Genomic DNA, 115,343 nt, shown 5'->3' with positions numbered 1-115,343 from the left:
CTCCAGTGAGCATGACGGGTGTGATACCCATTGCTTTTAACATAGAAACCGCTTGTTTAGCGTCTTCTTTAATCGGATCGGCAATGGCGATAGTGCCGACGATTTCAGAGTTAACCGCGATAACAACCGGAGTCCAAGCATTGTCTAGGTAACGACGGATTTCAGCTTCTATTGAGGACATCTCCCACGATTGCGTCTGAGCATAGTTAAGTGAGACAATCGCAATTTCTCCCTGCTGAGACTGGGCAAAGACACCCTGCCCACGGCGATTCTCAAAGCTCTCTACATCAACGAGAGTGAGCTGTTTCTCTTTGGCTTGATTAACGATGGCTTTAGCTAATGGATGTTCTGAGTGTTTTTCAATAGATGCAGCTAATGCGAGTAAGCTATCAATGTCATTGGAAACAGAGTGAATAGCTTGAACTTGTGGCTTACCTTTGGTCAGGGTTCCGGTCTTATCAAATACAACCGTATCTATTTTGCTTGCTGACTGAAGGACATCGGCATCTTTGATCAAAATTCCCATCTCGGCAGCTTTACCTATCCCAACCGTGACTGATAGCGGTGTCGCGAGCCCCAGTGCACAAGGGCAAGCAATGATCAGCACAGTGGTAGTGACCACTAACATATAACTGGCTTTAGGCTCTGGGCCAAATATAAACCACACAAGTGCAGAGATAATCGCAATGGCAACCACAACCGGTACGAATATCGATGAAATTTGGTCGGCGAGCTTGGCAATGGCTGGTTTACTGCTTTGAGCTTCTCGAACCATAGTAATGATTCGCGACAGCATGGTGTCGCTGCCAATACCAGAGGCGGTAATCACTAAACTGCCATCTTGATTGATTGTGCCTGCTGAAACCGATTCCCCTAATATTTTTAGTACCGGAATCGGTTCACCAGTGAGCATAGATTCATCCAGATAAGACTCGCCACTCTCGACCACACCATCTACGGGCACCTTCTCACCGGGTTTGACTCTTAGTTTCATGCCTAAGGTGACTTGCTCAAGCGGAATCTCACGTTCACCATCCTCAGTGACTAGAGTGGCGTTCTGCGGTTGAAGGTTTACCAAGGCTTGTAGTGAGCGAGTCGTTTTAGCTTTGGCTTTAGCTTCTATGTAGTGACCGAGTGAGATTAGTCCGATGATCATTGCACTCGCTTCAAAGTAAACGTGTCTTGAAGCAAGTGGAAACCACTCGGGGATAGTGACGACTAACATAGAAAACAACCAAGCTGCTCCGGTACCAAGCGAGACTAAGGTATCCATCGTCGCTCGTTTGTGAGTAAGCGCTTGCCATGCATTGGTAATAAAGCTTCGCCCAGCCGTAGCCAATAGCCAAAAACAGATCACACCAATGACTCCCCAAATTAGTTGGTCTTGGCTGTTGCGAATCATCATATTGCCGCCAAATACTCCCCATAGCATCAACGGAGCTCCGACAATAATGCCTGCCAACGCACTTTTTTTATGCTGTGCTTGCGCCTGTTCTTGTTGCTCAATCTGTTTTTGTTGCTGCGTTGCTGGGTCATCAATAATTTGTGCTTGATAACCTGCTTCTTTTATCGTGTTAACAAGCTCGGCTTCAATCTGCTCGCTTGGTTCTGTACTAAAAACTAACGCGCTTTGTTCTGCTAAATTGACCTGAGCTTTTTGAATGCCTTCAACAGAAATTAGAGCTTTCTCCACGGACGATACACAACTCGCACAGGTCATACCGGAAATAATTAAATGGAAGGAGTGAGCCGACACTTCTTCTGTAGGGCTGACAGGCTTATCCGCCTCGCTGTTTGAAGGCTCAATGTCATCTAATTCAATTTGCTCTTGGGTTGCTTGATAGCCAAGCGATGCAACTAACTGTGTAATTTCATCCACAGTTCGTAGGGTAGTAATGGTTAATTCTGTTTTCGAAGCTGCGAATGTGCCATTGAGTGGATCTTGTGCTAATGCCTGCTCGAGCTTTGCAATGCATTTACCACAATTTAGTCCAGCTAATAAAAAATGATATTGATTGCCTGCGAAATAACCTAACTCTTCTATCTCCTCAGCGATAGACGAGAATGAACTATCGGTCTCGAGAGAAATAAAAGTCGGTGACAGTTGGTGAATTTTTACTTGGTGATTTGCAGTAAGGGCCCGCTCAACATTGCGTGCGCATCCCATGCAGTTTAATCCTGATAAGGGGATATCAAACTTAGACATAACAACACCTCGGAAAATAGAACTATTGCTAAGCCTAAACCTTCCCTTAAGGGTAAGGTCAAGCGATGAAAGAAAAACGTCAATATTAGGTGAATCTTAAGATTGTTAGTTTAGTCGATTGCGAGAGATTTCAAACTTTTATTGGTGAAATTGTTAATACCTATAAACCAATGAAAATTTACAGTGATATGAACCGCAAAACTGCCAGTGTTAACTTACTCAACTCGTGATTAGAGTTGCTTTTGACGTTTTTGTTTATTTATGTGTGAATTTATCTTGTTGATTATTATGCCTTTATCTTGTTTTCTTTTTTTTTGATTTGAACGTGGTCAGATTATTATTTACCTCGTTTTTTGCCGCAAAAAAAGTTTGTCAACATGCCCCTGTCCATAAACATTCCCCGGAGCATGAGGTTATACATGCTCAAAGGGAACTAAGAAAAATTACCAAAATGAATAATTACTAGGGGTTAATTCTATGTCTATGTTTAAAAAGACACTACTTGGCGCAGCGGTTTCTACTGTTGTTTTAGGTTTCTCTGGCATGGCCGCCGCAGACACTAACCTAAATCACGCAGAATCTAAGTATGAACAAGGTATTTACGGTTTGATTGCTATGCAGGTTGCAAACCGCGACTACGACAACTCGCCACAAAATGAAGGTGTTCAATTCAACAACGAATCTCGTCTTGGCTGGCGCGGTACAGCGAAGTTTGATAGCTGGGAAAACTGGACATTCCTATGGCAAATCGAGTCAGGCTACGTTGATGAATCGTTTGCTGGTGAAGATGGTGGTAATGGCTACCTAGGTCGTCGTGATACGTTTGTTGGTTTTGAACATGACACCTTCGGTAAAGTGCGCTTAGGCCGCGTGTTGACTCCAATTTATGAGTTGATTGATTGGCCTGCGACTAACCCAGGTATGGGTAACGTTTGGGACTGGGGCGGAAATATTGGCGGTAACAACTTTAACGATCGCCAATCAGACACAATTCGTTGGGATACCAATGAACTATGGTCTGGATTTACCATGGATATCGCGGCGGGTGCAGGACAAGATCGCGCTGGTGGTACCGATAGCCCTAAAGCAGGAAGCAACTACTGGCATGGGATGGCGGCGCACCAACAATTCAATGGTGATTGGGGTTGGGTTCAGTTCGATCTAGCGTACGAAATGAACTACGACACAATGGAAACCAAGGATGAAAAATACTGGGATAACCAAACTTACTTAATTGGATCCCAAGGTGGATTCTCTAATGGTCTAGGCTATTTCGCTTACTACCGTATTGCTGAAGCGCAAGAAACGAAAGGTAGCGATGAAACAGAGCATTCATATTCTGTCGGTCTAACTTACAACTTCGGTGAAGGCAATAAATGGCAGGCTAAGATCGCTCACGCTGAAAACCTAGGCCTAGAAGTTGATGGCAAAGACATTGAAGGCACTAAAGATAAAGTAACGTCTATGCAGCTCATGTATTCAGTTGACACTAATGCTGTTGTATACGCACGTTACGCGATGAACGACCTAGAGAACACAGGTAAAGTAGGCGAAGGCTATCAGGGACGCTGGAAGTCAGACAGCTTTGATGAAGCATCTGTCGGTATCGAATACTGGTTCTAATATAACAATTCCACTACTTGGGCGGCAAATTGCCGCCCTTAGTCGATCTTAATCGCTTTGACGTCGAGGAAACTATGAAAAAACTAACCACTGCTTTGCTATTGGGTGCAATGACATTACCTATATGTGCCGCAGAACTTACCGTTATTGATGAAATTGAGCCTTTAGTGTTAAACGGAAAAGAGCTGACTGGTAAGGATTATCAAAGCAGCCAAGTGATTAATCTTCAACAAGGTCAGAACCAATTGCTGTTTGCACTTGATCAATTGGTTGTCGAGGATGGCCGTCGAACTAAGTTGGTGTTTCCAACTGTGGTTGTGAAATTTGATGCGACATCCTCTCCGGTGACGCTCAGTTATCCCGTATTTCGTCACGTCGACCAGGCAAAAAAATTTCGTAAGAGTTTAGACTTCTCATTGGTTGATGCGCAGGGTAAGGCCGTCGAGTATCAAGTTGATCTGTTACAGGTGAAAGGTTTTTCTCAGTTTAAAGATTACGAAGCAGTCATGGCTGAGTATAACCAAGTTGGCGGGGTCGCCTCGGTTTCCCACAATACTTCGGTGAAGCCTCACGCTGACAACAGCGTGGCAAACAAGAATATTCAAACAGACGTAAAGGTAATGGCAGGTGCAACAAGCGGTTCAATTAAAACGGATTTTTTGTCTATGAGCCCCACTCAACGGCAAGAGTTTATCTCTTGGGCAGTTAAACACATCAACGAATAAATAAAACATCGTCTAGACGGATTGTAGATTTGCATATCGGTGCTAAAATAACGCGCAATTTTGGCACCATGCTCATCATGAGCTAAATGGTGCAGTCATTTAGACAATCAAGGTATTTTACATGACGGTTAAAACTCGTTTTGCTCCTAGCCCAACAGGCTACCTACACGTTGGTGGTGCTCGTACTGCACTTTACTCATGGCTTTACGCTAAAAACCAAGGTGGCGAATTTGTTCTGCGTATCGAAGATACAGACCTAGAACGTAACTCTCAGGAAGCGGTAGATGCGATCCTAGAAGGTATGCAATGGATGGGTTTAGAGTGGAATGAAGGCCCTTACTTCCAATCTAAGCGTTTTGATCGTTACAACGAAATGGTTGATAAGCTGCTTGCTGAAGACAAAGCATATAAGTGTTACGCTTCTAAAGAGCTATTAGATGAAATCCGTGCTGAGCAAGAAGCGGCGAAAGAGATGCCACGCTACGATGCAAACCATCCCAAAGTCGTAGCTGCAAACGCAGAAGCGAAAGAGGGTGATGCGTTTGTTATCCGTTTCCGTAACCCGAAAGAAGGCAGCGTTGTATTTGATGACCAAATCCGTGGCCGCATTGAAATCGCTAACAGTCAACTTGATGATCTGATTATTCGTCGTACAGACGGTGCTCCAACATACAACTTTGTTGTGGTAGTGGATGACTGGGATATGGGCATTACTCATGTTGTTCGCGGCGAAGACCACATTAACAACACGCCTCGTCAAATCAACATTTATCAAGCGCTAGGTGCACCAGTACCGACGTTTGCACACTGTGCGATGATTCTTGGTGATGATGGTGCCAAGCTGTCTAAGCGTCATGGTGCGGTCTCTGTGATGCAGTACCGTGATGAAGGTTACCTACCAAATGCACTGAACAACTACCTAGTGCGTTTAGGTTGGTCTCACGGTGACCAAGAGATCTTCTCAGAGCAAGAGATGATTGATCTATTTAGCTTGAATGCAATTTCGAAATCAGCTTCGGCTTTCAATACTGAAAAGCTACTTTGGTTGAACAACCATTACATTAAGACTTCAGCTCCTGAATATGTGGCTGAGCATTTGCAATGGCATCTAGATAACCAGAACCTAAATGTAGAAAACGGCCCTGCAATCACGGAAGTGGTCACCTTAGTAGGCGAGCGCTGCAATACTCTTGTTGAGCTAGCTGAGCAGATCCGTTACTTCTACGAAGACTTCTCTGAGTTTGAAGCGGGTGCAGCGAAGAAACATCTACGCGGTGTTGCTAAAGAGCCACTAGCTCTAGCACTAGCAAAAGTTGAAGCGCTAGAAGAGTGGACGACAACCGACATCAAACAGGGCGTTATTGCAGCGGTTTGTGAAGAACTTGAAATCGGTATGGGCAAGATCGGTATGCCACTGCGTGTTGCGGTAACTGGCGGTGGTCAATCTCCATCTGTTGATGCGGTAATGGAGCTAGTAGGCAAAGAACGCGTCATCGCTCGTATCAAGATGGCGTTAGAGTTTATTGCCGAGCGAGAAGCTAACGCATAACAGACTCAACGTTATTATCATAAAAGCCGCAGCAATCGCTGCGGCTTTTTTATTTCCTAAACAGAGCGTGCTCAGAAATAGCCGATACGTGACCGTCTCAATATCGAGAATTATAATGTTGCTTGGTTAATTAACTGATTATTAACAGTAAATTTTCATAGCTTGTCAGCCCTTGTGCCACAAAGGCGGAGCGAATTAGTTTATTTTTCTCTGATTTTTAGCTCACTCAATGCTGACAATCCGCCTCTTTTCTCGCTGTAAAAAATCCCTATAGTGCTTTCGCTGGTTACAACGAGTTACGGTTTGTAACAGTAGGAATAATTGCACATTAGGAAGTGGTTTAGCGTTTTGATTGGAGATTTGTCCTATCTAGAAAGTTGTTCTAAACGCACTGGAGTTAACTAGAAAAGTTTAAAAACTAAGGATTTAATTATGAATAAACTAGCAGCGGTCATTTCAGCATCACTTCTTATAGCATCTGCCCCGACAATGGCAGAAGTTTACCTAGGTGGTAAAGTTGGTAAGTCGTGGTTAGATGACGCCTGTACATCTGCTACTGCCAATTGTGATGATGAAGCTTCAGCGGTAGGTGTCTTCGCGGGTTATCAAATGTGGGACTTCTTGTCGATTGAGGGAGGATACGATTATTTGGGTGAGTTTACCGCGGATGGACTTAACGACGATAAAGTGGAAGCCTTTACACTTGCTCCCAAAGTAAACCTACCAATTACTGATGGCATCTCTTTGTACGGTAAATTAGGTGGCGCGTATGTTAAGTATGGTAACCAAAATGACTATTCATATTTAGGTGCTGCGGGTATTGAATTTGACTCACACCAGAATGTTGCGGTACGAATTGAATACCAAACAATAACAGACATTAACAATAACCAAGTTCGTGCCATGGGGAATACTGCAACACTCGGCTTTGTCTACAAGTTTGGAGGCAGCGAACAAACAGCAGAGCCTGTGGCTGTTGTACAAGAAGAAATGGTCGAAGCGGTAGTTGAAGATCAACCTGTTGAGTCAGTCATCGTTACTAAGGTGTATGAATCTCAAACAATAGGAACAGAAAGTTTCAAACTCAATAGTACAGAGCTTAACCAAGAGAGCGTTGCTAGGTTAGATGAACTGGTGGATTTCTTAAATGACTACCCACAAGCTGAAGTTGAAGCCACGGGGTATACAGATACGTCAGGGCGTGCTGAATACAATCAAAAGGTGTCAGAAAGACGCGCTGCCGCTGTGGAAAGCGCTTTAGTTGATAAGGGCATTGATGACTCACGTATCACTGTAGAAGGGAAAGGGGAAAGCAACCCGATCGCATCAAATGAAACGCTCGAAGGTCGAGAAAAGAATCGTCGAGTGGAAATTGTAGTTCCTGCTTTTGAGTATCAAGTGGAGCAATAATTCTAACGATCACTAACAACGTAAATTAAGCCTCAACTAATGGTTGGGGTTTTGTCTTATTTATAAGACACTTAAGCCACTTATAATTGATATCGCTATATCTCACGGATTCATTTTGTGTGCTATATGCAACAGAAGTTGTGGTGGTTAAATACTATGCTAGGCTAGCGTGGTTAGTCGGCTATGTATGTAGACAACATAAACATAATGAAAAATGGGGAAGGACTCATGAAAAAGTTAGCAGTGGTAATTTCGAGTACGCTTGCACTAGCATCAATGAATGCAAACGCGGATTTTTATTTGGGTGGTAAAGTCGGTAAATCTTGGTTGGATGACGCTTGTACTTCAATTACGGCCAATTGTGACGATGATTCAATCGCAGCGGGTGTGTTAGCCGGCTACCAATTTATGGATTACCTGTCACTAGAGGCAGGTTACGATTATTTAGGTGAGTTTACCGCTGATGGGCTTGCGGATGAGAAAGTAAAAGCTTTCACCATCGCTCCTAAGCTAAACCTTTCTTTAACCGATGATATTTCTATTTACGGTAAGTTTGGTGGTGCTCGTGTTGATTACGGCAGCAAGAATGATAACTCATTTCTTGGTGCGGTTGGTTTTGAGCTAGATTCACACAAAAACGTAACCGTCCGCCTTGAATACCAGCGTCTGACTGACGTAAATAATGACTTAGTAAAAGCGGCGGTTAACTCCGCAACCCTTGGTTTTGTTTACAAATTCGGTGCAAGTGAGCAGCCAGTTTCTGAACCGTATGTGGCAGAAGAGAAAGTGGTTGAGGAAGTCGTAGAAGAGGTCGTTGTTGTTACACCGGTGCTTAAGACGTTTGAAACTAAAGTGGTTGATTCTGGTGCGTTTGCTTTAAATAGCGCTGAACTAAAGCCTGAAAGCTTGCCAATGCTAGAGGAATTGGTTCAGTTTATGACGCAGTTCCCTCAGTCTAACGTCGAAATTACCGGCTATACAGACTCTAGTGGTGCGGCTGCTTACAACCAAAAGCTCTCTGAAAAGCGTGCAAAATCGATTGAGAGTGCATTGTTAGAAGCCGGTATCGATAGGTCTCGCATTACAGCGAGTGGTGAAGGTGAGAACAACCCTATCGCATCAAACGAGACTTCTGAAGGCCGTGCTCAGAACCGCCGTGTAGAAATCGTTGTTCCAGCTTTTGAGTACGAAGCAGAATAACCACATCAGAATTGAAAAGGCCTTGGTGATGAGCCAAGGCTTTTTTGTTTTAGCCAAATTTTTCTGTTATTTCAGGTCGATACTGTTTAAGCGCCCCATAAATTCGAGAATTTCTAAGTTCTCTTTGTTGGCTTCCAATAGTGCTTTCTTTGTCTTTGAATAGGCAGCCAGTCGACCATGTTTTTTAATCGAGCAAACTACGCTCCTGTAGATTAATTTGCCATTCACATCATAGTTGCGCCAAGCAGCGATGTAGCATTCGTCTTTCGCTGTTGGGTTCTCTTTGGTTGGCCTAGGCTTAAAGATGATCTTAGGCTCAAGCGAGTGTGGGAGGCGGGTCATTAAATAGGGGTCTTTGAGTAGCTTGCGCCAGAATTTCCCCCACATCTCAGAGCCGAGTTCATTACGCAGTTTGATCGCTTTCTTCAAGCCTCTTTTTTCACCAATACGTACGTACCCCACAGAGCGGTGCAGAACTTTGTCGTCTGGCGTGTGGATATGGATCTTGAACGCTGTCTTTGCTTTTGAGATAAAGCGGTGACCAGTGTTAGTGGTCAAGTTACTTTTTGTCATTCATTTTTATAAATAGTTTTGTTAATAGCTATTTTAGTTGAATGTCCACAAATGTAGAAGGTTTGATTTTTAATAGAAGCTGTTTTGTAGCGGCTTAGCTACAAACTTGTTCATTAAATTGTCGTTGCTGAACCTAACACAAAATAAAAGTGGCTAAATAATGACTACTTAGCCCCTTTAAAAGATCTGGCGCTCCCGACAGGATTCGAACCTGTGACCTATCCCTTAGGAGGGGATCGCGCTATCCAGCTGTGCCACGGGAGCTTTAACATTATGATACTGATTTTAAATCATAAGTTAAGCGTGAACTTGTGTTTTTACAATAGCTTGTGCATAACATCGCCAATTTGAATACTTCCGGCAAGCTCTGCTTGATCAACTTTAAGCTCTGCTTCATTTTCGTACACGCGCGAAACGGTCAGGGTGATGTCTGTTTCAGAAACCTTATTGCGCGGTAAGCCACGTTGGTCAATGAATGAACCTGTGTGCCAAAGCTGCAACTTATCGCCTTCCATCACACCGTGAATACGTCCTAGATCGATTGTGATTGTGTTGTCCCACTTGGCGACCACTTCTGGCAAGGTGATTTTGCAAGACACCTCTGATTCTAAATCCAACATAATATTGCGGCTTACGCGCAGCATCATGTCGCCATAGGTTGATGCCCAGAAACGAGCACTACGCGTATCTACTTGGCTGGTTTTAGCAAACGGCCAGCGCGCGACCTCTCGATAATTGCGGTTGTAAACTTCGTTACCTGTTTTACCGTCAAACACCTGCATTTCAAGCGCAAACTGACGGTTAATGACATCATCGCGAAGCAAGCCGCCTTTTTCAATAGTGGCTGTAAGGTCTGTGATAACACCACCAATGATATATTGTGCGCCAGTATCTTGAGCAATCATTTTTAGCCGCTCAGGGTAGCGTTTACTGATCTCAAAATCTGTAGTGCCAACAGAAACAAAGTTAGCAGATTGTTGATCTAATTGGCGATTGATGACATTAGCAAAATCATCACCGACGCCATAGATTTGCCCCATGACCGCTTGCTGAGGGGAGGCAACATCTATGTTACCGACTAGAAATGTTTTCTTATATTGGCTTACGTGGCAACCCGTTGCCGATGGGTAAATATCAATGCGGGCTTTGACTAACATGACTCCGCTACGGGTTTTCTGCTCATCAACGACGATGTAGCGTACTTCACTGTTGGTAAACTGATACTCTTCTTTGTCGCTTTCTAGCAAAGGGCGTAAATTAGCAATGCTACCAATATCGGCTCCAGAGAAGCTCACTGCTTTGAACAGCGCATCTTCTAGCGCGTGAATGCGAGCGGCCTCTTCAGAAGATACTACAGTGGCAGTGCCTGTCACTTCAAACCACGCAGCGGAGGCGGTACTCGAGAGCAAGCTTAGGTAAAGCGTGGATAAGAAGAGAAGGAGCGATTTTTTCATAGATGTTCACCAAGTTGGTTCATTTCTTGCTTGTTAAATCTTAGCTGATTTAGGCATTGCCTTTCTAAATAGTTGCAAAGTTAGAAAAGCAAGGAATGTTCCACTTTTAGAAGAGAGCTAAAAGATCAGGCATTTTTAAGCCTTAATGTATCGGAGATTTGAGAATGAAAAAATGGCTATCGCTAGTCCCTGTGGTGTTTCTCACCGCATGTGCCTATGCTCCAATATATAACGGTAAAGAACCGTACCCTGGCTCGCAGTTTATGCTGATGGAGAGCCCGCGTCATACTCTTGACTTCTTTGTAGAGAGTATGACGGAAGATCTTATGATTTCGAATACCAGTGTTTCGGCGCGGACACCGATTGCCGTTACGTCATTTGTTGATCTGCAAAATATGGATGCTACAAACTGGTTAGGTAACTCAGTATCGGAAGGCTTTATTCATCAATTCCAGCGTCGTGGGTTTAAGGTCGTAGATTTCAAAACCACTGGCTCTATTCAAGTGACCCATCAAGGTGACTTTGCTTTTAGTCGTGACTGGAAAGATTTAGCCCAAGAGCAAGATATTCAATACGTACTAACAGGGACTATGCTGCGCCAGGAAGGCGGTGTTCTAGTCAATGCGAGAGTTGTTGGGATGCAGTCTCGAGTGGTTGTGGCAACTGCACAAGGTTTCTTGCCAGCGGATCGTATTGGTCGAGATCTTGATACCCTTAACAGCATTCGTACGCAAGATGGTGTATTAATCCGTTCTGACCCAACGATTACCCAGCCATATACGGTTATTCTTCGCCCGTAGGAGACGAGATGAAAAAGCTATTACTCCTGATTGTTGTTTTAGTGATGGTAGGTTGCCAGCCTTTAACGGATATGCGTAAAGATGACTGGTTAACGGCTGTTGGTTATGCAAGCATCAGTGAACAAAAAGGTCGTAACGAAGAAGAAAAGCAAGTACGTGCGATGCGCGCATCGAAGATAGACGCTTATCGTGAACTTGCAGAGCAGGTTTATGGGATGCGCGTTAGTGGTCGAGCCGATCTTAAAGATCAGCGCCTAGGGACAGAGCTGACATCTGGCGCGGTCGATGGGGTTATTCGTGGGGCTGAAGTAGTTCGTAGCTATAAAGTCGGTGACAGTTATGTCACTGAGCTTAGACTTGATATTGAGAAAATGAACAAGCTGCGAGATTATGGTGAGGTTCAAACGGTTCCAGAGAAACGTCAGCAAACTCTTTTCTAACGATTTAGATCTCCGAACAAACAAAAAAACGGCAATCAATGATTGCCGTTTTTTTTTGATTCTATTTTTAGGCTTTAATGTTGGTGCCTAGAGTCGTGACATTTTTGGTTTGACCTTCTGCTGTATAAGTCATTCCCAATTTGCCTTGAGACTGCTGCATTAAATTATTGAGCTTATTAAAGCTAAGTTGGGCACGTTGGAGCGCTTGGCCATTGACTTCATTCGCTTGTTGGCACTCACTGATTAAAGAGCTAACTTGTTCTACCAAAGGGCTCAACTCTGGATCGCTCGTTAAGCTCTCTACATCAGGATGACGACGAACTCGTTCGTCTGTGTTTTGCAGTTGCTCAATTAAAGTGATTTTATGTTGGGCGATAGCTTCGATATCTTTTGATACTCGATTGGCAATCGCAAGTCTCTCCTGCTCTAGAACTTCAGTAAGCTCCTGGGCATTTTTTAATTGAAACTCGATTAAACTTAAAATCGCTGCCATGATCTATATTCTCGCGGTTTACAACCCGCCAAGCTCTTTTTCGAACTTAATCATGTTGTCGGCAAGTTTTTCAGGATCGACGCTGTACGAGCCATTAGCAATAGCTTCTTTGATAGCGGCAACTTTTGCTTTGTCAAAGCTAGGTTGGCTGACCATTTGATTATGCATTTCTCCCACCGCCTTACCTTGTGAGCTGAGTGAAACTGCATCCTTAGCTACATCAGACTTTTTTGCCGAGTCTGAACTGCTCGTTGGACTACTTTCGTTACGTACAGAATTACGCGTCGATGTCGATAGCGTTTGCCCTGAGCGTATATTGTCAATACCTGCCATAATTGCTGAGCCTTTTGAAGATTTGTCTACTTGTACTGTCAATATCGACGAATACGATTATAACTTTAGTTTTTTTTAACACTGACTAAAAAATCACCGTTACTTCAGAAATTCCAGTCACTCGTCCTTCAATTATACGGTTGGATTTACTATTTTTCACTCTTATCTGTTCACCATGTGAGCCATCTGTGAGCGCGATACCTTTCGTGGTTATTGTCATCCCAGATTTTACCGCTCTAATTGTCACTATTTCGTTACGACATACGACGCAAATATCTCTAGCTTCTATAATGTCACCAGAGCGGAGGTTTTTCTTTGCTTTTGCGCCAATTACCGCATCAATTGTGGAAAACCCTTGCCGCCTAAAGCGTTGTAAGTCTACCATATTAATAGTGACGTCTTGAGCTGATACGATCTGACCGCGGGAAAGCGGGGTAGTCAGCACAACTTGTGGCCCTGTACGGGTTAAACGAACAGGTACATAGACGCGCCAATCGTCTTCCGGACATTCAATCAGTACCGTTATATTACTAGCGGTAGGGTTGGTCGAAGAGGATGAGCGGGTCAATTCGGTTGGACAATTGGTTGCAAAGATACGGCTATCGAGATTGGCCGCTTTGGCTTTTAATGTACCACCCGTTGGCCACTCAATAGTTGCTAGAATGTAGTCTTCTGCAGCTTGTTGAATAAGTTGGATTTGGTTTTCTGTTGCGGATGTCGCTGAAAAACTAAAGAAAAATAATAAAAAGCCGATAGACTTATAAAACTTTTTATAGAAAGCTCTACAATTAGTTATGGAAAATGAGCATAAGTGTGATTTTAGGTATGTCATTCTATTTCTCTAAAGTTTTACATGGCCGCTAGTAGACTACCATTTTTTTTAGCATTAAAGTTTGAGATGGAGATGAGCTTATGTCGGGTATTCTTGATTCTGTGAATCAGCGTACGCAACTCGTCGGTCAAAACCGATTGGAACTCCTAACGTTTCGCCTTATGGGGCGCCAACGCTACGGAATTAACGTATTTAAAGTAAAAGAGGTACTTCAGTGCCCTAAGCTTACTTCAATGCCAAACTTACACCACCTAGTCAAAGGTGTGGCCCATATCCGAGGCCATACTGTTTCGGTTATCGATTTGAGTCTGGCTGTTGGTGGCAGACCGACCACAGATGTTGAAAAAGCCTTTGTCGTTATTGCTGAGTTTAATCGAACTATTCAGGCGTTTCTGGTGACTTCCGTTGAGCGTATTATTAATATGCATTGGGAAGCCATTTTGCCACCTCCAGAAGGGGCTGGTAAGTCCAACTATTTAACTGCAGTCACTAACATCGACAACGAACTGGTTGAAATCCTCGATGTAGAGAAGATTCTTGCAGAAATCGCGCCAGTTGATGAGACTATGGACTCTTCAATTGGGGAAGAGATTGCTCAGGTTGAAGCAGAGAAAGAAATTGTTCGTCGCATTCTAATTGCCGACGACTCAACGGTTGCTCGTAAGCAGGTTGAGCGTGCAATTACATCACTAGGTTTTGAAGCGGTTGCGGTTATTGATGGTAAGCAAGCTTATGAGAAACTAGTTGAAATGGCTGCTGAAGGTAGCATCTATGATCAGATTTCTTTGGTGATTTCCGATATCGAGATGCCAGAAATGGATGGCTATACACTAACCGCCGAAATAAGGCGTAACCCTGATCTTAAAGATCTTTATGTTATTCTTCACTCATCACTCAGTGGTGTATTTAACCAAGCAATGGTTGAACGTGTAGGAGCTAACTCCTTTATCGCTAAATTCAATCCAGATGAGCTTGGTAATGCAGTGAAAACTGCACTTACAGAATAAAAAGAGAAGTTAATGACAGCGATAACTATAAGCGATCAAGAGTATCGTGATTTCAGCCGATTCTTAGAGTCACAATGTGGTATTGTGCTAGGTGATAGCAAACAGTACCTTGTAAGAAGCCGACTAAGCCCACTCGTTACTAAGTTCAAGTTAGCGACATTATCTGACTTGCTTAGAGACGTTGTGACTGGGCGTAATCGTGAACTGCGTGTTGCCGCTGTTGATGCCATGACGACAAACGAGACACTGTGGTTTCGTGATACTTACCCATTTGAAGTTCTTGCTAATAAACTGTTACCAGAGGCAGCGGCAAATAAGCGCCCAATTAAAATCTGGTCAGCAGCGAGCTCTTCTGGGCAAGAGCCGTACTCAATGGGGATGACAGTACTAGAGACTCAGCAGCGTAAGCCGGGCATGCTTCCTAGCGTGTCGATTACTGCTACAGATATTTCGGCAAGTATGCTCGATATGTGCCGAGCAGGTGTATACGACAACCTTGCATTGGGTAGAGGACTGTCACCAGAGCGCCGTCGCAATTTCTTCGAAGATGCGGGTGATGGTCGAATGAAAGTCAAAGACAATGTAAAACGTTTGGTTAACTTTCGTCCACAGAACTTGATGGATAGCTATGCATTACTTGGTAAGTTCGACATTATTTTCTGTCGTAACGTGCTTATTTATTTCTCTCCCGACATGAAGTCTCAAGTTTTGAATCAAATGGCAAACAGTTTGAACCCTGGTGGTTATTTATTATTGGGTGCATCCGAATCACTAACAGGTCTCACTGATCGATTTGAGATGGTTCGATGTAACCCTGGCATCATCTATAAGCTCAAGTAACAGAGTTGTCAATTTTTCCCAATGCCCAGCATTTTTGTTGGGCATTTTTATACCCATCTCTCTTTAACTTGTATACTTTCTACGAGTGATTCCAAACTCTCTAATGCGATTTCAGCTAATTAATTGGCGTGTTTATTGCGTATTATCTACACGAAGGCAACAGTGAAACAAGTTTTATTAAAGTTGGTACGCTAATTGCTTTTACATTTAATAGTAACGGTCAGTTCTTGAGTAGAGGTTAACATGGCTATTTCTTTCGACAATGCATTAGGTATCCACCAACACACGGTGGGTGTACGTGAGCGCAATGCTGAGGTGATTTCTACCAACATTGCTCAAGCGAACACTCCGGGCTATAAATCGAAAGGCATGGACTTCCAAAAGGCATTGCAGGCGGCAACATCGGAGGCAAGCATCGGGCTTAGCCGTACCGACAGTCGGCATATTCCTGCCTCTACTAGGGTGACAGGGGAAGTAATGTATCGTCTTCCTACACAACCTGACACGGGTGATGGCAACACCGTTGATGTGGATCTAGAGCGTAACTTGTTTATGCAAAACCAGATCAGACACCAAGCCTCACTTGACTTCTTAGGAAGTAAATTCAAGAACTTAACTAAAGCAATTAAAGGGAGTAACTAGATGAGTTTATTTAACGTTTTCAATGTCACTGGTTCTGCCATGAGCGCTGAATCTGTTCGTCTAAATACGACCTCAAGTAACCTAGCAAACGCGGACAGTGTCTCTAGCTCAGCGAAAGACACCTATAAAGCCCGCCACGCTGTGTTCGGTGCGGAGTTAAGTAAGGCAAAGTATGGCCGCGACCATACGGTGCCAGTGAAAGTGATGGGTATTGTAGAAAGCGATAAGCCGCTTGATGCGGAGTACAACCCTGACCATCCACTCGCAAACGATGAAGGGTATATCTACAAACCTAACGTCAATGTGATGGAAGAGATGGCTAACATGATTTCTGCTTCACGTTCTTACCAAACGAACGTTCAAGTAGCAGATGCAAGCAAACAAATGCTGCTGCGTACGCTGCAGATGGGTCAATAAGGATAGGAGGTAACTATGGCCGATGGCATTAATAATGTTGGTCAAAGCGGCTTGTCCTATGTAGACCAGCTTAAACAGCTTCAGGACAAGAATAAGCCCAACGAGACAACAGGTAAGCAAGATCTTAAACAAGAAGACTTCTTATCTTTGCTCACTAAGCAACTTGCCCAGCAAGATCCATTTAAGCCGGTTAGCAATGACCAGATGATTGCACAGATGGCGTCATTTGCCACGGTAGATGGTATCGGCAAAATGAACAATCAGTTTGAAACACTGAATGCGTCGATGACATCTAACCAAGCGCTTCAAGCTTCCTCTCTTGTTGGTCGAGACGTTCTCGTCCCTGGTGCAGCAGGAGTGAAAGCAGATGACGGCTCAATGGCTGCTATGGTGAAACTCCCTCAATCTGTCGATAACTTGATGGTACGAGTGGAAGACCAAATGGGGCAGCTAATCCGTACCTTTGATGTCGGTGCGAAACCTGCGGGTGACAGCCGAGTTGAATGGGATGGTAAAGATCAAAACGGTAATCCATTGCCACCAGGTAAATACAATGTGAAAGCATCAGGTTTACTCGATGGTAAAGCCAAAGAGTTTGAGGTTTCGACCTACGCTAATGTAAACAGCGTACTCTTAGGTAAAGGCGATGGTAACGTACTACTCAATCTGGCTGGCTTTGAGTCGCCAGTTCGACTTGCTGAAGTACTAGAAGTTGGCAAAGCGTAACTCTTAAGTAGATATGCTAGCTAGATAGGAGATTTTGGAATGTCATATGTTGCACTAAGCGGTTTGTCCGCAGCTCAGTTAGATCTGAACACAACCAGTAACAACATTGCGAACGCAAATACATTTGGCTTTAAAGAGTCACGTGCGGAGTTTGGCGATGTTTACTCAAATTCACTCTTTACTCATGCGAAGACCACACCAGGCCAAGGTGTTCAAGCGGCTAAGGTTGCTCAGCAGTTTCATGAAGGTTCTAGCGTTTATACCAACAACCCTATGGATCTGCGTATCAGCGGTACTGGCTTCTTCTCTGTCGCAAAAGATCGTCTAACGCCAACCACCAATGAGTTAACGCGTAATGGTGCTTTCCACCTAAACAGAGATAACTACATGGTTACGGCTAACGATGAGTTTTTGCTTGGCTATCAAGTGAACAAAGATACCGGTGATGTTCTATCCTACGAGCCTTCGCCAATCAACATTCCAAAAGAGTTCGGTAAGCCAAAGCAGACATCAAATATTGATGTGGGTGTCAATCTACCGGCTGGTGGTGACCTTAAAGATCCTGCTTTGTTTGACTTCTCAGACCCAGAAACCTACAACCGTTCAACGTCATCGACGATTTATGACTCAATGGGCCAGTCGTATAAGCTGACAACTTACTACCTAAAAGATCAGACTCAACCTAATACTTGGCAGACCTACTACACAGTAACTGACAGTGTGGGTGAGAAACCACTGAATATTATAGGGGGAGACGCGACATCACCAACGGGTCAGGTTGGTCATACGATGAAGTTCAACAATGATGGTACCCTAGCAAGCCTTAATAATGGGCAGAATATCGTTTCTGAAGCTCTGGGTACAGGTGCGAACCCTGTTGAGCTAAATGGCGCAGACATTAACCAAGTTCTGTCGTTTGGCCTTCAAGATGCCACTCAGTTTGCCGCTCCGTTTGAATTGACTAAATTCGATGAAGATGGTGCGACTACTGGCTTCTTAACCAAAGTAGACTTTGATGAGAACGGTAGTGTTCTAGGTACTTACTCTAACGGTGAAAATATCATTCTAGGACGTGTTTCATTGGTTCGCGTCGCGAATGAGCAAGGACTAGATAAGAAGGGTGGTACTCAGTGGGACTCTACTCAGTTCTCTGGGGACAAGATCTGGGGCGAATCGAACAAGGGATCATTTGGTACGATTACTAGCGGTACTCTAGAGCAATCGAATATCGATATGACGCAAGAGCTAGTTGATTTGATCTCTGCTCAACGTAACTTCCAAGCTAACTCTCGTTCGTTAGAAGTACATAACCAAACGCAACAGAATATCCTACAGATTCGTTAATCACTGTAAGGTATCCTTAGCGAGATGTCGCAATCATCTGAATAGCAAGCTGGTGGCAATGATCAGCTTGCTATTATTGCCACTTCGGCAAAACCTTTCTCTAATTCTTCTCTATACTTGCCGTTATATCCTGCTAATCTGTTGATTTATAGATGGTATTTAAATTGGCACGCCAATTGCTTTCATTGATCTGAATTGTGATTTTTGGAGCAAATTATGGATCGTGCACTGTTTCTCGCGATGAGCGGAGCTAAGCAAAACATGCAGGCTTTACAGCTCAGAGCAAACAACTTAGCGAACGTCAGTACCACGGGTTTCCGTGCTGATTTGGCGCAAGCTCGTTCAATGCAAGCGTATGGCGATGGTCTACCAAGCCGCGTGTTTAGCATGACAGAGCGTCCGGGACATAATTTCCAGCAAGGGAGCGTGATTACCACCGGCCGAGACTTAGATGTTACCATTCAAGGTGATGGTTGGATATCGGTACTCGACAAAACGGGCAAAGAAGGTCTAACGCGAAACGGTAACCTCAAAATTGATGTGAACGGTCTACTGGTTAGCGGTAACGGAAATCTAGTCTTAGGTGAAACAGGGGCACCGATTACCCTGCCGATTCCAATCAGCAAAGTTGAGATCGGAAATGACGGTACGATTTCTGTGGTTCCGCAAGGCGCTCCAGCCGATGCAATAGAAGTCGTCGATCGAATTAAACTTACTCGCACCAACAACCAATCACTATTCAAAGACATAAACGGCTTGTTCCGTGCAAAAGATCCTAATGCGGCATACGAAGTGGATGCCAGTGTAAAACTGCTCACAGGGGCAATTGAAGGTAGTAACGTCAATGCTATAGGCGAAATGACTAACCTTATTGACTTGCAACGTCAGTTTGAAATGCAAGTAAAAATGATGAGCACAGCAGAAGACATGGACAAAGCGTCTGATTCTCTGCTTCGTATGAGCTAACAGATTCTAGGAGAGAGCTATGCATCCGGCACTATGGGTAAGTAAAACGGGCTTAGACGCTCAACAAACCAATATCTCAACAATTTCAAACAACCTGGCGAACGCTTCAACAGTTGGTTATAAAAAAAGCCGCGCTGTTTTTGAAGATTTGTTCTATCAGAACATCAATCAGCCAGGTGGTCAGTCGTCACAGAATACTGAATTACCAAGTGGCTTAATGCTAGGTGCAGGTTCTAAAGTGGTGGCGACGCAAAAAGTTCACACCCAAGGTAATACTCAAACAACGAATAATAGCCTCGATATGATGATTGAAGGTGATGGCTTCTTCCAGATCTTGATGCCAGACGGCAACATTGGTTATTCACGCAATGGTCAGTTTACCGTTAACGATGAAGGGGTAATTGTGACTTCAGGCGCCGGATATTCACTAGAGCCTGAGATTGCTATTCCGGAAGATGCAATCAGCATAACTGTGGGTACCGATGGTGAGGTCTCTGTTCGTGTCCGAGGTCAGCAAGATAACCAAGTTGTCGGACAGATTGCAACGGTCGATTTTATTAACCCAGGCGGGCTAGAGCCGATAGGTCAAAATCTTTATCTACCGACAGGTGCAAGTGGTGATCCGCAAGAAGGTGTCCCAGGTTTTGACGGCTTTGGTGAAGTAAGACAGTCAATGCTTGAAACATCGAATGTGAATGTGACCGAAGAGCTAGTCAACATGATAGAAGCTCAACGTGTTTACGAAATGAATTCAAAAGTCATCTCAGCGGTAGACAAGATGATGAGCTTTGTGAATCAGCAGTTATAAGCACGGTTTAGGGTGGGAATAGAAATGAATCGAATAATCGCACTTTTTACGCTAGCAGTGATGTCGGGTTGTACAATGTTAGAGCCGCCAATCGAAACCCCAGATGTCACACAGGGAACAACAACGGTTGATGCCGTCGAGGGTGACAAATCTAAGCAAGAAAGTTCAGGTCTGGTTGATTCTATGCGTGGCCGCTCCGATCCCGTTTCAGGCGACCCCGCTTGGGCTCCTATTCACCCTAAACACCAACCTGAGCACTATGCAGCGGAAACAGGCTCGCTGTTTAATACGGCGAGCACCAACAGTTTGTATGATGACTCAAAACCACGTGGACTTGGTGACATCATTACTGTCACCTTAGATGAAAGTACCAAAGCAGCAAAAAGCTCAGATGCTGACTTATCAAAAAATAATGATGCGTCAATGGACCCGTTAGAAGTTGGTGGTCAGCAGCTCAACATTGGTGATTACAATTTCTCGTATAACCTAAGTAACGACAATAAATTTAAAGGTAGTGCGGCCGCTAACCAAAGCAACAGTATTTCTGGCTCGATTACCGTTGAAGTGATAGAAGTACTCGCTAATGGCAATCTAGTGATTCGTGGTGAGAAGTGGCTAACGCTGAATACAGGAGATGAGTACATTCGCCTAAGCGGCACGATTCGTCCGGATGATATCAAGTACGATAACACGATCGCATCGAATAGAATTTCTAATGCTCGAATCCAATACTCTGGTACGGGCACTCAACAAGATATGCAAGAACCTGGATTCTTGGCACGATTCTTTAATGTCTCCCTATAATTCCATCTGATGCCGCTTTTTTGGCAGTATATAAAGTGGGCATAGAGATTAGAACAAGGGCATGATCATGAAAAAGTTGTTTCTCCTTTTAACCTGTATAGTGTTTGTTGCCAATTCCGCACAGGCGGCACGCATTAAAGATGTGTCTCAGGTCGCTGGTGTGCGTAGTAACCAATTAGTTGGTTATGGCTTGGTCACAGGTTTACCTGGTACAGGAGAATCAACCCCCTTTACCGATCAAAGTTTCAATGCAATGTTGCAAAACTTTGGTATTCAGATGCCACCCGGTACGAAGCCTAAGAGTAAAAATGTTGCGGCTGTGATTGTGACGGCTGAATTGCCTGCCTTTTCAAAACAAGGTCAAACAATCGATGTGACGGTGTCTTCGATTGGTTCGGCAAAGAGCCTACGAGGCGGCACCCTGATGCAAACAATGCTGAAAGGCTTAGATGGGCAAATCTATGCCGTTGCGCAGGGCAATCTTGTGGTGAGTGGCTTTAGTGCAACAGGGGCTGATGGCTCAAAAATTGTCGGCAATAACCCAACTGCAGGCATGATTTCAAACGGTGCTATGGTTGAACGCGAAATCCCAACTCCGTTTAGCCGTGGCGATTATATTACCTTTAACCTCCTTGAGTCTGATTTTACCACTGCACAGCGTATGGCCGATGCGGTTAATAACTTCCTTGGTCCGCAAATGGCGTCTGCGGTCGATGCGACGTCGGTAAAAGTACGTGCTCCGCGTGACATTACTCAGCGTGTTGCTTTCTTATCGGCGATTGAAAATATCGAATTTAACCCAGCGGAAGGCTCTGCGAAAATTATAGTTAACTCGCGTACTGGCACCATAGTTGTCGGTAAACATGTGCGCTTAAAACCAGCAGCGGTTACGCATGGCGGTATGACAGTGGCGATCAAAGAGAATCTTAATGTCAGCCAGCCGAATGCCTTTGGTGGTGGTGAGACTGTCGTCGTTCCCGATACCGACATTGAGGTGACGGAAGAACAGGGCAAAATGTTTAAGTTTGAGCCTGGATTGACCTTGGATGATCTGGTTCGAGCGGTGAATGAAGTTGGTGCGGCCCCTTCTGATTTAATGGCTATCTTGCAGGCGTTGAAGCAAGCAGGTGCTATTGAAGGACAACTGATCGTAATCTAAGGAGTAGAGCATGATTAACAACGGCAATGATATCGGCTTTATTCACGATATCGCTGGCTTAGATAAGCTACGTAAACAAGCGGTAGAGGGTGATGAAGGAAGCGAAAAAGCGGCTCTAACAGCGGCGGCAAAGCAGTTTGAGGCCATTTTCACCTCTATGCTGTTTAAGTCTATGCGCGATGCTAACTCAACGTTCGAATCTGGTTTGATGGACAGCCAAAATCAGCAGTTCTATCGTCAGATGATGGATGAGCAGATGTCGAGTGAGCTAAGTACCTCGGGATCATTAGGGCTCGCGGATATGATTGTTGCTCAGCTCTCTACAGGCAGCGTAGAAAATCAAACTGCCAAAGCGCGCAATGAAGATTTTGAAGCTATGATGGAAAAAATAGACCGTACCCGTCATGAACGAGCGGACTCTACAACTGTAGCCTTGCCAGCATCGACACCACCTTCTCGCTTTGAGTCGCCAGAAACTTTTGTTAAATCAATGAAGCCTTATGCAGAAAAAGCGGCAAGTGCGCTAGGTATTGATTCATCGCTTCTACTTGCTCAAGCCGCATTAGAAACGGGTTGGGGACAGAAGGTTGTCAATAACTCACGTGGTAGCAGTAATAACCTATTCAATATCAAAGCGGATCGTAGTTGGTCTGGAGATAAGGTATCGACTCAAACTCTTGAGTATCATCAAGGTGTGCCTGTTAAAGAAAATGCAGCTTTCCGTTCTTACTCTAGCTATGAAGATAGTTTCAACGACTACGTGCGTTTCCTTAATCAAAACCCTCGTTACACCACTGCGCTACGTCATGGCGGTAATAACGAAGAGTTTATTAGAGGCATTCATCAAGCAGGCTATGCGACCGATCCAAGGTACGCAGACAAGGTATTAAGCGTTAAAGCACGCATAGACCAGATGTAAGGTGAAGGAGCGGACTTCGTCCTACGGACGCTTCGCTCGAGAACGGGCTACGCCCTACAGAACATTGCGTTTCGGGAGGCGAGAGGAGCTGTTGACAGGGCTTCTTTCAAACTAGATAAAATCATCCCGCATCCCGCATCCCGCATCCCGCATCCCGCATCCCGCATCTCGCATCCCGCATCCCGCATCTCGCATCCCGCATCCCGCATCCCGCACTTGGCACACATATTGCAAGTTCTAACCTAGATGTTCAGTTAACACTGATTTTAAAAGGTTTCTTGGGGGCAATATGTCGTCTGATCTTCTGAATCTTGGTTCGCAAAGCGTTCTCACAGCTCAGAGACAATTAAACACCACCGGTCATAACATCTCTAATGTAAATACAGAGGGTTATAGCCGTCAGTCGGTGATACAAGGCACAAATATGCCGCGCCAATATGGCGGGGAAACCTATGGTATGGGCGTTCATGTGGAAAAAGTTCGCCGCTCTTGGGATCAGTTTGCCGTTAATGAGCTTAACGTTTCCACTACCAACTATGCTCATAAAGTCGATGATGAAGCCAACTTGGAAATGCTGTCCAACATGCTGTCTTCCGTCGCTTCTAAAAAGATTCCAGAAAATCTCAATGAGTGGTTCGACGCAGTTAAGTCCTTAGCTGATAGCCCTAATGATGTCGGCGCGCGAAAAGTTGTGCTTGAGAAAGCTAACTTAATCACTCAGAACCTAAATGACTTTCATGAGACAGTGCGTCGTCAATCTGATGTAACCAACAAAAAACTGGATCTAGGTATTGAGCGCGTCAACCAACTTGCTTTAGAAATAAGAGATCTTCACCGCCTAATGATGCGTACCCCTGGTCCGCACAATGACCTGATGGACACCCATGAAAAGCTTATCGCTGAGCTATCTGAATATACAAAAGTTACGGTAACACCGCGTAAGAATGCAGAGGGCTTCAACGTTCATATTGGTAATGGTCATACATTGGTTTCAGGCACTGAAGCTAGTGAGCTTAAAATGATTGATGGCTATCCAGATGTACATCAGCGTCGCCTTGCCATGATTGAAGGTAAAGGGATCAAAGCAATCACCACCAAAGATATTGATGGCAAGATAGGTGCGATGCTGACAATGCGCGATGAGAAGATTCCCCAGTTGATGGATGAGCTTGGTAAATTAGCGACTTCTTTCTCTTATGAAGTTAACAGTTTGCAGTCTCAAGGTCTGGATCTCAGGGGCAATATTGGTGGCTTAATGTTTACCGATGTGAACTCTGATTTTGTAGCGGAATCTCGTGTTGTGACTTCCTCCAATTCAAAAGCAGATTTGGCAGTATATATCGACAATACCAATCAGCTAGTCGGTGGTCAGTATTCACTGCAATACGTCGGCGGAGATTACTACGTCACTCGTCCATCTGGTGAGCAGTTTATTGTTCCAGTGGTTGATAATTCGATAGCGTTAGACGGTTTGCGTATTGATATTCGTAACGGTTTAGAGGCTGGGGAGAGGGTGCTCATTCGTCCAACTCGCAATGGTGCTGCTCAGATGCAGATGGCAACCAATGATCCGAGCGATATTGCTGCACAAAGTTATGAAGCTTCCACCACATTTGCTCAGGGCAGTGCTGAGTTCAGTATTGCGCAAGCGGGTAGTCTGCGTGAGTTTGAAGTGATTATCTCTCCTGACGGACAACAATTTGCCGTTACTGATACAGATGGCAAAATTTTACTTCAGCCTCAAACATATCCACCAACAGGCCCAGTGACGGTTCAGGGAACATCGTTTGAACTCAGCGGTGGCGCTTTGCCCAATGATAAGTTTACGGCAAACCTTGTCCCTTCAGAAGGGGACAACGGCAACTTGCTCAAAATGCAAAATATCCAGACCGACAAAAAGCTGAATGATGGTGAGTCGACTATTTTGGATATTTACCACAACTTGAATACAGATGTTGGCTTGCAAATGTCCACCGCTTCACGCCTAACCGATGTTTCTCGTTTAGAGAAAGAAGCCGCTCAAGAAAGAGTGGCATCAATTGCCGGTGTGAACTTGGATGAAGAAGCGGCCAACATGATGAAGTTCCAACAAGCATATATGGCCTCGTCTCGAATTATGCAGGCGGCTAACGATACCTTTAACACCATTCTTGCGTTGAGATAAGGAGGCGTAAATGATGAATCGTATTTCTAGCTTCCATAACTATCAATCAGTGCAGAATGATTTGCGCCGTTCGGAAGCAAAAGTCCATCACAATCAAGCTCAGCTAGCCTCTGGCAAGAAGCTGATGAAAGCGAGTGATGACCCGTTAGCAACACACTACATACAGAATATTGGCCAGCAAAAAGAGCAACTACGCCAGTTCACCGATGCGATTACGCTTTCCCGTAACCGTCTAGAGCACCATGAGGTGATTATCTCGAATGCCGAAGAGTATGCTGATGAAGCAAAACGAACGGTAATGGAAATGATCAATGGCTCGTTGTCTCCAGAAGACCGTTTGGCTAAGCGTCGAGAAATGCAGGAAATAGCCAACAACTTTCTGAACCTAGTTAACGTTCAGGATGAATCGGGCAACTACATTTTTGCTGGTACTAAGCCTAAAAATCAGCCTTTCTTCCGTGATAAAGATGGGGATGTGGTATACGCAGGCGATGACTATCAGCGCAAAATGAAGATCTCTAATAGCTTAGAGATGCCAATCAATGACCCTGGCAGCAAGCTATTTATGGAGATCGACAATCCCTTTGGTGATTTTGAACCTAAGTACAATCTTAACGAAACGTCTGAGCTATTGCTGGAGCGTGCCATAAATATCAATCCTGACGACAGCTCCACTTATAAGGTGACGTTCGTGGATATGCCTGATGGCAAATATGGCTATCAGTTAGAACGTGATGGCTCAATAGTAAAAGCGGATACCTTTGATCCAGCGGTTGGCATCAAGTTCGAAGATGTTTCTATTCAGGTTAAAGGGCAGATTACGAAAGGTGATGAGATCACCCTTGAGCCTAAAAAAGCATACAGTATTTTTGAAACCTTCCAAAATGCGATGGCTCTGTCTCGGGGATCAGTGTCAGATACGTCTAATACTGCGCAATTACATCAGATTGTCCAAGAGTTCCATTCTGCATTTATTCATTTGAACAAAGCGCGTACAGATGTAGGCGCACGCTTGAGTACATTAGATATTCAAGAAGAACAGCATGATGACTTCAAAATGACCTTGGCTAAGTCTAAGAGCAATTTTGAAGATCTTGATTACGCAGAAGCGATCATTGAATTCAATGAGAACTCACGCGCGCTGCAGGCGTCACAACAGGCATTTGGTAAAACCAAAGATCTAACCCTATTTAACTACATCTAAGCTCAATGCCTTATGTGCAATGCCATAAGAGCGAGATAGATGTGCCAGAAAGATAGTGCGACTGATAAATGCAGTGGCAATCGAGTGGCAAAAGAGCGGCAATCAGTTTGCCGTTTTAGATGAGTGAAATTTACTCAATGCGAGCAAATAACAAGCTCACCTTTTAAGTGGCTAATAAATAAAGAAAAAATATTTTATTGGTTAACTTTTAGAATATTGGCATACAACTTGAATTGTTTAGTGCAGAGTTAAACAAATTAGTTTTAAGTAGGCAGTAGACCTACTTAGCAAGTCATTTACGGTCAGTGCTTCCCAATGAGACTAAGCTGGCCGCTTCGCAAGCACTTGCGAACTCAATAGGAGAGCAAACTATGACCATTACTGTAAATACTAACGTGTCGGCGATGACCGCTCAGCGTTACTTGAATAAGGCGACTGGAGAGTTAAATACCTCCATGGAACGTCTATCTTCAGGTCAAAGAATTAACAGCGCTAAAGATGATGCGGCAGGCCTACAAATTTCGAACCGCTTAACGGCTCAGTCTCGTGGTTTAGATGTCGCAATGCGCAACGCGAATGACGGCATCTCCATCGCCCAAACAGCGGAAGGTGCGATGAATGAGTCGACTTCGATTCTTCAACGTATTCGTGACTTGTCACTGCAATCGGCTAACGGTACGAACTCTGCGTCTGAGCGCCAAGCGTTGCATGAAGAAGTATCGGCTCTGCAAGATGAGCTAAACCGAATCGCTGAAACCACATCATTTGGTGGTCGAAAACTACTGAACGGATCATTTGGTGAAGCCTCTTTCCAAATCGGCGCGAGTTCTGGTGAGGCAATCATCATGGGCTTGACCAGTATCCGTGCTGACGATTTTCGCATGGGCGGTCAATCATTTATCTCTGACCTTGAAAAGGCAAAAGATAAAGAATGGGGTGTTCCGGCGGCAGCCAAAGATCTGAAGTTTGAGTTCACAACCAAAGATGGTGAAGCGATCACGTTAGATGTTATTGCCAAAGCAGGTGACGATATCGAGGAGTTAGCGACTTACATCAATGGCCAAACCGACAAGCTAAATGCCTCAGTAGACCAAGATGGCAGACTGCAAATCTTTGCCGCTGAACCAAACCTACAAGGTAACTTGAATATTTCAGGGGGCCTAGCTGGAGAACTTGGACTAAATGGTGGACCAGGTGTTCAGACCACAGTGCAGAACATTGATGTTCGCTCAGTAGGTGGCGCACAAAACTCTGTAGGCATTATTGATGCGGCTCTTAAGTATGTTGACTCACAGCGTGCTGACTTAGGTGCAAAACAGAACCGTCTAAGTCACAGCATTAATAACCTTGCAAATATTCAAGAAAACGTTGAAGCATCGAATAGTCGAATCCGTGATACAGATTTCGCGAAAGAGACAACACAGATGACTAAAGCACAAATTCTGCAACAAGCAGGTACTTCGATACTTGCTCAAGCAAAACAGTTGCCTAACTCTGCGATATCACTATTGCAGTAGTGGTCAAGCTTATCACTGGCGTTAACCTAGACGTAGGGTCAGTGTAGTTTTGACGGCAAACATAGGTGATCAGGTTATGGAGTTCTCTCTCTCACCTGCTCCATTTCTGGAGTCACTTATGTAACACGGCGGCCAGGCTGTGATCATTTCTCTCGATCTCCATATTGGCATTGGCTACCAAATAGCCCCGGTTCTCTCAAAGGAAAAGGGGCTTTTCTTTTGCCTAAAGAAAATGGCACTCTCTCTCAATTTTTAAACCTCATCAAAAATCGCGCTATATCGGCCAAAAAAGCTAAAGCTTTAGCAATTGATTTCATATATGTTGCCTGTGTCAATATCTCTTTCTAATCGTTAGATTTTTAAAATAAATGGCTAATTAGCTCTAAAGATAATCAAATTGGCGTCGTTAATAAGGTTACTTTGAGAGAACTAATTGGTTTGCCGAGACGTCGGAAACCCTTTACCTCCGGTGTACGGAAATCAATAGGAGAAACCACTATGGCGGTTAATGTAAATACAAACGTTTCGGCGATGACAGCACAGCGTTATTTAAACAGTGCGACTACTGCCCAAGAAACGTCGATGGAAAGACTTTCATCTGGCTTTAAGATTAACAGCGCGAAAGATGACGCGGCGGGACTACAGATCTCCAACCGTTTGAACGTGCAAAGTCGTGGCTTAGATGTCGCAGTACGAAACGCAAATGATGGTATTTCGATGGCACAGACTGCTGAAGGTGCGATGAACGAAACGACTAACATCTTGCAACGTATGCGTGACTTGTCCCTTCAATCTGCCAACGGTTCAAACTCTAAGTCTGAACGAGTTGCGATTCAAGAAGAAGTAACGGCGCTGAATGATGAGCTAAACCGTATTGCAGAAACAACATCATTTGGTGGTAATAAGCTACTCAATGGTACTTTTGCTACTAAGTCTTTCCAGATTGGTTCGGACAATGGTGAAGCGGTTATGCTAACCATGAACAATATGCGAAGTGACAACGCTTTGATGGGTGGTAATAGCTATGTTGCTGCCAACGGTCAAGATAAGGACTGGGGTGTACAAGCTGGTGCGAATGATTTGACCATCGCTCTCACCGATAAGTTTGGTCAAGCTCAAAACGTTACTATTAATGCCAAAGAAGGCGATGATATCGAAGAGCTAGCAACTTATATCAACGGTCAAACGGATCTGGTAACTGCGTCTGTAGACGAAGATGGTAAGCTTCAACTGTTCACAGACAACAACCGTGTTGAAGGTGTAGCGACTTTTGGTGGCGCTCTTGCTGGTGAACTTAGTATCGGTGCAGCACAATCCGTAACAGTCGACACTATGGATGTTACGACTGTAGGTGGTTCGCAGCAAGCGGTTGCAATTGTGGACTCAGCACTCAAGTTTGTTGATAGTCACCGTGCCGAGTTAGGTGCATTCCAGAACCGCTTTAACCATGCGATAAACAACTTAGACAACATCAACGAAAACGTGAATGCGTCTAAGAGCCGCATCAAGGACACTGACTTTGCTAAAGAGACAACGGCTCTTACTAAGTCACAGATCCTATCGCAAGCATCAAGTTCTGTTCTTGCACAAGCAAAGCAAGCGCCCAACTCAGCGTTGGGGCTTTTAGGCTAAAGAGTTAATTTCTTAGCAAACCAAAAGTCATGACTTAACTAAAATCCAGTTTCGGCTGGATTTTTTATGTCTTCAAGTCAACAGTAAGGCTTGCTGTAAGCGATTATTCCTGCCCAGTTTTCTCTACACCGATTTATCCCGATTGCATTAGAGCTAAAGCAATGGGTAGTAGCGATTATTAAATTATGGCTGATCTGCAGAGCTAAGCATGAATGGTGACAAATTCCAGACAAAAGAAAACCCAGCTAAATAGCTGGGTTTCTTCGAATAATGGTGCGGAAGGAGAGACTTGAACTCTCACACCTTGCGGCGCCAGAACCTAAATCTGGTGCGTCTACCAATTCCGCCACTTCCGCATCAAGTTTTTAGTCTTAGCTGATAATTGGAGAATCAACTAGACGTTGTAATGGCAGGTCTACCTGGATTCGAACCAGGGAATGGCGGCATCAAAAGCCGCTGCCTTGGCAGGTCTACCTGGATTCGAACCAGGGAATGGCGGCATCAAAAGCCGCTGCCTTACCGCTTGGCGATAGACCTGCAGTGCTCTAACTAAAGAGACTTCAATAATGGTGCGGAAGGAGAGACTTGAACTCTCACACCTTGCGGCGCCAGAACCTAAATCTGGTGCGTCTACCAATTCCGCCACTTCCGCATCAATTTTGTATTCATATCGCTAATTGGTAAAAGCCATATGAAATTGTAAATGGTGGCTACGACGGGATTCGAACCTGTGACCCCATCATTATGAGTGATGTGCTCTAACCAGCTGAGCTACGTAGCCACTCGTGAGCGAGACAATATAAACTCTCTAGCTCTTAGTGACAAGCCCTTTTTTAATTAGGCCCGCACTGGAAATAATGGCTGACTACAAGGAGTCAACCAGGGACAATAGATGGGGCATCAAATGATGCTTTACCGCTACTGAACCAATACTTTAAACCGAACTAGGGACAATAGACGAGGCATCAAAAGCTGTTATCCACTGTGCCTATAAATAGTGGCAGGTCTACCTGGATTCGAACCAGGGAATGGCGGCATCAAAAGCCGCTGCCTTACCGCTTGGCGATAGACCTGCAGTGCTCTAACTAAAGAGACTTCAATAATGGTGCGGAAGGAGAGACTTGAACTCTCACACCTTGCGGCGCCAGAACCTAAATCTGGTGCGTCTACCAATTCCGCCACTTCCGCATCAATTCCTAACTACTTTCAGAAGAAAAGTGTTTAGGAATGGTGGCTACGACGGGATTCGAACCTGTGACCCCATCATTATGAGTGATGTGCTCTAACCAGCTGAGCTACGTAGCCATACCATATTTTGTTCTCTTCGATTCGTTGCCTTATCGTTGGGAACGGCGCGCATTATGCGAAGTTGAGGCAAAGCCGTCAATAGTTTTTTTGAATAAATCCTCATAAATCAACCGTTCGGTTTCTTTTTAAACAAAGAGGCGTGTTAATGATCGAAAACTGATAACAAATTGGCATCAGTTTAAAGAGTTAACTGGTTTCTTTGTAAAAGAACAATAAAAAAGCCAGCGAGAGAGCTGGCTTTTAAAGTCAATGACTTGGATACAAATTAAACGTTGAAACGGAAGTGAACTACATCGCCATCTTTTACGATGTAATCTTTACCTTCTAAGCGCCATTTACCCGCATCTTTCGCACCGCTTTCACCGTTAAACTGGATAAAGTCATCGTAGCCAACAACTTCAGCACGAATGAAGCCTTTTTCAAAATCAGTGTGGATCTTACCAGCAGCCTGTGGTGCTGTTGCACCAACAGGAATAGTCCATGCGCGAACTTCTTTCACACCGGCGGTAAAGTAAGTGTGTAGAGTTAGAAGTTCGTAGCCAGAACGGATAACACGGTTAAGACCAGGTTCTTCGATACCCATATCAGCAAGGAACTCTTCCCGATCTTCATCATCTAGTTCTGAAAGCTCAGACTCGATAGCTGCACATACTGGAACAACCACATTATTCTCTTTTTCAGCGTACTCGCGTACTGCGTCTAGGTATGGGTTGTCTTCAAAGCCGTCTTCGTTAACGTTGGCAATGTACATGGTTGGTTTTAGCGTTAGGAAGTTTAGATAGCCGATTGCCGCTAGCTCTTCTTTTGCTAGTTCTACAGTGCGCGCCATGCCGCCTTCAGTCAGTACTGGAAGTAGCTTTTCAAGTACAGCAAGTTCGAACTTAGCGTCTTTATCGCCACCTTTTGCTTTTTTTGCGTTGCGTTGAATTGCACGCTCACAAGAGTCAAGGTCAGCCATCGCTAGCTCGAGGTTGATCACTTCGATATCTTCGATTGGTGATACTTTACCTGCAACGTGGACAATGTTTTCGTTCTCAAAACAACGTACAACGTGACCAATCGCATCAGTTTCACGGATGTTGGCTAGGAACTTGTTACCTAGACCTTCACCACGAGATGCACCAGCTACTAGACCCGCGATATCAACGAACTCCATCGTTGTTGGCAGCACTTTCTGTGGGTTAACGATCTTTGCTAGTGCGTCTAGACGAAGATCGGGTACAGGTACTACGCCTGTATTTGGCTCGATAGTACAAAACGGGAAGTTAGCCGCTTCGATACCTGCTTTAGTGAGTGCATTAAACAGAGTTGATTTACCTACGTTTGGTAGACCAACGATGCCACATTTAAAACCCATGATAGTAACCTTATTCAGCTTTGAACGTGTGTAAACGATTTTGCGCCTTTGATAGGCCATCCTTAATTAGGATATCCAAACAGCGAACAGATTCATCTGCTGCTGCATCAAGAAGCTCTTGTTCTTTTGCCGGAGCCTTGCCTAAAACAAATCCGGCAACTTTGTCTTTGTGCCCAGGGTGACCGATCCCGATCCTTAGGCGATAGAAATCTTTGCAATTGCCAAGTTTACTAATGGTATCGCGAAGGCCATTGTGGCCGCCATGGCCACCGCCTTTCTTAAATTTAGCGACACCCGGTGGTAAATCTAGCTCATCGTGTGCAACCATGATCTCTTCTGGTTTTATTTGGTAAAACTTTGCTAACGCAGCAACCGATTTACCTGAGAGATTCATAAAGGTGGTCGGAATAAGCAAACGGAGATCCTGTCCATTGACCATTATACGCCCGGTAAATCCGAAGAATTTAGCTTCATTCTTCAATGTTACATTGTGAATACGTGCAAGCTCTTCTACTACCCAGGCGCCCGCATTGTGGCGAGTTCTTGCGTATTCAGGCCCTGGATTTGCAAGGCCGACAAGAAGTTTAATTTGTTGACTCAAGGTTAGGATCTCTCTTGGAATCTCAAAAAGCGCCGTATGATAGCATACAAATCTCGTCGCGGGCGAGATGAGCAATAAGGGCAAATAAAAAAACACCCCAGAAGGGGTGTTTTCAAATCAAGTTAATCGCAGTTGCGATTAGTTGAACATGGCAGAGATTGACTCTTCGTTGCTGATGCGGCGGATGGCTTCAGCCAGCATGCGAGATAGGCTTAGACAAGTAACTTTGCCTGTAGCTGCCATCTCTTTGGGTAGCGTAATTGAGTCAGTCACGATAACTTGGTCTAGCACAGAGTTACCGATATTCTGAGCAGCGTTTCCTGAGAATACTGCGTGAGTAGCGTAAGCGAACACACGCTTAGCACCGCGCTCTTTTAGTGCTTCTGCTGCTTTACATAGCGTACCACCCGTATCAATCATGTCATCAACGATCACGCAGTCGCGACCTTCAACATCACCGATTAGGTTCATAACTTCAGAAACGTTTGCACGTGGACGACGCTTGTCTACGATAGCGATGTCGATGTCACCTAGAGCTTTCGCTGTTGCACGAGCACGAACAACACCGCCGAGGTCTGGAGATACCACTACTGGGTTCTCTAGGCCACGAGCTTGCATATCTTCAAGAAGTACTGGAGTCCCGAAGATGTTGTCTACAGGAACATCGAAGAAGCCTTGGATTTGTTCAGCGTGAAGGTCGATCGTAAGAACACGGTCAACGCCAACGTTAGAAAGGAAATCTGCAACAACTTTCGCAGTGATTGGCACACGAGCAGAACGTACGCGACGGTCTTGACGAGCGTAACCAAAGTAAGGGATAACTGCTGTAATACGGCCCGCTGAAGCGCGGCGCATTGCGTCAATCATCACTACAAGTTCCATTAGGTTGTCGTTAGTTGGTGCACAAGTAGATTGGATGATGAAAACATCACTGCCACGTACGTTTTCGTTGATTTGAACAGCGACTTCGCCATCAGAAAAACGAGAAACAGTAGCATCACCAAGAGAGATGTATAGACGATCAGCAATACGTTGGGCTAGTTCAGGTGTAGCGTTACCAGCAAATAGCTTCATATCAGGCACGGTGGAAACCTCAGGGTTGCGTCCAGTTTTTAAATAGATTATGTGTGGGCTAAGCGATATTTAGCCAATGTCTCGTATAAAGGCGAAATATTCTTTCCTTTAGCGACAAATGCGGAGACAGTGTCTGGCAGTTTCCCGAGGGTAGTTTCAGCTTGGTTTTTGCTCGAAAATTCGGCAAAAACGCATGATCCAGTCCCGGTCAACCGCGACGGCGCGTATTGTAGCAGCCATGAAAGTTGCTTATCAACCTCTTGGTACAGCATTCGAACAATTTTTTCGCAATCGTTTCCGTAATCACTGTCAAGAAGGGTTGCCAGAGTTCGCTTTGGCGTATTTCTAGTCAAATTGGGGTGGGTGAAAATATCGACAGTGGCAATTGAGACATTAGGTCTTACTATCAGATACCATTTTTCTTCTGGCTCAGCTTGAGTTAGCTCTTCACCGACTCCCTCAGCAAAGGCAGCAAAACCTCGAGTGAACACAGGTACATCTGCCCCTAATTTTAATCCGATCTTTGCTAATTCATCTTCAGATAGGTTGGTCTGCCACAAATGATTGAGGGCAACAAGCGTCGTTGCCGCATTGGATGAGCCACCACCAATTCCGCCACCCATAGGGAGTACTTTGTTAAGATCGATATGAGCGCCGAACGTGCATCCCGATTTTTTTTGCAATTCGGTGGCTGCTTTCCAGATTAAATTATCTCGCAGCGCTACACCGGGAATCTGTGGAGAGAGTGTAATGTCACCTGAGCCATTAGCTGTAATTGTGAGGTCATCTCCATGGTCGAGAAACTGAAACAAAGTTTGCAGTTCGTGATAGCCATTGTCACGGCGCCCGGTAATGTAGAGAAATAAATTGAGCTTTGCTGGAGAAGGCCAGTGAGTGGTCTCGGTGATCATTAGTTTATGTTCCACTTCGAAATAATAATGTTAATTGAGATATCGCTCTGAGTCAGTTTCATTTTTTTGGGCAGCGGCAAGGTAGTACCATCAATTAGCACGTCTTGGTAGCTGGTGTAGTTGAGCTGCCAAACTTGATCGCCAACTCGTTTGGTTAAAGACGCTAGCGTGTTGGTCTCGTTCAAATCATAGTAATCGGCTTGGGTTGGTCTACCGAGCATCCAATCATTGAGCTGCTCTACTGGTATGTTTAGGCCAGTTAGCTGTTTTATCAATGTTTCAGGGGTAGAAGCTTGGAAAGTTTGCTCGTCGTAGGTTTCCACGCTTGCACCATCGGGCGTTGCTTTTAAGTTAAGCGCAGTTTGACCGAGAAAAGTAGTCATTCGCAATTGAGTCAATGTTGAAGAGTGGTGCCACTGGAAATTAAGTGATTGTCTTTGATCTGGTGCGATATAGCCGAGTTTACCGTTGGATTTGTAATCTTGAATGGTAGCTAAACGTTGTTGATGGGTCTGCCACTCGACGTTGGTTGTGCTGTCAATGGTGGCACAGCCGTGTAAAGAAAGTGCACCGACGAGCAAGAGAAAAATAGATCGAAATTGTTTCACCATTGCTGATTAATTACCCAGTTTGAGCCAAAGTATCCCTTCACTATATCATTGAAATCACGAACTCAAGAAAACATATCCTATTCCCCTTTCAATAAACGGGGGCATCAAGTAAAATTCCGACCTTATTTGTCCATTGTCCGATTCAGAGAACCCACGATACATGTCTTTGCTTGCTATAGGTATCAATCATAATACGGCCTCCGTCGAACTTCGTGAAAAAGTCGCGTTTGGTCCGGAAAAGTTACCTGAAGCCTTAGACCAGCTCGGCCAAAACACCATCGTAAATGGTAGTGTGATTGTTTCTACCTGTAATCGCACCGAAATCTATTGCGATGTAAAAAGTGGTGGTAAGAGCAAAATTATTGATTGGTTGTCTCAGTTTCACCAAGTGAGCCCAGAAGATCTTAAACCTAGCCTTTATATCCATGAGGAGCAGGCAGCAATTCGCCACTTGATGCGAGTTTCCTGTGGTTTAGATTCTTTGGTCTTAGGTGAGCCACAAATCTTAGGCCAGGTAAAACAAGCCTTTTCTGATTCGCGTGGTAGTAAGATCGTAGACTCGGCAATGGAGAAACTGTTTCAAAAAGCCTTCTCTGTTGCTAAGCGAGTTCGTACCGAGACTGATATTGGCGGTAATGCGGTATCGGTGGCCTATGCAGCCTGTACGTTAGCGAAGCATATTTTCGAATCACTTGAGAAATCAACCGTGTTGTTGGTTGGCGCAGGTGAAACTATAGAGTTGGTAGCAAAACACCTCGCGGCAAATGGTTGTAGCAAAATGATTGTTGCCAACCGGACTAAAGAGCGTGCGCTTCCTTTGGCGGAACAGTTTGGCGCTGAGATTATTGGTTTGCCCGAAATTCCTGACCATTTGCCTCGAGCCGATATTGTGATTAGTTCCACCGCCAGCCCATTACCTATTATTGGTAAAGGTATGGTTGAGACAGCGTTGAAAGCACGTCGTTTCCAACCCATGCTGTTGGTTGATATCGCCGTTCCACGTGATATTGAATCGCAAGTCGGTGAGCTTAATGATGCCTACCTTTATTCGGTCGATGATCTGCAATCTATTGTTGATAGCAACATGGAGCAGAGAAAAATCGAAGCGATTCAAGCAGAAGCGATTGTTAGTGAAGAGAGTGCGGCATTTATGTCGTGGATGCGTTCATTACAAGCCGTTGACAGTATTCGTGAGTACCGTCAATCTGCCAATGAAATTCGCGAAGAGCTACTTAGCAAAAGTTTACAGTCTCTTGCAGCAGGAGCCGATGCAGAAAAGGTTCTGCTCGAGCTTAGTAATAAGTTAACCAACAAATTAATTCATGCGCCGACTCGTGCACTACAAAGCGCTGCAGAGAAAGGTGAGCCAGCACGGCTTGCTACTATTAGACAAAGTTTAGGTCTGGACAACTCTTAGTTTTAGAGTGACAGACTTCATTAGACCCCTGAGTTAAAGAAAACTATGAAAGCCTCTATTTTAACTAAGCTAGAAACCCTGGTTGAGCGTTACGAAGAAGTTCAACATCTACTTGGCGATCCTGATGTGATCGGTAACCAAGATAAATTCCGCGCGTTATCAAAAGAGTATTCTCAGCTAGAGGAAGTCACTAAGTGTTTCCAAGCTTACCAGCAAGCGCAAGAAGATTTGGTTGCTGCTGAAGAGATGGCAAAAGAAGACGATGAAGAAATGCGCGAAATGGCTCAGGAAGAAATCAGTGAAGCGAAAGAGACCATTGAGCGTCTCAGCGATGAGCTACAAATCTTGCTACTGCCGAAAGATCCTAATGATGATCGTAACTGTTTCCTAGAAATCCGCGCGGGTGCGGGTGGTGATGAAGCGGGTATTTTTGCTGGTGACCTATTCCGTATGTACAGCAAGTTTGCTGAAAAGAAAGGTTGGCGCGTTGAAGTGATGTCTTCGAACGAATCGGAACACGGTGGTTATAAAGAGATGATTGCTAAAGTTTCTGGTGACGGTGCGTACGGCGTATTGAAATTTGAGTCAGGCGGTCACCGCGTACAACGTGTACCAGCGACAGAATCTCAAGGTCGCGTCCATACTTCAGCTTGTACGGTAGCAGTTATGGCAGAAATTCCAGAAGCGGAGATTCCAGAAATCAAAGCTGCAGACCTTAAGATTGATACTTTCCGCGCGTCAGGCGCGGGTGGTCAGCACGTTAACACCACTGACTCTGCTATTCGTATTACCCACTTACCAACGGGTACGGTTGTTGAGTGTCAGGATGAGCGTTCACAACATAAAAACAAAGCGAAAGCGATGGCAGTTTTGGCTGCGCGTATTATTCAAGCAGAAGAAGCAAAGCGTGCGGCTGAAGAGTCAGACACACGTCGCAACCTTTTAGGTTCTGGTGACCGTAGTGATCGTATCCGTACTTACAACTACCCTCAAGGCCGTGTTTCAGATCACCGTATTAACCTGACAATCTATCGCCTCAACGAAGTGATGGAAGGAGAGGTAGCAAGCTTGATTGATCCTGTTATTCAGGAGCACCAAGCGGATCAGCTAGCTGCTCTAGCAGAGAACAACTAAACCAATGTCGGCTGACTACAGTGTTGAAAGCACACTAAAAAAGGCCGTACAGCAACTTCAAGAGAGTGGCAGTGATTCGCCCTTTCTTGATGCCGCGGTGCTTCTTTGCCACGCCTTAGATAAACCACGCTCCTTTCTATTGACTTGGCCTGACAAAGTTCTTGAAACTGGGCAGTTAAGTGCCTTTCAAAGCTTATTGCAGCGTAGACTAAGCGGAGAGCCGATAGCCTATATCACGGGTGAACGTGAATTTTGGTCGTTGCCGTTGAAAGTCTCGCCGACGACGCTTATCCCAAGGCCTGATACTGAACGCTTAGTCGAGATTGCCCTTGATAAAGCACTTCTAAATCAAGGTGATATTCTTGATTTAGGGACAGGAACTGGCGCAATAGCTTTGGCTTTAGCGTCTGAACTTCCCAATAGACAAGTTTGGGGGGTTGATCTTAAAACCGACGCCCAGCAGTTGGCGCAATCGAATGCGAGCTCATTGAATCTGACCAACACACAGTTTTTGGCAGGAAGTTGGTTTGAGCCTATTTCGAATGGCACAGAGTTTGCTCTTATAGTTTCCAACCCTCCCTATATTGAGAAAGAAGATCCACACCTGACTCAAGGAGATGTGCGCTTCGAACCACTGAGTGCATTAGTTGCCGACGAGAAGGGGCTAGCCGATATCAGATATATCGCAACGCAGGCTCGCTCCTATCTTATCAATGATGGATGGTTGATGTTTGAGCATGGCTTTGAGCAAGGCGAGGCAGTAAGAGAGTTATTATTATCACTTGGCTACGACCAAGTGGCGACCTACAAGGACTATGGTGACAATGATCGAGTAACCATCGGCCAATATCACCACTGAAGTAAGAGAGACAATCAATGTACGAAGGTTTAAAACATTTCCATCTGCTCACTATCGCAATCAGTGCCACGTTATTATCGGTGCGCTTTGCCATGATGATGGCGAATTCTCAACTGTTAGAGAAAAAGTTCTTTAAAGTTTTTCCACATATCAATGACACTTGTTTGCTGCTATCAGGAATTGGTTTGATCTTTATTACAGGCTTTATGCCATTTACTCCCACCGCGCCTTGGTTGACGGAGAAGATTACCTGTGTTTTAGCCTATATCGCGCTAGGTTTCTTCGCCCTAAAGTTAGGCAAAAACAAGTTGTTAAGAACATTTTCATTCTTTGGTGCGTTAGGTTGGCTAGCTATGGCAGGAAAAGTTGCTGTAACTAAGACGCCAATGTTCTTTGGATAACATCTTTGGTCGATGAGGTGATGACAACCAATATGCTTGAGCTATTTGATGAAGATTTTGATGCCTTGGAGCTTGCGGAAGGTGCTTTGGCTTTAAACAAAGCAATCAACCCTCAAACCCAAGTTCATTGGGCAGAAGCGGAGCTAAGTCGGTTGGTGCAAGAGGCTGAACTCGCGCTGGTTCATGAAGCGAGCGATAAGCACCGCTTTGAAGCCCTCCTGCGTCTTTTCTATTACGAGTGGGGGTTTCAAGGTGATAGAGAGAGCTATTTCCACTCAGAAAATGGCTTTGTCGATAAAGTTCTTGAAACGCGTAGAGGCATTCCGGTTAGCTTAGGAGCTATTTTACTCTATATTGCGCGTAAATTAGGCTTTCCATTGGTAGGAGTAACGTTTCCTACTCAGTTCCTTGTAAAACTGGAGTGGCATGGGGAGCAAGCACTCTATATTAACCCGTTCAATGGCGAATACGTTTCAGAGCATACCTTAGGAGCTTGGCTGATTGGCCACAAAGGCCCTCTGGCTAAACTTGAATCTAAGCACTTGCTCGAAACCGACAATCCAACTGTCATTGGTCGATGGTTGGCGTTACTGAAAAGTGCCCTGCTGCGTGAGGAACGCTATACTTTGGCGTTAAAGTGTACCGATCTTGCGCTAACTTTTGTTCCTGATGACCCATACGAAATCCGCGATCGTGGGTTTATCTATCAGCAGCTTGATTGTCATCAAATCGCATTGAGTGATTATCAATATTTTATCGATCAGTGTCCTGATGACCCAGCAGCAGAACTGCTCAAGAATCAAGTGACCGCCATGAGTGACACTCAGGTAACCTTACATTAAGTCCATCTCTTAAGAGCTGGCACGACATTGAAATAGAGAGAAGAAAATGGAACAGAAAATTGTTCAAGTTGGCGACATTCCAGTTGCGAACGACAAGCCATTCACGCTGTTTGCAGGCATGAACGTTTTAGAATCTCGTGATCTAGCAATGCAGATCTGTGAGCACTACGTAAAAGTAACCGAAAAATTAGGTATCCCTTACGTATTTAAAGCGTCATTTGATAAAGCAAACCGTAGCTCTGTCCACTCTTACCGTGGCCCAGGTCTTGAAGAAGGAATGAAAATCTTCCAAGAGCTAAAAGATACCTTTGGTGTGAAAATTATCACCGACGTTCACACAGAAGAGCAAGCTCAGCCAGTCGCAGACGTGGTTGATGTTATTCAGCTTCCTGCGTTCTTAGCACGTCAAACTGACCTTGTTGAAGCGATGGCCAAAACGGGTGCAGTGATCAACGTTAAAAAACCTCAATTTATGAGCCCGGGTCAGGTAGGTAACATCGTTGATAAATTTAGCGAATGTGGTAATGAGAACATCATTCTATGTGAGCGTGGTTCTTGCCTTGGTTACGATAACCTAGTGGTTGATATGCTGGGCTTTGGTGTCATGAAAAAAGTATCTAACGGCAGCCCAATTATTTTTGATGTGACTCACTCACTTCAGATGCGTGATCCTTCTGGCGCAGCTTCTGGCGGTCGTCGTGAGCAAACGGTTGAATTGGCTAAAGCTGGTCTAGCAACGGGGATCGCGGGTCTATTTATCGAAGCGCACCCTAACCCAGATCAAGCGCGCTGTGATGGTCCATCGGCATTGCCACTTGATAAGTTAGAGCCGTTCCTTGCGCAAATGAAAGCGCTTGACGATCTAATCAAAGGCTTTGAACATATAGATATTAAATAGATATTAATAATGTAGTAATGAAAGTCAGCATCGTTGCTGACTTTTTTTTAATCTAATTTGATGGAGACAAACAGGAGCGGTATTGAAATTTGAATAAGGCTAAACTAGGTGCATATTGATTTGGTGTTATGGTATTGCAAAGGCTTTAATTAAAACTGACTTATTGTTCTGTTATAACGTAACAATAAGTGCTTAATTTTGTTGCTATAAATTGCGAAGTTCGCCTTTTGTGTTGATTAAATAATCTAAGTCACAATTACTGTTAGACAGTTATTTATGGCAGACAAACGTTTGCTTGTGATCTTTTATTTATGGCTGTGTAAATCTCAGCATTTATTACATGATTAATAGTTGTTAAGAGTGATCTGGTCATCATAAATATGAAATTCAAGTGTCACTTTCGTCACCTTAATTTAAACTAGTTCAAGTTTTGCTGCTCTCTCAGCCTGTTTTTTCCAAGTCTGTCTATTGAATGAGAGCAGTATAAAAAGCAGTGGAAACCCCTAAAAGTTCAAAAGGTATGACAATGAAGCAACGCCTGATCGTAAAAAGCGCAATTAGCGCGGCTATCCTGGCAACTCTAGCTGGTTGTGCAACGGCACCACAACATGAGTGGGAAGCAGATAAAACTTACAAGTTGACGGTTCTACACACTAACGACCACCACGGTCGCTTTTGGCAGAACAAATACGGCGAGTACGGCATGGCTGCTCGTAAAACGTTGATCGATGAGCTTCGTGCTGAAGTCGCAGCAGAGGGCGGTAGCTCACTACTGTTGTCTGGTGGTGATATCAACACAGGTGTTCCAGAGTCAGACCTACAAGACGCTGAGCCAGATTTCAAAGGCATGAGCAAAATTGGTTACGATGCAATGGCGCTAGGTAACCATGAGTTCGACAACCCACTTGAAGTACTAATGAAACAGAAAGATTGGGCAAACTTCCCTATGCTTTCTGCAAACATCTACGACAAGAAGACTGGCGAGCGTATGTTCCAGGCTTATGAGATGTTTGATCTACAAGGCATCAAGGTAGCCGTAATTGGTCTAACAACTGAAGACACTCAAAAAATTGGTAACCCGGAGTTCATCGGTGGTATTGATTTCCGTGACCCTAAAGAAGAAGCGAAGCAGCTAATTGCTGAACTTGAGAAAACTGAAAAGCCAGATCTAATCTTCGCAGTTACTCACATGGGTCACTATGAAGACGGCAAGCGTGGCGTAAATGCTCCTGGTGATGTAGCCCTAGCTCGTTACCTAGGTGAAGGTTCTCTAGATATGATCGTTGGTGGCCACTCGCAAGAGCCAGTATGTATGGAAGCGCCAAACGTTGTTAAGAAAAACTTCAAACCTTCTGACGAATGTAAGCCCGACTTACAAAACGGTACTTACATCGTTCAGGCGCACGAATGGGGTAAGTATGTAGGCCGTGCTGATTACGAATTCCGTAACGGCGAACTAGAAATGGTCAGCTACGACCTAATTCCAGTTAACCTGAAGAAGAAGGTTAAGATTGACGGTAAGAAGCAGCGTGTTCTTATCGAAGATCAGATCGCAGAAGATTCAGAACTACTAGAGTTCCTACGTCCATACCAAGAAAAAGGCAAAGCGCAACTAGACGTTAAAATTGCTGAAACTAACGGCAAGCTTGAAGGTGACCGTAACGTAGTTCGTTTCCAACAAACTAACCTAGGCCGTTTGATCGCGACAGCTCACATGGAGCGTGCGAAAGCTGACTTTGCGGTAATGAACTCTGGTGGTGTACGTGATTCTATCGACGCAGGTGATGTGACATACAAAGACGTACTGACTGTACAGCCATTTGGTAACATCCTGACTTACACGGACATGTCTGGTCAAGAAGTGATGGATTACCTAAACGTTGTTGCAACTAAGCCTGTGGATTCTGGTGCTTACGCTCAGTTTGCGGGTATCTCTATGACAGTCGCTGACGGCAAAGTATCGAACGTATTCATCAGTGGCAAGCAGCTTCGCCTAGATGAAACTTACCGCTTTACAGTACCAAGCTTTAACGCATCAGGCGGTGACGGCTACCCTAAACTTATGGGACACCCAGGTTTTGTTAATACTGGCTTCGTTGACGCAGAAGTACTAAAAGAGTACCTAGAGTCAAACAGCCCTATCGATGTAAATAAATACGCGCCATCTGGTGAGATTGTTTACAAGTAAGTTGACAGCAGCTTAGAACACTAATTAAGCTAAAACGCCACTCAGTAAAGTGGCGTTTTTTGTTTGTCTAAACAGGGGGGAGCATGACTCCTGCAATCAATCTCGCTAAAAAGAAAAAAGTGGCTCACACTATCCACCAATACCATCATGATCCAAGAGCGGAAAGCTATGGTCTTGAAGCGGCTGAGGCGCTGGGGCAAAATCCAGAACAAGTATTTAAAACTTTGCTATTTTGCCTAAACGGAGAGCCGAAAAACCTCGCGGTTGCGGTGATTCCGGTTGATCAGAAGCTCAACCTAAAACAAGCAGCGAAAGCGGCAAAAGGTAAAAAAGCAGAGATGGCGAATCCTGATATCGCGCAGAAATCAACAGGGTATGTCGTGGGAGGTATCAGCCCACTTGGACAAAAAAAGGCATTGTCGACCTTTATCCATCAAAGTGCCGTTGGACAAGAGACGATCTGTGTCAGCGCGGGTAAACGAGGTTTAGAAATTGAGTTGTCACCTCAAGATTTAGCAATGCTAACCCGTGGTCAGTTTGTGGAGTTGTGTGGGTAGACGGGGGGAACGGACTGCGTCCTCGGGAACGCTTCGCTCTAGATGCGAGAGTTGTAGTATCTATTTTAATTCTGTCATTCCCTAGACTGACGAAGGAAGGAGTATGGAATCTCAATAAGTTATCTACTCGCTTGAAGAGATCCCCAACTCGCTCATTCCTCGCTCTTGAGGATGACTAGGTATCTAATTGAAGTAAAAAGGGGGTGACACTTAGTGCCAACCCTCCAAAAACATCCCGAATCCCGAATCCCGAATTCCGAATCCCTGATCTACTTCGATTCTTCTTCCATCTGCGCATTATCCACCATGTGGTTTTCGCCCAAATCTTTTGGAAGTACTAGGTTTAGTAGAATCGCCACGATACCACATAGGCTGACACCTTGCAGACTGAACTCGCCAATACCGAAAGCCATACCACCGATACCAAATACTAGAGTAATCGCGACAATCACTAGGTTACGCGACTTGTGTAGGTCAACATTATTCTTAATCAGAGTGTTTAAGCCAACCGTCGCGATAGAGCCAAACAGCAGAATCATAATACCGCCCATTACCGGCATCGGAATGGTTTGCAGCACAGCACCAAGCTTACCGACTAAAGCCAGTACAATCGCGCTCACTGCAGCCCAAGTCATGATCACAGGGTTAAATGCTTTGGTCAGCATTACCGCACCTGTTACCTCAGAATAGGTTGTGTTTGGTGGTGCGCCAACCATTGAAGCTGCAATGGTTGCCACCCCGTCACCCGCAATTGTGCGATGCAAACCAGGCTTTTTAAGGTAATTTTTGCCGGTTACGTTTGATATTGCCAGCATATCGCCAACGTGCTCAACAGCAGGAGCAATCGCCACTGGAATCATAAATAAGATGGCGTTGATGTTGAATTCAGGTGTAGTGAAGTTCGGTAGAGCAAACCAAGCCGCTTGCTGCACTGGCGAGAAATCAACAATGCCGTAACCGAGGCTTAGTGCGTAACCGACTACGATACCGCCTAGAATTGGTGTTAATTTGAGGAAACCTTTAGCAAACACGCTAAGAACAATTGTTGTTAATAGCGACGCCACCGAAATCACCAATGATGCGTCGGCATCAATAACCTGTGCTCCATCTACCTTGCCTAATGCCATATTGACTGCCACAGGAGCCAGACCTAAACCGATCACCATGATGACTGGGCCGACAACAACAGGTGGAAGTAGCTTGTGAATAATTTCAACGCCACGGACTTTAATTAGCGCGCCCATCGCCACATATACAAAACCTGCGGCCATTAAACCACCCATGGTTGCTGGTACTCCCCAAGTTTGAACACCATAGAGAATTGGGGCAATAAAAGCGAAGGAAGAAGCGAGGAAGATAGGAACAGAGCGGCGGGTGACAAATTGAAAGAGAAGAGTTCCGACGCCGGCGCCGAACAGAGCGACACTAGGATCTAAGCCTGTCAACAATGGGACTAATACTAGTGCCCCAAATGCGACGAACAACATTTGCGCACCTTGAATGGCGTTTTTCATGGGTTATTCCTTTATGTGGCAAAGCAAAGAGCAATAATAAACTGCTCAGCAAAAATAAAATTCGCGGGATTTTATCATTATGCCAATCGTTTGCAATCTGAACTTGATCAAATATTTCGTCATTTATTTATTTGTTAACGTAATGGCTTTGTGGGTGGAAATTCAGAATACCGCCAAGATTCTAGACCTTTAGTTGCTCCGGTCCCGATAGTTGCTTATCATCAACCTTTAACGTGTAAGAAACTGATCTTAGGAAGTGTATGCGTCATCTAGCTTTGTTCATTTTGGGACTGGTTACTCTGCCTGCGTTGGCGTTAACTAATGTTGATTTGTACCAAACTGAAGTTGTATTAGACCAAACGGTAGATAATGCCGATGCCAAAGCGCGTGCTGAAGGCATGAAAGAAGTGATCGTTCGTGCTTCTGGTGACCGCAATGCGGTTTCTAATGAGGTGGTACTAAAAGCACTTAAGCAGAGTTCTCAGTACGTCGCTCAATTGAGTTACGGTAAGGTTGATGAACAGCAGTCACTGCGTATGGTGTTTAGTGCGCCGCATATACGCTCACTATTGAGTCAAGCCCAGTTACCCGTATGGCCTGCGGCTCGCGCCAATCTACTGGTTTGGCTGGTGGAAGAAGGACAAACAGATCGTAACATCATTTGGGAACACTCGTCGTCACAGGTGCTGGATCAGATGAAGCAACAAGCTCTGAAACGTGGGCTTCCACTCACGGTGCCTGTCGGTGATTTTGATGATATAACTGGTATTGCGGTTTCTGATCTGTGGGGGGGATTCATTCAACCAGTAGGTCAAGCTAGTCAACGTTATCCGGTTGATGGTGTGCTGGTGGTGAAAGCTCAAGGCAATAGCCTTAGATGGACCCTTTATGATCAAAGACCGGCGAGCATAGGTGTCACTCGTCAGGCACCTCTTGCGGGTTCGAACAATGGTGTAGACGCAGCCGATAAAATGATTAATCACATCAGTGACTACTATGCGAAGAAGAGTGCTGTGGTTGTGGCAAGTGAGTCTTCAGAGGCCGTTAAAGTTCGATTCACTGAGCTAAATGATGCGGTGAGCTTCTTTACTCTTGAGAATCAGCTTAAGAAGCTAAGTTCTGTCGCGTCTTTAGATATCCTTAAGATTCAAGGCAACCAGGTGACGTTCGATGTTCATTTACTTTCTTCACAGCAAGAATTTGAACAAGAAGTACGTCGTATGCGCGACGTGATTCAGCTGGAAAGTGTGACTGATGAGCCACAGTTCAAGCCTGAAGTTCATGACCCAGTGGTAAATCCATTACCAGTTGAGAGTGATAGTTCAGTTCAAAGTGAAGTCATGACCTCTTCTGAATCAGTGCAATCTATTGAAGCTGCGCCACAAGTGATTCCAGCGGAAATGATTCTGTTGTTTGAATGGCAGGGTCAACCATATGTTACGCCTGAGCCGACACCAGATACAGCAGACTCTGCTACAACTCAAGTTGAAAGTAGCAAGGTAGAGCAAGACGTTATCACTCAGTAACTCGTGTGGAACGATTGAAATACAAGCCCGGCATTGAATAGCCAATGCCGGGCTTTTGTGTTTTAGAGGCGCAAAACTAAACAGTCAAATCTGATGCGAAATAGCGCCGCGCATGGCTGCTAACCCTACATGATCAGTTCCAAAGTAATGTCACTGTATTGGTAAACGTTCCCCCCAAAGTTTGCGCTAAATGCCTTAGCGTCTTTCTCCTTGCTAAAGCTTGCTAAGGTGCTGCCCATCGCTCCTGTCTGGCTCGATCCAATCACATACCATGCCATTTTTGCATCAATAAAGTGTTCGTCGTTGGGCTTCCCCCATGGCGACTGACTCATATCATGCACAAAGACTTCTTGGACTAAACGAGCGTTCTCCGGTTGAAGAAGATACGCAAATAAATCTCGAGTGGAGCAGAACTTACTGATGTCTTTCTTATCCTTCTGGTAAGCCTCCCCCTTTGGGCCGGGAAAGTTGCTGATGATCATGCCACATAGGTGGCATTCATCAGCACTCTCTATGGCTACTGCATCGCGTAGCATGGATTGCTGTGAATCTTCTCCACAGCCAATTATAAGTAGTGGGAGAAGGAATAATCCGCTCCATTTAACCAAAAAACGTTTAGTCATGATCTGCCTCGTTTAGAGTTTTTTCTTTCTGAAGATAGCCATGGCAATGCCAAGAGTAATGATAATCCAAGCCACCATTGTGATAAGTAAAGTTTGTGTGGAATAGCTAGCGTTGACTGCAACAGCGAGAACACCACTGACATCGGTTGTGTTTAGCGCAGATAAATTGACGAGACGAAATAAATCTGCCGGATTGAGCATCATCACTTGTACTAGGTTGTGCTGTGAGAGTCCGTCATCAATGCCGATAAGAAGAGCAAGGAGAGTTAAGTCGAAGACTAAGACGAAGAACAGCCAAATAAGAAGAGCGGCGCCTGCGGCCTTTGATTTTTCGGCGGACAACAAGCTAATGATATAGGCTAAGCCAATGAAAACCAGACCGAGTAAAATTGAACTAAGGATAAATAGCGCAAAAGAGCTAAATACGACTTGTGAAGAATTAGAGAGTCCAATTAATAGCCCTGCACTACCAAAGCCAATAAATGTGGCTAAGGAAATAATGCTGCCTTGGCCAAGAAACTTACCCAATAATAATTGAGAATGACTAATCGGGTAGGTCATTAGTAGCAGCAAGGTACCTGATTCTTGCTCACCAACGAAGCTGTCATAGCATAGCAGCAAGGCGATAAGTGGAATGATAAAAACCGACAAACTCGACAAACTTGCAATAGTTGTTGAGAGAGAAGGTGTACTGATTTGCCCCGATGCTGCACTGCCGTAATAACTTAGGCCAATGGCCAACAACGAGAAAATAAGGGTAATTGAAACCAACCAACGGTTTCTTAACCCATCTTGGAATTCTTTAATGCCTATTGCGATGATCGGATTCATTGTTTTTCCTCCACCTGTCGGCACGCCGTATTGGTCAAATAATACTGATATATCTGCTCTAAATTTGCTGGGGTGACCTGAATGTCTTGCAAACTTTCGTTGCTGATCAGCTCTTTTACCACAGCCATTTTGTGTGACTCAGGGATCTGAAGGCTATCACTGTTAGTCATAAAACCAGAGAGAGTAGGGTGAGCCGCCAAAGCACCGTTCAAACCTTGAGTTTTAATCGTAACGGGGAGCTGTGCTTGTTGACGTAGACTCGCCAGTGTACCTGCTGCAATACAAGTCCCTTTTGAAAGAATCATAGCTCGGTCGATGTGTTTTTCTACGCCGGGTAACACATGAGAGCAAAGCAGTACACTTGCCCCTTGGTTTTTGAGTTGATCGACACTGGCATAGAACTCCTGCGTTGCAATCGGATCTAATCCAACCGTAGGCTCATCGAGTAATAACAGTTTGGGTTCACCCAGAAATGCTTGTGCGAGCCCAAGGCGTTGTCTCATACCTTTCGAATAATGCTTAACCTGCTGATTTTTAGCGTCACTTAAGCCAACATCTTGTAGTAGAGACTGAACCTGTCCTTTGGGTGTGGACTTTAGACGTGCAAAGTAGGTTAGTACTTCTAAACCAGTGAGTTGATCGTAAAACGAAACATTTTCCGGCAAATAGCCAATAGACTTGCGGCTATGCCAAGCCTGCTTAGAGCACGGGTCGGTATCAAAAACGCGAGCCGTTCCGCTAGTTACATCAATAATGCCAAGAATGACCTTCATCATGGTGGTTTTTCCGGCACCATTATGGCCGAATAGTCCCAAAGCTTCCCCTGCCTCAAGGGTAAGATTGACTTGATTTAATGCACGCAATTGCTTGTATTGCTTAGAAACATTATCGAGTTGAACAATCGCTAGACTCATGAATGGTCTTCCTCTTGGTGAGAACAAGTGGGCTGTAATGCTAGATTTGGTACAGAGCTAGTTTTGCAACTGAGAGCGGCTCCGCTATCTGCTTTTACGCTGTCGCTATCGGCAGGTGACATAAGTGGGTAAGAATCTTTAACCCCAGCTGGCTTTAATATCGGGAATTGCTTTTGAATCCAACGCAGCATCAACACGGCAGGGCTATCCAGCAGTACTTTAGACTCAGGGTATCGCCATACCAACTTGTCGATACCATCATTTGGTTCAAATGGGGTGTCGCCAACATTGTTATTATCTAAGTCCCAACCAAGATAGTTGCTCCAATAATTGCCAATCCCTTGCTGACTCCACTCTTGCTCTCGGGTAGAGACGTATTTAACTTGCGTCGGGTTATTGATGAAACTATTGCCAAAGATCTTACCATTTTCTGAACCAGCGGTGAGGTGAATACCAATCTCAGCGGTATCAATGGTATTGTAGCTCAGGGTGTTATAGCTTGAGTTGTAAACGAAGATCCCTTTTCCTTCACGGCCCACAACTTTATTTTCAGGTTTAGTCCAAACATTGTTGAGTGTGTTGTAGGAGATATCTGAATAGGTGATAAAGTTCATCAATATGCCATAATCTTCGCTACTTAAGCTGCGATTTCCTCTGACAGTCAATTGCTTGGAACTCATCAAAGCGTACCCTGCACGAGTGTCGTAGGCGAGATTATCGAGCACTTGATTGTGGTGGGAATACATATAGTGAATACCGTAGCGTAGGTCGTGCATGGTATTGCCCCTGAGTTCGCTATCGGTACTTGATATGATGTATAGCCCGTCTCGGGTTTTACTTACTTGATTGCCAATGACTTGTGCATTTTTGACGCCTGAGAGCTGAATTCCATTACCTCGGTCAGCAGAGCGAAGCTTAGGGTTGCCTTGAATCGCATTGTTTTCAATCAAGACATGCTGCGCGCGTTGAGTCCAAATACCAAACCCGTCGCCTTGAAGAGTGTTGTTGCGAATCACCAAGTGACTAAGTGCTACATCGCTATAAATTCCGGCGTTTTGTTCAGTCAGATCATCACCCCAGTTAACAATTTTTAAGCCATCAATGGTGATATTTGAAGCTAATAAAGTCAGGGCATTGCCTACCCCTTGGGCGTCAATGATGGTTTCATGTGTTCCGAGCAGAGTTATTTCGTATTTGATAGTAAAATTGCCGAGATAACGTCCAGGTGTGAGTGTGACGATATCGCCTTGTTCAAGGTTATTAAGCACACTCTGCAAGTCATCCTTGGTGGTGACAGTAATCTCGCGACCATAGCTGCTGAGGCTAACGAGTACCGCGATTAGTAATAAAAGCGAACGGTTTGCTTTCAATGGCTTTCCCTTATAAACATGACCGTTGGGGAGCCTTGCCCCTAGCAAAAGAGGCAAGGGCTTGGTGCTAGGCTTCTACCAACATTCGGCCACGCATTTCCATATGGAGAGCATGACAGAACCAGTTACAGTAGTACCACTGGACGCCCGGTTTATCGGCGACAAAGGTTATCGAAGCGGTTTCTTGTGGACTGATCTCCATCTGCACACCATGGTTAGTCATACAGAAACCATGAGTAACATCTTCAATCATATCTAGATTGGTAACGACGATGGTCACTTCATTGCCCAGCTTGACTTTAAACTCGTTCATACCAAACGTTGGGGCGACAGAAGTCATGTAAACACGGACCTTATTGCCATCGCGGATGACTTTATTGTCGGTCATGACATTTACGCCATCTTTCTTCGCCATCGCGATCGTTTCAGCAAAGATGGGGTCATTGCGGTCCCAGATTTTATTGGGTTTGACCTTGCTGCGATGGATAATAGTACCGTCGTGCGGTTCGGCAAAGGTTGGACCATCGTGAACGAGCTTCATCTCATCACCAGAGATATCGATCAACTGGTCATTTTCAGCCTTTAATGGCCCTACTGGCAAGAAGCGGTCTTTAGAGAATTTACACAGTGAAACCAGCCACTTACCATCAGCATCACGTGTCTCACCGCTTGAGGTACTATTGTGACCTGGTTGGTAATGAACATCGATTTTCTGACGAATGTAATTGATTTTTTCGCCATTGTAGGCGCGAATGGCTTCTTCAATATTCCACTTTGCTACTTGACTATCAAGGAACAGTGTCGTGTAAGCATAGCCATTTTGATCGAATGCTGTATGCAGTGGACCTAATCCGAGTTCTGGTTCACCAACGATGGTGTCACGTGGCTTAATTTTATCTTCGAACAGGTCGTCGAGCTTAGCGATAGAGATGATCGAAACGGTTGGTGAAAGCTTGCCATTAGCCATGAAATACTTACCGTCTGGTGAAGTGTTCATGCCGTGAGGAGACTTAGGCACTGGTATGTAACGAGTTAAATCAGACCCTTTACGGCCATCAAGAACAGGAACCTTGTTGCCATTATAAGTTTTGAATTTACCGGCCTTAAGGGCAGTTTCACAGCGAGCAAGGTTGAAAACCACAACATGGTCGCGCTCGGCGGTGATCATTTCCCCAAGGTTCATGCCCATTTCAGAGTTATAACAGGTAGAAGCAAAGTATTTACCGTCGTAGTCAGCATCAGTGTTATCTAAGTTACCGTCCACCATTACTTGGAAAGCGATTTCCATACTTTCTGCATCAATAACGTTAAATAGCGAGCGGTAACTGCTGACATCTTCAAGTGTCGCTTTTCCATCGTTGTTCATCGGTATTTCGAATTCACTGTTGCAGATGACGTACTTAGTCTCAGGTACTTTTTGTACACGTAAACCATGAATTGCTTGAACGTTTGGAATGGTAATCATCTTGTCGACTTTCATTACATCACAGCGAATACGCGCGACTCGTGAGTTAGCCTTGTCGTTGATGAACACATACTTACCGTTATAGCGACCATCGGTCATACTCATATGCGGGTGGTGTGAGTCTCCTGACATGATATGAGCACTATCACCTTTGATGCGCTTACTTTCGTCGGTAAAGCCCCAACCAGTGGCACTACAACTGTTGAAAACAGGGATACGCATAAGCTCACGCATAGATGGAATACCTAGGATTCGTACTTCTCCAGAGTGACCACCACTCCAGAAACCATAGTATTCGTCTTGTTCGCCAGGGTGAACGAATGGGCTATTGGCCATTTCATCAGCTTGCGCTTTGGCCATTGAAGCAAACATGGCTGCTGTCATAGGGGCGGCGGCAACGCCTAAGCCTAAAGCTGCACTTTTACCGAAAAACTTTCGTCGGTCAGAGTTGATTGGCGAGTTGGTATCGTCATATTTACTCTTATCATCGCTCATTGGTAAATCTCCGTTTTACGTTATTGTTCAACTGATATTGGGTAACGGTTAAAACTTGCTCACCAACCACTTATACTAGGTGTTTACAATTGTGTTACGGGTATATCAGAACTCATTTGTTGACGTTTTTTACGTGCCATTTTTTTCAATGGTGGGCACTTGCCATCGTTGGAATAGGTTATCTGGCAATCAAGGCAGTAATGGCACTCGCGCATATTAATCACACCGTCAGGATGAATCGCTTGAATCTCACACTCCTTCGCGCATATTTTGCAAGGGGATCCGCATTCAGGACGACGCTTAAGCCAATCAAAGAGACGGACACTGTTTGAGATTGAGAGTGCGGCACCGAGTGGGCACAGGTAACGACAAAAGGTCTTGCGGTTAAATAGATTAAGACTGAGTAAAAAGAGCGCCCAAGCGACAAAGGGCCATTCGCGGTCAAACTTGAGCAAGAAGGTGGTTTTAAATGGCTCTATTTCGGCAAATTGTTCTGCCAAAGCAAGAGAGTCAAGTGAGATAGCAAACAGGGCGAGTAAGATGAGATACTTGATGGCCCAAAGTCTTTCGTGTACTGCCCAAGGTAGCTCAAATTGAGGAACTTTAGCGTAGCGAGCGACTTGATTAATCAGCTCTTGCAATGCACCAAATGGACACAGCCAGCCACAATATACAGCGCGCCCCCATAGCAACATTGTCACGGCGGCGGCACACCAAAGAATAAAGATGATCGGGTCGAGCAAGAATAAGTCCCATGAGAAGCCTTTAAACAGTGACTGTAAGAAAGTAAATACGTTGACCACAGATAGCTGACCACCCCAAGTCCAGCCAATTAATACTACTGTGACGACTAAGAACCCATGACGTAAGCGATGCATAAAAGTAGGGTGCCTGACCAAAATGTCTTGGAAAAACAAAATGAGAATAAGGACGGCAATTAACGCCAGCAATATCACAACCTGAATCTGCCGTTCATGCCAAATTTGTTCTGTTGGGCTGAGTTCTTTTGGTGGAATAATCGCTGGTGGCGTGTCGACATAATTCTCAAGGACGTCGTAACGGCCTTTAAAACTGGTAAACACGCTATCAATTGGGCCCGTTTGGCGCCTCACTAAAAGTTCGATTTGCCAACTGGCCCCTGGGTCAAACTCGTGATGGGCTTGCACCTTAAATATCGACATCTCTTTAAAACTTGGTGCGCCTACCGCATATAAATCGGCGATGCGGGTGTGGTCTAAGTCGCGAAATGAGATTTCATTGTCGTTCTGGTGCACTTGTAAACGATCAAAGATTCCGCCGCGTACATAGCCAGAGCCTTTGTATGAATAGCCGTTGCCGAATACAGCGATAAGGTGTTCATCTGGTTGAAGGCTATCGGTAAGCCACTGGTATTCGGACTCACCAAATAGGTTAATACCTATGGTTGGAATGTCGGCTAAGGCGTAGTAAACCTCGGAGAACATATCATTACTTTTGGATTTTGCTACGGTATCGATGTTCTCGGCATCTGTACCATCAAAAGCTTCCTGAACAACTTGGTTGGTTAGATAGAGCTTACGAATTGATCCATCGCCGGTTAAATCAAGCCAACTCTTTTTAGCAAAGACATCTTTCCTGATGGTCGAAATGGGCTGAATGATACCGTTAGAAGGTGTGATAATGCCTAACGATTCCGCTGCTTTTGTCGCAGCTTTGGTGATGGCGACATTCATCACCATGACGGTAACGGTTGCTCCTGAAAGGCCGTCAATGGGAACGTAGCCTTGCTCAGTTTTTCCTCCGACTTTAATTCTGTCTTTGACTGAAAGACCGACATATTGGTCACTAAACTCCCATAACTTACGTTCGGGTATTCCGGCCAAAATAATCGGTTCGTGATGTTCCAACACTTTCGAAGCCAGATATTCGCCCTCGGGGCTTATAACTACCAGCATATTGACGGGCTCACCTGAATAAGCGGGAATTCGAGCAATATCATCGGTTTCAAATGCGTAGCCCAAGATACCGTCGGCCCCTTCTATGGTGCGAATCAATGGGGTGCCTTGTTTATCGGAGATCGATGTAAAATTTGGGAAAGTTTCTTGGATAAGTGGAATTGGGTCTTTGGGAGGGCTTACAAACAGCGCATGAGCAGAGAGAGAAAAAAAGAACAGCGCGAAGCAGCAGAACGATACGATTCTGGACAGCGATAATGCGTAGCACGCATTGACGAATTTAGCTTTGTGTTCCATTTCAAGCTCCCTGCGAAGCAGAACAAACAATGCGTAGTAGGTTAATGTATGAGCAACAGAAGAAATTGATTTAAATCATTAATCACTAATTAACAATCTATTGATTTGATAAACTTTAAGCTCAATCACGTAAATGAGATGTTTGTATTTGTTTAATAAAATGTCATTGTTTTTGCTGTGGGTATTGTGGCGGAGAGGTGATCTCTCCGCTTTAGAGTAAATTAAACCTTGCTATTTGCTTTCCTCAAAGCGTGCTTTTTCTTCTTTCTCAACCTTAGACAGTCTTTTCAATTTCATGCCGAGTTCTTTACCTCTTGCTCTGGTATAGAGAATATTGCCGAAGAAGGCGAGTGTTGTGAGGACGAGTTCAACTACCGCTAACCAACGCTCGCCATCATCAACGTATAAGATGGTAAAGCCGTGTAAGAAATAGAGCATCAAAACAAAGTTTGCCCACGCATGGGTATAAGGCTTACCAGCAAGAATTCCTGGAAGAGGTAATAATAGAGGTACAGCCCAAGCGATAGCTAATGTCGTGCTACTAATATGTGGATGAGGGGACAGCGACAGTTGCCATATCATGATCCATGCGAGTAGGGCAAGGTTGCCAAACAAGGCCAGCAGGCGATAAAGCTTAGTCGTTGACTGCATATCTTGCATAGTTATTGGTCCTTCAGTTTTAAAGCGGTCTGCGCTAAACGCTTCCCCAGTTGTTGCGACAATTCAATCTCATCTCCACTTAACGTTGAGCCTGTAGAGCTAACCGATGTCGCGCCATAAGGCGTTCCCCCGCTTTGTGTCGTGTGAAGTTTTGGTTGTGAATAGGGAATACCTAGAATCATCATTCCGTGGTGTAATAGCGGTAGCATCATGCTGTTCAAAGTTGTTTCTTGCCCGCCATGAAGACTCGATGAAGAAGTAAACACACATGCAGGTTTGTCAATCAAATCACCTGCCACCCACAGGGAGGTAGTTTTATCCCAAAAGTGTTTAAGTGGTGCTGCCATGTTACCGAACCATACGGGGCTTCCCATCGCTAAACCATCACACCGCTTGAGTTCATTGGTGGTGATGACAGGATCGTCGGGCTTGTTTTCACCGTCTAGTTCATCAACAGTGCGCAGTATAGCTTCACAGTGTGGGATGGACTCCACCCCGCGTGCGATCTGTCTGGCAATGGCTCGCGTAGAACCATGCCGACTGTAATACAAGATGATGACTTGGCAACTCATAGAATGTCTAAGACTTGCTCCGGAGGTCGGCCATGCTTGGCTTTGCCGTTAGCAATCACGATTGGACGTTCGATTAACTTCGGGTTTTCAGCCATCGCTTTAAACAGGGTTTCGTCATCCGCTGATTTCAGCTCTAGCTCTTTGTAGATATCTTCTTTAGTGCGCATCATATCGCGAACTTCAGAAACACCAAGTTGAGTCATCAGTGTTTTAAGCTCATCGACACTTGGTGGAGTTTCGAGATACTTAATGATTTGTGGTTGAAAGTTTTTTTCTTCTAATAGAGCCAGAGTTTGGCGGCTTTTAGAGCATCGAGGGTTGTGATAAATCACGACTGACATAGAGTTTTCTCCATTTATTATTGTAAAGCGAAAAAACGATCCCTTTGTACCATTAATTGGTCAATACGGGCATCATATCTCGCTTGCTTTAAGCTTCCTAATTCAGCGATTTGACTCGCTTGTGTGTAATATTGAATTGCTTTGTCCCAATTGGCTTTTAGCGCGAGAATTTCAGCGCGGGCAGCTAAGTCTTCGTCACTTACGCCAAGGTGAATATTGGCTTCAGACAGCAAGTGCCAACCATTGACATCATTTGGATTATCATGGGTATAACGTTGCAATACTTTTATTGCCTCTTTGTTCTTGTCTTGCTCCATAAGCACGTTGGCATAGTTGATTGTCAGTACCGCGTTGTTGGGTGCTGATTTTAATGAACGCTTAAGCATTTCTTCTGCTTTTTCTGGTTGCTTCATTGCGATATAGAGATCAGACATCGCATCAAGATAGAAGCGATTATACGCATCTTGTTTTAGCAGGTTTTGCAAAATGGAGTGCGCTTCTTCAAGCTGATTGTTATCTAGATAAACTAGGGCTTTACCATACTGAAGAGAGGGCTTGATATTGTTCGGCGCCCGTTTTTCCTTGCGGTTCATCCAATCCAGAGCAGCTTTTGCCTCGATACCGGTATAACGAGCGACAACTCTCGCTCTGGCAAGGTGGTAGTTAAGGGACGGGTCGACTCGACGGGCTGGATAGTTCTGTGCGCGAGCGCGGCTGTCAGAAATACGATCTTCTGGCAAGGGGTGAGTCAACAGCATCGGTGGCGGCTTACTTGCGTAACGGAATTCATCCGCCAAGCGGCCAAAAAATCGCGGCATAGCGTTCACATCAAATCCAGCTTTGGACAATGTGCTGATACCAAAGCGGTCTGCCTCTTTTTCGTTGCTACGAGTGTAGTTAATTTGGCCTTGCATGTTACCCGCAGTCGTTGCAGTAATGGCTGCCATACCTGCCTGAGGCGAAGCGATTGCCAGTAATAAAGAACCCGCTAACGCGGCTAACGTTGCTGGAGAGCGTCTGGCTTGCTCCTCCATGCTTCGTGCTAAGTGGCGTTGTGTCACGTGGGCAATTTCGTGAGCCACCACTGATGCAAGTTCACTCTCACTTTGTGCATAGAGAAATAGACCTGAGTGAAGTGCGACGTAACCGCCAAAAAACGCGAATGCGTTGATGTTGCGGTCGCGGATCATGAAGAAGGTGAACGGTGTTTTAACATCTGATGCATTGGCGACCAAGCGATGACCTAAACTGTCAATATATTCGTTGAGCACGGGATCATTAACAATCGGTGAGCCGCTACGAAGCATGCGCATATAGGCATCGCCATATTGCTGTTCTTGGGCAATGGTCAAAGTGCCACTTGCCGCGGTGCCAATATCAGGAAGGTTTAGATTGTTTGCAAACGTAGGCGCCGGAGTGCTTAATGCTGTGGCAATACAAAGGCAAACTAATGAACGCGTATGTTTAAACATATTTAACAGGTGATACTCCGTAGATTTCCTCATCCTTGTCACGTTTATCATAACAAGACGGATATACGCTTGGACACCATAACGATAATATGGTTTCCAATTCGTTAAGTGATTCATTTAGTGAATGTAAAAGCAGCGATTCACCCAGAGTTCACAGCCGTGACCTTACCACTATTATTTGCACTGACGACTGGAATAAAACACTATACAATACCTATCGGTAATAATATGCATCGGGCGATAGAATGGAACCGAATATTTTGGATTTACGCCAAGAACGCTGTCCAATGGCACTGTTACTTGCTAAGCGTCACACAAAAAATTTGGCTGCTGGAGAGCAAACATTGCTCCTGGTTTCTGATTCAAGCTCATATGTCGATATTACTCATTACCTCCACCAGCACGTATTTAAGCTAATCTGTGAAGAGATGGACGGTTATTATCGTATGCAAGTCAGCCGCTCAACAAACCCAAAGGAATTATGCTGAATGTTTGAAATGGTAAGTCGCTGGTATAAGCGACGTTTCTCTGATCCACACGCTGTAAGCCTTGTTGCGATTCTCTTATTCGGCTTCATTACGATTTATTTCTTCGGCAATCTAATTGCCCCTTTACTGGTCGCTATCGTGTTGGCGTATCTGCTTGAATGGCCTGTTGTTCAGCTTTCTCGCTTAGGTATCCCACGAACGTTATCCGTAGTGCTTGTTATTTTGGGCTTTAGTAGCTTGATGATTGTCGCTATTTTTGGCTTAGTTCCAACAATTTGGGAACAGGTTGGTAACTTAATCAATGATATCCCAACTATGTATGGTGGTCTGCAAGCGTTTATTGCTGAATTACCGCATCGCTACCCTGAGCTAGAGAACTTTCAGATTGTCGAGTCACTGGTCACTAATGCTAAAAACCAAGTGATAGTGATGGGAGAGACGGTTGTTAAAGGTTCGCTTGCTTCCTTGGTCAGTTTGGCTACTTTGGCTGTCTATTTGATTTTGGTTCCACTGTTGGTTTTTTTCTTGTTAAAAGATAAAGACGAGATGATGGATATGACCAGTGGTGTTTTACCACGTAATCGTCGCTTAGCAACCAAAGTATGGGATGAGATGAACGAACAAATCTCTAACTACATTCGCGGTAAGGTGATGGAGATCCTTATTGTTGGTGGGGTGAGTTATGTGACTTTTGCCATCCTTGATCTGCGATACTCCGTGCTGCTAGCTGTTGCGGTGGGTTTCTCGGTACTTATTCCTTATATCGGCGCAGCAGCCGTAACGGTTCCGGTTGCGATTGTTGGGCTATTCCAGTGGGGGCTGTCCCCACAGTTTTATTGGTTGTTAATTGCTTACGGTATTATTCAGGCCCTAGATGGTAACGTATTGGTGCCTGTACTTTTCTCTGAGGCCGTGAATCTTCACCCTGTTGCCATTATTGTTGCAGTACTAGTATTCGGCGGCTTATGGGGGTTCTGGGGGGTATTCTTTGCTATTCCGCTCGCCACTTTGGTTAAGGCCGTGTGGAATGCGCTGCCCAGTCAGGATGATGAAGTGACGACATAACTCGCTTTGGTGAATGCAAGCGATTACATATTAAGCCCTAAAGTTACCTCTTTAGGGCTTTTTGTTTGTGCTCCAGTTGGCATTTTTACCTACTATAGAATTTACTTAAGTGTGTATTTGTTAGAAATTTCTTAAGTAAACGTTATTCGTGACGATAACTATACTAATTACAATAACAAAACGCTTGCTGACTAATTGAGGGAAAATATGAAATTTAGCCAAAAAATCGTTGCGGCTTCATCGGCACTACTGCTGGTGACTGTAACCCTGTTGTCGATTCAACAGCTAAGCACCGTAAAACAGGAAGTCGAAGCACTCGTTGATACCAGCTTAAATGAGATGGTAAAAGGTGTGAAGAATACAGTGGTTTCAGAGATGGAAAGTAAAAAATCTTTGGCTCAATCAACCACTGAGGTTCTTGAACTTGATCCGCAAAACCGTCAACTCGTTAAACAGATTCTAGAAAAACCAGAGTTAAAAGGCAGTTTCCTTGCGGTTGGCTTTGGTTATGAAGCGGACGGTTTTGTCGTAGAAAATGATGATGGCTGGGAAGCAGGGCCTGACTACGACCCTCGAGTACGTCCTTGGTTTAAAGATGCGAAAGCGCAAGGCAAGTTAGTCGTGACGGACCCGTATGTTGATGTCTCGTCGAAAAAAGTGATTATCTCTATTGGCACACCAGTCAAAGAGAATGGTCAGTTTATGGCGGGTATGTTCTACGATATGGAGTTAGGCGGTTTAGCCGATCTGGTCAATAGCGTAAACCTACTGGATGCGGGCTACTTATTCATCGTAACTGCTGACGGTACTACTATTGCTCACCCACAAGCTGAAAATAACGGTGAAAACCTCACAAAGTATTTGCCTCAAGCAAAAGTTCAGGGCGGAAATCAAAGGTTTGAGCAAGATGGCAAGCGCTTGTTAGTTCACTTTGAAAAAGTTCCTTCTGAAAACTGGTACATCGGTGCGGTTGTTGATGAAGATATTGCGTTTGCGGCAGTGGATGACATGCGCAGCAGCTCAATTCTATACGTTGTGATTGGCGTAGTACTTAGTGTGTTGGTACTTAGCTTCTTGATCAAAGTGTTGATGAAGCCACTAGCAACATTGAACGATGCAATTCAAGATGTGGCATCTGGTCAAGGGGATCTTACTAAGCGTTTAGATACCAACACAGACCAAGAGTTTGCCCAGTTGGCGGAAGGATTCAATACCTTTACTGAAACACTGCAAAAACAGATCCAGCAATCTAAAGCTATTGGTGCAGAAATACTCCGTGGTACTGAAATGACGGTGGTTGGCGCACAGCATTCAGCAGGAGCTATGCGCAGTCAACTTGAAGAGTTAGAGCAGCTAGCGACAGCGATGAACGAAATGGCTGTGACGGCGACTGAAGTGGCAAACAACGCACAAGGTGCGGCAGCGGCGGCTAAAGAAGCGGATGAAGCGACTCAGGATGGCTCATCGGTCGTGAGTGATACAACCAATTCAATAGACATGCTCTCTACACGTATCGATCAAGCGGTAGAAGAGGTTCAAGGACTTGAATCTGCCACTGCCAATATTGAAACTATTTTGAAAGTCATCAATGATATTGCAGACCAAACTAACCTACTGGCACTGAATGCGGCGATTGAAGCGGCTCGTGCGGGTGAGTCTGGACGTGGGTTTGCGGTTGTAGCGGATGAGGTCCGCACTTTGGCTCAGCGTACCCAAGAATCAACCACTGAAATTCGTAATATGATTGAACAGCTTCAAGCTGGGGCGAGTTCGGTTTCAGTAGCGATGAATGAAAGTAAAAATACGGCAGTTGATGCGGTTGACAAAGCACAAGCGGCAGATGGTGCGTTGCAGCGTATTCGTGACGCGATTCAGCGTATTAGCGACATGAATATGCAGATCGCCTCTGCGGCAGAAGAGCAAAGCTTGGTGGCTGAAGAGATCAACAGCAACACAGTGAAAATCAAAGACTTGTCGACTCAAGTTGCAGACTCAGCTGAAGAAGCAAACATGGCGATGCAAGTTCAAACTGAGAATGTTCGTGAACAAGACGCGATTCTAAACAAGTTTATTGTTTAGTCGTTCAGTTGTGTCCCGCAAAACTAAAACGCCAGCGATTAAGCTGGCGTTTTTATTAGCAAGAGTTAATTATTTGTTTTCGTTTAAATAATCTAAAACCACTTCGTGGTGAGTCTTTGTTTTAAACTTGTTGAAGACATGCTCAATCACGCCTTCTTCGTTGATCAAGAAGCTAATACGGTGCAGGCCATCGTATACCTTACCCATGAACTTCTTCTCACCCCATACACCAAACTGGTCTGCGACCGCGTGGTCTTCGTCAGATAACAGCGTGAAGTTAAGCTCATCACGTTCGATGAACTTACCTAGGCGCTTAACTGGGTCGATACTGACGCCAAGGACAACGACGTTGTTAGCATCAAGCTCAGCTTTAATATCGCGTAGCCCTTGTGCCTGAACGGTACACCCGGGAGTCATCGCTTTTGGGTAAAAGTAAAACAGAACTTTCTTACCTTTGAAATCGCTAAGTGATACGGCTTCGCCATTTTGATCAAGTAAAGAGAACGCTGGCGCAGGGGCACCGGCTGTGAGCGTGTTCATGGAGATTCCTTTTTATTGGCTGTTTTTTAAGAAATTTAGTGAGCCTTGAACGGCTAAGTCTTGGCAAAGATTATCGAACTCTTCTTGTAGCTGCATTAGGTTGCATTCTGAGTCTACAGTTGCGGTTATCGCAATATGGAACTGGTCTTTTTCCGAGTCGATTTTTTGCTTGTCTATAGTTTGAGCACTGAGTGACGAAAGACCGATATTCTTTTCTGCGAAAAAATTGGTGAACTTTTCTGTCAATCCTGGCTTATCATCTGATTCAACAAACACTTCTAACGTGTAGGTGTTGTCAAGGTGAGCGTGAGTAGAAGTACGTTTCATGATGGTGATGAGATCATGCTCCTGACCGAGAAGTGGGAGAGTAGTCTCTACACGAGTCACCGCTGCTTTATTGCCGGTCAGCAACATGATTAGGGTAAATTCATTGCCAAATAGGGCGATACGACTGTCAACAATATTGCATCCAGACTGAGTGACTAGGTGTACAACTTGGTTGCATACGCCTGGGCGATCCGTTCCTACGGCAGTAATCACCAGATGTTGAGTCATAGGTTCACTTCTATCAAAGTTAGGTTTATTAATGAGATAGCTTAGCACAGTTATATGCTAGAAAAATGGCCTCGGTACGCTTTTCTGATTTGCTTTGAACGTATTTTAGTCTATTGCGTCGTACTGGGTTAATTCCTAACTTGCTACTGACACGACCGGAATTGAAAGGAGTAAGTTGCCAAAGTTCTAACATCTGATAAATATTCATTCATTTAGGTGATTTAAGCGGCTTTAAGCGCTTGTCTTTATCAATCGCCTTACAGTACCATGCGATTAGTATCTAAATTAGGGAGAAAGACATGTTTTCAGGAAGTATAGTAGCGTTAATTACACCGTTTAATAATGATGGCGAAGTAGATTACGTGAGCCTGAAGAAACTGGTGGAATACCATGTAGCGGCTGGTAGTGACGGCATCGTTGCAGTGGGTACTACTGGTGAGTCGGCGACGCTTACGATTGAAGAGCATGTCAAGGTTGTGATGAAGACGGTTGAGTTTGCAGAAGGTCGTATCCCTGTCATTGCGGGAACGGGTGCCAATGCCACTCATGAGTCTGTTACCTTCAGTCGTCTATTAAACAACTCTGGTATTGCGGGTTGTCTAAGCGTAACTCCTTACTACAACAAACCTACTCAAGAGGGTTTGTTCCAACACTACAAAGCAATTGCAGAAGAGAGTGATGTACCACAAATTTTGTACAACGTACCGGGGCGAACTGCGGTAGACTTACTGCCTGAAACCGTAGCTCGTCTTTCTGAAATTGAAAGCATTGTTGCATTAAAAGATGCGACAGGTGATTTAAGCAGAATTGCAATTCACCGTGAACTTTGTGGCGAAGATTTTATCTTACTAAGTGGCGATGATTCGTCTGGGCTCGAATTTGTCAAACAGGGTGGTAATGGAGTGATCTCTGTGACCAACAATATCGCTGCAGAAGATATGGCGAAGATGTTTAGACTGGCGAGTGAAGGTAAGTTTGAAGAAGCGGAAATCATTAATCAACGTTTGATGCCGCTGCATAAGAACCTATTTGTTGAGTCAAGTCCGATTCCGGTCAAGTGGGCAGCCCATAAACTCGGCCTTATCGAACATGGTGGCCTGCGATTACCGCTGACAGAGCTGTCTGAAAATGCTCGCCCAATAGTGGCTCAAGCGATGACGGAAGCTTGCATTTACTAAATTTAAAGATGGACTGCCGGAGTGTCAATGCTCCGGCAAGTATGTATCAGGAGTTTCAATGAAATTGTCTCACCAGCTAGTCGTCAGTTCACTAGCTGTTTTTGTTTTAAGTGCATGTTCCGGTAGTGCCACGCAGCGTCGTCAAGCGAAGGATGACTTCGAATACTTGAACACGCCACCCTTGAAAGAGTGGACGCTAGCTGAAGGCGCTAACCCTCAGTTTTATAAAAATTACGATATTCCTCAAGGTGATTTTTCTGGTGGGGTTGGCAAAGATGTTGATATCCGTTCTCCACAGCAAATCCTTGAGCTTATTCCTGGCGCACGTGCCGAGCGTAAACAAGGTGAAACGACACTGTGGTTATTACGTGAAGATGAGCTAGATAAAGTATGGCAGACTGCTTTGAAGATGCTTCAAGAGCACGGAATCGGTATTCTTGAGCAGACTGACACTCGTCTTGAAACAGACTGGGTATTATGGACAGAGCAAGACGAAGAGCTAGAAATTGGCTCACGTTACTCGATTGAACGTATTCTTGTCGGTGGTCGCCACGGGTTTAAAATTTCTTTGATCGATTGGCGCGAAGGTGGCAGGAAAGTACCTGTGACCGAGACCAACAAAGAGCGTTATAATGCTTTGATGACTAACTTAGTCACGGCTCGTTATGACCAAGACCTTCGTGAAGAAGCGGCGCGTAAAGCGCAAGAATTGGTTAAGCAGATCCCAATTTCGATGGGCTCTGACCGCAGCGGATTCCCGGTTATTATTGCGCGTACTCCATACAATGTGCTTTGGTTACGTATTCCGACATTGCTGCCAGAAATGGGCTTTACGATTGAAGAACGTAATCAGTCACAAGGCACGGTTAAAGCAAAATATGCAGCGCCAGATGATGAGTTCTGGACTGAGATAGGTGTGAAGCCAATCCAGCTAGCATCAGGTACATACACTTTCCTTCTGGGTGATCTTGGTAACCGTACGTCAATAAATGTGACAGATTCCGCGGGCAAACCAGTAGAAGAAGAGTTATTGCAAGATATGGTGCCAATCATTGCTGCTGTTGCTGAACAGACAGACGAGTAACAAGCAGATAGCAAGTATAAAAAAGCTGACATGATGTCAGCTTTTTTTATATCTATATCGCCACGGTGGTCAGTGGCAAAGTAGTTAACTACAGCACCATAGCGGCAATCCAACCAAAGACAATTAATGGAATATTGTAGTGGATAAAGGTGGGTACTACAGTTTCCCAAATATGCTCGTGTTGACCGTCAGCATTTAGACCCGACGTCGGACCCAGCGTTGAGTCTGAAGCAGGAGAGCCTGCATCACCCAGAGCTGCAGCTGTACCGACTAGCGCGATAGTGGCCATCGGAGAGAAACCAAACGCGGCTGCTAAGGGAACATAGATGGTTGCGAGGATTGGAATAGTTGAGAACGATGAACCGATCCCCATAGTAACCAGTAGACCGACTACCAACATGAGTAGTGCGGCTAGTGGTTTGTTGTCACCAATGCTTGTTGATAGCGCTTCAACTAACGACTCTACACCACCAGTCTGCTTCATTACCGCCGCAAAACCCGCTGCTGCAATCATGATAAAGCCAATCATTGCCATCATGTGTACGCCTTTGGTGAAAACATCGTGCGTCTCTTTCCACGCAATAACGCCGCCAAAAGTAAACACCATAAATCCTGCAAGGCCACCAATGATCATTGAACCAGTAGAAAGCTGCACACTTAATGCCGCAACAATACCTGCCGCTGCGACAAGAATGTTTTTCTTATTGATCGACTCAGGGTTCTCTTCTACGTGGGTCAGTTCCGTCTCTTGATACTGACGAGGCTTGCGATAGCTAAAGAAAATCGCTGTAAGTAGACCAAAAATCATCCCGGCTGCTGGAAGTAGCATCGCGACTGGCACTTGGCTAGCTACAACGTTTTCTAGACCGTTCTCATGTAAGTTCTTAAGCAGAATGTTGTTTAGGAAAATGCCACCAAAACCAATAGGTAGAACCATATAAGGCGTTACCAAACCGAAGGTGAGTACACAAGCGATCATTCGACGGTCGAGGTTAAGCTTTGCAAAAACGCCTAGTAGAGGTGGAATAAGAATCGGGATAAAGGCGATGTGGACTGGAATAACGTTTTGTGACGACATAGTGACTAACACTAAGGCAATCAGTACCGCGTATTTTAGGCCAGTCGAGGCTGACGCGTTCTCTTTACCGTTAATACGTTTGATGACGCTATTTGCTAAAAGGTCGGTAATACCAGAGCGCGAGATAGCAACAGCAAAGGTACCGAGCATAGCGTAGCTAAGTGCGATAGTGGCACCACCTCCAAGTCCGCTTTCGAAGGCAGCAACCGCTTCATTAAGTTCCATACCTGAAACCAAACCACCAACGATAGCGCTAAATGTCAGTGCTACGACGACATTGACGCGCATCAGTGCTAAGGCAAGCATGACACATACAGAAATGACAACAGGGTTCATAATTTACTCGTGTGTTGTGTTTACATTTATTCTTTTATTTCTTCTTCGCCAGCATCAATTAACGGCCAACCGCCAAGGGCTTTCCATTTATTGACGATGCCGCAGAAGAGCTCTGCCGTTTTTTGTGTATCGTATAGAGCAGAGTGGGCTTCTTTATTGTCAAAATCCATCCCTGCGGTTTTGCACGCTTTTGCAAGCACCGTTTGGCCATAAGCCAAACCACTTAACGTTGCAGTGTCAAAGGTAGCGAAGGGGTGGAAAGGGACGCGTTTAAGTTTGCTACGCTCGCTCGCTTCCATCACGAAGCTGTGATCGAAGTTTGCATTGTGAGCGACCATGATTGCACGGCTACAATCAGCGGCTTTTTGCTCTTTGCGTACCAACTTATAAATCTCTTTGAGGGCTTCAGATTCTGTCACTGCGCCACGTAATGGGCTGAATGGGTCACGAATGCCGTTAAATTCCAGCGCTTCTTTCTCTAGGTTAGCGCCTTCAAATGGCTCGACATGAAAATGAATGGTAGAGGCAGGGACAAGATCGCCGTTTTCGTCCATCTTTAAGGTAACGGCGCAGATTTCGAGTAGCGCATCGGTCTTTGCGTTGAACCCAGCGGTTTCTACGTCAATAACAACTGGAAAGTAGCCGCGAAATCGTTTTTTTAGCGTCAATGCTTCGTTTTCAATAGTCATGTGTGCTTAAAATAATGTGACAGGGCAGACATTATTGCAGATTCTTTAAGCGAGAAAAACCGTTAATGCTGATTGAAAATGAATCATTGGTAATTTGTCCTATACAAATCAGTTGGCGAGATTATTGCATTGCTCTATGTGAAGGTAATCGGGTGGCAAAATATGGCTGCCCAAGTTGAGTTAAGAGATGAAGTATTCTATGAAGAAGTGGTTGGCTCCTAGTGTTGCAATGGCAATAACAGCGTTTACTCCCAATGTATTTGCGTTGGAGAAACACTATGTGGCCAAACCTCAGCAGTCTATGTGGCAAATGGTTGCCAACACACCACTTGAATGCCGTCTTGTTCATCCTATTCCAAACTATGGTGACGCGGTTTTTTCATCGCATGCGAGCAAAAAAATTAACCTCGATTTTGAGCTCAAGATGAAACGCCCAATGGGGCAAACTCGCGACGTAAGCTTGATTTCTATGCCACCGGCTTGGAGGCCGGGAGATAGTGCGGACAGACTAACCACCATCCGCTTCTTCCAACAGTTTGATGGCTATGTTGGTGGTCAAACCGCTTGGAACATACTGGGCGAGTTAGAAAAAGGTCGTTATCCGACATTCAGTTATCAAGAATGGCGCAGTCGAAATCAGCGAGTAGAAGTGGCGCTCTCTTCGGTGTTGTTCCAACAGTCCTATAATGTGTTTAGCGATTGTATTGCCAACCTTCTGCCATACAGCTTCGAAGACATTGCCTTTACGATACTTCACTATGACCGTACCAGTGTGGAGTTAAATAAACAGTCACAGAAAAGATTGGCGCAAATTGCCGAGTACATTAAGCACAATCAAGATATTGACCTTGTATTGGTGTCGACTTATACCGATGCTGACGATGGTAAGAGTGTCAGTCAAAGCCTTTCAGAGCGCCGTGCTGAAGTGTTAGAAGAGTACTTTAAGTCTCTTGGCTTGCCAGAGGACCGAATTCAAGTTCGGGGGTATGGCCGAAGACGACCAGTTGATGATAATGCTTCGCCAATTGGTAAAGACCGAAATCGACGTGTGGTCATCTCATTGGGAAGAACGCAAATATAGTCAGCTAAAACAGAAACAGGCCAGATTGACTGGCCTTTTTGTTGTTCCGTTTAGCGTGCATATACCAACCAAAATAAATATCTGATCACATATTTATCTAGATTGGTACTAGTTCAAACGGAATTTAGCAATAAGGTTACAGTTGGTGGCGGTATCGATATCTTGTACCAACTGAGCAATCTTGGGATTTGGGTGCCTTTTCATAAACTCAATCAAGGCTTTTTTGCAACAGCCCATCGAATCGATGAAGGCATCACAATCATTGTTCGGGCATTGTGGTACGAGAGTCAGTACCTTCTCTGACGCGAGCTGGAGATATTTAAGTTCATACTTTACATCACCGACGTTGCGCCAGAACATCGCCATGTTATGGCATGAAATCACCGAGATCATTAAGCGGTCTTCAACGCCAACCTCTTCAGCTTCACTAATGCGTTCACTTAACGTAAGCGCTTGCTGATAATGAAGGATACCTCTTAGGTGATCTTCATCGTTCATTGCCATGTCTGCTAGTAAGGTATGTTTCTCCCACTCTTGGATGCCCATTGTTTTAATCTCCTAACCGCGAATAGGCTTGAGATTAAATGATAATTATTATCAAGTAAAGCTAAAAAAATAGGACAGTGTGATACTGTCCTATTTAAAACATCGCCTGAAGTAATAATTAACCTTCTAAGCCTGCTGATGCTTGCTTGTTTTGGATGAGTTCTAGCATGTAGCCATCAGGGTCTTTGACGAAAGCAATATGAGTAGTGCCGCCTTTTACCGGCCCCGGTTCACGAGTCACATTGCCACCAACTGCTTTAATTGCATCGCAAGTGGTGTAGATATCGTCAACACCAATCGCGATATGGCCAAATGCGCTGCCTAAGTCATATTCACTTGTGCCCCAGTTATACGTTAGCTCAATGACGGCCCCTTGAGATTCGTCGCCGTATCCCAGAAAAGCCAAAGTGTATTCATATTCTTTGTTTTCGTTGGTACGTAGAAGCTGCATGCCCATCACGTCAGTATAAAATTGAATTGATTTGTCTAGATCACCGACGCGAAGCATGGTGTGCAGGATACGTCCATTTGACATTGTCGTGCTCTCCTAATTTTCTGGATAAACTTTTTCTTTGTATTCGCAAAGGTCTTCAATGATGCAACTACCACAGCGAGGCTTACGTGCGACACAAGTATAGCGACCATGTAGGATTAGCCAGTGGTGTACATCTAGCTTAAATTCTTTAGGCACGACCTTGAGTAGTTTTTCTTCTACTTGGTCGACATTCTTACCCATTGCAAACTTAGTTCGATTTGATACGCGATAGATATGAGTATCCACCGCGATAGTTGGCCAGCCAAAGGCGGTATTTAGCACTACGTTTGCTGTTTTACGTCCAACGCCGGGTAACGCTTCGAGAGCTTCACGGTTTTCAGGGACTTCGCCATTGTGCTGCTCGAGTATGATCTTACAGGTCTTAATGACGTTTTCAGCTTTTGAGTTAAACAGGCCAATAGTTTTAATATACTCTTTGACGCCATCAACCCCTAAATCAAAAAGACCTTGCGGGGTGTTAGCGACAGGGTAAAGTTTGTCTGTCGCTTTGTTCACGCTTACGTCAGTAGCTTGAGCTGAGAGAAGTACTGCAATCAGTAATTCAAAAGGTGTACTCCAATTTAATTCGGTTTGAGGGTTAGGGTTATTTTCCCTCAGTCGCTCCAGTATTAATCGTCGTTTATCTTTGTTCATTTGAGGCTGCTTTCCAGTGCTCCGTTTGATGCGATACGCTCAAACTGTTGTTATTGATTGGTCACCCGAGCTCGCTCAATGGCTTGTTTTTGTTGTTTCGGTTGGCGAGCTTCTAACTGTTTATCTATGACATTTTTCGCGGCAATGAGCAATCCGACGCCAATGAAAGCACCTGGTGGAAGCAGGGCGAGCAGGAAGCTATTGTCGAACTGAAACACCTCGATTCGTAATGAGGTTGCCCATTCACCGAGTAGCAGGTCTGCACCGTCAAATAACGTTCCGTTACCAATAACTTCACGCATTGCCCCTAAGACGACCAGTACGCTGGTCATTCCGAGCCCCATCCAAAAGCCATCTTGTGCAGCAGGAAGTAGGTCGTTCTTAGACGCAAAGGCTTCGGCGCGACCAATGATGATACAGTTAGTTACGATCAAAGGAATAAAGATACCCAGAGAAAGGTACAGGCCGTACGCGTAGGCATTCATCAACAATTGAACGCAAGTTACCAGGGCTGCGATGATCATTACGAATACAGGGATACGTACTTCTTTCGGTACATAGTCACGCACCAATGAAACCGTGACGTTTGAACCGACCAGAACGAGTAGGGTAGCAATTCCCAACCCAAGTGCATTGGTCACGGTCGATGAAACAGCAAGTAATGGACACAAGCCTAGTAATTGAACTAGAGCAGGGTTGTTGTCCCACATGCCGTTCTTAATTAAGGTCTTATGCTCACTCATTGTTGCCTCCACAGTTCAGTGGTTGTGCCAATATTTGTTCACGATGGGTATTAACGTACTCAACGGTGTTTTTAACCGCTTTCACCACAGCGCGAGGAGTAATGGTTGCCCCAGTGAATTGATCGAACTGACCACCATCTTTACGCACTTTCCAATCTGATAGATTCTCTTCGCTGACAGTTTTACCTGCAAAACCGAGGATCCAGTCGGTGATACGTAAATCTATCTTATCACCTAACCCCGGAGTTTCTTGATGGTTTAAGACCCGCGTTCCGGTAATTGTTCCATCTTGTTGGATACCGACAATAATTCTGATAGCACCATTATAGCCGTCCGGTGCAATGGCTTCGATTGCTAAAGCCGATGGCTCATTATTGATGGTTGCCATATAGACAGGCATCGGTGAGTCGGTGCCAAGCGCTGGGTTACTGACTAAGGTACAAGCTTGATAAAGATCGTTATCGTGCATCTTGTGAGGAATCACTTGGTTGAGCACTGAAAGCAGTTGCTTTTGTTCCTGCAGTTGAATCTGATCTTGGGTTAAATAGTTGGTCAGTGCTACAACACCGGTCGAAGCACAGGCAAAAACCGCTAGAATCACACCATTTTTTCTAATCGCATTTAACATGATGAAACCTTAGTGACCGTACGTTCTTGGTTTGGTGTAGTAATCAATGAGAGGTACACACATATTACCAAGTAATACCGCAAAGGCCACGCCATCAGGGAAGCCGCCCCAACTGCGGATGATAAACACCATCGCCCCGATAAATGCACCGAACACCAATCGACCTTTTACTGTCGTAGAAGCCGAGACTGGATCAGTGGCAATAAAGAAGGCACCAAGCATGGTTGCACCAGAAAGAAGATGAATAAGCGGTGACGCCGTCGTTCCCGGAGTCAAAATCATGAATAGGCTGCTGATCAGCGTCAGGCTTAGCAAAAAGCTCACTGGAATATGCCAATTGATCACTCGTACCTTGATCAAAATTAGACCACCAACAAGGTAAGCAAGGTTAACCCATTCCCAGCCGATACCCGCCAAGCTACCAAATTGTGGTTGGGTTAAGGCTTCACTGGCCGTGTTGCCCGTCGTCAACGCGGTCTTAAAGGCATCTAGAGGTGTAGCCATGGTAACGCCATCAATACCGGTACGGATTTGTTGAAGAGAGAGCCCCTCTAGGTTAAATCCGGTAAAGATCAGCGAAAAAGCATCACCACTGGAAATCGCCGTCGCTTGCAGTTCATTGGGAGAGATCCAACTCGTCATCTGTACTGGGAAAGAGATCAGTAGTACCACATAAGCGACCATCGCTGGGTTAAATAGGTTTTGACCAATACCACCATAGAGATGCTTCGCAATCACAATAGCGAAAATAAGCCCGATGGTAATGATCCACCAAGGCGACAGAGGTGGAATCGCAATCGCGAGCAGCCAAGCTGTGACTAAGGCGCTGTTATCGCGTAGCGCTGACATCGGGTGACGTTTTCTGGCCAGCATGACCAAGGCTTCTAAACCTAGACCGATCACAATCGCAAGAATAAGCTGGATTATTGTGCCCCAGCCAAAGAAATAGGTTTGTGCTGCCAATCCTGGCAAGGCGCAAAGCGCTACCCATTTCATTAGATCAGGAGTGCTTTTGCGACTATGCGCATGGGGTGAGCTGGCAATAAAGAAGGCCACTACTCTTTCTCCTCAAATTGTTTTTGTTGTTCTTTTTCAGCTTTGCGCGCTTTAGCCCGTGCAATAGCGGCAGCAACTGCGGCTTTCTTAGGATCTTCGTCAGCTGTTTCTGCATCAGGCTCTTGTTCAACAGGCTCAGATTGAGCTTGCTGTTCGGCTTTACGCGCTTTTGCTCGTGCGATAGCGGCGGCAACGGCAGCTTTTTTCGGATCTTCGTCAGTTGCTTCTGATGCAGGCGCTTGTTCAACAGGCTCAGATTGAGTTTGCTGCTTGGCTTTACGCGCTTTGGCTCGTGCGATAGCGTCAGCTACTGCGGCTTTCTTAGGATCTTCGTCAGTTGCTTCTGCAGCAGGCGCTTGCTCAACAGGCTCAAATTGAGCTTGCTGCTCGGCTTTGCGCGCTTTAGCCCGTGCAATAGCGGCAGCAACGGCAGCTTTTTTCGGATCTTCGTCAGTTGCTTCTGCAGCACCTGCTTGTTCAACAGGTTCAGATTGAGTTTGCTGCTCAGCTTTACGTGCTTTTGCTCGTGCGATAGCAGCGGCAACGGCAGCTTTCTTCGGATCTTCGTCAGTTGCCTCTGGCGCAGGCGCTTGTTCAACAGGCTCAGCTTGAGCTTGCTGCTCGGCTTTACGTGCTTTTGCTCGTGCAATAGCGGCAGCAACAGCAGCTTTCTTATCTTCTGCTGGTGGCGCTTGATCAGTTTCTTCTGTTTGCGCTTTCTTCGCTTTAGCTCGGGCTATTGCTGCAGCGACCGCGGCTTTTTTATCTGTAGCGGGTGTTTGAGTTCCGTCAGAGCTTGCTTGCTCAGCTTTTTTCGCTTTAGCTCGCGCTATCGCAGCTGCAACCGCATCTTTTTTGTCGTCTTTTGACGTGTGTTCAGATTGCTGGGTTTTCTCTGCTTTCCGCTCTCTTGCCTGACGTTTACGCTCTTCACGCAGCTTGGTCATTTCACTGTTATCAGGTTCAGCTTGGCCGCTTTGCATCGCTTCTGCTTGTTTAGCTTTTGCTTTTGCAATCGCGGCAGCAACGGCAGGTTTAACTGTTTTTTCTTCAGTCACAGGCTGTGATTTTTGTGCTTTAACTCGCGCAATGGCGGCTGCAATGGCATCATCGCCACCAGAAGATTTCATCTCTTTTCGGCGATCATCTGCGGCTTTCTTGAAGCGATTTTCACGAGCGGCTTTATCTCGTTCTAGACGTGCTTTTTTCTCTTCAAAACGAATCTTCGCGCGCTCTGCCGCTTCCGCTTCTTCTTTGCGAGTACGGATCTCAGCTTTCGCTTGGCGGTAGTATTGAACCAGTGGGATTTCACTTGGACAAACGAATGCACAAGCACCACACTCAATACAATCTTGAATGTTCAACTCTTCACATTTATCAAGCTCTTCTGCTTTGGCATGCCAAACGAGTTGCTGAGGGAGAAGAGAGGCAGGGCAGGCTTCGGCACACTGACCACAGCGGATACACGCCATTTCGTATTGATTCGGTGAAATTTCTTTGCGAGTCGGAGCCAAGATACAGTTAGACGTTTTGGTGATTGGCACCTGCGCATGAGGCAGGGTAAAGCCCATCATAGGACCACCCATTATTAGGCGCGGTAATTTCTTATCTGCTTTGTAACTAAACTCATCCAACAGAGCCTGCACTGGCGTGCCAAGTAGCGCCCAAACGTTTCTTGGCTGTTTAAAAGTATCACCAGTTAAAGTTACGATACGTTCTACCAGTGGTTCGCCATCGCAAACCGCTCGTTTGATCGCATGCAGTGAGCCAACGTTTTGCACTAATATCCCGATATCTGCAGGAATACAGCCATTCGGAACTTCTTTGTTGGTCAGGATTTTGATCAGCTGCTTTTCACCACCAGAAGGGTACTTAGTCGGGACAACACGGATGACAATGTCTTTGTGCTCTGCGGCTTGTTGTAGTGCTTTGACCGCTTCAGGTTTGTTATCTTCAATGCCAATAACCGTCAGTTTCGGCTTAAGGATATGCTCAACGATCTCAATCCCTTGGATGATCTCTTGGGCATGTTCACGCATCAACATATCGTCGGCAGTGATGTAGGGTTCACATTCTGCAGCGTTGATGATCAGAATCTCTGTTCTTGCCAAACCGGATTGAATTTTCTTCGCTGTTGGGAAACCTGCGCCGCCCATACCGGATACACCAGCCTGGCGAATTTTTTCAATCAGTTCGTCAGGCGTGCGTTGAGCATAATTAGACCAGTCTTCGCGTTCGATCCAGCTATCGGCCATGTCGGGCTTAATAACAATACAGGTTTCACTCAAACCTGAAGGGTGTGCAGTGGTTCTTGGTTCAATTGCAACCACAGTACCCGATGTTGGCGCGTGTACAGGAAGCATAAAGCTGGTGTCGTATTTAGTCAGCGACTGACCTTTAAGTACTTGCTCGCCAACTTCAACCGTAATAGTGCCAGGTTTACCTATGTGCTGTTTAACTGGTAGGACAATTTCTGCGGGAATGGCCGCACGCGAAAGTGCATGACTTACCGACTGAGACTTATTTTCAGCAGGGTGGACGCCCCCCGGGAAACTCCACAAGGCGCCAGTTTTGATTTGTTCGATTAATGACAGCATACCAGCCCTTAACTCCCGCTGTTCTGCTTGACGGCAGAATCGGTAATATCAACTACAGGAATGGCGTTCATCTGCCACTTCCAGCTCGCTGTAGTGGTTTCTACAGGAATCATTTCAATACAGTCGGTAGGACAAGGAGCAACACATAAATCACACCCAGTACATTCGTCCTTAATCACGGTATGAAGTGCTTTTGTTCCACCAACAATGGCGTCTACCGGACAGGCTTGAATACACTTGGTACAGCCAATACACATATCTTCATGGATAAAGGCGACGGTTTTGACTGCGTTTTCAAGATCGTGTGCCGAGTCGGTTGCTTCAACCCCCATTAGGTCCGCAAGCTTTTCTATTGTTGCCTGACCACCCGGAGGACATTTGTTGATTTCATCACCATTAGCGATAGCCTCAGCGTATGGTCTGCATCCGGGGTAACCACACTGACCACATTGGGTTTGTGGGAGAATACTGTCTATTTGATCAACAATAGGATCCGCTTCAACTTTAAAGCGAATTGAAGCGAAACCAAGGATCGCACCGAAAATAGCGGCGAGAACCGCGATGGCGATTATTGCGATTAGTATTGAGCTCATTACAGTTTCACCAAACCAGTAAAGCCCATGAATGCTAGAGACATTAATCCAGCGGTAATCATCGCAATTGATGCGCCTTTGAATGGCATAGGGACGTCAGCAGCGGCAAGGCGTTCGCGCATAGAGGCAAACAACACTAGTACCAATGAAAAGCCAACAGCCGCACCGAAACCATAGATGATCGATTCGATAAAGTTATGGTTTTCGTTAATGTTAAGTAGCGCTACACCCAGAACCGCACAGTTAGTGGTGATCAGGGGAAGGAAAATACCCAATAGGCGATACAGAGTCGGGCTAGTTTTATGTACTACCATCTCTGTAAATTGAACCACCACCGCGATCACCAGAATAAAACTCATGGTGCGCAAATATTGCAGGTTGAGCGGATCTAAAATGTAGTTCTCTACGAGATACGCGCACACGGAGGCTAAGGTCAAAACGAACGTTGTCGCTAACCCCATCCCGATAGCGGTTTCTAGTTTTTTAGACACACCCATAAATGGACATAAGCCCAGAAACTTCACCAGTACAAAGTTATTGACCAGCACAGTGCCGACCAACAACAAAAGATATTCGGTCATAGTTATATAATTTAGAAATTCCGATCCCGACATTATCCTGCTTTGCTTGTTCAATAACAACCAAGGAAAGATAAGGTTTTATATTGTTGAATAAAAATTATACGAGATTGTGCTAAAAAAGTTGAATAAATACGACTTAGTAAAGGAAAACTGGCATTTAGATTTTGCCTAGTGAATGTTTGGGGTAGGAGAGAGAAAAGAGCAACACTAGGTTGCTCTTTGGATTTGGGTTATTCCATTGTGATGTGTTCAAGCAAAACCTTGGCGTTAACCCCAATTAAGTATGGTCCAGTTCGACTGGTTCGCGTGTGCTTTTAAACGAGGGCATGGATTGACCAAATACGCGTAATCAGCGTATTGGCACAGTGGTAAGTCATTGATTGAGTCAGTGAAAAAATGCAGTTCAGAATACGACTCTGAACGTTCTTTTAACCACTGCCTTAAGCGAGTGACTTTGCCTTCACGATAACTTGGTACACCTTGTATCTTGGCGGTGTAATGATCGGCCTCTGAAACGAGATCGATACCAAGTGCGGTGTGAATGCCTAAGTGACGCCCCACCGCTTCAACTAAGAAAGTCACACTGGCAGAGATAATCAGCATATCAATACCATCACGAGATAGTTGCTCGATTAAGGTTTTAGACTGAGGAAACTGTTTATCTAGAATACGAGTTTTTACACATTCTTCTACCAACAGATTAACCTGTTCAACAGGCATGTCAGTTAACGGTGTCATAGAGAAGGTTAAGTAGTCTTCCATATCTAACTTACCTTCGGCATACAAACTCATCAAACGTAGATCTTCTTCGATGAAGTTCGACTCAGTCGCGATACCCTTGTCAACCATAAACTCATTCCAAATCATTGCACAATCGGCATTGATTAAGGTCTCGTCTAGATCGAAGACGTACAAAGGTTTGGACATGTTCACACTCTTTTTAGATTTGAAAAATGCCTGCGAAACTAGCAGCACAGCGTTTCGGTATTATGACAGCTTAGGGATAGTCGCCTTTAATATCCTTTAAAAAAGCCACCATCTAACAAAATGTTTTGACCTGTCATATGATTGCTTAATGGACCAAGTAATCCATTGACGGCATCAACAACATCTTGAACGGATGCGTATTTTTTTAGTGGGATATTGCTTGTTTCTTCAGCCATTTGCTGTTCAAAGCTCACACCGTTGAGTTCGGCTTTAGCGTGCATTTTATTGGTATAGCTTTCAGTCATCACGCCTCCGAGCGAGAGAGTGTTGACTGAGATACCTTGCGCACCTAAAACGAGAGCCATGGTTTTGGCTTGCCCCAACCAGGCAGAGCGAAGGCAATTGTTGGTACTGTAATGAGAAAGCGCATTTTTGCTGCTTAAGCCTGAAACTAGCACGATTTTAGCACGCTGATTGAGTCGCTGATTTTCTACCAAGTATTTCATTAAGCTTAATGGACGGATAAAGAAATCTTGGTAGAGGGCTTGCCACGCATCACTATCTGGAAACAGTTCTTGCGAAGGTGGAATCCTTGGGATAATAAAAACAATTTGGTCTAGCTTATCAAATGCGGATATCTCTGCAGCTGCTTGCTCGATACTATCGTCACAGCTGAAGTCCAAGCGTACAGATTGACAAGGTATTTGAGTCGTTGAGCATAGCTTGCTCAACTTCTCGCTATTTCTTCCGGTAACAATAAGCTTACCAGTAATTGACTGAGCGATAGCGCTGCCCATCCCACTTGTGGCACAGGTGATTAAGGTCGTCTTCAAGTTTAGATTCCTCTGGAAATTAAATGCATTAAGTTATCTTGATAGTGATTACTCACTTTAAGCTCGTATTCTTTCCCTTTTATCCAAATCGTCACAATATGGTGGTCTTTACTTGCTTTAATATCGACGTTTTCACTGCTGTCGAACAACGATTTGTGTACTAGCGTAGAACGATTGAGACGAACGAAAGGAATAGGGAATGACTGCTCTAGGTCGGTTAGAGAGCATTTTATTTTAGTTGATAGACCCGACTTATAAATGATTTCAGAGTAAGGGTGCTTGTAGGTAACTAGGGTAACGTCTTCGTTGACTGCGAAAGCGCGTTTATTGCCGTTAATGATTTTATGTATGTTGTTCAGGCTTTGTTGCTCGAGTGAGGCATCTAATTTTTCTATCGGTTGTTGGTGCTCGACACTATTTTTACTTGTTAGCAGTGACTTAATGGCAACACTGAATGCGCAAAGCAATAGTATTTCAGCCAAAACCATTAACCCCAAAACAAAGTTGGTTATTTCACCTAATAACGAGCGTTGACCCCGAGCTAAGTAGTAGCTAACAACGGCGAGCTGTTTACTTGCGATGGTAATAGGTATCGAGCCGGTGTGTAGAGTTACATTGGCAGCATTTGCGGTTAATTTTGGGATCGAAGCTCCTTTTGTACAGTGTTCTGATACGTCGCGGTCATCTGCTGAAAAGCTACTAACCGTGACCTGTATACACATGTTAGCGTTGGTGTTTGATTGTTCATAAGCAGCCAAGAAATTTTTAAGACTAGATCTAATGCCATGTATATTAAAGGTGTATACATCATCAAGGAACGAGTCTGTTTTGGTCCACGCCACTACCAGTGCGCTAGCAAGCATATGGTTAGGTGCTTGTTTTTTTACTATGTAGAAGTAACTAGCCGCAAATAGAGCTTGGCTGCAAAATAACAATATTCCAACGAGCAAAAGAATGTGTGATGTAGCGAAGCGCCTATTCATCATTTGAGGTCTCACTGAAGTACAGAGTCGCTACTTTTTGATTACCGCGCGCTGTCACTTCATATAGGTACATCGGCTTTTTATTATGACCTGTGTTGTTTATATCAATGTATTGACCATCCATAGCCGTTTTGTAGTTTGAGCTTTTTAACGCGTTGAGAGCGTCTATTTTGTGTTTAAGGGATGATAATTCTGTTATCTCGCTTTCAATGAGTTGAATTAGGTCAAAAGAGTAAGCGCTCAGGAAAGAGGTATATTCGAAAGGACAGTAAGCACTTGCATATGATTTAAATAACTCCTTGTTTGGGCCTTTTACTTTTCCATCCCAATTTTTTAAGAACCTCAAGGTAATATTTGGAGAGACTTCTTCGATGATGTCGTAGAACTCCTGCCTTCCACCAATTGAGTCAGGACCTAACATGGTTATATTTTTGATATTAGTCGTTGCCAGTTCATGATAGAAGGAGGCGATGTAAGGGTTAAACAGAGGGGCGAAGATAGTGTCACCAGTGTTGATCTGTTGGGCAATTTCTTTTTGAGAGTCAAAGGTAAACTGATGAGTTATTGTGTCGATGTCCGGACGTTTTGCCAAGACTAAACGGAGGAATTCACTTGCCACTTCGACTGAGTATTGACTTGATTGAGACATCACAATATGCAAGGTTTTGGTATCGGTTTGCTCTAAATAGTATTCAGCAAGGAGCTGCGCTTGGTAGAGATTCGAAGGCATTATAGATAAGCCAAACTGAGTATCCTGAATGACATCCATTGCTGTTGCTGAAGTAATAAAAGGTATTTCGGCTTGAGTGAGGAAACTCGCAGCGGCTTCTGCTTCTTTAGATATCAGTGGGAGCACCGCGATATCTACATCTCGTTCAATCAGTTTCATTGCGGCTTGCGCACTACCGCTAGCAGAGCGGTTGTTTTCGACAAATATAATGTCTATATCTTTGGCTTTATTACCCAAAGTATCTGTGGTGCTTTTCAAAATACACATTTTCTCTGTATTTGACTTTGAGCTGTTCTTCGAAGTATGACCGACAACAATCCCAATTTTATATTTGTCACTGTCAGCGTGTGCACAAAAAGCAAGCAATAATAAAAGTGAAACACATACCTTGTTGCATATTGTCTTGGTGTTTTTGACGGTGAATTTAATAAAACTCATCCACGTATCCCCGTATTTAGTTAAACTAAAATTTTTATTTAATTAAGCTTATGTTTTTGTTTTAAAAGACTATTTGTTCTGTTTTGATATCTTTTTATTTTTTTTATTAATATCAGGGATGATTATAATTGAACTTATTGTTAACTGAAATATCATTAGGTGGAGCGATAGGTTTGTTTGATTGATAATTAACCCAGTCTTCAGTGGGTTTGGTTACTATATTTTCCAAACATGAATAGAATATGAGAGTGTTTATCGAAACTCTATGCTGAATAAAAGTTGAACAATGCTGATAGATGCTGATGGAGTCAGTAACTAGTGACTATTTTACATGTGGACGAAATTTGCCCATATTGCTACGGAATAATAAAAACACGTCTGGCTAGGGCGTTATACTGGGTAAGTCATTCTCAGTGAATAGAAAAGCCCGAACAATGTTCGGGCTATTTCTTATTAGTCGAGGTGCTTGTATGACTAAATCGAGCTGTAAGTGACCATGCGAGAGAGCACTTTTGATTACAGTGCTGGTCAAGCATTATTGAGTTTTGATCACCGTAACACGGTACTTTCCATCAAGGCAGTTGATCAGTTGCAACTTTCCTAGGCTTGAGTCAATAAATTGATTGATGGCATAAAGTGAATTTGTTTCATAGAAGTCACAGGTGACCTCGAACAAATTAAGCCATTCACTGTCCTTAACGAGCGTTCGTAATGCGTCATCGACTCGCTCACTCAGCGCAACATAGCAAGGCTCAACTATGGCATCTAAGTATTGTGTTAAGCCCTCAAGCTCCATCATCTCGGAAACATGTACCACTTGTGCTAAGGCGTTGTCTTTATTGTTGCTAAGCAACAGCCAGTTTGAACCTTCTCCTATCATCACCTGTTTATCCAAACCTAAGTAGTCATGTGGTGACGTCGTTTCGCAAGGTTGCTCATCGATCCCCCCCAGCAGGATCTGCGTTTCTCTACCTAGGCTTAATTTCGCATCAGATAGGCGCAGTGCGTTTTCGACCACAAAGCCGTGATGTGACAAATTTAAGTTTGTGCTATCGAGACCAAGGAATTTGCTGATGTAAAAGCCTGCTGTATTGCTCAATGAGTTAATAAAGTCGACCGGTTTCGGAGGGGTTTTATCAATATATCGCTGTTGACAAGAGCGATTAAATACAGACAGATCGCCCTGACCGGAGACAAGATACAGAGCCGTATTGCTAGGTAATTCTGTTATACCGGATACCCCAAGAATACCCAGTTGAATGAAGCGATCAGTTCGTCGGATATAGTTTGCTGCGACTTTTTTACACGTCTGCTTAATATCAACCGCCGGATCTCGGTGAACATAAAATGACGAGACTTGATGGATATACATTATAGCGCCTTCTTTTCGATCACAAAGGCGTTATTGTTGCCGCCAAAGCCAAAACAATTTACTAAAAAGGTGCCATGTTCACAAGGAACAGGCACTTGAGTCGGCGCCCAAATCATTTCAGGGTCAAGCGTTGAAAAGTTGGGTGTTGGTGGAATAAAACCATGGTCTATTGCATTCATCATTAACACTAATTCGCTTGTTCCGCAGCTACCTAGCGTATGGCCGATGTAAGGTTTGAGAGAGAAAAATGGAGGCGGTGTTTCAAAGATTGATTTCATGCCATTAATTTCAGCTAAATCACTGAGATAACTTGCTGTACCGTGCGCTTTAATAGCGGAAATATGTTGGCAAGTCACCTTGGCATTATCGAGCGCCTGACTGATTACCTTAGCAATACCAGAACCATCAGGGTTAACACCTGTGACGCTATGAGTTTCACAGCGGCTATCTCCCCCAAGAAAATGCCAAGGGGAGGATTTTACATCACTTCGGCTCATTAATACCACACTCAGAGATTCACCTAGTAATAGGCCATTTCGGTTGGCATCAAATGGTTTGCTACTCTCAGGTGCCAAAAGCTGCATAGAGACAAAACCTTCAATCGAGTGCTCGGCAAACGTTTCAATCCCGACCACGAGCGCATAATCGACCACTTGGCTCTCAAGCATGGTCGCGGCATCTAAAAGAGCGTTTGAACTCGAAGTGCAGGCGGTATTGTAAGTGAGGCTAAAATCACTTAGACCAAAGTGGTGGCTTAAGCGTGCAGCGTATCGGCCATTTCCTACCCTTTGGTTTTCTATTAATAGGGTCTGTCGCTGCTTAATACTTTCACCAAGAGGGGCAGAGAGGGAAAGATCATTCGAAGCGCAACCAACAAATAACCCACATCGAGCACGCTGCTCAACATCGATAGAACACTGCTCAAAAACGGAGTCGATTAATCCAGTCAAGTGCGGAACAGGGTCGAATAGGGCATCGAAACTGCCTTCGTTGCGTATTGCATAGTAAGGAATCGTCCTTTGCTCTTCAAAAACAGCGATTGTTTTGTTTTGAGCAAAAAACTCTCCTTTACGTAAGGCTTGAATTTGCTGCTGATTATTGCCCAACGCACCGAGAACCTCACCAGCTAGTAAAGTTATCATGACGTTACTCAGGTTGAAGGTGATCGGCGAGATGGTTGATGGTTGTGACAACCCGGCGGAACTCTTTTGGGTCGACTAAGCGTAAGTTAAAGTGGCGTTGAAGAAGCATCGAAATCTGCAAACCATCTACAGAGTCAAATTCAAGCTCACTTTCAGGAGAAAAGAGCATGACATCGTCAGATAGCTCAGATGGATCAATTTCGTCACGATCGCACTCTTCAAGAATCAATGTTTTTAGTTTTAGTTTAAATTCGTTGTCTAAAGAGCCTTTCATGCTTCTTTCCTTTTTTTAAATGTGAATACAACGGCTGCTAGACTAAGTGACACAACACCAAAGAGGGCTAAGGCTGCTGCTTCTGGAACGATGTCGTGCACACTGCCACCACGCAAGAAAATATCTAGGAACCCTTCAAGCCCCCAGGACATAGGAGAGATATTACTCAGAGTCTGCATAGATTCTGGCATCACAACCTTTGGAACCATTACCCCACCGATCGCCCCTAAGAGAATATTAATAATCCCACCTATGGTAGTTGCTTGCTCAACACTATCTACGGCGCTGGCAATTAAAATAGACAGACCTATAGCAGAGATACTCAATGCTAGGGAGACGATGAGTAGGCCCAAAATCGAACCAGAAATAGTAAGTGGTGCAGCGCCAAAATACGGCACTATATAGACACCAACCGCAATCATTAACCAGACTTGAACTTGATTGATCAACATATACGGGATGATTTTTCCAGCAAATAAGTTGGGGATGCTGACGTTCATCGTCATAAGGCGTCTTAGCGTGTTTTGCTTTTTCTCGTTAATAAAGATGGTCGACATCGGAATGACGACGAAAAATAAGCCAAACACTATCCATGAAGGAACACTTTGCTGAGTTGATGTCGGTTTTTCATTGTCGGCAAACTTAGCATACTTCACATCAACAAGAGCATCTTCGAAAGGTTTGACCTTACCATTGCCTGCTAAATTTGACTGAGCTTGCTTCGCTGCATGGAGAGATTCGAGCTGAGTAGTCATCCAGATAAGTGACAACTGGTTTTTGAAAAGGCTTAACATAGATGGGGATGTATCGGCGGCAACCGTCAAATTGATGGGGGCTTGAGCGCTTTCAAACCCGACTGGTATATCAAGGATAAATTGAACCCCTTCCTCTTCCGGCGAGTGGTAGCTATCTTGGTTGTATTCGTGTTGCGAAAAAGAGGGAGTTTCTGCAAGTTGGGTCAGCAAAGTTTGACTTGCTTGGCTCTGATCGCGATCAACCGCGATAAAATTCATCAGAGATTTGTCTTCATTCATCACATCCTTCAAGGCGATGGACATGATTAAAATAAACACGCAAGGCATTATAAACAGAGCGGCTAATGCGTGCTTGTCTCGACTGATCAGTAAAAACTCTTTAGTCAGCATTGCTTTAAACATCACATCGCTCCTTAGAAGTTAGCTGAATAAACATTGACTCTAAGGTAGTGGTTCCGTAACGGATATGCTTAGCTTTCAGTTGTTCTTGTTCTAGCTTGCTAAGAACGGAGGCGACAACCGAGGCTTCTGTGGTGTTAATCAGTAGCGTTTCATTGTCAATAATGTGCACCATGTCGTGCAGATCAAACAGGCCCTTAATGGGCTGAGTTTGGGGGTAGAGTTCCACGACCACTTGTTGCGACTCATGATTGTTGACCATCTCGTCTATGGTGCCTTGCTTGACGATTTTTCCGGCGTTAATAATCGCAACTTCATCGCAGATTTTTTCGATCTCAGGCATATAGTGAGAGGTATAGATGATGGTTTTATTGTCGTTGGCGTACTCTTTAATACTGTCGAGAATGTCGTTGCGAGATTCAGGATCAATACCGACGGTGGGCTCGTCAAAAAACAGCACATCAGGGTTATTTAGCAACCCAATAGCAATATTTAACCGACGTTTTTGCCCTCCAGACAGCGTCGATGCTTTGCGCTCTAACATAGACGACAATCGATTTGTTTCAACGGCATAGGCAAAATTGCGACTAAAACTCTTACCTTTAATACCCTGAATACCGGCGAAAAAATTCAAGTTTTCTTTCACCGTTAAGTGTTCGTAAAAAGCGAGACTTTGAGGAATTAACGAACAACGCTGACGGATGGCTTTAAGGTTGTTTGATAAAGGCTGGTCGAAGAAGGTGATGTTGCCAGAATCATAACTTAACAAGCCATTCAATATAGACATAAGCGTGGTTTTACCTGCGCCATTTGGTCCAAGTAAACCGAAAATTGAGTTAGAAGGGACCGTAAGAGATAAATTATCTAACGCTTTGACGTCATTGTATGATTTGGATAAGGCCTTTATTTGGATCATTAAAAGGCTCTCAGAAGTGATTGATAAAGTTGTTTTTCTTGGTCTGCAATAGACTCAAGTTTGTTGGCAATAGCAGAGAAATCGATCGCTTGTTTGTTTCTAGGACGGATCGACTTGGCAATCAGTAGGGCGAACTCACGCCACTCATCACCAATTTTAGTCATTTCAGTCGACGCTTTGGCTAGTTTGTCGTTAGCAATTAGCGCGGCAGATTCTTGCAAAAAAGATGCGTAAATGTATCTAAACCCTGCTCCGCCAGTGCCGATTTCTTCTTGCATGCGGATGATATGCCCTAAAAATAATTTGGCATAATGTACGTCTTTGCTTTCTAGCCTGCGGATATGCTTGGCTAGAAAGTGCATACCTTTAAGCCCCGCAATCGGAACTGGGGTTTTTAGCATAGATTTGGCGGTTTTCTTGATGCTTTTTTCGATGACTTTAGGGTAATCGATCGATGCTGGTACGTGGGTCGGATAGTACAATGCTCCTTTCGGCGCCATGACTCCCTTAACAAAACGTGCTTTTTGCAGAGCACTTTCATCGGATGAAACAAGATGCTCGAACACTGGATCACTGATGGTATAGGTTTTGTTTTGTTTACCAACCACAATGAGATTGTGAGCATTAAAATGGAAACGCATTTCCTCAGGGAAATACGGAAGCCAAAACACCGAGGTTTGTGCGCCGACGACTTTACCTTGTGTTAACAAAGAGTCGAGTCTTTTTGTGCCATGTTCTGGTTTGGAAAATGTTTCTACTTTCATTTTCACCCCCAATGCTTTCTGCACGCCTTTTATAATCGATTTAGGCATGGAGCGATAGGCGATGAGTGGCATTCCACTGAGTTTGACAAAAGGAAGATAGGCGAAAGTAAGCGCACCCGATAAGCCGAATACCATTGGCTCCGACAAAGGCAAGCCTTGGTGGGTTAACATTGATGACATAACGCCACTTTCGCAGTGCGCATGGTGTTGGTGAGAGAAGCCATTATTGCTCATGCTTGACCTCCTCTAGATTAAGCTTCGGTAGGGTAACAAGTTGCTCAACACTAATACCTAGCGCCTCGCTATACTGGTTGAGTTTGTTTGCAGAAAGTTTGGCAAAAACACCTGGGTTCATATGGCGTTTGACCCGCCATTGAAACCAGCCTACTGATTGAGCGAGTACCATGAGGTCCATTCGTTGTGCATACATATGATAATAAAGCGGAGATTTCTGACCTTTTTTGACCAGTTCATAAGCCGCACAAGCTTGGCGTTCAAATTCATTCAGCGCTTGTTTAGTAACAAGCTCTTCAGCTTCCCAACCAGAAGAGGTTACCACTGAATACTCACCAGATTCACTGGTTGCATATACCGCTTTGCTGTTATTGGCGTAAGTAGAAGACTGATCTTGGGGTACTTTTTTAACTTCCATTACACCACCTTAAGCTGCATAAATGCAGTAGAGAATCGCCCACTTTCGGGGACGTAACACAACAAGGTGTCGCCAACTTTCAATTGTTCAGAATGAAACAATTCTTCCAAAATAATATAGATGGACGCAGAACCTGTATTCCCCTTAGACGACAAGTTGGTAAACCAACGTTTTTGGGGGATATCACATTCAGCTTCCAGCATGCCTTGATACAAACGATCGCGGAAATAACCAGAAGAGTAGTGCGGTAGGAAATAAGTGACCTCATTCGGGTCCACTTTGCCACATTCAATCAGCTCTTTTAGTGGGCGTGTAACTGTGTATTCGACAATGTTATCGTTTAACTGTTTTACGTCTTGTTTAACGGAGAAAATCGATTGTTCTAACCATGCCTGAGTGGGGTACTCTCTCCAGCCTTTTAGCTGTCCATCTGGCTGTTTTTCTGCTCCGGCATACATACAGGCGTCCAGCTCGTTGGCATAAGACTTTTGTTCAATCCACTCGATTTCTAGCGAAATACCCGTTTTATTTTTCTCAGCACTTAGCAACGCAGCACCTGCGCCATCGCTCAGCATCCAACGTAAAAAGTCTTTTTCAAAAGCTATTTCTGGCTGGCGTTCCAACTCTTCTAACTTACCTGATACTTCTGCTTCAAATTGGTTTGCACGCATCATCGCTGAAGCGTTCTCTGAACCTGTGACAACGGCGTTTTGGCTCTGGCCACTTAAGACAGACATATAACCGTATTTTAATGACATTGTGCCTGCTAAACAGATTCCCGCCATCGCGACGACTTCACAACTTGGGATAGCTAATTCGCCATGTACCATTAACGCATGGTTTGGTAGTAGTTGATCCGCGATAGTCGTGCCACAAGCTAATAGCTCGATTTGGTTGATATCAAAGCCGTTTGAGTTGAGTTTTCGTATCGCTTCAGCGGTAAGTTGGGTGTTGTTATGTGTTGTACTGCCAGTTTCAGGATCAATCGCATAGTAACGCTGCTTGATCTGATTCGAGCGTAGTATAAGATTTTTGGCTCTCGAAGGGCGTTCGCCAACTTGCCCTAACACGTTTTCTATTTGCTTATTATCTACCGCTTCATTTGGCAAAAAAGCTTGGACATCGTTTATATATACTCTTTTGTTCATGTTATCGCCCAGACGGTTTTTCATAGTATTCAGTGCTTTTCTCAATCGATTTTTTCATCAGAGGAGAGATAAGCTTTTTAGCCAGTAAATTAATAGGAACCAGAGTGAAAATCATCGTAATTAGGAACAGTACGTAAATAGTAATTACAACTTTACGGGAAAAGGCACCGGGTTGACCTGAACGCTGAATTAACTTTCCCCATATCATAAAGGAGCGGGTGGCTATTTTTTCAGAGCCGATTAATTTGCCGTTGACTTTGACGGCATTCAAGTTTGTTAGTAAGGGTCTTGCTTCTTTTTCTAAGTTTTGAGACAAAGCCGATACTAGACGCGTTCCGAATCGAGCGCTTTCTGTAATATCTTGCTTAGAAACACCTGCTGCTGGAAATACCCAGAACGGGTCTTTTTTGCCTGTTAGCATCCAGCGCGGGGTGGTGACAAACGAATAAATAGTGCCACTTTGATCAGTCAAAACCGCGTTATCAATTAAATGACCACCACAATCCTTGATTAAGGATTTCATTTTTTCTTGAGCCATAACCCACATATCGCGACAGGCAATCAGCGTCACAACAGGTTTATCTTTTAGTAATTGCTTCGCTTGGTCTGTTCTTAGGAAGCCAGTAATAGGTGTTGCGGGGGCTAAAAACCAAACAGTATAACCGATAATAATTAAGTCATAGTCATCGGATAAATGCGGAGCTGGCTTTAGTTCACAACCATTCATATAGATTGCTTCCGGGAAAGCATCAAAAAATGAATAAAACGTCCATGGATATGGATAAGGTTTGACAGGCTCCAAGATGTGATAATCAACTTGTATTTCATCACTTTGATTAAGTGGTTCTGTGGCGGATTTTACAAACTGAGAAAGCTGCCCACTTTGAGAGTAAGAAATGACTAGAACTTTTTTCATAACAAGACTTAGATTGGTTATTGGCTAGCAATGGATTTAAATGGTAGAACGATATCGCGGATATAATGCGCAAGGTTATCATTAACTCACGAAAATGTGTGAAAATATACGTTTAATTGCGACTCTAAGAGGCTGTACTCACACTCGCAAACTAAATCCTCTTTTTAACGTTATCCCAGCACTAGCTTAAGCCATAAGGTCGAGTTCGGTACGCAGAAGTTGTGTAGTGTTTAGATACGAAAAAGCCGTGTCTTACGACACGGCTCTTTCTAAACCTAGCTCTCTCGGTTGGCACTCAACGCGGGAGCTAGCTCTGAGACATTAGCTTGAAACAAGCAAGTCGCAGCTAAAACGAAAAAGCTCAACCTTTCGATTGAGCTTTTTCTGAATTTGGCTCCCCCTGCGGGACTCGAACCTGCGACATACGGATTAACAGTCCGCCGTTCTACCAACTGAACTAAGGGGGAATTGCTTTGAGCGAGGCGAATATTAGCTATCAGCTTAGGTAGTGTCAATATGATTAGTGCTATTCTAACCAAAAAAATCTCATAAAAAATTCTTTACTTTCCTGAAGCCCTTGCCGAATAAGGGACAGCTTTAGTTATCCACCAATTTTGTGGATAACTGTGTGTGTGAAATTTGAGTAAGTCAGAAAAATGTAAAACTTGATGATATTGGAATTTGGCTGAGTTTGACGATTGTGGCTGTAATGTGTTGTTGCACAACGAATTATATAGGTATTTTTCGCTGACTCAAGGAAGTGGAAGAAATCTGAATATTGTGGATTAAAGTTATTTTTTAGCGAAAATGTGAATAAGCTGTGAGTTAAACTGAGCTTATTTTAAAGGTAGATCTCTAGCAGGGCGGAAGATAATATCAGGATTAAAGATGATGATCTAGCGGTAAAATGCCACTTTATATAAAACAGAGATTAATTTTTTCGTTAAAGCTTGAGTCTGTATATATATACAGCCACAATAGAGCTTCCTCTTTATGACTAGACAGAGATGAAGTATGAGCAAAGTTTTTGATTTAGTATCTGATTATAAGCCTTCTGGTGATCAGCCGACAGCGATTGAGCAGTTGCTTGATGGCCTTGACTCTGGATTAGCCCACCAAACTTTACTTGGTGTGACTGGCTCAGGAAAAACTTTTACGCTTGCTAATGTGATCGCCAGTGCTCAACGACCTGCCATTTTACTTGCACCCAATAAAACTCTGGCAGCTCAGCTTTATGGGGAAATGAAATCTTTCTTTCCTAACAATGCGGTTGAATACTTTGTCTCTTACTACGATTACTATCAGCCTGAAGCTTACGTACCAACTACGGATACTTTTATTGAGAAAGATGCGTCAGTGAATGCTCATATCGAGCAAATGCGTCTGTCCGCGACTAAAGCACTATTAGAACGCAAAGATGCCATCATTGTTGCTTCTGTGTCGGCGATTTACGGTCTGGGTGACCCCGAGTCATATTTACAGATGATGCTACATATTCGTCGTGGTGATGTGATGGACCAGCGCGATATTTTACGTCGACTAGCTGAGCTTCAGTATAGTCGCAATGATGTTGCTTTTGAGCGCGGTCAGTTTCGCGTGCGTGGGGAAGTGATTGATATCTTTCCGGCTGAATCCGATCAAGACGCGGTACGTATCGAGATGTTCGATGATGAAGTGGACTGTATCAGTGTCTTTGATCCTCTCACTGGTGCCGTCAAGCAGCGTGACTTGGCGCGTTATACTATTTATCCCAAAACCCACTATGTTACGCCAAGAGAACGGATCCTTGATGCAATAGAGAAGATTAAAGTCGAGCTAGAAGGGCGTAAGAAGCACCTTCTCGACAACAACAAATTGCTTGAAGAGCAGCGTATTTCGCAACGTACCCAGTTTGATATTGAGATGATGAACGAACTTGGTTTTTGTTCGGGTATCGAAAACTACTCACGCTACTTGAGTGGTCGTAGCGAGGGTGAGCCGCCGCCAACCTTGTTTGATTATCTGCCGCACGATGGTCTACTGATTATCGATGAATCTCATGTCACAGTCCCTCAAATTGGTGCGATGTACAAAGGAGACCGTTCGCGCAAAGAGACGTTGGTGGAATTTGGTTTCCGTCTGCCTTCCGCTTTAGATAACCGTCCGATGAAGTTTGAAGAGTTTGAGTCTATCTCACCTCAGACGATATTCGTCTCGGCCACACCAGGGAACTATGAATTAGAGAAGTCGGATGGTGAAATCGCAGATCAGGTTGTTCGTCCGACAGGTCTGCTTGATCCTGAACTCGAAGTTCGTCCGGTAGCGACACAGGTTGATGATCTGTTATCAGAAATTCGTATCCGTGCCGCGAAAGATGAACGAGTCTTGGTGACCACATTGACCAAACGTATGGCAGAGGATCTGACCGAATATCTGACAGAGCATGATGTCAAAGTTCGTTACTTACACTCGGATATCGATACCGTTGAAAGGGTTGAGATCATCCGTGATTTGCGTTTGGGTGAGTTTGATGTACTGGTCGGTATCAACTTATTACGAGAAGGCTTAGATATGCCAGAGGTTTCCTTGGTGGCGATTCTTGATGCTGACAAAGAAGGCTTCCTACGTTCAGAGCGGTCGCTTATTCAGACCATTGGTCGTGCGGCTCGTAATATATCGGGTAAAGCGATTTTGTACGCCGATAGAGTCACAAAATCGATGGAAAAGGCGATGGGTGAGACAGAACGTCGTCGCGAAAAGCAACAAGCTTACAATCAAAAGATCGGCATTGAACCACAGGCACTTAAGCGTAATGTCAAAGACATTATGGAGTTAGGTGACATCACGAAGAGCAAAAAACAGCGTGCAAGCAAAACAGTACCGCTGTCTAAAGTGGCTGAGCCATCTCAGAGCTACGATGTAATGACACCTCAGCAGCTAGATAAAGAGATCAGCAAGCTTGAAGCGCAAATGTATCAACACGCTCAAGATCTTGAGTTTGAATTAGCGGCGCAAAAGCGGGATGAAATCGATAAGCTGCGTAAACAGTTTATCGTCAATAGTTAGTGGCCTAGACTTAAGACAAAAAAATAGCCAGCAGAAACTGGGTTCTACTGGCTGTAATTTGTGAATACTAAGTTCACTAACAACGTCAGTTGGCTAGGTGACCCGTAAGGGTCAATAGATATTTTGCATATAGCGTGCCAAATTATATTGCTGGTAAAATGCGTACTTCATCACCATATTCAGGAGTTTTTTATCTTTTAAATTGCATAATGCAAAGCGCAATGCGACTATTTATATAAATGCGAAGAATGCCTTGGCTAGGTTATGCAATATAATACACAAGCAAAAAACTCAAAGTATTTGTTGATGGTAGAAGATACTGCTTCTGTTGCGGCGTTGTATCGTTCTTATCTGACACCTCTACAAATTGATATCAATATCGTCGGTACGGGCCGTGATGCAATTGATAGTCTCAATTTCAGAACGCCTGATCTAATCCTGCTTGATCTGCGTCTACCTGATATGACAGGTATGGACGTATTGCACGCGGTCAAAGAAAAGAACCCTGACGTCCCTGTCATCTTTATGACGGCACATGGCTCGATTGATACCGCCGTTGAAGCGATGCGCCATGGTGCGCAAGATTTTCTTATTAAACCCTGTGAAGCTGACCGACTTCGTGTAACGGTTAATAACGCCTTACGCAAAGCGAACAAGCTGAAAAACGACGGAGGTAATTCAGGAAGTCAGGGCTATCAAGGTTTTATCGGTAGTAGCCAAACGATGCAAGCGGTTTATAGAACCATTGACTCTGCAGCGACGAGTAAAGCGAGTATCTTTATCACCGGAGAAAGTGGCACGGGTAAAGAGGTCTGTGCGGAAGCCATTCATGCCACAAGTAAACGTGGTGACAAACCTTTTATTGCCATTAACTGTGCTGCGATTCCAAAAGATTTGATTGAGAGTGAGCTGTTTGGCCACGTTAAAGGGGCCTTTACTGGAGCCGCTACCGATCGGCAGGGTGCCGCTGAATTGGCCGATGGCGGTACACTTTTCTTAGATGAATTGTGTGAAATGGATCTGGATTTGCAAACCAAACTGTTACGCTTTATTCAGACAGGTACTTTCCAAAAAGTTGGCTCATCGAAGATGAAGAATGTCGATGTGCGATTTGTTTGTGCGACCAATAAGGATCCTTGGAAAGAAGTTGAACAAGGGCGCTTTAGAGAAGATCTGTACTATCGTTTGTATGTAATCCCGCTTCACCTACCACCTTTAAGAGATCGAGGTGATGATATTATTGAGATTGCCTACTCATTATTAGGTTTTATGTCTAAGGAAGAAGGTAAAGATTTTATTCGCTTAGCACCAGAGGTTGTTGAGCGTTTCTCGCGCTATGAGTGGCCGGGTAATGTGCGTCAACTTCAAAACGTTTTGCGGAATGTGGTGGTATTGAATAATGGCCGTGAGATTGACTTAGCTATGTTGCCACCACCACTTAATCAACCTTCAAAAAATGAAATTCGAGTGACACGACCGCAGAGTGAAGCTGTCACAGTGCAAGATATTTTCCCTCTGTGGCTGACAGAGAAGAATGCGATTGAACAAGCCATTAAGGCCTGTGATGGCAATATACCTAAAGCAGCAGGCTATTTAGACGTTAGCCCATCTACAATATATAGAAAGCTGCAAGCTTGGAATGCGAAGGAAGTGCAATAGTGGATATACTAGATCAAAGCAAAATCGACAGGCTTGCCAGTGAAATCGGAGAAGAAAATGTTCCGGTGTTGCTCGAGATATTTTTAGGTGAGCTGCAAATGTATATCAACAAGCTTTCTCAAATAGACGGTGCTGAGCAAGAGCAGTATTTAAAAGAGATCAGTCACGCGCTAAAAAGCAGCGCCGCAAGTTTTGGTGCTGAGGCACTGCGCGCTTATTCGGTTGAGGTGGATTCATGTGCGAAGTTGGGTGTTGCACTCGACTCCGAGAGTAACAAGCAACAAATGTTATCTCTACTGGGTGAAACCCAACAGAGATACCAACAATTATTTGATCAGTAACCACTCGATAGCTTGTTGTAGCTTTGCCCGATCATGACGCCAGTCGCGATTGGGTGAGGCCAGCGGCGTCGTAACACAGTTCCAACCGTCTAACTCAGGGTGGGGGGCTTCTCCCAGAACCACATCGATCTTGCGCCCTTGGCAAGAGCGTTCACACCATTCTAATTTTTCTTGTAAAGTCATTTGTCCTGCAGGCCCAAACTCAGGTGAAAGGTTCTCGACAAAAACGAGTTTTGCGGTGCGGTTATTGGCTATCGCTCTGCCTACTTCTGGCAGCAAGAGCGGTGGCATAATACTGGTAAGAAAACTACCTGGACCAAGAATAATGGCATCGGCTTCTTCAATCGCGATGACCCCTTCCTTGGTCGCAGGGACCTCTGGTTCGAGATCCAATCGAATCAACTTTTCGGGCATTTCATCGACATTGGTCTCACCCGTAACCCAGCGTCCGTCTGGAGCCAGTGCCTTTAAGTCTGACGGGTGTTCTGACATCGGGATGATATTGACATCAACTTTCAGCATATTGCGGATTAGGTTTGTTGCGTCAAGAGGTCGAACCGAGAGGTTATCGAGGGCGGTAAGCATCAAGTTACCGAGGTTGTGTCCATCGAGTTCTCCGGCGCCTTTAAAGCGATATTCAAACATCATCGAGCTAATTGATGGGTCAGTGATGAGCTGATTGATACAGTTGCGCGTATCGCCCCAAGCGATGCCACCTTGGCAGTTGCGAATGCGTCCTGTAGAGCCACCGTTATCTGTTGTAGCAACAATACCTGTTGCGTTTGAGCCAAAATCTTTCAATGCTGCAAGCATACGTCCAAGGCCATGGCCTCCACCGACCGCGACCACTTTTTTGCTAGCGTAAATTGTCATGCTGAGCTTCTTTTTATTCATAACCAACTACAATTTAGATTATTGCATTAATAACCAATACTCAATATTAGGTAATTTGGGCTCCAAGCACGATTTTTTCGCTTTGAGGGTAGAATCACACACAATTATTAAGTATTTTATTTGTCAGCTACTACCAAAATCGTTAGGTAGTTGCCATAACTCCGAGCTCTATAAGCTAAGTCCAGTGGGATAAGCCTGTTGAGCCAGTGACATGTTGTCACAAGGGCATACTTGGAAATGATTATGCCTCCCGTGTTTGGAAAGGTGTTCCGTGGCGCAACAATTCGAAGATAGATTCCATCGCAAGTTTTATTACTTGCGACTTTCCGTTACAGATGTCTGTAACTTCAAATGTACATATTGTTTGCCTGATGGCTATAAGCCTTCTGGGCAGAAAAACTCGTCTTTTTTAGCACTGCCAGAGATCAAACGCGTTGTTAGAGCGTTTGCTGATTGTGGCACCTCTAAAGTACGCATTACTGGCGGTGAGCCAAGTTTGCGTAAAGATTTTACCGAAATCATCCATACGGTGGCTTCAACCCAAGGTATTCGTAAAGTTGCGACGACAACCAACGGTTATCGAATGGAGAAGCAAGTCGCAGAATGGAAAGAGGCAGGGCTAACTCACATCAACGTCAGTGTTGATAGTCTCGACCCACGTATGTTCCATCAAATTACTGGTGAAAACAAATATACTCAGGTCATGGCGGGTATTGAACGCGCATTTGAAGTGGGCTATGAACAGGTCAAGGTCAATGTTGTATTGATGAAAGACCTAAATGCGCACGAATTACCAGCCTTTCTAAATTGGATCAAAGATCGCCCGATTCAATTACGATTCATCGAATTGATGCAAACCGGTGAAATGGATGAACTGTTTCAACGTCACCATGTCTCTGGTGTGGCTATTCGCAATCAATTGATTGCCAATGGCTGGTTACTGAAAGTGCGTGATAACAATGATGGTCCTGCTCAGGTCTTTGTCCATCCGGATTACCAAGGTGAGATCGGCTTGATCATGCCTTATGAGAAAGACTTTTGTGAAAGCTGTAACCGCTTGCGTGTTTCCGCAACGGGTAAGCTTCACTTATGTCTGTTTGGTGATCACGGTGTAGAGTTGCGCGACTTGCTGCAAGAAGATACGCAAGAGCTAGCACTTATAGAACGAATTCAACAACAGCTGCAAACCAAGTCGGTCAGCCACTTCCTTCATGATGGAAACTCGGGTATGACTCCTCACTTGGCATCCATCGGCGGCTGATAGACATCCTTAATCAAACTTCATGCTTGTGCATTCGATAAGCATGAGCTGACTTTGACAAAACTAAAGGTGAACAAATGGGTCACGCAGAAAGCAAATTCCAACCAGCGAATATAGCAGTACTAACCGTTTCTGATACACGCACTGAAGAGAACGATACTTCAGGTGGCTACTTAGTTGATAATGCAAAAGAAGCAGGTCATAACATCGTCGACAAAAAAATAGTTATCGATGATATGTACAAGATTCGCGCTATTGTCTCTCAGTGGATTGCTGACGAAAATGTTCAAGCGGTAATGATTACTGGCGGAACAGGTTTTACTTCTCGTGATAGCACACCTGAGGCCCTTAAACCTTTATTCGATAAAGAAGTTGAAGGTTTTGGCGAGCTATTTCGTATGGTTTCTTATGAAGAGATCGGCACATCAACGATCCAATCTCGTGCTATTGCTGGCTTTGCTAACCATACTGTGATTTTCGCAATGCCGGGATCTACAGGCGCTTGTCGCACGGGCTGGACAAAGATCATTAAGCAGCAGCTAGACGCAAGTCACCGCCCATGTAACTTTATGCCTCACCTAGCAGTCTAAGAGTAGGAGCCGATAATGAGCGAATTCACTCATATCAATGCTTCCGGTGAAGCAAACATGGTAGACGTATCTGCCAAAGCAGAAACGGTACGCGAAGCGCGCGCTGAAGCCTTTGTTCATATGACTCCAGAAACTCTAAAATTGATTGTTTCTGGCTCACATCACAAAGGTGATGTGTTCGCAACGGCGCGTATTGCAGGTATTCAAGCAGCGAAGAAAACTTGGGACTTAATTCCGCTTTGTCACCCCTTGTTGCTATCCAAAGTTGAAGTGCAGCTAGAAGCGATTGAAGCTGAGAGCATGGTCCGTATTGAATCGGTTTGTAAGCTTGCGGGTAAGACAGGAGTTGAAATGGAAGCATTGACAGCGGCTTCTGTCGCTGCACTGACTATCTATGATATGTGTAAAGCTGTGCAGAAAGATATGGTGATTGGCCAAGTCCGGCTGCTAGAAAAAACGGGTGGCAAGTCAGGTCACTTTAAGGTGGAGTCATGATTAAAGTACTGTTTTTTGCACAAACTCGTGAATTGGTAGGCATTGATGAACTACAGCTCGAGGGTGAATTTGCGACTGTTGAGGAAGTGCGTACCCACCTAGTGCAGCAAGACGGTAAGTGGGATCTCGCGCTAGAGCCAGGTAAACTACTTGCCGCCGTTAATCAGTCAATTGTACCGTTTGAGTATTCTATTCAACCTGGTGATGAAGTGGCATTTTTCCCTCCGGTAACGGGAGGGTAATTATGGATAGTCGAGTTTCTGTTCAGTTTGAGGACTTTTCCGTAGGTTATGAATATCAGGCTTTAGCGCAGGGTACTTCTGCGGGCGCAGTTGTCACTTTTACCGGTAAGGTGCGTGATATGAACTTGGGCGATAACGTGACGGGGTTGTCACTTGAGCACTACCCTGGAATGACAGAAAAAGCGCTTGGCGAAATCTGTGATGAAGCGCAGCAGCGTTGGCCAGTTCTCAATATTCGCGTGATACACCGTGTCGGAGATTTAGATATCGGCGACCAGATTGTCTTTGTTGGCGTTTCAAGCGCTCACCGTGGCGCGGCCTTTGAAGCCTGCGAATTTGTCATGGACTACCTAAAAACCAAGGCACCGTTCTGGAAGAAAGAGCGAACAACAGAGTCAACTAGATGGGTTGACTCCAGAGACTCTGATGCCAAGGCTGCGGAGCGTTGGCAGCGTAATCCCTAATTGCATTTTCAAACTTGAAGCTCCTATCAACAGGAGCTTTTTTCATTGTCAGTCAATTGATGTATTGAGCCGCGTTGACGTCCTTTGGCATAAAACAATGCTTGATCGGCAATAGCGATAAACCTTTCAGCCTTCATATCTTGTGGGACGATATGACAGTGACGTATGCCAATAGTAATCGAGAATTGTTCACCGACTGAAGATGAAGGGTGAGGGATGGCAAGTTTATTCACCATTTCTTGTAGCTGCTTGGCACGTTCAATACTTTCTGATTCAATTACGTTAGGTATAAATACCAAAAACTCATCCCCACCATAGCGGAAACAGAGGTCGTCATTTTTCGCCCAATTATGAATTATGCCGCTGAGTGTTTTGAGTGCTTTATCGCCTTGTTGGTGACCAAGACTGTCGTTGTACTGTTTGAAGCAGTCAACGTCTATCATCAACACTGCTGAACCAATCAGTTTCAATTTCGCCAATTCAATCGCTTCAGGTAAAAGCGCATCTAATGCGTAACGGTTATACATTTGACTTAGGTGGTCAATATAGGTCAAGCGCTCGAGTTCAATCTGCTGATGGGCGAGTCTATCTAGTGCTCTTTTGTATTCGGTGATGTTTCTTACTGTCCATAGCACCAACGATGTATTAGGTAGGGGAATTACAAGAGCGCTAAAGTGCTGAACTTGCCGAGGCCCTTCAATACCATCAAAGCAGCGTAAATCTTTTGGGTCTAAACTGTATTCAAGCTCAGAAGCAGTTTGGCTTTCAATGACATCAACAATCACTTGGCTAAACCAAATAGCTTTGTCAGCTGGAAGTACTTGATATTGATTGAGACCAACAACCGCAGTGGGGTCATGATGACGTTTCTTGTCTCTACCTCCCCAAGCTTCGACATAAGTTCCTGATTTATCGATCAGAAATGTCGGCTCTGGCAGTGACTCAAGAACTTCATGCATCATATCTGGGTTACTAGCAATCTTGGCTGAAAAAGTAGAATTCATGTCATGCCCCCATATATTGATTGATGCAACTATTTACAGTTTAGACATTTAATCTTGGAACGCATGTCACAAAAGGGTGAAAGATGACTTATATCATAATTAAAAGAGCCGTCCTCATTGCTTTGGTGGTAGGGACCTTACTCAATATCATTAACCAGTACGATGCGATTTTTGCAGAGCACCCATTTAACTGGCTAAAGGCTTGTTTGACCTATTGTGTACCATTTTGTGTTTCACTATTTAGTACCTGGCTGGCTCACCGCGATACGCAAGCGCACTGAGACTAGCACGGAGTTTATGAAACGTGATAGCCAGCACCTATTGTAAAAATTGTTGTTTTCCATTTAGTAAAATCAAGAAATTAGGCAACAATTACAGTATATGCAGCGAAGCTTGCACGTTAAGGAGACATAAATGGAATCGTTGAAAGTAAAAGATTATATGACATTGCAAGCCGTAACCTTTGCGCCAGAGATGTCACTAAGCGCGGCTTTAGATAAAGTGATGAACTCTAGATACCTTGGTGGTCCGGTGATCAACGAAAGAAAGGAAGTGATAGGCTTTCTTTCAGGACAAGACTTGCTTGATACTCTTATTAAAGTGAGTTACTACTGCCAAGACAGTCATACCGTGGCTGATTGTATGCATCCAGAAGTACTATCAGTCACATCTGATACTTCGATTATCGAACTTGCCGATATGATGAAAGTCGGACGGCCAAAAGTTTACCCTGTGATTGATGGGGGCAAGCTTGTCGGTATTATTACCCGACGAGATGTATTACGTGCTATTGGCAAGAACATCGAAGATTGCTTTAAGCATCCGGTGTAACATACTAATTCGCTAGATAAATAAGAGGTGCGAAAATCGCGCCTCTTATTTTTTGTTGTTGAGCAATACTGAAAGGAGAGCAAAATGCCCGATCAAAGTGCCAAATTTGTTGAAGGATCAACCATGCGACATATTTTGGTGATGTCGGGAGCAGGGTCGGTTGGCCTTATGGCATTGTTTGTGGTCGATCTTGTCGATATGCTGTTTATCAGTATGCTGGGGCAGGTTGAGTTGGCTGCTGCGGTCGGTTTTGCTGGGACTTTAGTTTTTTTCTCAACGTCTATATCTATTGGTACTTCTATTGCTATGGGAGCGTTAGTTTCAAAGGCGATTGGCGCAAATAAGCGGCAATATGCTCGAGAACTAAGTACCAGTATTTTGTGTACCGCAGTGACGATCAGTGTGATTGTCGCAGCGGTGATGTTCGCTTACATTCCTGAACTATTGCAGGCAATTGGCGCTCATGGCGTAGCGGCAGAGCGAGCTGAAGCCTATCTAAGGATCATTTTGCCTAGTGGGCCGGTTATTGCAGTGGCAATGGCTGCGGGGGCGGGTTTGCGTGCCGCGGGAGATGCTAAACGTTCAATGTGGGCTACATTAGCGGGTGGATTAGTGAACGCAATTCTAGATCCGATTTTTATCTTCGGTTTTGGTTGGAATGTTGAAGGCGCGGCACTAGCTTCGGTATTTGCTCGCTTTACTGTGCTATTTTTCTCAATCTACCCACTTATTCGTGTCCATAAACTGGCGGCGAAATTTAACTATAGGGTTTGGTTAAGTAATCTAAAAATTATTGTCGCGATTGCTATTCCGGCGATCATCACCAATATAGCCACGCCAATCGGTAATGCGATCGTTACTTCTGCAATTGCCCAATTTGGTGAAAACTATGTGGCGGGCTTTGCGGTTATCGGCCGACTCATACCAGTCTGTTTTGCGGTTATTTTTGCTCTGTCTGGGGCTGTTGGGCCTATTATTGGACAGAACTACGGCGCGGAGCGTATGGATCGTGTAAAAGAGACGCTCAATAACTCTTTAATCGTCACCACACTTTACACCATCTCAGTTTGTCTCATTCTCTACTTTGCCCAAGACTTAATTATTCATATGTTTAGCCTTGACGGTGACGCAGAAATTATCGTTGCTACATTTTGTACCTATGTTGCAGTGAGCTTTATTTTTAATGGCGCGCAGTTTGTTGCCAATACGTCGTTCAATAACTTAGGTAAGCCTCTATATTCAACGGCACTCAATCTGGGTAAGGCGACGTTAGGAACTTTGCCATTTGTCCATTTAGGGGCGCTTTGGTTTGGCCCGCTGGGCGTCCTTTATGGTCAGGCGGTAGGTACCGTGGTATTCGGCTTCATTGCAATTGTTGTATTGCGTAAACACATCTCTGATTTGATGCGATCAACCTGTGTCACTCACGAGGTGTCAGATCCTTCAATTACTAGTGTCAATAGCCAACCATTCTGTACTCATGACGCGGTTTTAATTAATGATGTGGCGTCAACGACAGAAATTTCGCAAGAAAGCGCAGAAAAAGTTTGACCTTGGAGTAGGCTCCAAGGTTTACACTGATAGTGTACAGTGAATGGAGATAAACATATGTGCACTAAACATCAAGCTTGCCGCTCAGAAAAACTCGCGGCTAATCCTTCCCAATCTGGTTCTTGTGCTAGCCCACAAATCTCAACCATTAAGATGGCAGGTGTAACGAGTACAGAATCGAGCTGCTGTAGCTCGGACAGTTGTAATAGCGGGGCTGACCCATCTGACGAAGAGGGCGAGCCCAGTTCTGCTTCGCGTTATACCCACAGCTGGAAAATTCAAGGGATGGATTGCCCATCCTGCGCGCGTAAAGTAGAAACCGCCGTTAATCGAGTCGATGGTGTTGTGGAAGCCAAAGTTCTGTTTGCTACCGAAAAGCTGATTATCACCTCAGATAATACCCGCGTTGCCCAGCTCGTTGAACAATCGATTTTAGATACCGGTTTTACCTTTGCCAGTCCAAATTCAAATACTCCTAAGCCAGTGTCATCGGGTTGGAAATCTGTGCTACAACAAAACGCTCAGATTATTGCCATTGCTTTGGCGATGGCTGTGGCGGCAGCGATCAAGCCAACACTTCCTTACATCAGTGAGTGGATGTTTATCCTTACCTGTTTAGCAGGCTTATACCCAATCGCGAAAAAGGCGATCAGTCTCGCTCGCTCTGGAACGCCTTTTGCGATAGAAACTCTCATGAGCGTTGCTGCGCTCGGAGCACTTTACTTAGGAGAGACTATCGAAGCCGCAATGGTGCTATTGCTGTTTTTGATCGGAGAACGACTTGAGGCTTTTGCGGCTTCTCGCGCTCGTAGTGGTGTTCAGGCACTAATGGAATTGGTCCCGGAGAATGCGACGAAAATTGTCGATGGTGAACGTGTCAATGTTTCCGCTAGAGAGTTACAGCCTGGTGATGTAATAGAAGTCTCTCCTGGCTCTCGACTACCCGCTGACGGTAAACTTATTGGCGACGTAGCGAGCTTTGATGAAAGCGCCCTCACAGGTGAATCCATTCCTGTTGAACGCTACCAAGGCGAATCTGTGATTGCAGGTGCAGTTGCTGTCGATAAAGTCGTTAGATTAACCATCACTTCAAAGCAGGGCGAGAACGCGATAGATCGAATTCTCCATTTGATCGAAGAAGCCGAATCTCGCAAAGCGCCACTAGAACGGTTCCTTGATAAGTTTAGCCGTTGGTACACACCGCTAATGATGCTGGTTTCGTCAATGGTGATTGTCACGCCACCGCTATTGTTTGCTCAACCTTGGGAAACGTGGATCTACCGTGGACTGGCTTTGCTGCTTATCGCATGCCCTTGTGCTTTGGTTATTTCGACGCCTGCCGCGATTACTTCTGGGTTAGCCGCCGCCGCTCGTCGAGGAGCCCTGATCAAAGGGGGCGCGGCGTTAGAGCAGCTAGGTCGAGTCGAAACTATCGCGTTTGATAAAACGGGCACCTTAACTAAAGGAAAACCGGAAGTCACAGATGTCGTTGCCTTGGAGGGTTGGACTGAGCATTCTCTATTGGAAAAGATAGCGGCTATTGAAGTGGGCTCTAGCCACCCACTGGCGGTCTCTTTGGTGAATAAAGCGAAAAAACTTAAGCTAGATATTGCAGAGGCTGATGACAAGCAAGCTTTAGTTGGAAGCGGCGTTCGTGGGGTCGTGTCTGGCAATGAATATCAAGTGAGTGCACCTAGTAAGGTTGGCTTTGCTTTACCTGATTCGCTGGTTGAGATGATTGAGCTGCTGGAAGGGCAGGGTAAGACCGTTGTTGTTGCTATCGAAGCAAAACGTAACATCATGGGGGTGATCGCGTGGCAAGATACCCTGCGTGACGACTCTGCAAGGGCGGTGAAAGCGCTTAATGAGTTAGGTATTCACTCGATTATGCTAACTGGAGATAATCCACGTAGTGCTTTGGCTATCAGTTCAATGATTGGTATCGACTACAAGGCGAGTCTACTTCCGCAAGATAAAGTGACATATGTCGAACAGCTTTCAGCTAGCGGTAATGTTGCTATGGTCGGTGATGGTATCAATGATGCTCCGGCGATGAAAGCGTCTAGCATAGGCATTGCGATGGGCGGTGGTACAGATGTCGCGTTGGAAACCGCTGATGCAGCGATAACGCACAACCGTTTGATTGAGTTAGCTGGCATGATTGAGTTATCTCGTGCCACACTCAATAACATTCGTCAGAACATCGCTCTAGCACTTGGCTTGAAAAGCGTTTTCTTAGTGACAAGCCTACTCGGTATTACGGGTTTATGGGTGGCTGTTTTAGCAGACAGCGGGGCGACTGCTATTGTTACTCTTAATGCATTAAGGTTGCTAAAATTTAAGTCTAAGCAAGATTAAATAACTCAAGCGGTATATAGCCCCTGCATTGTTGATGTAGGGGCTATTTTTTATGCAACTGATAATTTGATATTGCTTAGAAGTGTGATGTAAACCGTTTTTATGTGCAATAGCCTTGTTTGTTGCGAATGGTGTTGTGAAGATGATCACTATAATGCTCGCAGGAGTTCGCTAGAGTATGTCTTGTACCCAATAAGTTTTATAGAGCGCATCGGTTAATTAATGTATAACCCAACTGCGCCACAATAAGGAGCCCCCTATGTCTCAAGCTGTATTCCACCTTGGCGTTACTGAATCTGATCTGGCTGGTGCAACACTAGCGATCATTCCTGGTGACCCAGCACGTGTACAAAAGATTGCCGAAGAAATGGAAAACCCAGTTTTCCTAGCAAGTCATCGTGAATACACGCTTTACCGTGCTGAACTAGACGGCCAACCAGTTGTTGTTTGTTCTACAGGTATTGGCGGCCCTTCAACATCAATTGCAGTAGAAGAGTTAGCTCAGCTTGGCGTTCGTACTTTCCTACGTGTTGGTACAACAGGTGCGATTCAGCCACACGTAAATGTGGGTGATATGATTGTATCTACAGGTTCTGTTCGTTTAGATGGTGCAAGCTTACACTTTGCTCCTATGGAGTTCCCAGCAGTAGCAGATTTTGAAGTTGCTACGGCGATGAAAGCCGCGGTAGAAGAGTCTGGTGCAGCTGTTCATATGGGTGTAACGGCCTCAAGTGATACTTTCTACCCAGGTCAAGAACGTTACGATACTTTCTCTGGTCGTGTGGTTAAGCGCTTCCAAGGCTCAATGCAAGAGTGGCAAGACATGGGCGTTCTTAATTTCGAAATGGAATCTGCAACGCTTCTGACTATGTGTGCTAGCTCAGGCCTTAAAGCAGGCTGTGTTGCTGGTGTTATCATCAACCGTACACAGAAAGAGATCCCAGACCACTCAACTCTAAAAGAGACTGAAGCTCGCTCAATCAAAGTGGTTGTAGAAGCTGCTCGTAAAATGCTTTAAAGCTATTTAGTGAACTGTCCCTTTAAAGCTCCGTATTTTCGGAGCTTTATTATTTTTATTGGGGGACACCTTTTTTATCTGGAGAAGTTATTCGGTTACTGTCAAAAACAATGGCTTGGTACTCTCCACTTTCAATTAGCACTTTTAAACCTTTAGAAAAAACTTCACTGAGTGTGCTACTACGTTGCATGTCTTTCTGAGTAAACATGATGTACATACTATCTTCAACTAGGGGTTTATCACCAATACGAATTACTCTCGCTTCTTCCTTTGATAAGTACTTGTCAATAAGGTATTTTCCACGAATCAGCCCAGTAGGATAGGCATCGATGCGGTGTTTAGCTAGTTTCTCAAAATTGCTTTCCTCTGTGTTTTCAATGGTTGGTTTGAGGCCTGCGTTTAACAGTAGATTTGTGGCTTGATAATCTTGCGTTGCGCCAATGTGAAAGTTCTTCAAGTCATTCAGTTTTTTCCAACTGAAACTCGCATCCCCATGAGAAAAGAAAACGACTTTTTGAGTAAACATGGCGTCTGAGAAATAAAAACTCTGTTTTCTCTCACTGTTAAACATCCATGGGAAGGTTCCGTCATAGGTGCCTTGTTTTGCCAATCTAAGCGAGCGAGACCAAGGGTAGTAACTAAGTATGACTTCATAACCTTGGCTTTCGTATGCACGAATGACTATTCGTTCAGAGATTTTTTCTCTGGGATTATTGGACGAGCTTGTATACGGAGCCCATTCTCCTATCGCAAATCTAACCGTCTTGGTGTCCGCGTTGGCTGAGAGCCCGACAAGTACGCAGCACAGCGCTACGGCTATTTTTTTCATCTCTATTCCTAAAAAAAAAGAATATGTTCAATTACAAGTTTAGATGGCAGATGAGTGATGTGCGCGATTAATGAGATTTCTATTACTTGTTAGAGTGATAAGATAAGGCTAGGGTGTCGTGGAGCATTGCACCCAAGCCTTAGAAGTTAGCTGTAGGCAACTTTTGGTAAAGGCTGATACAGATTTTCGGTCATATCTGAAAGCATTTGGTCATATACTTGAGAAACAATCAGCGAGATATCAGTCGTGAGCTGATAGAGTTCTTCGCTTTCCATTTGAATCTTATCACTAGCATTGATTTCAGTGAGAGCATGCATAGCTTTCGAACTTATAGGAGAGGCGACTGACAGAGGGCTGATTAGTGACAGTTGGTTCAACTTACGTCTGGCTTTGTCACAATAGTATTTCACTCTCAGCATACTGTCGGGATGATTTAGATCCTGAATCGAAATTCTTAGTTGGGTGAGTACCTCCATACTGTCTAATACTTGCTGCCAGTTCATATGGTACTCATCACTGATGTCTTCTCGTCCCGACTCAATTAACCAAGCAATCGCTATTTCATCCATAAGAAACATACAGTGTCTGATGGTTTTTCCGTGAATGACCTGATTGCGAGCAACGGTTCTCTGATCCCATTCTTTATGAAGTGTTTTCAGTTTTAACTGAAGAATACGGTACATGGGTTTGTTCTCGAATTGAGCATTGGCGATCAGCTGGTTTGATCGCTCCATCATGGCATCGTAATTTTCTTCTAACTGACTTTGGTGGATGTCAAAGTGGTGACTGGTCAACGCCTGATGGGTGATTGCTCTATGTTGACGACTTAGTAACAGTAACTGGCGTAGCAGAATTAAAAGCTCGAATTTACGTTCTAAGCCTGAATGACGTTTTTTCGAAAAGTAGAATAAGGTTACAAGCACGACAAATGAAATAATCAGTGAAAACAGCACGAACATAACCAACTCCTTGTTGTGGTTTACCTATAAAGTGGTAGAGCAGGTTTGGTGCCAAAATTATTTTACTTACAATTCATATAGTTACAATTTTTATTGGAAGGTATTTGAACTCAATTGGTGCAAGAAAGCACTGAAAGTGTGAATAAGGACACAAAAAAGCCCTGCTGATTAGAGCAGGGCTTTCGATTAAAGTGGTGTTATTTACATTACACGCATACCAGGTTGTGCGCCTTCGTGAGGCTCAAGAATCCATAGGTCACTGCCACCAGGGCCAGCAGCTAGGATCATGCCTTCAGACATACCAAACTTCATCTTACGAGGCTTTAGGTTAGCTACCATTACCGTTAGCTTGCCTTCTAGCTCTTCAGGTTTGTACGCTGACTTAATGCCAGAGAATACCTGACGAGTTTCACCGCCGATGTCTAGTTGGAACTTAAGCAGCTTGTTTGCTTTTGGCACTTCTTCACAAGAAATAATACGTGCGATGCGCATATCGACTGCAGAGAAAGCGTCAAATTCAATCTCTTCTGCGATTGGTTCTTTGTCTAGCTCAGTTTGGCTTGCTTTGTTCTTTTCAGCTTCTGCTTTCTCTTTTGCTGCAACTTCTGCTGCGGCATCTTCTTTAGAAGCTTCAATCATAGCTTCGACCTTCTTCGGATCGATGCGGTTGAACAGTGCTTTGAACTTAGTGATCTCGTGATCAGTTAGTGGTGCAGCAACACCTTCCCAAGTTAGCGTTTCGTTTAGGAACGCTTCAGTACGCGCAGCAAGCTCTGGCATTACTGGTTTCAGGTAAGTCATCAGAACGCGGAATAGGTTGATACCAACAGAGCAGATAGCTTGTAACTCTTGGTCTTTACCTTCTTCTTTTGCCACAACCCACGGTGCTTTCTCATCAACGTATTGGTTTGCTTTGTCTGCTAGTGCCGTGATTTCACGGATCGCACGACCAAATTCACGAGTTTCGTAAAGTTCTGCAATACGATCGGCGGCAGCAGCGAACTCGTTATATAGCTCTGGTTCAGCGAAGTTAGCCGATAGCTTGCCTTCAAAACGCTTAGTGATGAAGCCAGCGTTACGAGATGCTAGGTTAACAATCTTGTTTACCACGTCAGCATTTACTCGCTGAGTGAAGTCTTCAAGGTTAAGGTCTAGATCATCGATACGGCTGTTCAGTTTTGCCGCGTAGTAGTAACGCAGACATTCTGGGTCTAGGTGATCTAGGTAAGTCGCTGCCTTGATGAATGTGCCTTTCGACTTAGACATCTTAGCGCCGTTTACTGTTACGTAGCCGTGGACGAATACGTTGTTTGGCTTACGGAAACCGCTACCTTCTAGCATTGCAGGCCAGAATAGCGAGTGGAAGTAGACAATGTCTTTACCGATGAAGTGGTAAAGCTCCGTTGCGCTGTCTTTCTTCCAGTACTCATCGAAATCTAGACCTTCAGTCTTGTTACATAGATTCTTGAATGAAGCCATGTAACCAACCGGTGCGTCTAGCCATACGTAGAAGAACTTGTCTTTTTCACCAGGGATCTCGAAGCCGAAGTAAGGTGCGTCACGAGAGATGTCCCACTGTTGTAGGCCAGACTCGAACCACTCTTGCATCTTGTTTGCAGTTTCAGATTGCAGAGAGCCAGAGCGAGTCCACTCTTGCAGCATGCTTTCAAACTGAGGCAGGTCGAAGAAGAAGTGCTCAGAGTCTTTCATTACTGGAGTTGCGCCAGATACTGCTGATTTAGGATCAATCAGTTCAGTTGGGCTGTACGTCTCACCACAGTTATCACAGTTGTCGCCGTATTGGTCTTCTGACTTACATTTAGGGCAGGTACCTTTTACGAAACGATCCGGTAGGAACATTTCTTTTTCAGGGTCAAACAGCTGAGAAATAGTGCGGCTAGAGATAAAACCGTTCTTTTTCAGTTCTAGGTAGATGTGTGAAGCCAGCTCACGGTTCTCTTCAGAGTGTGTGCTGTGGTAGTTATCAAAGCTAATATCGAAGCCAGCGAAGTCTTTTTGGTGCTCTTCACTTACTGCAGCGATCATCTCTTCTGGTGTAATACCCATCTGTTGTGCTTTTAGCATGATTGGCGTGCCGTGAGCATCGTCAGCACAGATGAAGTTTACAGTGTTGCCACGTAGGCGTTGGTATCGAACCCAGATGTCCGCTTGAATGTGCTCAAGCATGTGGCCTAGGTGAATCGAACCGTTAGCGTACGGAAGGGCACAAGTTACCAGTAATTTGCGTGGATCGTTTGCCATACTTAATATTCGCTTCTTAAGGAGTATAGAAAAATAGACGCTAATACTACCTTATCCCACCAGTGACTCCAAGGCTTCAACGACTGTATCCCCCTAGTTTTTTCAGGGTTCAGTCTAGGCTGGTGGAGTGTTACGATTAGAGACATAAGGAGGACCTATGCGTCAGTTCACTTCAAAGCAAGATTTCTGTGATTGGTTGAATCAATTTGAGCATCCAAGCCTCGCCCCTGGTTGGGCGTCTACGGCGAACGTCGTTTCAGTTGAAGCCAATCGGTTTACAATTGAAATTCCTTTTGCAGCCAATATATTAACTCAGGATTTGTCTGATTGGATGAGAGCTGCACAAGACAAACGTGAGGTTGGTTCATTCTCGTATAACATCGTTGTAGCGCCGAAGTCTCTGGAAACCCATGTTCCCGCATCGGTGAAAGGGGTTAAGAACGTCATTGCGGTAACTTCAGCAAAAGGCGGAGTCGGTAAGTCGACCACGTCCGTAAATCTCGCCTTGGCTTTGGCAAAGTCTGGAGCCAAAGTCGGGCTTTTGGATGCCGACATTTATGGTCCTTCAGTGCCGCTAATGCTTGGCAAAACCAACGCCCAACCAGAAGTTCGCGACAATAAGTGGATGCAACCCATAGCAGCTCATGGGATATCCACCCACTCAATTGGTTACCTAGTGTCGAAAGATGAAGCGGCAATTTGGCGTGGGCCTATGGCAGCTAAGGCGCTAGCTCAACTTTTGAATGAAACTGAGTGGCCTGAGCTGGATTATCTGGTTATCGATATGCCGCCGGGCACAGGGGATATCCAGTTGACGTTAGCTCAGCAAGTTCCGGTAACCGGAGCGGTGATAGTGACAACTCCCCAAGACCTTGCTTTAGCGGATGCTCGTAAAGGAGCGGCAATGTTTAACAAGGTTGATGTTCCTGTGATTGGCCTCGTAGAAAACATGAGCTATCACATCTGTAGTCATTGTGGTGAAAAAGAGCATATCTTTGGTGCGGGTGGCGCAGAGAAAATGGCCAGTGAATATGGTCTAGATCTTCTGGCTCAAGTTCCGTTACATATTCAGATGCGTGAAGATATCGATAAAGGTATGCCAACGGTTGCTGCGAGACCAGAATCAGACCATGCACAGCAGTATCTTGCCCTAGCTGAGGCGGTGAGCTCGAGATTGTATTGGCGGGGGAAAACCAAACCCGATTCCATTATGTTTACCATGGTGGATTAACCATCTAAATGCATTGCAATTAGAGCGCCTAATGAGCGCTCTTTTTAATTTTTATTCTGTGTAATCGATTGCGCTGAAATCTTTTATTCCATTTAAGTAATTCAAGGCAATCGCGACTGGCAACCGATGACTGAACTCCCTATAATCAGGCGGTTTATCTAAATTTATACTAATGCTCAGGGCTCACTTCGGAGGGCACTGCTAGTATTAGCATATGACACCAATCTAAATCATCGGGTGCAAGAATAATGTCTGATAATAATCAATGCGTCATCGTAGGTATTGCTGGCGCGTCTGCTTCTGGAAAAAGTTTAATCGCGAGCACTATTTACAATGAACTACGTGAAAAAGTGGGCGATCATCAAATTGGTGTGATTACGGAAGATTGCTACTACAACGATCAAGGCCATCTTAGTATGGATGAGCGTGTAAAAACCAACTATGACCACCCAAGCGCGCTAGACCATGATCTATTGTGCGAACATCTAGAGCAGTTAGTTAAGGGACAAGCGGTAGAAGTACCTGAGTACAGCTACACAGAACACACCCGTACTGACAATACGACTTCAATGACGCCTAAGAAAGTTATTATTCTTGAAGGTATTTTGCTGCTTACAGACCCACGTCTGCGTGATTTAATGCATGCGACCGTATTTATGGACACGCCACTTGATATCTGTCTGCTTCGTCGTGTTAAGCGTGACGTTGAAGAACGCGGCCGTACTATGGATTCTGTATTAAAACAGTACCAAGAAACGGTTCGTCCGATGTTCATGCAGTTTATCGAGCCTTCGAAGCAATACGCAGACATTATTGTCCCACGTGGTGGTAAAAACCGTATCGCCATCGACGTATTAAAAGCTCATATTGCAAAACTTTTGAAAGCTTAACGTTGAATAGACACTTAAGACTTTATTTTTTATGAGATAAGTGGCACTTTTAGTGCCACTTTCTTTTTATGGTCGCCATAAATATTTACCCGATCATTTATACTTGGAGCTGACCTTTGTCATAAGAGGCGTGCTCACCAAGCAAGGATAATGCTGATGAAGAAACTGTTCCTAATCATAGCAATCCCAGTGGTTGTTATTCTCGGTGCTTTAATTGCACTGGTAACTTTAGTTAACCCAAACCAATTTAAACCACTTATCGTTGAACAGGCGAAAACCCATACTGGTCTCGATCTTGTCATCGATGGTGATATTAGTTGGCAATTTTTCCCATCGATTGGTTTCGAACTAGGTCAAACCGAGCTACGTAACCCGAAAGGCTTTGAACAGCTTAATATGTTCAAGGTGGATACTGTTGGTGTCGATGTATCTGTAATGCCTCTGTTCAGCCAGCAGCTTGAAATTGGCAATATCACCCTTGATGGCGCCGCTTTTTCACTAGAGACGCTCGCTGACGGTACGAAGAACATTGATGCTTTAACTCAAGCACAAAATGCTCAAGCAGAGTCAACAAGCGCGCCAGCAGCTACAGAAATTAGCTCGCAACCTGCAGTTGAAGAAGCATCTCAAGCAAGTGACAGCGCATCTGCTTGGACGATTAATTTAGCAGGCGTGACTATCTCTAATGCGTCGGTTGAAATTCAAGATAAACAAGCAGGTTCATTTACTAAGCTGTATGACGTTTCTTTGAATCTGTCTCAGTTTGCTGTCGATACTTGGACTAAAGCGGACTTTGCTGCTAAAGGCGAAGCGAATCAGCAGAAATTCACTGCCAAGGGTGATGCTGAGTTTAAGCTTGCAAAAGGCTTTAAAGAGTACGCACTACGTAACATCAACCTTGATGCAACCTTTAGCGACCCTGCGACAAAAATTGAGAGCGCCAAAATTGGCCTAGAAACGTTTGAGTTTGATAAAACCAATGCGTTGACTTATGCCGTGGTGGGTAATGCGGCTGGTCTAGATATCGATATGAAAGGTTCGGCTTCATTGCAAGTAGATCAGGCAATCAGCAAAGTGCTAATGAAGCAAATGGTGCTAGACGCCACGTTCAAAGGAGACTCACTGCCTCAGTCGCCTATGAAGGTAGATATGGCATCCGATTTGTCGTTTGATCTGACCAAGAACCATTTAAGTTTTATACTCGAAAAACTAACAGCAAATGCTCTGGCGTTTGACGGTAAAGCAGACGTGACCTTAGGTGATATCCCGAAAGTGCGCTTTGCTTTGCATAGTCCGAATATTGACTTGGACGAGTTTTTAGGACTTGGCAAGGCCGAATCGGTACAAGCACCATCAGAAACTACACCAGCGCCTGACGTTCCAGAGCAAAAGCCTGTTCAAACTTCGCAACAGAAACCAGCTCAAGAAGTGGAACCAGATCTCTCTGCGCTGAAAACTTTGGATGTCAAAGGTCAGATTACCATCGACAAGTTCAAAGCCAACAACGCCAAAATGCAGAACGTAAAGGCGAGTTTCTCAGTTAACCGGGGAGTGGCAGAACTGACGTCATTTACATCAAACCTATATCAGGGCTCTATCAGCGCTACGGCTCGTTTAGATGCGCGCAAGTCGCCAGCAAGCTACACAGCGAAGAAACGTATCAAAGGGGTAAAAGTACAGCCGTTGCTTATTGATGTAGCAAACAACGATATGCTTGAAGGTACGGGTAATATTGATGTCGACGTTAAAGGCAGTAGCTTAACGCCAACTGGTATCAAGAAGAATTTAGTCGGTACGGTCGTTATCAACTTTGAAGATGGTGCTGTTAACGGTATTAACGTCGCTCAGTTAATTCGTGAGAACTATGCCAAGATTAAGGGCCAAAAAGTAGAGTCGCAAGGCGAAGTTCAGAAAACGGACTTTAGCGCGATGAAAGCAACCTTGAAGTTAAACAAAGGCAATGTGTCTACCAATGATCTTACTATGCAGTCGCCACTGCTTCGTATCCGTGGCAACGGCAGCGCCAACTACATCAATGAAACGGTCGACTTCACAGTGAGTACTTCTGTTGTTGGTTCGCTGAAAGGTCAGGGTGGCAAAGATATTGATGAACTGAAAGATGTCACCATCCCAATCAATATTTCAGGCTCTTGGGCTGAACCTAAGTTCAAGCTCATCTTTGATGATGTACTTAAGCAAAAAGCCGAGAAAGAGATCGACCGTGGATTGAAGAAACTCGATGAGAAACTTGGTGAAAAAATCAAAGATGAAAAGACAAAAGAAGCCGTTAATAGTTTAATCAAAGGGCTGTTTAACTAGCGTATTTTCAGTCGTCTATCCAATAAAGCTTCAAACGCGCCAACTATGGCGCGTTTTTTTTGCCTCCATTTTTTCTCTGTCAGTCCTACTTGGACAAACTTACGACACATTCATACAGTCAATGCTTTGCGCTATTGATAATGTTTACTCTCAACAAAGGAGGGATCATGAAAGCATTTATCTACACATCACTAGTCATTACCTCAGTGGTGGCAAATGGCGCGAATGCGGATGAGTTTGATGTGACATCTGCGCATGTAGATGGTTGTCCGGCCAACTTTTTTACTCATAAAGCGGAGGTGTTCGATGCTGTGACACTATGTGCGACCTATAAAGTGCCTGGACAAAAACTGGCCTATGCCGCCAATGTTACCGCACAATGGTTAGATAATGATCAAGATGGTGTCATTGATGAGCCCGCTTTGCTTGACCACCTGCGCCGTAATCAAGCGGTATTAGTGATGAGTAAGAGTGGATTTAGTGATGGTGCTTTCGATGAGATGGATATTGAGAGTAGAGTTGGCCAGGATCTGTCAGCAGATGAAACCAACCCAAGCAACCAACGTGATGCTTCTCAAGAGGAAATTCACCACCTCATAGTTAACGCTGGGTGGCAATCCTTGTACCCGAAGTTATTCAGTGATCAAAAGAGAGTGAATAGTGCACTATACCAGCAATGGAAGGTCGCTGATGAGCTGGGATACTATCAATACGATGATCCAACCTGCGATAGTGCATGCAAAACCATTGAATTCTTCTACTTAACTACAGCAAGCTACTTAGGTTCAAAAGCAGATCTGTTCTCGGATGAACTGAGCCTCAAGACAAGAGAAGAGTTAACGGAGAAGCTACTAGGGGTTGTTGCAATAATGGAATCCAAGGACTATCACTATTCGACTCATATGTGGCCAGATGGAAAGTATCCTCATCAACAAAACATCAAAATCATAGGCCAGTAGTATAGGTGCAGCCACTAGAACAGTGAGTCTCTAGTGGCTAAAAGCAGGTTACCAATCAACACCTTTTCAACATGTACATAGTCATTGCCAATTGTATAGGACAGTACATTAGTCGGTTAAAGCTTTAACTACTTAAGCTGGACAAAATATCACAATTACAAAAAAGTAATTCTATTTGCGAGTCGTGATAGTGATTACTGCAATTGATATATTTGTTGTACGCATATTTAAAAGAGAAGTGGCCCCCAATGGTTGGACACTTTTCTCCACGCTCAGGTCACTTAATTATATTGTATTGATCTAATATTTCCTGATTTAGATGCGGTAGAGATATTCCCCAAGGAGCCAATTTATCCTCCAAATAATTTTCTCTAGAAAATACATTCAATGCTGCGCCATTGAATTTCTTCACTAAATCGACGTCTGTAGTCTCTTTAGGAAAAGCAACAAAGTATGTAACTTGTTTATTGGAAAAGGCATAATGTATATTGGATACGTTATATTCTTTTGCTCGATATAATGCCACTGATTTATTACTGTAATAAGCATCAATCCGTCCAGTGGCTAACATTCGTGTTAGGTTCCCCGTAGCGTCAGTTTTCATGTCAATTGTTATTGGTTTTAAACCTTGCGCAAGCATAGTTTTTTGAATTTCCTCGAGAGATTTAGAAGTATTTGAAGGGCCAAAAACTCCCACTCTAAAGCCTTGGATATCAGCTAATTTTAATATTTTACCCGCCTTCGATAATGGCACAAAAAAACCGTACTCTGATACCATAAAAGGGATTGAAAAGTAGAAAGTATTGCTTCTTTCTTTGTTCCAACCATAAGGAAAACCGGCATCTACATCCCCATTTAGAACCATCAATTTTGAACGCTTATTCGGTACCAATTTAAAAGTGCATTGTTCTTTCATCTCCTTACATATGTCGGAAACCATATCTTTAAAAGGTCCTGAAATGATATTTTTGTCAGTTTGCTGTACAAATGGAGGGAACGGAAAAGAGGAAAATTCGAGAGCGTTGATAGAGAAAGGAAACACCAACAGAGCGCTAGATAATATTCGGCTTAAACAAAAAACAGAGTTCATAATTTAGCTGCCTTCAATATGTAAAGATACTAAAACAATAGTACATAACATTCTTGCTACCAAAGTTCGCAATGTTAGATTGGCTTTGTTGCTTAAATCGATGGAACTAAATTAAGAAGCCACGATCTGATCGGTTACACCCATTAATCGTCTTAGCTTCATACCAAAACCTCGTTACAAAACAACTAATTATAATCAGTACAATAAACCGTGGCTCTTTGACCTTTTGGATTAATGAGGAAGCGATAGTTGAGTGGAAGCAAAACAGCGTGGTAGACCTCACCGATTCGACTACTTAGCCATTACTACCGCACTGATGGTGAAACACATTTTCTCTATACCATTGAGAGCGCTACAAGGTTTTTGGGACTCAGTATTTAAGCTCGTTAACATCCCGCTAGTTTGTCCATATTACACCTGTGTAAGTCGTCGAGCTAAGGAAGTTGAGGTTTCATTTAAACCCAAAACTACGGGTGCAATACAACACCTAGCCATTGATGCCACTGCTCTCAAGGTTTATGGCGAAGGTGAATGGAAGGTTAAGAAGCATGGTACTGATGGGAAGCGTAGAGTCTGGCGTAAGCTGCATATTACAGTGGATACCAGCACCCACAAAATAGTCGCGGCAGAGCTGAGTTTATCTAATGTAACCGATGCCGAAGTGCTCTCCAACTTACTTAAGTCGACACGTCGTACAATACTTGAGATATCAGGTGATGGGCTTATGACACAAGGAA

Annotated in this window: 108 protein-coding genes, 9 tRNA genes, 1 pseudogene and 1 riboswitch (2 of these 119 only partly in view); of the genes and pseudogenes, 55 read left to right on the top strand and 63 right to left on the bottom strand. The window is 44.5% G+C overall.

Translation table 11 applies throughout. The features are described 5' to 3' along the window. Positions 1-2,206: the 5' portion of a heavy metal translocating P-type ATPase gene (locus tag APB76_RS13085; RefSeq protein WP_054963272.1), read on the bottom strand. It extends 491 nt beyond the left edge of the window; only the first 2,206 of its 2,697 coding nucleotides appear in the window; its start codon is at positions 2,204-2,206; the stop codon falls past the left edge of the window. Positions 2,207-2,683: 477 nt separating this feature from the next. Between APB76_RS13085 and APB76_RS13080 the strand changes: the two genes are divergently transcribed. The 5 genes from APB76_RS13080 (at position 2,684) to APB76_RS13060 (ending at position 8,713) form a co-directional block, all read left to right on the top strand. After that, entirely contained in the window at positions 2,684-3,829 is a 1,146-nt protein-coding gene (locus APB76_RS13080; protein WP_049845467.1) for a porin, read from the top strand. Between the two features lie 74 nt (positions 3,830-3,903). Beyond that, positions 3,904-4,554 carry a YccT family protein gene (locus APB76_RS13075; RefSeq protein WP_054963273.1) on the top strand — a complete coding sequence of 217 codons (651 nt, stop codon included), beginning with the start codon at positions 3,904-3,906 and terminating at the stop codon, positions 4,552-4,554. Between the two features lie 121 nt (positions 4,555-4,675). Beyond that, positions 4,676-6,103 carry a glutamate--tRNA ligase gene (gene gltX, locus APB76_RS13070; RefSeq protein ID WP_054963274.1) on the top strand — a complete coding sequence of 476 codons (1,428 nt, stop codon included), beginning with the start codon at positions 4,676-4,678 and terminating at the stop codon, positions 6,101-6,103. Positions 6,104-6,535: 432 nt separating this feature from the next. Further along, positions 6,536-7,513, top strand: coding sequence for an OmpA family protein (locus tag APB76_RS13065; protein WP_054963275.1), 978 nt, complete (start codon positions 6,536-6,538; stop codon positions 7,511-7,513). 228 nt (positions 7,514-7,741) lie between these two features. After that, positions 7,742-8,713 carry an OmpA family protein gene (locus tag APB76_RS13060; protein ID WP_054963276.1) on the top strand — a complete coding sequence of 324 codons (972 nt, stop codon included), beginning with the start codon at positions 7,742-7,744 and terminating at the stop codon, positions 8,711-8,713. A 66-nt stretch (positions 8,714-8,779) separates the two neighbouring features. Here APB76_RS13060 and APB76_RS13055 read toward each other — a convergent pair whose 3' ends face one another. The 3 genes from APB76_RS13055 to APB76_RS13045 form a co-directional block, all read right to left on the bottom strand. Beyond that, positions 8,780-9,286 (bottom strand): hypothetical protein, encoded by a 507-nt coding sequence (locus tag APB76_RS13055; RefSeq protein WP_054963277.1) that lies wholly within the window; start codon positions 9,284-9,286, stop codon positions 8,780-8,782. A gap of 187 nt (positions 9,287-9,473) precedes the next feature. After that, a tRNA-Arg gene (locus APB76_RS13050) sits at positions 9,474-9,550 on the bottom strand. Between the two features lie 53 nt (positions 9,551-9,603). Continuing rightward, positions 9,604-10,740: a flagellar assembly protein FlgT gene (locus APB76_RS13045; RefSeq protein ID WP_054963278.1), complete on the bottom strand. Its 1,137-nt coding sequence runs from the start codon at positions 10,738-10,740 to the stop codon at positions 9,604-9,606. Between the two features lie 164 nt (positions 10,741-10,904). Here APB76_RS13045 and APB76_RS13040 point away from each other — a divergent pair, with 164 nt between their 5' ends. Next, on the top strand, positions 10,905-11,540 hold the full coding sequence (locus APB76_RS13040; RefSeq protein ID WP_049845474.1) for a FlgO family outer membrane protein: 636 nt from the start codon (positions 10,905-10,907) through the stop codon (positions 11,538-11,540). An 8-nt stretch (positions 11,541-11,548) separates the two neighbouring features. Beyond that, positions 11,549-11,980: a flagellar assembly lipoprotein FlgP gene (flgP, locus tag APB76_RS13035; protein WP_049845475.1), complete on the top strand. Its 432-nt coding sequence runs from the start codon at positions 11,549-11,551 to the stop codon at positions 11,978-11,980. 67 nt (positions 11,981-12,047) lie between these two features. Here the strand turns inward: flgP and APB76_RS13030 are convergent, their stop codons facing one another. The 3 genes from APB76_RS13030 to flgA all read right to left on the bottom strand — a co-directional run bounded on the left by APB76_RS13030 (position 12,048) and on the right by flgA (position 13,638). Then, positions 12,048-12,473, bottom strand: coding sequence for a flagella synthesis protein FlgN (locus APB76_RS13030; RefSeq protein WP_049845476.1), 426 nt, complete (start codon positions 12,471-12,473; stop codon positions 12,048-12,050). Between the two features lie 18 nt (positions 12,474-12,491). Continuing rightward, on the bottom strand, positions 12,492-12,806 hold the full coding sequence (flgM, locus tag APB76_RS13025; RefSeq protein WP_054963279.1) for a flagellar biosynthesis anti-sigma factor FlgM: 315 nt from the start codon (positions 12,804-12,806) through the stop codon (positions 12,492-12,494). An 85-nt stretch (positions 12,807-12,891) separates the two neighbouring features. Then, complete coding sequence (gene flgA / locus APB76_RS13020) at positions 12,892-13,638, bottom strand: flagellar basal body P-ring formation chaperone FlgA (protein ID WP_049845478.1); 747 nt, start codon at positions 13,636-13,638, stop codon at positions 12,892-12,894. A gap of 80 nt (positions 13,639-13,718) precedes the next feature. Between flgA and APB76_RS13015 the strand changes: the two genes are divergently transcribed. The 15 genes from APB76_RS13015 (at position 13,719) to APB76_RS12945 (ending at position 29,787) form a co-directional block, all read left to right on the top strand. Continuing rightward, positions 13,719-14,645 carry a chemotaxis protein CheV gene (locus tag APB76_RS13015; protein WP_049845479.1) on the top strand — a complete coding sequence of 309 codons (927 nt, stop codon included), beginning with the start codon at positions 13,719-13,721 and terminating at the stop codon, positions 14,643-14,645. A 12-nt stretch (positions 14,646-14,657) separates the two neighbouring features. Then, on the top strand, positions 14,658-15,485 hold the full coding sequence (locus APB76_RS13010; RefSeq protein WP_049845480.1) for a protein-glutamate O-methyltransferase: 828 nt from the start codon (positions 14,658-14,660) through the stop codon (positions 15,483-15,485). A 243-nt stretch (positions 15,486-15,728) separates the two neighbouring features. Continuing rightward, the gene (flgB, locus tag APB76_RS13005; RefSeq protein ID WP_054963280.1) at positions 15,729-16,127 is read left to right on the top strand and encodes a flagellar basal body rod protein FlgB; all 399 of its coding nucleotides are present in this window, start codon (positions 15,729-15,731) and stop codon (positions 16,125-16,127) included. Further along, positions 16,128-16,544: a flagellar basal body rod protein FlgC gene (flgC, locus tag APB76_RS13000; protein WP_004746770.1), complete on the top strand. Its 417-nt coding sequence runs from the start codon at positions 16,128-16,130 to the stop codon at positions 16,542-16,544. A gap of 15 nt (positions 16,545-16,559) precedes the next feature. Next, positions 16,560-17,270 carry a flagellar hook assembly protein FlgD gene (gene flgD, locus APB76_RS12995; RefSeq protein ID WP_049845482.1) on the top strand — a complete coding sequence of 237 codons (711 nt, stop codon included), beginning with the start codon at positions 16,560-16,562 and terminating at the stop codon, positions 17,268-17,270. Positions 17,271-17,309: 39 nt separating this feature from the next. Further along, positions 17,310-18,614: a flagellar hook protein FlgE gene (gene flgE / locus APB76_RS12990; protein WP_049845483.1), complete on the top strand. Its 1,305-nt coding sequence runs from the start codon at positions 17,310-17,312 to the stop codon at positions 18,612-18,614. 216 nt (positions 18,615-18,830) lie between these two features. Continuing rightward, positions 18,831-19,580 (top strand): flagellar basal-body rod protein FlgF, encoded by a 750-nt coding sequence (gene flgF / locus APB76_RS12985; RefSeq protein WP_054963281.1) that lies wholly within the window; start codon positions 18,831-18,833, stop codon positions 19,578-19,580. Between the two features lie 19 nt (positions 19,581-19,599). After that, complete coding sequence (flgG, locus tag APB76_RS12980; protein WP_049845485.1) at positions 19,600-20,388, top strand: flagellar basal-body rod protein FlgG; 789 nt, start codon at positions 19,600-19,602, stop codon at positions 20,386-20,388. 24 nt (positions 20,389-20,412) lie between these two features. After that, positions 20,413-21,192, top strand: coding sequence for a flagellar basal body L-ring protein FlgH (flgH, locus tag APB76_RS12975; protein ID WP_054963282.1), 780 nt, complete (start codon positions 20,413-20,415; stop codon positions 21,190-21,192). A 67-nt stretch (positions 21,193-21,259) separates the two neighbouring features. After that, complete coding sequence (locus tag APB76_RS12970) at positions 21,260-22,351, top strand: flagellar basal body P-ring protein FlgI (RefSeq protein ID WP_054963288.1); 1,092 nt, start codon at positions 21,260-21,262, stop codon at positions 22,349-22,351. 10 nt (positions 22,352-22,361) lie between these two features. After that, entirely contained in the window at positions 22,362-23,270 is a 909-nt protein-coding gene (flgJ, locus tag APB76_RS12965) for a flagellar assembly peptidoglycan hydrolase FlgJ (RefSeq protein ID WP_054963283.1), read from the top strand. A gap of 289 nt (positions 23,271-23,559) precedes the next feature. Continuing rightward, positions 23,560-25,434, top strand: a complete 1,875-nt coding sequence (flgK, locus tag APB76_RS12960) for a flagellar hook-associated protein FlgK (RefSeq protein WP_054963284.1) — start codon at positions 23,560-23,562, stop codon at positions 25,432-25,434. Positions 25,435-25,444: 10 nt separating this feature from the next. Next, positions 25,445-26,638 carry a flagellar hook-associated protein FlgL gene (gene flgL, locus APB76_RS12955; protein WP_049845489.1) on the top strand — a complete coding sequence of 398 codons (1,194 nt, stop codon included), beginning with the start codon at positions 25,445-25,447 and terminating at the stop codon, positions 26,636-26,638. Positions 26,639-27,009: 371 nt separating this feature from the next. After that, on the top strand, positions 27,010-28,155 hold the full coding sequence (locus APB76_RS12950) for a flagellin (protein WP_054963285.1): 1,146 nt from the start codon (positions 27,010-27,012) through the stop codon (positions 28,153-28,155). A 498-nt stretch (positions 28,156-28,653) separates the two neighbouring features. Next, on the top strand, positions 28,654-29,787 hold the full coding sequence (locus APB76_RS12945) for a flagellin (protein ID WP_049845491.1): 1,134 nt from the start codon (positions 28,654-28,656) through the stop codon (positions 29,785-29,787). Positions 29,788-30,058: 271 nt separating this feature from the next. On the opposite strand, the gene APB76_RS12940 is transcribed toward APB76_RS12945, so the two are convergent. From APB76_RS12940 to lolB, 12 genes are all read right to left on the bottom strand, one after another. Beyond that, positions 30,059-30,143: transfer RNA gene (locus APB76_RS12940), tRNA-Leu, on the bottom strand. 106 nt (positions 30,144-30,249) lie between these two features. Next, positions 30,250-30,324: transfer RNA gene (locus APB76_RS12930), tRNA-Gln, on the bottom strand. A gap of 30 nt (positions 30,325-30,354) precedes the next feature. Further along, positions 30,355-30,439 (bottom strand) — tRNA-Leu (locus APB76_RS12925). A 52-nt stretch (positions 30,440-30,491) separates the two neighbouring features. Next, positions 30,492-30,568, bottom strand: a tRNA-Met gene (locus APB76_RS12920). 217 nt (positions 30,569-30,785) lie between these two features. Continuing rightward, positions 30,786-30,860: transfer RNA gene (locus tag APB76_RS12915), tRNA-Gln, on the bottom strand. Between the two features lie 30 nt (positions 30,861-30,890). After that, a tRNA-Leu gene (locus APB76_RS12910) sits at positions 30,891-30,975 on the bottom strand. A gap of 40 nt (positions 30,976-31,015) precedes the next feature. Then, positions 31,016-31,092, bottom strand: a tRNA-Met gene (locus APB76_RS12905). A 268-nt stretch (positions 31,093-31,360) separates the two neighbouring features. Beyond that, positions 31,361-32,452, bottom strand: coding sequence for a redox-regulated ATPase YchF (gene ychF / locus APB76_RS12900; protein ID WP_049843457.1), 1,092 nt, complete (start codon positions 32,450-32,452; stop codon positions 31,361-31,363). A 10-nt stretch (positions 32,453-32,462) separates the two neighbouring features. Then, positions 32,463-33,053 carry an aminoacyl-tRNA hydrolase gene (pth, locus tag APB76_RS12895; protein ID WP_054961453.1) on the bottom strand — a complete coding sequence of 197 codons (591 nt, stop codon included), beginning with the start codon at positions 33,051-33,053 and terminating at the stop codon, positions 32,463-32,465. Between the two features lie 138 nt (positions 33,054-33,191). Beyond that, positions 33,192-34,136 (bottom strand): ribose-phosphate pyrophosphokinase, encoded by a 945-nt coding sequence (locus APB76_RS12890; protein WP_049843459.1) that lies wholly within the window; start codon positions 34,134-34,136, stop codon positions 33,192-33,194. Positions 34,137-34,174: 38 nt separating this feature from the next. After that, positions 34,175-35,038 carry a 4-(cytidine 5'-diphospho)-2-C-methyl-D-erythritol kinase gene (ispE, locus tag APB76_RS12885; RefSeq protein WP_054961454.1) on the bottom strand — a complete coding sequence of 288 codons (864 nt, stop codon included), beginning with the start codon at positions 35,036-35,038 and terminating at the stop codon, positions 34,175-34,177. After that, entirely contained in the window at positions 35,038-35,649 is a 612-nt protein-coding gene (gene lolB / locus APB76_RS12880) for a lipoprotein insertase outer membrane protein LolB (protein ID WP_054961455.1), read from the bottom strand. Before lolB ends, ispE begins: the two co-directional genes overlap by 1 nt. A gap of 160 nt (positions 35,650-35,809) precedes the next feature. Here lolB and hemA point away from each other — a divergent pair, with 160 nt between their 5' ends. The 8 genes from hemA (at position 35,810) to ybaK (ending at position 43,945) form a co-directional block, all read left to right on the top strand. Continuing rightward, positions 35,810-37,066, top strand: coding sequence for a glutamyl-tRNA reductase (gene hemA / locus APB76_RS12875; protein ID WP_049843462.1), 1,257 nt, complete (start codon positions 35,810-35,812; stop codon positions 37,064-37,066). 45 nt (positions 37,067-37,111) lie between these two features. After that, positions 37,112-38,200, top strand: coding sequence for a peptide chain release factor 1 (gene prfA, locus APB76_RS12870; RefSeq protein WP_054961456.1), 1,089 nt, complete (start codon positions 37,112-37,114; stop codon positions 38,198-38,200). Between the two features lie 4 nt (positions 38,201-38,204). Continuing rightward, on the top strand, positions 38,205-39,059 hold the full coding sequence (gene prmC, locus APB76_RS12865; RefSeq protein WP_054961457.1) for a peptide chain release factor N(5)-glutamine methyltransferase: 855 nt from the start codon (positions 38,205-38,207) through the stop codon (positions 39,057-39,059). Positions 39,060-39,076: 17 nt separating this feature from the next. Further along, positions 39,077-39,460 carry a SirB2 family protein gene (locus tag APB76_RS12860; protein ID WP_054961458.1) on the top strand — a complete coding sequence of 128 codons (384 nt, stop codon included), beginning with the start codon at positions 39,077-39,079 and terminating at the stop codon, positions 39,458-39,460. 32 nt (positions 39,461-39,492) lie between these two features. Next, positions 39,493-40,302 (top strand): SirB1 family protein, encoded by an 810-nt coding sequence (locus APB76_RS12855; protein ID WP_054961677.1) that lies wholly within the window; start codon positions 39,493-39,495, stop codon positions 40,300-40,302. 46 nt (positions 40,303-40,348) lie between these two features. Continuing rightward, positions 40,349-41,200 (top strand): 3-deoxy-8-phosphooctulonate synthase, encoded by an 852-nt coding sequence (gene kdsA, locus APB76_RS12850; protein WP_049843466.1) that lies wholly within the window; start codon positions 40,349-40,351, stop codon positions 41,198-41,200. A 526-nt stretch (positions 41,201-41,726) separates the two neighbouring features. Continuing rightward, entirely contained in the window at positions 41,727-43,388 is a 1,662-nt protein-coding gene (gene ushA / locus APB76_RS12845) for a bifunctional UDP-sugar hydrolase/5'-nucleotidase UshA (protein ID WP_049843467.1), read from the top strand. 83 nt (positions 43,389-43,471) lie between these two features. Continuing rightward, entirely contained in the window at positions 43,472-43,945 is a 474-nt protein-coding gene (gene ybaK / locus APB76_RS12840) for a Cys-tRNA(Pro) deacylase (RefSeq protein ID WP_054961459.1), read from the top strand. A 269-nt stretch (positions 43,946-44,214) separates the two neighbouring features. On the opposite strand, the gene APB76_RS12835 is transcribed toward ybaK, so the two are convergent. Beyond that, entirely contained in the window at positions 44,215-45,459 is a 1,245-nt protein-coding gene (locus APB76_RS12835) for a uracil-xanthine permease family protein (RefSeq protein ID WP_054961460.1), read from the bottom strand. 260 nt (positions 45,460-45,719) lie between these two features. Between APB76_RS12835 and APB76_RS12830 the strand changes: the two genes are divergently transcribed. After that, a complete protein-coding gene (locus tag APB76_RS12830) occupies positions 45,720-46,985 on the top strand; it encodes a DUF2066 domain-containing protein (RefSeq protein ID WP_054961461.1) in 1,266 nt (421 codons plus the stop codon). A gap of 125 nt (positions 46,986-47,110) precedes the next feature. Here APB76_RS12830 and APB76_RS12825 read toward each other — a convergent pair whose 3' ends face one another. From APB76_RS12825 to bepA, 10 genes are all read right to left on the bottom strand, one after another. Then, on the bottom strand, positions 47,111-47,608 hold the full coding sequence (locus APB76_RS12825) for a nitrous oxide reductase accessory protein NosL (protein WP_049843471.1): 498 nt from the start codon (positions 47,606-47,608) through the stop codon (positions 47,111-47,113). A gap of 12 nt (positions 47,609-47,620) precedes the next feature. Next, the gene (locus APB76_RS12820) at positions 47,621-48,439 is read right to left on the bottom strand and encodes an ABC transporter permease (protein ID WP_054961462.1); all 819 of its coding nucleotides are present in this window, start codon (positions 48,437-48,439) and stop codon (positions 47,621-47,623) included. Next, positions 48,436-49,353 carry an ABC transporter ATP-binding protein gene (locus APB76_RS12815; RefSeq protein WP_049843473.1) on the bottom strand — a complete coding sequence of 306 codons (918 nt, stop codon included), beginning with the start codon at positions 49,351-49,353 and terminating at the stop codon, positions 48,436-48,438. Before APB76_RS12815 ends, APB76_RS12820 begins: the two co-directional genes overlap by 4 nt. Beyond that, on the bottom strand, positions 49,350-50,723 hold the full coding sequence (locus APB76_RS12810; RefSeq protein ID WP_167350317.1) for a nitrous oxide reductase family maturation protein NosD: 1,374 nt from the start codon (positions 50,721-50,723) through the stop codon (positions 49,350-49,352). Before APB76_RS12810 ends, APB76_RS12815 begins: the two co-directional genes overlap by 4 nt. A 67-nt stretch (positions 50,724-50,790) precedes the next feature. Then, positions 50,791-52,683 carry a TAT-dependent nitrous-oxide reductase gene (gene nosZ, locus APB76_RS12805; RefSeq protein ID WP_049843474.1) on the bottom strand — a complete coding sequence of 631 codons (1,893 nt, stop codon included), beginning with the start codon at positions 52,681-52,683 and terminating at the stop codon, positions 50,791-50,793. An 83-nt stretch (positions 52,684-52,766) separates the two neighbouring features. Beyond that, on the bottom strand, positions 52,767-54,914 hold the full coding sequence (gene nosR / locus APB76_RS12800; RefSeq protein ID WP_054961463.1) for a transcriptional regulator NosR: 2,148 nt from the start codon (positions 54,912-54,914) through the stop codon (positions 52,767-52,769). Positions 54,915-55,145: 231 nt separating this feature from the next. Continuing rightward, complete coding sequence (locus APB76_RS12795) at positions 55,146-55,574, bottom strand: DUF2069 domain-containing protein (protein WP_054961464.1); 429 nt, start codon at positions 55,572-55,574, stop codon at positions 55,146-55,148. 2 nt (positions 55,575-55,576) lie between these two features. Further along, positions 55,577-56,146, bottom strand: coding sequence for an NAD(P)H:quinone oxidoreductase (gene wrbA / locus APB76_RS12790; protein WP_049843477.1), 570 nt, complete (start codon positions 56,144-56,146; stop codon positions 55,577-55,579). After that, the gene (gene arsC, locus APB76_RS12785; RefSeq protein WP_049843478.1) at positions 56,143-56,487 is read right to left on the bottom strand and encodes an arsenate reductase (glutaredoxin); all 345 of its coding nucleotides are present in this window, start codon (positions 56,485-56,487) and stop codon (positions 56,143-56,145) included. Before arsC ends, wrbA begins: the two co-directional genes overlap by 4 nt. 17 nt (positions 56,488-56,504) lie before the next feature. Continuing rightward, positions 56,505-57,959, bottom strand: coding sequence for a beta-barrel assembly-enhancing protease (gene bepA, locus APB76_RS12780; protein ID WP_054961465.1), 1,455 nt, complete (start codon positions 57,957-57,959; stop codon positions 56,505-56,507). Positions 57,960-58,204: 245 nt separating this feature from the next. On the opposite strand from bepA, the gene APB76_RS12775 reads away from it, so the two are divergent. The 3 genes from APB76_RS12775 (at position 58,205) to APB76_RS12765 (ending at position 61,591) form a co-directional block, all read left to right on the top strand. Continuing rightward, positions 58,205-58,447 carry a sulfurtransferase TusA family protein gene (locus APB76_RS12775; RefSeq protein WP_054961466.1) on the top strand — a complete coding sequence of 81 codons (243 nt, stop codon included), beginning with the start codon at positions 58,205-58,207 and terminating at the stop codon, positions 58,445-58,447. Further along, entirely contained in the window at positions 58,448-59,512 is a 1,065-nt protein-coding gene (locus APB76_RS12770; RefSeq protein WP_049843481.1) for an AI-2E family transporter, read from the top strand. It abuts the gene before it with no gap. A 207-nt stretch (positions 59,513-59,719) separates the two neighbouring features. Beyond that, positions 59,720-61,591 (top strand): methyl-accepting chemotaxis protein, encoded by a 1,872-nt coding sequence (locus tag APB76_RS12765; RefSeq protein ID WP_049843482.1) that lies wholly within the window; start codon positions 59,720-59,722, stop codon positions 61,589-61,591. Positions 61,592-61,660: 69 nt separating this feature from the next. Here the strand turns inward: APB76_RS12765 and bcp are convergent, their stop codons facing one another. Next, entirely contained in the window at positions 61,661-62,131 is a 471-nt protein-coding gene (bcp, locus tag APB76_RS12760; RefSeq protein WP_054961467.1) for a thioredoxin-dependent thiol peroxidase, read from the bottom strand. Positions 62,132-62,143: 12 nt separating this feature from the next. Beyond that, positions 62,144-62,686, bottom strand: coding sequence for a glycine cleavage system protein R (locus APB76_RS12755; protein ID WP_054961468.1), 543 nt, complete (start codon positions 62,684-62,686; stop codon positions 62,144-62,146). A 299-nt stretch (positions 62,687-62,985) separates the two neighbouring features. Here APB76_RS12755 and dapA point away from each other — a divergent pair, with 299 nt between their 5' ends. Further along, on the top strand, positions 62,986-63,864 hold the full coding sequence (dapA, locus tag APB76_RS12750; RefSeq protein ID WP_054961469.1) for a 4-hydroxy-tetrahydrodipicolinate synthase: 879 nt from the start codon (positions 62,986-62,988) through the stop codon (positions 63,862-63,864). Between the two features lie 58 nt (positions 63,865-63,922). Beyond that, positions 63,923-64,948 carry an outer membrane protein assembly factor BamC gene (gene bamC, locus APB76_RS12745; protein ID WP_049843486.1) on the top strand — a complete coding sequence of 342 codons (1,026 nt, stop codon included), beginning with the start codon at positions 63,923-63,925 and terminating at the stop codon, positions 64,946-64,948. An 88-nt stretch (positions 64,949-65,036) separates the two neighbouring features. Here the strand turns inward: bamC and APB76_RS12740 are convergent, their stop codons facing one another. Further along, positions 65,037-66,362 (bottom strand): Na+/H+ antiporter family protein, encoded by a 1,326-nt coding sequence (locus APB76_RS12740; protein ID WP_049843487.1) that lies wholly within the window; start codon positions 66,360-66,362, stop codon positions 65,037-65,039. A 26-nt stretch (positions 66,363-66,388) separates the two neighbouring features. Next, the gene (rnt, locus tag APB76_RS12735; RefSeq protein WP_049843488.1) at positions 66,389-67,051 is read right to left on the bottom strand and encodes a ribonuclease T; all 663 of its coding nucleotides are present in this window, start codon (positions 67,049-67,051) and stop codon (positions 66,389-66,391) included. A 199-nt stretch (positions 67,052-67,250) separates the two neighbouring features. Between rnt and motY the strand changes: the two genes are divergently transcribed. After that, positions 67,251-68,132, top strand: coding sequence for a flagellar protein MotY (gene motY, locus APB76_RS12730; protein WP_049843489.1), 882 nt, complete (start codon positions 67,251-67,253; stop codon positions 68,130-68,132). 108 nt (positions 68,133-68,240) lie between these two features. On the opposite strand, the gene APB76_RS12725 is transcribed toward motY, so the two are convergent. The 23 genes from APB76_RS12725 to APB76_RS12615 all read right to left on the bottom strand — a co-directional run bounded on the left by APB76_RS12725 (position 68,241) and on the right by APB76_RS12615 (position 88,781). Beyond that, the gene (locus APB76_RS12725) at positions 68,241-68,678 is read right to left on the bottom strand and encodes a DUF2753 domain-containing protein (protein ID WP_049843490.1); all 438 of its coding nucleotides are present in this window, start codon (positions 68,676-68,678) and stop codon (positions 68,241-68,243) included. Positions 68,679-68,796: 118 nt separating this feature from the next. Then, positions 68,797-69,213, bottom strand: a complete 417-nt coding sequence (gene gloA / locus APB76_RS12720; RefSeq protein ID WP_054961470.1) for a lactoylglutathione lyase — start codon at positions 69,211-69,213, stop codon at positions 68,797-68,799. Positions 69,214-69,225: 12 nt separating this feature from the next. Then, positions 69,226-69,867: an endonuclease III gene (gene nth / locus APB76_RS12715; RefSeq protein WP_004743383.1), complete on the bottom strand. Its 642-nt coding sequence runs from the start codon at positions 69,865-69,867 to the stop codon at positions 69,226-69,228. 50 nt (positions 69,868-69,917) lie between these two features. After that, positions 69,918-70,610 carry an electron transport complex subunit E gene (locus APB76_RS12710; RefSeq protein WP_004743382.1) on the bottom strand — a complete coding sequence of 231 codons (693 nt, stop codon included), beginning with the start codon at positions 70,608-70,610 and terminating at the stop codon, positions 69,918-69,920. Further along, positions 70,603-71,238 carry an electron transport complex subunit RsxG gene (gene rsxG, locus APB76_RS12705; RefSeq protein ID WP_054961471.1) on the bottom strand — a complete coding sequence of 212 codons (636 nt, stop codon included), beginning with the start codon at positions 71,236-71,238 and terminating at the stop codon, positions 70,603-70,605. The genes APB76_RS12710 and rsxG overlap by 8 nt, the downstream gene beginning before the upstream one ends. A gap of 9 nt (positions 71,239-71,247) precedes the next feature. After that, positions 71,248-72,294 carry an electron transport complex subunit RsxD gene (rsxD, locus tag APB76_RS12700; protein WP_054961472.1) on the bottom strand — a complete coding sequence of 349 codons (1,047 nt, stop codon included), beginning with the start codon at positions 72,292-72,294 and terminating at the stop codon, positions 71,248-71,250. Continuing rightward, positions 72,294-74,891 (bottom strand): electron transport complex subunit RsxC, encoded by a 2,598-nt coding sequence (rsxC, locus tag APB76_RS12695; protein WP_054961473.1) that lies wholly within the window; start codon positions 74,889-74,891, stop codon positions 72,294-72,296. The genes rsxD and rsxC overlap by 1 nt, the downstream gene beginning before the upstream one ends. Before the next feature lie 8 nt (positions 74,892-74,899). Continuing rightward, a complete protein-coding gene (gene rsxB / locus APB76_RS12690) occupies positions 74,900-75,484 on the bottom strand; it encodes an electron transport complex subunit RsxB (RefSeq protein WP_054961474.1) in 585 nt (194 codons plus the stop codon). Next, positions 75,484-76,065, bottom strand: a complete 582-nt coding sequence (gene rsxA, locus APB76_RS12685) for an electron transport complex subunit RsxA (protein ID WP_004748403.1) — start codon at positions 76,063-76,065, stop codon at positions 75,484-75,486. The genes rsxB and rsxA overlap by 1 nt, the downstream gene beginning before the upstream one ends. A 267-nt stretch (positions 76,066-76,332) precedes the next feature. Continuing rightward, entirely contained in the window at positions 76,333-76,992 is a 660-nt protein-coding gene (locus APB76_RS12680; RefSeq protein ID WP_054961475.1) for an HAD family hydrolase, read from the bottom strand. An 86-nt stretch (positions 76,993-77,078) separates the two neighbouring features. Beyond that, positions 77,079-77,825, bottom strand: a complete 747-nt coding sequence (locus tag APB76_RS12675; RefSeq protein WP_054961476.1) for an SDR family oxidoreductase — start codon at positions 77,823-77,825, stop codon at positions 77,079-77,081. Between the two features lie 2 nt (positions 77,826-77,827). Next, a complete protein-coding gene (locus tag APB76_RS12670) occupies positions 77,828-78,688 on the bottom strand; it encodes a hypothetical protein (protein ID WP_237767904.1) in 861 nt (286 codons plus the stop codon). 112 nt (positions 78,689-78,800) lie between these two features. Beyond that, entirely contained in the window at positions 78,801-79,976 is a 1,176-nt protein-coding gene (locus APB76_RS12665; RefSeq protein ID WP_054961478.1) for an ABC transporter substrate-binding protein, read from the bottom strand. A gap of 535 nt (positions 79,977-80,511) precedes the next feature. Next, positions 80,512-81,348: a hypothetical protein gene (locus APB76_RS12660; RefSeq protein ID WP_054961479.1), complete on the bottom strand. Its 837-nt coding sequence runs from the start codon at positions 81,346-81,348 to the stop codon at positions 80,512-80,514. Next, a complete protein-coding gene (locus APB76_RS12655) occupies positions 81,348-82,490 on the bottom strand; it encodes a beta-ketoacyl synthase N-terminal-like domain-containing protein (protein ID WP_054961480.1) in 1,143 nt (380 codons plus the stop codon). Before APB76_RS12655 ends, APB76_RS12660 begins: the two co-directional genes overlap by 1 nt. 4 nt (positions 82,491-82,494) lie before the next feature. Continuing rightward, positions 82,495-82,764, bottom strand: a complete 270-nt coding sequence (locus APB76_RS12650) for an acyl carrier protein (RefSeq protein WP_049843502.1) — start codon at positions 82,762-82,764, stop codon at positions 82,495-82,497. Continuing rightward, positions 82,761-83,921, bottom strand: a complete 1,161-nt coding sequence (locus tag APB76_RS12645; RefSeq protein ID WP_054961481.1) for an ABC transporter permease — start codon at positions 83,919-83,921, stop codon at positions 82,761-82,763. Before APB76_RS12645 ends, APB76_RS12650 begins: the two co-directional genes overlap by 4 nt. After that, positions 83,914-84,834, bottom strand: a complete 921-nt coding sequence (locus APB76_RS12640) for an ABC transporter ATP-binding protein (protein WP_054961482.1) — start codon at positions 84,832-84,834, stop codon at positions 83,914-83,916. Before APB76_RS12640 ends, APB76_RS12645 begins: the two co-directional genes overlap by 8 nt. Then, positions 84,834-85,832: a BtrH N-terminal domain-containing protein gene (locus APB76_RS12635; protein WP_049843505.1), complete on the bottom strand. Its 999-nt coding sequence runs from the start codon at positions 85,830-85,832 to the stop codon at positions 84,834-84,836. Before APB76_RS12635 ends, APB76_RS12640 begins: the two co-directional genes overlap by 1 nt. After that, positions 85,822-86,250: a hypothetical protein gene (locus APB76_RS12630; protein WP_049843506.1), complete on the bottom strand. Its 429-nt coding sequence runs from the start codon at positions 86,248-86,250 to the stop codon at positions 85,822-85,824. Before APB76_RS12630 ends, APB76_RS12635 begins: the two co-directional genes overlap by 11 nt. After that, positions 86,250-87,398, bottom strand: coding sequence for a beta-ketoacyl-ACP synthase III (locus tag APB76_RS12625; RefSeq protein WP_054961483.1), 1,149 nt, complete (start codon positions 87,396-87,398; stop codon positions 86,250-86,252). The genes APB76_RS12630 and APB76_RS12625 overlap by 1 nt, the downstream gene beginning before the upstream one ends. A 1-nt stretch (position 87,399) precedes the next feature. Continuing rightward, positions 87,400-88,314 (bottom strand): flavodoxin family protein, encoded by a 915-nt coding sequence (locus APB76_RS12620; RefSeq protein ID WP_054961484.1) that lies wholly within the window; start codon positions 88,312-88,314, stop codon positions 87,400-87,402. A gap of 391 nt (positions 88,315-88,705) precedes the next feature. Continuing rightward, positions 88,706-88,781 (bottom strand) — tRNA-Asn (locus tag APB76_RS12615). 547 nt (positions 88,782-89,328) lie between these two features. Here APB76_RS12615 and uvrB point away from each other — a divergent pair. The 3 genes from uvrB (at position 89,329) to luxU (ending at position 93,359) form a co-directional block, all read left to right on the top strand. Then, positions 89,329-91,359 (top strand): excinuclease ABC subunit UvrB, encoded by a 2,031-nt coding sequence (gene uvrB, locus APB76_RS12610; protein ID WP_054961485.1) that lies wholly within the window; start codon positions 89,329-89,331, stop codon positions 91,357-91,359. A 264-nt stretch (positions 91,360-91,623) separates the two neighbouring features. Further along, entirely contained in the window at positions 91,624-93,018 is a 1,395-nt protein-coding gene (luxO, locus tag APB76_RS12605) for a quorum-sensing sigma-54 dependent transcriptional regulator LuxO (RefSeq protein ID WP_054961486.1), read from the top strand. After that, the gene (gene luxU / locus APB76_RS12600; RefSeq protein ID WP_049843510.1) at positions 93,018-93,359 is read left to right on the top strand and encodes a quorum-sensing phosphorelay protein LuxU; all 342 of its coding nucleotides are present in this window, start codon (positions 93,018-93,020) and stop codon (positions 93,357-93,359) included. The genes luxO and luxU overlap by 1 nt, the downstream gene beginning before the upstream one ends. Here the strand turns inward: luxU and APB76_RS12595 are convergent. Further along, positions 93,345-94,232: a YvcK family protein gene (locus APB76_RS12595; RefSeq protein WP_054961487.1), complete on the bottom strand. Its 888-nt coding sequence runs from the start codon at positions 94,230-94,232 to the stop codon at positions 93,345-93,347. The genes luxU and APB76_RS12595 overlap by 15 nt on opposite strands. 168 nt (positions 94,233-94,400) lie before the next feature. After that, positions 94,401-94,536: riboswitch (molybdenum cofactor riboswitch) on the top strand. Here APB76_RS12595 and moaA point away from each other — a divergent pair. The 5 genes from moaA to moaE all read left to right on the top strand — a co-directional run bounded on the left by moaA (position 94,525) and on the right by moaE (position 97,305). Further along, positions 94,525-95,514: a GTP 3',8-cyclase MoaA gene (gene moaA / locus APB76_RS12590; RefSeq protein ID WP_054961488.1), complete on the top strand. Its 990-nt coding sequence runs from the start codon at positions 94,525-94,527 to the stop codon at positions 95,512-95,514. Its footprint overlaps the riboswitch before it by 12 nt. 77 nt (positions 95,515-95,591) lie before the next feature. Beyond that, entirely contained in the window at positions 95,592-96,104 is a 513-nt protein-coding gene (gene moaB / locus APB76_RS12585; protein WP_054961489.1) for a molybdenum cofactor biosynthesis protein B, read from the top strand. A 15-nt stretch (positions 96,105-96,119) separates the two neighbouring features. After that, positions 96,120-96,599: a cyclic pyranopterin monophosphate synthase MoaC gene (gene moaC / locus APB76_RS12580; protein WP_049843514.1), complete on the top strand. Its 480-nt coding sequence runs from the start codon at positions 96,120-96,122 to the stop codon at positions 96,597-96,599. Further along, positions 96,596-96,841: a molybdopterin synthase sulfur carrier subunit gene (gene moaD / locus APB76_RS12575; RefSeq protein WP_054961490.1), complete on the top strand. Its 246-nt coding sequence runs from the start codon at positions 96,596-96,598 to the stop codon at positions 96,839-96,841. Before moaC ends, moaD begins: the two co-directional genes overlap by 4 nt. Before the next feature lie 2 nt (positions 96,842-96,843). Continuing rightward, positions 96,844-97,305 carry a molybdopterin synthase catalytic subunit MoaE gene (moaE, locus tag APB76_RS12570; protein ID WP_054961491.1) on the top strand — a complete coding sequence of 154 codons (462 nt, stop codon included), beginning with the start codon at positions 96,844-96,846 and terminating at the stop codon, positions 97,303-97,305. Between the two features lie 26 nt (positions 97,306-97,331). Here moaE and APB76_RS12565 read toward each other — a convergent pair whose 3' ends face one another. Beyond that, positions 97,332-98,309, bottom strand: coding sequence for a sensor domain-containing diguanylate cyclase (locus APB76_RS12565; protein ID WP_054961492.1), 978 nt, complete (start codon positions 98,307-98,309; stop codon positions 97,332-97,334). An 83-nt stretch (positions 98,310-98,392) separates the two neighbouring features. Here APB76_RS12565 and nrtS point away from each other — a divergent pair, with 83 nt between their 5' ends. The 5 genes from nrtS to udp all read left to right on the top strand — a co-directional run bounded on the left by nrtS (position 98,393) and on the right by udp (position 104,067). Then, positions 98,393-98,590: a nitrate/nitrite transporter NrtS gene (nrtS, locus tag APB76_RS12560; RefSeq protein ID WP_049843518.1), complete on the top strand. Its 198-nt coding sequence runs from the start codon at positions 98,393-98,395 to the stop codon at positions 98,588-98,590. Positions 98,591-98,723: 133 nt separating this feature from the next. Continuing rightward, entirely contained in the window at positions 98,724-99,140 is a 417-nt protein-coding gene (locus APB76_RS12555) for a CBS domain-containing protein (RefSeq protein ID WP_049843519.1), read from the top strand. A gap of 84 nt (positions 99,141-99,224) precedes the next feature. Beyond that, positions 99,225-100,691, top strand: coding sequence for an MATE family efflux transporter (locus APB76_RS12550; RefSeq protein ID WP_054961493.1), 1,467 nt, complete (start codon positions 99,225-99,227; stop codon positions 100,689-100,691). A 57-nt stretch (positions 100,692-100,748) separates the two neighbouring features. Next, positions 100,749-103,049, top strand: a complete 2,301-nt coding sequence (locus APB76_RS12545; RefSeq protein WP_054961494.1) for a zinc/cadmium/mercury/lead-transporting ATPase — start codon at positions 100,749-100,751, stop codon at positions 103,047-103,049. A gap of 259 nt (positions 103,050-103,308) precedes the next feature. Further along, positions 103,309-104,067: a uridine phosphorylase gene (gene udp / locus APB76_RS12540; RefSeq protein WP_049843522.1), complete on the top strand. Its 759-nt coding sequence runs from the start codon at positions 103,309-103,311 to the stop codon at positions 104,065-104,067. Between the two features lie 55 nt (positions 104,068-104,122). Here the strand turns inward: udp and APB76_RS12535 are convergent, their stop codons facing one another. The 3 genes from APB76_RS12535 to metG all read right to left on the bottom strand — a co-directional run bounded on the left by APB76_RS12535 (position 104,123) and on the right by metG (position 108,117). Then, on the bottom strand, positions 104,123-104,896 hold the full coding sequence (locus APB76_RS12535; protein WP_054961495.1) for a substrate-binding periplasmic protein: 774 nt from the start codon (positions 104,894-104,896) through the stop codon (positions 104,123-104,125). A 146-nt stretch (positions 104,897-105,042) separates the two neighbouring features. Further along, positions 105,043-105,855: a hypothetical protein gene (locus APB76_RS12530; protein WP_054961496.1), complete on the bottom strand. Its 813-nt coding sequence runs from the start codon at positions 105,853-105,855 to the stop codon at positions 105,043-105,045. Between the two features lie 201 nt (positions 105,856-106,056). Then, positions 106,057-108,117, bottom strand: coding sequence for a methionine--tRNA ligase (metG, locus tag APB76_RS12525; protein WP_054961497.1), 2,061 nt, complete (start codon positions 108,115-108,117; stop codon positions 106,057-106,059). A 157-nt stretch (positions 108,118-108,274) separates the two neighbouring features. Here metG and apbC point away from each other — a divergent pair, with 157 nt between their 5' ends. From apbC to APB76_RS12505, 4 genes are all read left to right on the top strand, one after another. Beyond that, positions 108,275-109,348 carry an iron-sulfur cluster carrier protein ApbC gene (gene apbC, locus APB76_RS12520; protein ID WP_054961498.1) on the top strand — a complete coding sequence of 358 codons (1,074 nt, stop codon included), beginning with the start codon at positions 108,275-108,277 and terminating at the stop codon, positions 109,346-109,348. A 248-nt stretch (positions 109,349-109,596) separates the two neighbouring features. Next, positions 109,597-110,238, top strand: coding sequence for a uridine kinase (gene udk / locus APB76_RS12515; RefSeq protein ID WP_049843527.1), 642 nt, complete (start codon positions 109,597-109,599; stop codon positions 110,236-110,238). Between the two features lie 150 nt (positions 110,239-110,388). Further along, positions 110,389-112,557: an AsmA family protein gene (locus APB76_RS12510; RefSeq protein ID WP_408058690.1), complete on the top strand. Its 2,169-nt coding sequence runs from the start codon at positions 110,389-110,391 to the stop codon at positions 112,555-112,557. Between the two features lie 167 nt (positions 112,558-112,724). Next, the gene (locus APB76_RS12505; RefSeq protein ID WP_054961500.1) at positions 112,725-113,516 is read left to right on the top strand and encodes a hypothetical protein; all 792 of its coding nucleotides are present in this window, start codon (positions 112,725-112,727) and stop codon (positions 113,514-113,516) included. A gap of 277 nt (positions 113,517-113,793) precedes the next feature. Here APB76_RS12505 and APB76_RS12500 read toward each other — a convergent pair whose 3' ends face one another. After that, positions 113,794-114,606: a substrate-binding periplasmic protein gene (locus APB76_RS12500; RefSeq protein ID WP_054961501.1), complete on the bottom strand. Its 813-nt coding sequence runs from the start codon at positions 114,604-114,606 to the stop codon at positions 113,794-113,796. Positions 114,607-114,766: 160 nt separating this feature from the next. Between APB76_RS12500 and APB76_RS12495 the strand changes: the two are divergent. Continuing rightward, positions 114,767-115,343: pseudogene (locus APB76_RS12495) on the top strand (IS5 family transposase) (it continues 304 nt past the right edge of the window).

The sequence above is a fragment of the Vibrio bivalvicida genome, assembly GCF_001399455.2.
GTDB lineage: Bacteria > Pseudomonadota > Gammaproteobacteria > Enterobacterales > Vibrionaceae > Vibrio > Vibrio bivalvicida.
Note: the sequence above shows the minus strand (reverse complement) of the source record. Positions and strands in the feature narration are given on the sequence as shown.

Bases quoted from the DNA above. Each gene is read 5' to 3' on its own strand.
- APB76_RS12755 (WP_054961468.1), bottom strand. From the start codon at position 62,686: ATGACTCAACATCTGGTGATTACTGCCGTAGGAACGGATCGCCCAGGC.
- APB76_RS12630 (WP_049843506.1), bottom strand. From the start codon at position 86,250: ATGGAAGTTAAAAAAGTACCCCAAGATCAGTCTTCTACTTACGCCAAT.
- flgK (WP_054963284.1), top strand. From the start codon at position 23,560: ATGTCGTCTGATCTTCTGAATCTTGGTTCGCAAAGCGTTCTCACAGCT.
- APB76_RS12770 (WP_049843481.1), top strand. From the start codon at position 58,448: ATGTTTGAAATGGTAAGTCGCTGGTATAAGCGACGTTTCTCTGATCCA.
- hemA (WP_049843462.1), top strand. From the start codon at position 35,810: ATGTCTTTGCTTGCTATAGGTATCAATCATAATACGGCCTCCGTCGAA.
- APB76_RS13055 (WP_054963277.1), bottom strand. From the start codon at position 9,286: ATGACAAAAAGTAACTTGACCACTAACACTGGTCACCGCTTTATCTCA.
- APB76_RS12655 (WP_054961480.1), bottom strand. From the start codon at position 82,490: ATGATAACTTTACTAGCTGGTGAGGTTCTCGGTGCGTTGGGCAATAAT.
- prmC (WP_054961457.1), top strand. From the start codon at position 38,205: ATGTCGGCTGACTACAGTGTTGAAAGCACACTAAAAAAGGCCGTACAG.
- ushA (WP_049843467.1), top strand. From the start codon at position 41,727: ATGAAGCAACGCCTGATCGTAAAAAGCGCAATTAGCGCGGCTATCCTG.
- APB76_RS12595 (WP_054961487.1), bottom strand. From the start codon at position 94,232: ATGACAATTTACGCTAGCAAAAAAGTGGTCGCGGTCGGTGGAGGCCAT.
- flgJ (WP_054963283.1), top strand. From the start codon at position 22,362: ATGATTAACAACGGCAATGATATCGGCTTTATTCACGATATCGCTGGC.
- moaD (WP_054961490.1), top strand. From the start codon at position 96,596: ATGATTAAAGTACTGTTTTTTGCACAAACTCGTGAATTGGTAGGCATT.
- nosR (WP_054961463.1), bottom strand. From the start codon at position 54,914: ATGGAACACAAAGCTAAATTCGTCAATGCGTGCTACGCATTATCGCTG.
- APB76_RS12950 (WP_054963285.1), top strand. From the start codon at position 27,010: ATGACCATTACTGTAAATACTAACGTGTCGGCGATGACCGCTCAGCGT.
- luxO (WP_054961486.1), top strand. From the start codon at position 91,624: ATGCAATATAATACACAAGCAAAAAACTCAAAGTATTTGTTGATGGTA.
- moaB (WP_054961489.1), top strand. From the start codon at position 95,592: ATGGGTCACGCAGAAAGCAAATTCCAACCAGCGAATATAGCAGTACTA.
- flgB (WP_054963280.1), top strand. From the start codon at position 15,729: ATGGCTATTTCTTTCGACAATGCATTAGGTATCCACCAACACACGGTG.
- APB76_RS12765 (WP_049843482.1), top strand. From the start codon at position 59,720: ATGAAATTTAGCCAAAAAATCGTTGCGGCTTCATCGGCACTACTGCTG.
- APB76_RS13040 (WP_049845474.1), top strand. From the start codon at position 10,905: ATGAAAAAATGGCTATCGCTAGTCCCTGTGGTGTTTCTCACCGCATGT.
- flgL (WP_049845489.1), top strand. From the start codon at position 25,445: ATGATGAATCGTATTTCTAGCTTCCATAACTATCAATCAGTGCAGAAT.
- metG (WP_054961497.1), bottom strand. From the start codon at position 108,117: ATGGCAAACGATCCACGCAAATTACTGGTAACTTGTGCCCTTCCGTAC.
- rsxA (WP_004748403.1), bottom strand. From the start codon at position 76,065: ATGACCGAATATCTTTTGTTGTTGGTCGGCACTGTGCTGGTCAATAAC.
- flgM (WP_054963279.1), bottom strand. From the start codon at position 12,806: ATGGCAGGTATTGACAATATACGCTCAGGGCAAACGCTATCGACATCG.
- APB76_RS12555 (WP_049843519.1), top strand. From the start codon at position 98,724: ATGGAATCGTTGAAAGTAAAAGATTATATGACATTGCAAGCCGTAACC.
- flgA (WP_049845478.1), bottom strand. From the start codon at position 13,638: ATGACATACCTAAAATCACACTTATGCTCATTTTCCATAACTAATTGT.
- APB76_RS12725 (WP_049843490.1), bottom strand. From the start codon at position 68,678: ATGGGCATCCAAGAGTGGGAGAAACATACCTTACTAGCAGACATGGCA.
- gloA (WP_054961470.1), bottom strand. From the start codon at position 69,213: ATGTCAAATGGACGTATCCTGCACACCATGCTTCGCGTCGGTGATCTA.
- prfA (WP_054961456.1), top strand. From the start codon at position 37,112: ATGAAAGCCTCTATTTTAACTAAGCTAGAAACCCTGGTTGAGCGTTAC.
- moaC (WP_049843514.1), top strand. From the start codon at position 96,120: ATGAGCGAATTCACTCATATCAATGCTTCCGGTGAAGCAAACATGGTA.
- APB76_RS12855 (WP_054961677.1), top strand. From the start codon at position 39,493: ATGCTTGAGCTATTTGATGAAGATTTTGATGCCTTGGAGCTTGCGGAA.
- flgD (WP_049845482.1), top strand. From the start codon at position 16,560: ATGGCCGATGGCATTAATAATGTTGGTCAAAGCGGCTTGTCCTATGTA.
- APB76_RS12945 (WP_049845491.1), top strand. From the start codon at position 28,654: ATGGCGGTTAATGTAAATACAAACGTTTCGGCGATGACAGCACAGCGT.
- udp (WP_049843522.1), top strand. From the start codon at position 103,309: ATGTCTCAAGCTGTATTCCACCTTGGCGTTACTGAATCTGATCTGGCT.
- dapA (WP_054961469.1), top strand. From the start codon at position 62,986: ATGTTTTCAGGAAGTATAGTAGCGTTAATTACACCGTTTAATAATGAT.
- ychF (WP_049843457.1), bottom strand. From the start codon at position 32,452: ATGGGTTTTAAATGTGGCATCGTTGGTCTACCAAACGTAGGTAAATCA.
- apbC (WP_054961498.1), top strand. From the start codon at position 108,275: ATGCGTCAGTTCACTTCAAAGCAAGATTTCTGTGATTGGTTGAATCAA.
- gltX (WP_054963274.1), top strand. From the start codon at position 4,676: ATGACGGTTAAAACTCGTTTTGCTCCTAGCCCAACAGGCTACCTACAC.
- APB76_RS12860 (WP_054961458.1), top strand. From the start codon at position 39,077: ATGTACGAAGGTTTAAAACATTTCCATCTGCTCACTATCGCAATCAGT.
- rsxG (WP_054961471.1), bottom strand. From the start codon at position 71,238: ATGTTAAATGCGATTAGAAAAAATGGTGTGATTCTAGCGGTTTTTGCC.
- APB76_RS12670 (WP_237767904.1), bottom strand. From the start codon at position 78,688: ATGCTTGCTAGCGCACTGGTAGTGGCGTGGACCAAAACAGACTCGTTC.
- nrtS (WP_049843518.1), top strand. From the start codon at position 98,393: ATGACTTATATCATAATTAAAAGAGCCGTCCTCATTGCTTTGGTGGTA.
- uvrB (WP_054961485.1), top strand. From the start codon at position 89,329: ATGAGCAAAGTTTTTGATTTAGTATCTGATTATAAGCCTTCTGGTGAT.
- APB76_RS12550 (WP_054961493.1), top strand. From the start codon at position 99,225: ATGCCCGATCAAAGTGCCAAATTTGTTGAAGGATCAACCATGCGACAT.
- APB76_RS12740 (WP_049843487.1), bottom strand. From the start codon at position 66,362: ATGAACCCTGTTGTCATTTCTGTATGTGTCATGCTTGCCTTAGCACTG.
- APB76_RS12775 (WP_054961466.1), top strand. From the start codon at position 58,205: ATGGAACCGAATATTTTGGATTTACGCCAAGAACGCTGTCCAATGGCA.
- APB76_RS12815 (WP_049843473.1), bottom strand. From the start codon at position 49,353: ATGAGTCTAGCGATTGTTCAACTCGATAATGTTTCTAAGCAATACAAG.
- APB76_RS12710 (WP_004743382.1), bottom strand. From the start codon at position 70,610: ATGAGTGAGCATAAGACCTTAATTAAGAACGGCATGTGGGACAACAAC.
- udk (WP_049843527.1), top strand. From the start codon at position 109,597: ATGTCTGATAATAATCAATGCGTCATCGTAGGTATTGCTGGCGCGTCT.
- APB76_RS12635 (WP_049843505.1), bottom strand. From the start codon at position 85,832: ATGAGCAATAATGGCTTCTCTCACCAACACCATGCGCACTGCGAAAGT.
- APB76_RS13045 (WP_054963278.1), bottom strand. From the start codon at position 10,740: ATGAAAAAATCGCTCCTTCTCTTCTTATCCACGCTTTACCTAAGCTTG.
- nosZ (WP_049843474.1), bottom strand. From the start codon at position 52,683: ATGAGCGATGATAAGAGTAAATATGACGATACCAACTCGCCAATCAAC.
- flgC (WP_004746770.1), top strand. From the start codon at position 16,128: ATGAGTTTATTTAACGTTTTCAATGTCACTGGTTCTGCCATGAGCGCT.
- rnt (WP_049843488.1), bottom strand. From the start codon at position 67,051: ATGACTATTGAAAACGAAGCATTGACGCTAAAAAAACGATTTCGCGGC.
- bcp (WP_054961467.1), bottom strand. From the start codon at position 62,131: ATGAACACGCTCACAGCCGGTGCCCCTGCGCCAGCGTTCTCTTTACTT.
- APB76_RS12820 (WP_054961462.1), bottom strand. From the start codon at position 48,439: ATGAATCCGATCATCGCAATAGGCATTAAAGAATTCCAAGATGGGTTA.
- flgE (WP_049845483.1), top strand. From the start codon at position 17,310: ATGTCATATGTTGCACTAAGCGGTTTGTCCGCAGCTCAGTTAGATCTG.
- APB76_RS12680 (WP_054961475.1), bottom strand. From the start codon at position 76,992: ATGTCCAAACCTTTGTACGTCTTCGATCTAGACGAGACCTTAATCAAT.
- APB76_RS13060 (WP_054963276.1), top strand. From the start codon at position 7,742: ATGAAAAAGTTAGCAGTGGTAATTTCGAGTACGCTTGCACTAGCATCA.
- ybaK (WP_054961459.1), top strand. From the start codon at position 43,472: ATGACTCCTGCAATCAATCTCGCTAAAAAGAAAAAAGTGGCTCACACT.
- nth (WP_004743383.1), bottom strand. From the start codon at position 69,867: ATGAACAAAGATAAACGACGATTAATACTGGAGCGACTGAGGGAAAAT.
- APB76_RS13080 (WP_049845467.1), top strand. From the start codon at position 2,684: ATGTCTATGTTTAAAAAGACACTACTTGGCGCAGCGGTTTCTACTGTT.
- APB76_RS12510 (WP_408058690.1), top strand. From the start codon at position 110,389: ATGCTGATGAAGAAACTGTTCCTAATCATAGCAATCCCAGTGGTTGTT.
- arsC (WP_049843478.1), bottom strand. From the start codon at position 56,487: ATGTCAGTCGTGATTTATCACAACCCTCGATGCTCTAAAAGCCGCCAA.
- APB76_RS12645 (WP_054961481.1), bottom strand. From the start codon at position 83,921: ATGTTTAAAGCAATGCTGACTAAAGAGTTTTTACTGATCAGTCGAGAC.
- lolB (WP_054961455.1), bottom strand. From the start codon at position 35,649: ATGGTGAAACAATTTCGATCTATTTTTCTCTTGCTCGTCGGTGCACTT.
- APB76_RS12660 (WP_054961479.1), bottom strand. From the start codon at position 81,348: ATGTATATCCATCAAGTCTCGTCATTTTATGTTCACCGAGATCCGGCG.
- APB76_RS12500 (WP_054961501.1), bottom strand. From the start codon at position 114,606: ATGAACTCTGTTTTTTGTTTAAGCCGAATATTATCTAGCGCTCTGTTG.
- APB76_RS12825 (WP_049843471.1), bottom strand. From the start codon at position 47,608: ATGACTAAACGTTTTTTGGTTAAATGGAGCGGATTATTCCTTCTCCCA.
- flgF (WP_054963281.1), top strand. From the start codon at position 18,831: ATGGATCGTGCACTGTTTCTCGCGATGAGCGGAGCTAAGCAAAACATG.
- APB76_RS12640 (WP_054961482.1), bottom strand. From the start codon at position 84,834: ATGATCCAAATAAAGGCCTTATCCAAATCATACAATGACGTCAAAGCG.
- APB76_RS12830 (WP_054961461.1), top strand. From the start codon at position 45,720: ATGCGTCATCTAGCTTTGTTCATTTTGGGACTGGTTACTCTGCCTGCG.
- APB76_RS12530 (WP_054961496.1), bottom strand. From the start codon at position 105,855: ATGTTCGTGCTGTTTTCACTGATTATTTCATTTGTCGTGCTTGTAACC.
- APB76_RS12665 (WP_054961478.1), bottom strand. From the start codon at position 79,976: ATGAGTTTTATTAAATTCACCGTCAAAAACACCAAGACAATATGCAAC.
- APB76_RS13010 (WP_049845480.1), top strand. From the start codon at position 14,658: ATGACAGCGATAACTATAAGCGATCAAGAGTATCGTGATTTCAGCCGA.
- wrbA (WP_049843477.1), bottom strand. From the start codon at position 56,146: ATGAGTTGCCAAGTCATCATCTTGTATTACAGTCGGCATGGTTCTACG.
- motY (WP_049843489.1), top strand. From the start codon at position 67,251: ATGAAGAAGTGGTTGGCTCCTAGTGTTGCAATGGCAATAACAGCGTTT.
- APB76_RS12565 (WP_054961492.1), bottom strand. From the start codon at position 98,309: ATGAATTCTACTTTTTCAGCCAAGATTGCTAGTAACCCAGATATGATG.
- flgP (WP_049845475.1), top strand. From the start codon at position 11,549: ATGAAAAAGCTATTACTCCTGATTGTTGTTTTAGTGATGGTAGGTTGC.
- bamC (WP_049843486.1), top strand. From the start codon at position 63,923: ATGAAATTGTCTCACCAGCTAGTCGTCAGTTCACTAGCTGTTTTTGTT.
- moaE (WP_054961491.1), top strand. From the start codon at position 96,844: ATGGATAGTCGAGTTTCTGTTCAGTTTGAGGACTTTTCCGTAGGTTAT.
- kdsA (WP_049843466.1), top strand. From the start codon at position 40,349: ATGGAACAGAAAATTGTTCAAGTTGGCGACATTCCAGTTGCGAACGAC.
- APB76_RS13065 (WP_054963275.1), top strand. From the start codon at position 6,536: ATGAATAAACTAGCAGCGGTCATTTCAGCATCACTTCTTATAGCATCT.
- APB76_RS12650 (WP_049843502.1), bottom strand. From the start codon at position 82,764: ATGAAAGGCTCTTTAGACAACGAATTTAAACTAAAACTAAAAACATTG.
- rsxC (WP_054961473.1), bottom strand. From the start codon at position 74,891: ATGCTGTCATTAATCGAACAAATCAAAACTGGCGCCTTGTGGAGTTTC.
- ispE (WP_054961454.1), bottom strand. From the start codon at position 35,038: ATGATCACCGAGACCACTCACTGGCCTTCTCCAGCAAAGCTCAATTTA.
- APB76_RS12835 (WP_054961460.1), bottom strand. From the start codon at position 45,459: ATGAAAAACGCCATTCAAGGTGCGCAAATGTTGTTCGTCGCATTTGGG.
- APB76_RS13075 (WP_054963273.1), top strand. From the start codon at position 3,904: ATGAAAAAACTAACCACTGCTTTGCTATTGGGTGCAATGACATTACCT.
- flgG (WP_049845485.1), top strand. From the start codon at position 19,600: ATGCATCCGGCACTATGGGTAAGTAAAACGGGCTTAGACGCTCAACAA.
- APB76_RS12620 (WP_054961484.1), bottom strand. From the start codon at position 88,314: ATGAAAAAAGTTCTAGTCATTTCTTACTCTCAAAGTGGGCAGCTTTCT.
- APB76_RS12545 (WP_054961494.1), top strand. From the start codon at position 100,749: ATGTGCACTAAACATCAAGCTTGCCGCTCAGAAAAACTCGCGGCTAAT.
- APB76_RS12625 (WP_054961483.1), bottom strand. From the start codon at position 87,398: ATGAACAAAAGAGTATATATAAACGATGTCCAAGCTTTTTTGCCAAAT.
- APB76_RS13030 (WP_049845476.1), bottom strand. From the start codon at position 12,473: ATGGCAGCGATTTTAAGTTTAATCGAGTTTCAATTAAAAAATGCCCAG.
- APB76_RS12505 (WP_054961500.1), top strand. From the start codon at position 112,725: ATGAAAGCATTTATCTACACATCACTAGTCATTACCTCAGTGGTGGCA.
- APB76_RS12970 (WP_054963288.1), top strand. From the start codon at position 21,260: ATGAAAAAGTTGTTTCTCCTTTTAACCTGTATAGTGTTTGTTGCCAAT.
- APB76_RS13015 (WP_049845479.1), top strand. From the start codon at position 13,719: ATGTCGGGTATTCTTGATTCTGTGAATCAGCGTACGCAACTCGTCGGT.
- rsxB (WP_054961474.1), bottom strand. From the start codon at position 75,484: ATGAGCTCAATACTAATCGCAATAATCGCCATCGCGGTTCTCGCCGCT.
- APB76_RS12535 (WP_054961495.1), bottom strand. From the start codon at position 104,896: ATGAAAAAAATAGCCGTAGCGCTGTGCTGCGTACTTGTCGGGCTCTCA.
- bepA (WP_054961465.1), bottom strand. From the start codon at position 57,959: ATGTTTAAACATACGCGTTCATTAGTTTGCCTTTGTATTGCCACAGCA.
- APB76_RS12795 (WP_054961464.1), bottom strand. From the start codon at position 55,574: ATGCAAGATATGCAGTCAACGACTAAGCTTTATCGCCTGCTGGCCTTG.
- flgH (WP_054963282.1), top strand. From the start codon at position 20,413: ATGAATCGAATAATCGCACTTTTTACGCTAGCAGTGATGTCGGGTTGT.